This is a genomic window from Streptomyces sp. NPDC004065 (assembly GCF_044903565.1).
Taxonomy (GTDB): domain Bacteria; phylum Actinomycetota; class Actinomycetes; order Streptomycetales; family Streptomycetaceae; genus Streptomyces.
Genome location: NZ_JBJDQT010000008.1, coordinates 1 through 115,343 on the forward strand (window position 1 = coordinate 1; position 115,343 = coordinate 115,343).

The following is a 115,343-nucleotide window of genomic DNA, read 5'->3' on the forward strand; positions in this document are numbered from 1 at the left end:
TTCTTCCTGCCCTGAGGCTTCGTCCGGTCCTTACGGATCTCGAAGTCCATCGCATCCCCTGAACTGGGGTGTTGCAACGACTCCTAGAACCCAAGGATCGGAGGGCGCCCCCTGTCATGACGACCCGACCGGGACGTCTCGACTGTGCCCTGCCCCTGCGACTGTGTGGAGGTGCCGATCTTGCCCTGCGACCGGGTGAAATGGCGTGCCGTGGGGGTTTACCGAGGCAGCTGGACACCTTCGAGGCGGAGTGTCGCTCACAAAAGGGGCAATTTGTTGTCATCGTGTTTCACGTGAAACGTCGCTCACTGCTGCACGGCATCATCAACCGTGGCCGCACCGCGGCCCAGCCCCGTGACCGCAAGCCTCTTGGATCACTCGGAGGGGGAACGGAGTTGTCCACAGAGGTGGATTTCTCCACAGAAGGACAGGCCTCACTGGTTCGCGACCCCGAAGGCATGGGAGGCTCTGTTCATTGCGAGCTTGAAGTCGAGGAGAGTGAATCCTTGCGGTCCGACGCCAACATCGCGGGACCGATGGCCGATCCGGTCCCCGGTCCCCGCACCGAGTCGATGGGGGAGGATGTTTCACGTGAAACACCGCCCCCGATGGACGACACTCCGATCGGTCGTGCTGCCCAACTGGCGGTCGAGGCTCTGGGCCGTGCCGGCGAGGGCCTTCCGCGGCCCGAACAGACCCGCGTCATCGTCGTCGCCAATCAGAAGGGCGGCGTAGGGAAGACGACGACCACCGTCAACCTCGCCGCGTCGCTCGCCCTGCACGGCGGCCGCGTCCTGGTGATCGACCTCGACCCGCAGGGCAACGCCTCCACCGCACTGGGCATCGACCACCACGCCGAGGTCCCGTCGATCTATGACGTGCTGGTGGAGAGCAAGCCGCTGGCCGATGTCGTCCAGCCCGTCCCCGATGTCGAGGGGCTCTTCTGCGCCCCCGCCACGATCGATCTCGCCGGTGCGGAGATCGAGCTGGTGTCACTGGTCGCGCGGGAGAGCCGGCTGCAGCGGGCCATTCAGGCCTATGAGCAGCCGCTGGACTACATCCTCATCGACTGCCCGCCCTCGCTGGGCCTGCTGACGGTCAACGCACTGGTCGCCGGTGAGGAAGTCCTCATCCCGATCCAGTGCGAGTACTACGCGCTGGAGGGCCTGGGCCAGCTGCTGCGCAATGTCGATCTGGTCCGGGGGCACCTCAACCCCGCCCTGCATGTGTCGACCATCCTGCTCACCATGTACGACGGCCGGACGCGCCTGGCGTCCCAGGTCGCGGAAGAGGTGCGCACCCACTTCGGTGACGAGGTGCTGCGGACGAGCATTCCCCGCTCCGTCCGTATCTCCGAGGCCCCGAGCTACGGGCAGACGGTGCTGACTTACGATCCTGGATCGAGCGGTGCCCTCTCCTATCTTGAGGCGGCACGAGAAATCGCGCTGAGGGGCGTCAACGTCGGCTATGACCCGACCCAGGCCCACATCGGCGCACAGAGCGATCCGAGCATGGTGGAGGGGATGCAGTGAGCGAGCGACGGAGGGGGTTGGGCCGTGGTCTCGGCGCACTGATCCCAGCTGCCCCGACCGGGGAGAAGCCGCCGGCACAGTCGACGGGTGCTGCGGGCACGTCCCCCGTGGCCGTACCCGTGCTGACCGGAGACCGGGAGCGCGGGGTGGCGGCGGCGAAGGTGACCACGCTGCCCTCTGTTTCACGTGAAACGGAGGAGTCGTCGGCGCATGGTTCCCTGGAGGCGCCCGCGCCTCCCATGGGGGCCCACTTCGCCGAGATCCCGCTGGACTCCATCACCCCGAACCCGCGCCAGCCGCGTGAGGTGTTCGACGAGGACGCCCTGGCCGAGCTCGTCACCTCCATCCAGGAGGTCGGTCTCCTCCAGCCCGTCGTGGTGCGGCAGCTCGGTCCCGCCCGCTATGAGCTCATCATGGGTGAGCGGCGCTGGCGGGCCTGCCGTGAGGCCGGGCTCGAGGCGATCCCGGCCATTGTCCGGGCCACGGACGACGAGAAGCTCCTCCTGGACGCGCTGCTGGAGAACCTGCACCGCGCCCAGCTGAACCCGCTGGAGGAGGCCGCCGCCTACGACCAGCTGCTCAAGGACTTCAACTGCACGCACGACCAGCTGGCGGACCGCATCGGCCGTTCCCGCCCGCAGGTCTCCAACACGCTGCGGCTGCTGAAGCTCTCACCGGCCGTGCAGCGCAGGGTCGCCGCCGGGGTCCTCTCCGCCGGGCACGCCCGGGCACTGCTGTCCGTGGAGGACTCCGAGGAGCAGGACCGCCTCGCCCACCGGATCGTGGCCGAGGGCCTCTCGGTACGCGCGGTCGAGGAGATCGTGACCCTGATGGGCTCGCGCCCGAAGACGGCTCCCCGCTCCAAGGGCCCGCGTGCCGGTGGCCGGCTCTCTCCGGCTCTGTCGGATCTGGCGACCCGGCTGTCCGACCGGTTCGAGACGCGGGTGAAGGTCGACCTCGGCCAGAAGAAGGGCAAGATCACCGTGGAGTTCGCCTCCATGGAGGATCTGGAGCGCATCCTCGGGACGCTGGCGCCGGGCGAGGGTCCGGTGCTGCAGAGGAGCCTGCTGGACGGCGGTACGGAGGAAGCCGAGGACTGAGATCCCCGGGTTGTCAGCTCGGCTGAACACGGTGAGGGGCGGGCTGTGTCCGGAGTGTCCGGAACACGGCCCGCTCTTTGCTTTCAGGCAGTATCGATGCAAACGCTTCGTGGATACGATGCGTAGGGATATGGCGGCATGCGCCGGAGCACGCCGCTCCGGCAGCCGCTCGTGACGCCGCGGGCGAAGGAAGCGAGGAACTGCCTTCATGGGCCGTAGGCTCGTACCGCTCACGCTGGACAACCTTCAGGACCTTCCCAAGCGCTGTCGCGCGTGTGTCTTCTGGGAGTTGGACCCCGTCAGCGGGGAAGCCGCGGTGAAGGCCGGCACGCCCGCGCTGGAGAAGGAAGCCTGGCTCTCCGCCGTCCTGCTGGACTGGGGCTCGTGCGGTCGGGTCGTCTACGTCGATGACATCCCCGTGGGGTTCGTGCTCTACGCCCCACCCGCCTATGTGCCCCGCTCCACGGCGTTTCCCACCAGCCCCGTGGCCCCGGACGCGGTCCAGTTGATCACCGGCTTCATCATGCCCGGCTACCAGGGACAGGGGCTGGGCCGCGTGATGGTCCAGACGGTGGCCAAGGACTTGCTGCGGCGCGGCTTCAAGGCGATCGAGGCGTTCGGGGACGCCCGGTGGAAGGAGCCCGCCTGCATGCTGCCGGCGGACCATTTGCTGGCCGTGGGCTTCAAGACGGTCCGGCCCCACCCCACACACCCGCGGCTGCGGCTGGAACTGCGGTCTACGCTCTCCTGGAAGGAAGACGTGGAGATGGCGCTCGACCGGCTGCTGGGGGCTGTACAGAAGGAGCCGGCGCTCCGTCCGTTGTGACGGCCGCAGTACAGCGAATGGGCCAACCCGGTCGGGTTGGCCCATTCGTGTTTCACGTGAAACATGCGCCGCGTTCGGCGGCAGAAGCGTCACTCGGCGATGAAGTCCTCGAGGTCGCGGACGATCGCGGCCTTCGGCTTGGCACCGACGATGGTCTTGGCGACCTCACCGTTCTGGTAGACGTTCAGCGTCGGGATCGACATCACGCCGTACTTGGCGGCCGTACCCGGGTTCTCGTCGATGTTCAGCTTGACGACCTCGATCTTGTCGCCGTACTCGGAGGCGATCGCCTCGAGCGACGGGGCGATCTGACGGCAGGGACCGCACCAGGCGGCCCAGAAGTCCACCAGGACGGGCTTGTCGCTCTTGAGGACGTCCTGCTCGAAGGAGTCGTCGGTCACGTTCTTCAGGGTGCCGGCCACGGCGGGCTCCTTAACTGGTTCGTGCGGTGGGGTGGGTGGGACGGTCAGACAGAGGTCTTCTCGGGCTCGGCCTTCTGCTCGTTGTCCGCGAGGGCGGCGAGGAAGCGTTCGGCGTCCAGGGCGGCGGAGCAGCCGGTGCCGGCGGCGGTGACCGCCTGGCGGTAGGTGTGGTCGACCACGTCACCGGCGCCGAAGACACCGGTGAGGTTGGTGCGCGTGGACGGCGAGGCGACCTTGAGGTAACCCTCCTCGTCCAGGTCGAGCTGGCCCTTGAAGAGTTCCGTCCGCGGGTCGTGGCCGATCGCGATGAACAGACCCGTCACCGGCAGGTCGGACAGCTCACCGGTCTTCAGGTTGCGCAGCTTCAGCCCGGAGAGCTTCTGCTCGCCCTGGATCTCGGCGACCTCGCTGTCCCAGACGAACTTGATCTTTGGGTCGGCGAAGGCGCGCTCCTGCATCGCCTTGGAGGCGCGCAGGGTGTCCCGGCGGTGGACGACCGTCACCGACTTGGCGAAGCGCGAGAGGAAGGTGGCCTCCTCCATCGCGGTGTCGCCGCCGCCGATCACGGCGATGTCCTGGTCCCGGAAGAAGAAGCCGTCACACGTGGCACACCAGGAGACGCCGCGTCCGGAGAGGGCGTCCTCGTTCGGCAGGCCGAGCTTGCGGTGCTGGGAGCCCGTGGTGACGATGACGGCCTTCGCCTTGTGCACGGTGCCGGCGGTGTCCGTGACCGTCTTGATGTCACCGGTGAGGTCGACGGAGACGACGTCGTCCGGGATCAGTTCGGCGCCGAAGCGCTCGGCCTGGGCGCGCATGTTGTCCATTAGCTCGGGGCCCATGATGCCGTCGCGGAAGCCCGGGAAGTTCTCCACCTCGGTGGTGTTCATAAGCGCACCGCCCGCGGTGACAGCGCCCTCGAAGACCAGGGGCTTCAGCGACGCGCGCGCGGTATAGAGCGCCGCCGTGTAGCCGGCAGGCCCGGAGCCGATGATGATCACGTTACGGACGTCGTCGCTCACGGCTTGATTCCTCGTCTCTGGACTGTGTCGTACGGCCGGTGGAGCCTTGCTCACAGCTCTCACCCCACCCAACGGATCCTACGGGGCTCGCATTCCCGGCGTGCCCGGGCACACGGGAGCGCGCCACGGTACGGCTTACCACAGGGAGCGAGGGTCAGGCGTTCGTGCTCAGGAACGCGCGTAGGAGTGTGTCAGAAGGACCTTGGCCGCGGTGGACGGGTGCCGCACACAGGTGGCGTCCACGACGTAGGCGGTGACCTTCGCGGGGTCGCCGGAGGCGTCGGGGAGCACCACGAGATAGGCGGTCTTCCCCTCGTAGGTGCCCGGCTGGGCCGCCAGCGGAGCGGCCGAGTCGTCGATGCCCTGACGGACGCACGCCGGGACGGAGACGGCGCCTCCGTCCTTGAGAAGGTTGGGCTTGCCGGTGCCCGGCGCGGGCTCCACACCGAAACTGTGCGGGGCGCGGGTGGTGCCGCGTGGCGCGCCGGCCTTGCCGAGCAGGTCCGTGACCCGGTTCTGGAGCGTTCCCTCGGCGAAGGTGCCGGCGGAGGCGCTCGGCCGGCCGTGTGCGGTGGTCCCGGAGCCCTCGCCGTCGTCCAGGGAGGTGAGGACCACCGAGGTCACGCCGAGCGCGGCGACGGCGAGGACCGAGCCCAGCACGGCGATCCTGCGCCGCCCGCGCCGGGCGGGGTTCTTGCGGCCCGGTCCTGTGCTGGAGCTGCGCGCGCGGCCGGAGGGACGGTCGGCCGCCGATGTTTCACGTGAAACGTGCGGGACGGTAGCGGGGACCTTCGTCTCGGCGGGGACCTCCGCCTCGGCGGCGAGCGCCGCGTCGATGCGCAGTGCGACGTCCTCGGGCATGCTCTGGGGCTGCGGCAGTGCGCCGAGCAGACCGCGGATCTCCTCCAGGGAGGCGTGCATGTCGGCGCAGGAGGCACAGCCGGACAGGTGCCGGCGCAGGTCGTCCGCGCGTGGACCGGTGAGCAGGCCCTCGGTGAGGTCGGAGATCTCCGTGACGTCCGGGTGCCCGGCCGTATCCGTCGTGGCTGTCACGCTCGCCCACCTCCGCCCTTCACTGTGGTCGAATCACTTGGCCCGGTGCCCTTCGCGCTGCTGTCCGCGGGGTCCGCTGCCGGTGGGACGGGCGTTCCCTGCGTCCGGTTCCGCTCCGCGGCGGGTTGTTTGCCGTCACCGGTGCCTTCCGGCCGCAGATGGGTCAGCAGGGGCAGAAGTCTGGCTCTGCCCCGGGCGCACCGGCTCTTCACCGTGCCGGTGGGCACCTCGAGGATGCGGGCCGCCTCGGCGACGGGATAGCCCTGCATATCCACGAGCACCAGTGCGGCCCGCTGATCCGGCGGGAGGGTGCCCAGCGCCTCGATCAGCTGTCGCTGGACGTCGTTGCGCTCGACGGGCGCCGAGGCCGACTCGTGCGGCTCCAGCAGCTGCTCCAGGCGCTCGGTGTCGTCCACCGGTGACGTCTTCCGAGTGGCCGCCTTGCGCGCCCGGTCCAGGCAGGCGTTCACGGTGATCCGGTGCAGCCAGGTGGTGACGGCCGACCGCCCGCGGAAGGTGTGGGCGGCCCGGTAGGCCGAGACGAACGCGTCCTGAACGGCGTCCGCGGCCTCCTCCCGGTCGCCCAGGGTGCGCAGGGCCACGGCCCAGAGCCGGTCGCGGTGCCGCCGCACCAGCTCACCGAAGGCGTCGGGATCCCCCTCCACATGGCGGGCCAGCAGGTCGCTGTCGCTCGCGCCGCCATGTCCCGCGCCATCTGCCATCGGCCCCTCCCTCGGAGCGAAGACTCCTTGCGTCAGCCCGTTCGATCACCGGCTGACGCGGGAGAAGCTCAGCTCGTCACTTTGATGTCCGCCACCCTGGCACGGTAGGTGCCGTCGGTCTGCAACGGCAGCTTGGTGAGCCAGACCAGCAGATACCGCGTCTTGAGCGACTTGCCCGGCTTGAGCGTCACGGTCGTGCCGGTCCCCTCGGCGACCTTGGTGTAGCTGTTCAACGTGGCCGGCTGCGTAGCGCTGTTCTCGTTCGCCGTGCGCAGTTCCACGGACGTCGACCCCACGAAGGAGACGGTCACGGATCCGACCTGCTGCACCTTTCCGAGGTCCAGGATGACGCCCAGGCCCGACTTCAGCCTTCCGAAGTCCGCACTCGTGTAGTAGTCCGTCTGCCAGTAGGAGCCCGGGTCGCCGTCGTAGGTCTTCCCTATGTCGGAGGGCTTTTCCGAGCCGTCGCCGAACGGGTCGAAGTCATGGGCGCCGGCGATCGCGATCGGCTGGGCCGGCTTCTTCGGCTGCCTGGCGTCCTTGTCGCTGCCGTCCTGCGTCTGCGTCCGGGTGTCGTTCTTGTTGCCGCCGCCCTGGTCCATGAGGGCGTCCGCGAGCTGCCAGCTGCCCAGGCCCAGCGCGGCGATGAGGAGGGCCGAGACGGCCCACTTCAGTGCCTTGCCGGTACGGCTCTGCAGCGGGGGCGGCGGGGAGGGGACCGGCTGGGCGACGCCCGGGTGGGGCGCCGGACGGCCGTAGGTGCCCTGCTGGTACGAGGTGTGCTGGTACTCGGGCGGCGCGGTGAACGCGGGCTCCGGCGGGCGGATGCGCGGCATCTCCCCGATCGCCTTCACCAGCTCCTCCGGCGTGGTGCACGGAGACTCGTGGCGGGAGGCGGTGGCGCCGTCGTTGGCCAGGGCCCGCATGGACAGCTCGGACAGGCCTCGGTGGACGCCGGCCCGCACCTGGTCGGGCGGGATGAGACCGATGTCCTTTGGCAGCCCGGACAGGCCGTAGGCGTCGTTCTCGTACGGCCAGCGCTGGGTGAGCGCCGCGTACAGCAGGGCGCCGATCGCCTCGGTGTCGGTGCGCTGGGGGGTGTCGGAGCTGATGCCGCGCAGCGCGGCGTTGACCGCGAGACCGCGGATGCGCCACTGGCCGCTGGAGGTGCGCAGTACGGCGTTGGGGTTGAGCCGGAGGTGGGCGAGGCCCTCGCGGTGCGCGGCGGCCATCGCGGAGGCGACCTGGCTGACCAACTGGTAGGCGTCGTGCGGCTCCAGGGGGCCGGCGGACAGCAGCGTGGTCAGCTCGGTGGCGTCGGGCAGCCATTCGTGGACGACGTAGACGAGGTCGTTCTCCTCGACGGCGTCGAGGACTTGGACGAAGCGGGGATCGCCGAGCAGGGCGGAGGAGCGGGCCGCGGCCAGCACGGAGCGGGCGCGGGAGTGGTCCGCGGGCAGGACGTGCACCCCGACGGCGCGCCGCAGCTTCTCGTCGACCGCGCGCCAACTGCTGAATCCGTCCAGACGGGTGACGCACTCCTCGAGGCGGTAGCGTCTGGCCAGCTTGTGCCCGCTGTGCAGTTCGGGCGCCGAGGCCCTCTCTCCGGGACGCCCGGTCCCGCCGCTCCCCTGTGCCTCTTCGCTGTCCGTGTCCCGCTCCCGGTTCTGGGCCTCCCCGTCGGCCGTGGACTGGTCCGCCTTGGCGGTCAGCGGCTCGTCACCGCTGTTCTCTGCCACGTCGACGGCAGCCGTGCTCCGATCCGCCACCGTCGCTCCTGCCTCCCCATCCGTTGCGCGCTGTCCGACGCCGAAACCAATTGTGCCCACAGTCCGCCGCTATGCACGACACACGGCTGCGGACGATGGTTGTGCGCCTACCCCGTCTCAGCGCCCCAGGCGCCCGCGGACCATGCCCACGAGCGAGTTGAGTTCCTCGATGCGCATGCGGCGGGCGGCGACGAAGAAGATCGCGAGCAGCAGCGCTCCGCCCACCAGCAGCGCGGCGAACGACCCCAGGACACCCTGCCCGAGCGTGTGCCCGATGCCGTAGCAGGCGGCGCCGCTGACGAGGGCCGCGGGCACCGAGGCGATGCACAGCCGGGCGTACGTCCGCATCACTCGGGAGCCGTCGAGGTCGCCGCCCAGCCGCTTGCGGAGCCGGCGCCAGGCGACGCCCACGCCGATCGCGTACGCGAGGCCGTACACGGCGGCCATGCCGGCGACGGCCCAGCGCGGCGGAAGCAGGACGTAGCACAGGGCGGAGGCGCCCGCGTTGACCGCGGCCACGATCACCGTGTTGTAGAACGGCGTCCGGGTGTCCTCGTAGGCGTAGAAGGCCCGCAGGACGACGTACTGCACCGAGTACGGGATCAGTCCGAGGGCGAACGCCATCAGCATGTACCCCATGTTGGTGGCGGCACCGGTGCCGGAGGAGCCGAAGATCAGCGTGCACATCGGGATGCCCAGGGCGAGGAAGCCGAAGGCGATGGGCACGATCGCGACGGCCGTCGTGCGCAGCCCCTGCGAGATGTCGTCGCGGACGGCGCCGGCGTCGCCCTCGGCGGCCGAGCGCGAGATGCGCGGCAGCAGCGCGGCCATCAGGGACACCGTGATGATGGCCTGCGGCAGGCCCCAGATCAGCTGGGCGTTGGCGTAGGCGCTGAAGCCGGTGCCGGGCAGGTTGGTGTCCTTCACCGCGGCGGTGGCGAGCTGGGTGACCACCAGGGCGCCCGCCTGGTTGGCGAGGACGAAGAGCACCGTCCACTTGGCGAGCATGGCGGCCTTGCCCAGGCCGTGGCCCCGCCAGTCGAAGCGCAGACGGAGCTTGAAACCGGTCTCCCGCAGGTACGGGATCATCGCGAGCGCCTGGACGACCAGGCCGAGGAGCACGCCGACCCCCAGCAGGCGCTGGCCGGCCGGCGGGATGTTGGAGACGTTCATGTGGGAGTTCGCGGCGGTGCCGTAGACCCACAGGAACATGCCGAGCGTGGCGATGATGACGATGTTGTTGAGGACCGGGGTCCACATCATCGCGCCGAACCTGCCCCGGGCGTTGAGGATCTGGCCCATCACCACGTGGATGCCCATGAAGAAGATCGTGGGCAGGAAGTACCGGGTGAAGGTGACGGCCACCTCGTTGGCGGCCGGATCGCTGGCGACCGGGTTGGACAGCAGCCGGACCAGGAGCGGAGCCGCGAGCATCGCCAGCGCGGTGAGTACGCCCAGCGCCCCGATCACCAGGGTCAGCAGCCGGTTGGCGAACGCCTCGCCCCCGTCCTCGTCCTCCTTCATGGCGCGCACCAGCTGCGGGACGAACACGGAGTTGAGGCCGCCGCCGACGGTCAGGATGTAGATCATCGTGGGCAGCTGGTAGGCGACCTGGAAGGTGTCGCCGAGGAGGGCGGTGCCGAGGGCGGCCACGATCATCGCGGAGCGGATGAAGCCCGTGAGGCGGGAGACCATGGTGCCCGCCGCCATCACGGCGCTCGACTTCAGCAGGCCGCCGGCCCGTCCGCCCTTCTTCGCGGACGGCGCCGCCGCCGGTGCGGCGGCGGTGGTCTGCGCGGAGGCGGGAGCGGACGCCGGGGCGGTCGCCGCCGCGGCGTGCTGGCCGGCCGCGTGCCGGCCCGCCGGGCCCTGGCTGTCGGCCGGGGCCTGTGCGGGGCCGGGAACCGAGGGGGCCGGCTGGCCGCCGGTGTGCCGCGGAGGCTGGTAGCCGTGCTGCCGCGGATCCGGGTGCCCGTCCTGGCGCGGGCCGGTGTGCGCGCTGAGCCGGGTGTCCGGGTAGCCGCCCTGCTGCTGGTCGCGGAAGAGGTGCGCGAAGGCGTCGGGCTCGTGGCGCTCCTCGCCGGAGTTGCTCACGAGATCGTCGACGCCCACGAACTGCGTGGTGCGGGGGTCCTCGCCGTACGGCAGGTACTGGGTGGCGCCCGAGGGCTCCGGCGGCGGGGTGGGGGCCCACACGCGCGGGTCGGGGGCGTACGGCGACTGCGGCGGCCGGCCGTACAGCGGCTGCTGGGGCCCGTGGGCGTCCGGCGGCGGCGGAGGGTGCGCGGCACGGTCGTAGAGGGCCTCGCCGACCGGGTCCTGCGCGGTGAGGTCCTGGTCCCGGTAGGGGTCCTCGGTATAGGCGTCCTGGAGGTACATGTCCGCGGGGTGCTGCTGGGGCACCTGGCCGTGCTCGGGCGGCGGGCCGTCGGGGTAGCCCGAGCTGCCCGCGGCCTGGCCGCGGTCACCGTCGTACGGCGCGTTCATGGTTACCCCACCTCATCGTCCCGGGCCCTCCGGGCCACGACATCCTCAACGGTCCACTTTCTCACCCGTGCCGGACGGGTCGGCGTTTTCCGCTGCGGTGTCCGGTGTCGGGTCACTCGGCTGCTCCGGGGCGTCCGCCCGGTGCCGGGTGCCGGACTTCTTCTTGAGACGGTCCGAGGACCCCTGGAGGTTCTCCGGCTCCTCGAGCCGTTTCCCGTCCGCGGACACGTCCTCCGTCCCGTCCGTCGCGCCGCGGGCCGCCCCGGCGTCCGCGGGCTCGCCGGTCGCGTCGGCCGTGCCGGGCCCGCTTTGCTGGTCAGGGACGTCCTGCTCGCCACCGTTGTGCTGATCAGCGCCGTCCTGCCCGGCGCCGTCCCGCTGCGCGCCGTCCCGCCCGGCGGGCCTGTCGTCTCCCTGCTCCGCCTGCGCGGCTTCGGCCTCCTCGCGTGCTGCCGCCCGCCTGCGCTGGGTGTACATCCGGAAACCGGCCAGCACCAGCAGCAGCACGCCACCGCCGATGATCAGCATCACCGTGGCCGTGATCTCGGTGACCTTCACATCGAAGGTGATCCGGTCGCCGTACTTCTGGCCGTCCTGCGTGTAGAGCTGGGCGATCACGGTGACCGGGCCGTTGGCGTTGGCGGAGGTGGTGAACTTCACGGACTGGCTGTGCCCGCCGGCGACGGCGACCGGCTGCTCGTCGTAGGCCTTTCCGCCGATCTTGAGACGCGTGGGGTTGGTGGAGGTCAGCCGCAGCACCAGGTGGTGCACTCCCTGCACCAGGTTGTTCTGGACGGTGACCGGGATGGTGGCGCTACGGCCGGAGAGCTTCGTCTCCGACTTGTCGATCAGCTTGACCTGCTCGGAGATGTCATCGAGATACGCCTCCACGCCGTCGCGGAAGTCCCTCGCCTCACCGGCCCGGCCGCGCCAGGACGCCGACATCTCGCGGTTCATGGCCCGCCCGAAGGGCGTGACGACACGGGACTCGTCGGTGAGGACGACCTTGAAGTTGTCGACCTTGTGCTGGGTCCGTGCGATCGAGGCGAAGGCGGAGCGCCGCAGTTCCCGCTTGCGCAGGGAGGAGGGGTAGTCGGCGCGCGACGGCACCCGGGTGGTGGCCGCGGGGTCCGGACCGGCCTTGGCCGCCGCGGCCAGGGGTTGGGGCTGGGACCAGGTGCCGCCCTGCAGGGCGGTCAGCGCCTGGGCCATGGCCTGGGCCTGGCTCGCGGACGGCATGCGCTGCGGGGCGACGACGATGCTGCGCTGCTTGTCCGTCTGCTGGTCCAGCTCCAGGCTCTGGGCCAGGAACCGCTGCACGGCGAGGGTCGCGTCGCCGGCCCGGGTCATGTCGCCCTCGAAGGCCGTCGACAGCCGTGCGTCCGCGACGACCGCCGTGGTGCCGCCGCCGATCGGGCGGGCCGCGTTGGGCGTGTAGGTCAGGGAACCGGTCTCCCGGAGGCTGTCGCTGCGCGCGATCACCTTGTCGGCGCCCGCCGAGGTGGCGACCTTGACGATCGACGGGTCGACGGCGCCGTCCACCGGCCAGGCGAAGTCGGTGCTCGGTTTCACGTGGAGCACCGTCTCCACGGTGCCGGCGGCGACATCGGTGGCGTCCTTGAGCTGGCTCAGGGAGCCGGTGACGCTCGTGCCGTTGTGGGCGAGGGAGGCCAGGTCCGGGTCGGCGAAGGGCAGTGCCACGACCTCCTTGCCCGCGACCGCCTGCTGCAGCTCGGCGAGCCATTGCTTGGCGACCGCCTGGTGGGTGCCCGCGACGGAGTCACCGCCGGCGGTGCGGATGCGGTAGTTGCGCGTCATGGCGTCGACCGAGGCCAGCAGGTCCGGATCGATGACCCAGGTGACGTCGAGCTCCTTGCCCAGGGACAGCATCTGCGCCAGACGGCCGCCGGGGGCGATGTCCTTGGCGAGATCGTCGTTCAGGAAGTACCGCGTCTGCTGTTCGCCCGCGCCCGTCTCCGCCGTCATGTGCACGGTGGACACCAGCGGCCACAGATAGGTCGTCTTGGTCTTGGTGCCCGCCTCGTCGGGCTGCCAGGGCAGGAACGTGTGCTGGATGCCCAGCACCTGTTCCCAGGGCCGTGCGGAGGTCTGGCCGGACAGTGAGACGGAGAACTCGTACACCCCGTCCGAGCCCAGATTCAGCTTGTCGACCGGTACGGAGATGCTGAAGTGTTCCGCGACGCCCGGGCCGAGCCGGGAGAACTTCTGGACGTACTTGCCGCCGACCTCGGGCCCGTCGGCACCCGGCACGAACTCGGCGCGCCGGGCGATCTCTTCGATCGCCGAGCGGGTGTCCAGCTCGGGGCCCACGCGCAGGCCCACGTGCGCGCCGGTGACCGCCTGCTTGCCGTTGTTGGTGACGGTGCCGGAGACGGTCAGGGTGTCCCCGTCGGAGGGCACGCTGGGGGTGAGCGCGTCGAGGGAGACGGAGACCGTGCCCGAGCCGGAGGCGGCCCGGGCGGAGTCCTGGCCGCCCGCATGGGCGGAGGGCGCGGCGGACAGCTGCAGCAGACCGGCCAGCAGGGGCGCCCCGGCGATCAGTGCCCCGGCCCGCCGCAGTCTGCGGCGGGCAGGTGAGGGACTGCTCCCCTGGAAGTCTGCCGCCTCGGCCACGCGCTCGCCCGTCCCTCGTCGTCAGTGGTCGTCGGAATGTGCGTCCCCGCATGGTAACGAGGTGCGCCGAGGGTACGTGCCGCGGAGGCGCCTCCAAGATCGGGGGAGCGGGCCGGAGCGCCCGTATGCGCACGGATCCGGCGCAGCTGTTCCGTACGTCACAAAAGCGGTGTTCGGGGTGTTCGGGGTCCTTGTCGGAGGAGCTGTCCACCGGTGCGGCGGGTAATGCTCCGGGCTCCCCCGGCGGGTGTCCACGCCGTTCAATGGCCGCGCGGCCGGGCGCCCCGGCCACGTACCCTCTTCTGTTGTGCCGAACGCCAACGAAGACACTCCCACGTCCCTGAGCCAGGTGCAGCAGCGCGCGGTGAGCGAACTGCTGAGGGTGGCTCCCGTCGCCGACGACCTCGCGCGCCGATTCCAGGAGGCCGGGTTCTCACTCGCCCTGGTCGGCGGCTCGGTCCGGGACGCCCTGCTCGGCAGGCTCGGCAACGACCTGGACTTCACGACCGATGCCCGGCCCGAGGACGTACTGAAGATCGTGCGCCCGTGGGCCGACGCGGTCTGGGACGTCGGGATCGCGTTCGGCACGGTCGGCGCCCAGAAGGAGGCCCGGGTCGCCGGCGTCGACCGGCGCTTCCAGATCGAGGTGACCACCTACCGGTCCGAGGCCTACGACCGCACCTCGCGCAAGCCCGAGGTGTCGTACGGCGACTCGATCGAGGAGGACCTCGTCCGGCGCGACTTCACGGTCAACGCCATGGCTTTGGCCCTGCCGGAGAAGAGGTTCATCGACCCGCACGGCGGGCTCGGCGATCTGGCGGCGCGTGTGCTGCGGACGCCCGGCACACCGGAGGACTCCTTCTCCGACGACCCGCTGCGCATGATGCGGGCCGCTCGCTTCGCCGCACAGCTCGACTTCGAGGTCGCCCCCGAGGTCGTCACGGCGATGACCGAGATGGCCGGGCGCATCGAGATCGTCTCCGCCGAGCGGGTCCGCGACGAGCTGAACAAGCTGATCCTCTCCTCGCGCCCCCGCAAGGGCCTGACCCTGCTCGTCGACACCGGTCTCGCCGACCACGTCCTGCCCGAGCTGCCGGCGCTGCGGCTGGAGAGCGACGAGCACCACCGGCACAAGGACGTCTACGACCACACGCTGATCGTCCTGGAGCAGGCGATCGCCCTGGAGGAGGAGGGTCCCGACCTCACTCTCCGGCTGGCCGCGCTGCTGCACGACATCGGCAAGCCGCGCACCCGCCGTTTCGAGAAGGACGGCCGGGTCTCCTTCCACCACCACGAGGTGGTGGGAGCGAAGATGGTCAGGAAGCGCCTGACGGCGCTGAAGTACCCCAACGAGCTGGTCAAGGACGTATCGCGGCTGGTCGAGCTGCACCTGCGGTTCCACGGCTACGGCACCGGGGAGTGGACGGACTCGGCGGTCCGCCGCTACGTCCGCGACGCCGGGCCCCTGCTCGATCGGCTGCACAAGCTGACACGCTCCGACTGCACGACCCGCAACAAGCGCAAGGCGGCCGCGCTCTCCCGCGCCTACGACAGTCTCGAGCAGCGCATCGCGGAGCTCAGGGAGCAGGAGCAGCTCGACGCCATCCGTCCGGACCTCGACGGCAACCAGATCATGGAGATCCTGGGGATCAAGCCCGGCCCGGTGGTGGGCAGGGCCTACCAGCACATGCTGGAGCTGAGGCTGGAGCACGGTCCGATGGGACGGGACGCCGCCGTGACCGCTCTCAAGGAGTGGTGGGCCCAGCAGCCCGAGGCGGGCTGAGACCGGGAGGCCCGGTCATGTTTCACGTGAAACATGACCGGGTCGACGGAAGGGCTCATGCGGAAGGGGCGATGTTTCACGTGAAACATCGCCCCTTCCGCATGGAGCAGCGGCATGGACCAGCCGGCACGGAGAGCTGGCCAGCCGGGTACTACTTGGTTTCCTTCAGGCAGAGCACCACGTCGTGACCGCTGCCGGACTGCACGTACCAGACCGGAGCGTCGGCGACGCCCTTGCACTTGTTCTCGTCGCTGGTGTCGTCGAACTTCTGGACGACCTTGTACTGGGCCTCGCTCGAGGAGCAGTCGACCTCGTTGAGGTCGGCGTTGGAGTCCGTGCCGTCGTTGTGCATGCAGGCGCCCACCGAGGTGGTCTCGGCGTCCGTCTCGTTCATCCACCAGCCGATGCCGAACTTGATGACACCGACCACGATCAGCACGGCGATGGTTCCGAGGATGCGCAGCGCCTTCTTGCCGCCGCGCTTGGCCGGTGCCGGCGGCGGGGGCACCGGCGCGCCCTGCTGCTGCGGGAAGGGGGCGTACGGCTGCTGCGGGGCCCCCGGCTGACCGGGCTGCTGCCCCATGGGAGCGGTGGGCGCCTGGGCGTGCGGGTTCTGGCCCTGGGGCGGCGGAGTGGTCACTAGGGTTCCCCCCTGGAACTTAGGCAGGATGACGCGAACATGGCGTCGAAATAAGACGCACGTAAGCTACAGGCCCGCACTGACAACGCTGTAACTCCCCCCGGGTTCTGTGTCACTGATGTGACACTCGCCGCGGACCAAAGCGGGCCATAGTCATCGCAACCGCTCCGTAGATAACGGCGATCGTGACCACCAGCGCGACCGAGCGGCCGTCGGGCGGAAGCATCAGCGCGGCCACGCCCGCGGCGCCGACGAAGGCGACGTTGAACAGCACGTCGTACACGGAAAAGATCCGGCCGCGGTAGCCGTCCTCGACCGCCGACTGCACCACCGTGTCGGTGGCGATCTTCGCGGCCTGGGTGGTCAGGCCGAGGACGAAGGCCGCCACCAGCAGCGGCCCGGCGGCGAACGGCAGGCCGAGGGCGGGTTCGAGCACCGCGGCGGACGCGGCGCACACCACGATCCAGCGCACCGGCCCGAGCCGGCCCGCCGCCCAGGGTGTCACCAGGGCCGCCGCGAAGAACCCGGCGCCCGAGACGCCCAGGGCGAGGCCGAGCAGGCGCAGTCCTTCCTTCGTGCCCGACGTCAGCCCGTAGCGGCACAGCATCAGCACCATGACCGTCAGCGCGCCGTAACAGAAGCGCATGAGGGTCATCGAGGCCAGGGCCCAGGCGGCGGGTCTGCGCGGCGGTTGGAGGAGGTGGCGCACCCCGGCCGCCAGGTCGCGCGCGGTGCCGGTCAGGGCCGCGCCCAGCCGTGGCCGTACCGGCGTCCGGTCGGGACCGAGCAGGGCGGGGGCGATGAGCAGCGAGGCGAGGGCGGCGCACAGATAGAGGGCGGCGCCCAGCAGCACCGCGGCGGCATCGGAGTCGGCTCCCGTCAGCCGCAGGACGAAGGCCAGGCCGCCGCCCGCGAACGCGGCCAGTGACCCGGCGGTGGGGGACAGGGAGTTGGCCATCACCAGCCGCTTGGCGTCGACCACGCGGGGCAGCGCGGCGGACAGGCCGGACAGGACGAAGCGGTTGACGGCGGTGACGCACAGCGCGGAGACGTAGAAGAGCCAGGACGGGACCGCCGCGGCCATCAGCACGGCGGTGCCCGCGGCCAGCACCGCGCGCACCAGGTTGCCGTGGAGGAACACCTGGCGCCGCCGCCAGCGGTCCAGCAGCACTCCGGCGAAGGGGCCGACCAGGGAGTAGGGCAGCAGCAGTACCGCCATCGCGGAGGCGATCGCCGCCGCGGAGGTCTGCCGCTCCGGGGAGAAGACGACGTAGGCGGCGAGCGCGACCTGGTACACCCCGTCGGCGCCCTGGGAGAGCAGCCGCACGGCGAGCAGGCGCCGGAAGTCCCGCAGCCGCAGCAGGACGCGCAGGTCACGGACGACGGACATGCGGCACAGCCTCACATACGCCGAGGGTCCCCGGGACGGATGCCCGGGGACCCTCGGCGGCCCTGGCAGGAGCGGATCGCGTCAGCGCTCGACGTCGCCGCGGATGAACTTCTCGACGTTCTCGCGGGCCTCGTCGTCGAAGTACTGGACCGGCGGGGACTTCATGAAGTAGGAGGACGCCGACAGGATCGGGCCGCCGATGCCGCGGTCCTTGGCGATCTTCGCGGCGCGCAGGGCGTCGATGATGACGCCGGCCGAGTTCGGGGAGTCCCAGACCTCGAGCTTGTACTCCAGGTTCAGCGGGACGTCGCCGAAGGCGCGGCCCTCGAGGCGGACGTAGGCCCACTTGCGGTCGTCGAGCCAGGCCACGTAGTCGGACGGGCCGATGTGGACGTTCTTCTCGCCGAGCTCCCGGTCGGGGATCTGCGAGGTGACGGCCTGGGTCTTGGAGATCTTCTTGGACTCCAGGCGCTCGCGCTCGAGCATGTTCTTGAAGTCCATGTTGCCGCCGACGTTCAGCTGCATCGTGCGGTCCAGGATGACACCGCGGTCCTCGAACAGCTTGGCCATGACCCGGTGCGTGATGGTGGCGCCGACCTGCGACTTGATGTCGTCGCCGACGATCGGGACGCCCGCCTCGGTGAACTTGTCCGCCCACTCCTTGGTGCCGGCGATGAAGACCGGGAGGGCGTTGACGAAGGCGACCTTGGCGTCGATCGCGCACTGGGCGTAGAACTTCGCCGCGTCCTCGGAGCCCACGGGCAGGTAGCACACGAGCACGTCGACCTGCTTGTCCTTGAGGACCTGGACGACGTCGACCGGCTCCTCGGCGGACTCCTCGATGGTCTGGCGGTAGTACTTGCCCAGACCGTCCAGGGTGTGGCCGCGCTGCACCGTCACGCCGGTGGAGGGAACGTCGCAGATCTTGATGGTGTTGTTCTCCGAGGCACCGATGGCGTCGGCGAGGTCCAGGCCCACCTTCTTCGCGTCGACGTCGAAGGCGGCGACGAACTCGACGTCACGCACGTGGTAGTCGCCGAACTGCACGTGCATGAGGCCCGGGACCTTGGAGGCCGGGTCGGCGTCCTTGTAGTACTCGACGCCCTGCACCAGCGACGCGGCGCAGTTGCCCACGCCGACGATGGCTACGCGAACCGAACCCATTGGCGGTTGCTCCCTGTGTGTACTCGGTGAAGCCCCGACGGGACCTCACGTGGCGGTGTCGTCGGGCGTATCCGGCCGGGAAGGCTCCCCGGACCGGGGCAGGCCGCCCGTCGCTCCAGTTGTGGTGTCCTGCTGGGCGGGTCCCCCCGGGGCGGACCCCTTGAGGTCCCGCCCGGCCCGCTCGCTCTCGATGAGCTCGTTCAGCCAGCGCACTTCGCGCTCCACGGACTCCATCCCGTGGCGCTGGAGCTCGAGGGTGTAGTCGTCGAGGCGCTCGCGGGTGCGCGCCAGCGAGGCGCGCATCTTCTCCAGGCGCTCCTCCAGCCGGCTGCGGCGGCCCTCGAGCACGCGCATGCGTACGTCGCGCGACGTCTGCCCGAAGAAGGCGAACCGCGCGGCGAAGTGCTCGTCGTCGTACGTGTCGGGACCCGTCTGGGAGAGCAGCTCCTCGAAGTGCTCCTTGCCCTCCGCCGTCAGCCGGTAGACGATCTTGGCCCGGCGGCCGGCCAGGGGGGTGGCGAGGGCGTCCTCGGAGGTGTTCCCCGGTTCCTCGGTCAACCAGCCGTTCGCGACCAGCGTCTTGAGGCAGGGATAGAGCGTCCCGTAGCTGAACGCGCGGAACACTCCCAGCGACGTGTTGAGCCGTTTGCGCAGCTCATAGCCGTGCATCGGGGACTCGCGGAGCAGGCCGAGTACGGCGAACTCGAGGATCCCGGAACGCCGGCCCATCGTCGCCTCCTCTCTGCCGCGCCCCGGACGGCGGGTGCCGTCCTGGGTGCCGTGACGGTCCTTATGTCGCGCTGATGTATCGACTCGATACATCACGACGATAGAACGACGCTTCGTGTGCGACAAGGGGGGAGAGGGTGAACGGGATCACATCACCGTTTCGTTGGAGGCAAGTTGCCTGATTTGGGGTGAACTTCGGAGCCCGGGGGGTTTTGGCGGTGCGTAGTCTGTGCGCCATGCACACCACCGGGAACCGAGTGACGCTCGGGGACGTCATCGTCCCCGGTGCAGTACGGGTGAATGCGCGATCGACCGCATCCGTACTTCGGGGGGACCGGAAACCAGCCGCCGTTTCCAGGCGCGCAAGGGTGCGCCTGCCCGAGGAGTAGTCGTTCGATGAGCGAGCACCGTCGCAAACCGCCGCAGCCGCAGGGAGGCGGACGTGCCGCGGCCCGACGCGGCCAGTCCGGCCCGTCCTCCGGCCGCCGGGCGGCACCGCGAGGCGCCACCGGGTCTCCCGCCGACTCCTATGGGTCCGGTGCCCAGGGGCCGGGCGGGTATGGCACGGGGGGTGCGGAGCGTCCCTACGGCAGCCGTGCCGAGGCCCGGCGCGCTGCCCAGAGAGGGGGAGGGCGCCGCAGAGGCGCCGACCCAGGCCGGCCGGGCGGGCCGAACGGGCCCGGGCGCGGCAGAGGGCGCGCGGCGCCCGAGGCCAGGAAGCGGTTCATCGACTACCCGCGCGCCGGCAAGTACGGCTGGCGCCGCTGGATGCCGTCCTGGAAGCTCGTCACCGGCCTGTTCATCGGCTTCCTCGGCAGCCTGGTGGCCGTCGCCGGCATCGGCTACGCCATGGTCTCCGTGCCGAACGTCGCGGACACCGCCAAGGCCGAGAACAACGTCTACTACTGGTCCGACGGCAGCGAGATGGTGCGGACCGGCGGTGAGGTCAACCGCCAGATCGTCAACCTCTCGGACATCCCGAAGGCGATGCAGTACGCCGTCGTCTCCCAGGAGAACAAGACCTTCTACACCGACAGCGGCATCGACCCCAAGGGCATCGCGCGCGCGGTGTTCAACATGGCCACGGGCGGCCAGACGCAGGGTGGCTCCACCATCACCCAGCAGTACGTGAAGAACGCCCGGCTGGACGACCAGTCCCAGACGCTGTCCCGCAAGTTCAAGGAGATCTTCATCTCCATCAAGGTGGGCGCCACGTTCAAGAAGGACGAGATCATGGAGGGCTACCTCAACTCGGCCTACTACGGCAGGGGTGCCTACGGCATCCAGGCGGCGTCGCGCGCGTACTTCAACAAGGACTCCAAGGACCTGAACGCGGGCGAGTGCGCCTTCCTCGCGGCGATGCTCAAGGGCGCCACCTACTACGACCCGGCCGGCGCCGTGTCGATCGACCCGGCGGCCACCCCGGAGGCCAACAAGCGACGGGCCCTCGGCCAGATGCAGGACACGCTGAACAAGATGGTCGAGTACGGCCACCTGAGCGCCGCCGAGCGGGCGAAGTACCCCGGACTCCCCCGTGTGCAGAGCCCCCGGGCCAACACCCGGCTCAGCGGCCAGATCGGCTACCTCGTCGACCTCGCCAAGGGCTACGTGGTCCACAACACCAAGATCACCGCGGACCAGCTCCAGCTGGGCGGCTACCGGATCCACACGACCTTCGACAAGAAGAAGGTCGAGGAGCTCAAGACCGCCGTCCAGAGGGTCCAGAAGGCCAACATCAAGCCGAAGCTGCGCCCGAAGACCGACAAGTTCGTCCAGTTCGGCGGCGCCTCGGTGGACCCGGCCTCGGGCGCCATCAAGGCGATCTACGGCGGCGAGGACTGGACCAAGCACTTCACCAACAACGCCGACGCCACCGGTGCGCAGGTCGGCTCCACGTTCAAGCCGTTCGTGCTCGCGGCGGCCATGCGCGACGGTGTCCGCAACCCGGACGGCGACGAGACGCAGGCCCAGGACGAGCGCACCCAGGTCTCGCCCAAGAGCCGCTTCAGCGGCAAGAACAAGCTCAAGATCAAGGAGTACAACGGCGACATCTGGAGGAACGAGAAGGGCGAGGAGTGGCTGCAGACCAACGACGGCGGTGAGTCGTACGGCACCCCGCCCAACTACATGATCGACCTGCGCGAGGCGATGCGGGAGTCGGTGAACTCCGCCTTCGTCCAGCTCGGCATGGATGTGGGCCTGGACAAGGTGAAGCAGGCGGCGCTGGACGCGGGCCTGCTCAAGAGCAGCCTGACCGGAACCACCTACCCGTCCTTCTCCATCGGCATCTCCGACCCCAGCGCCATTCGCATGGCGGGCGCGTACGCGACCTTCGCGGCCAGCGGCAAGCAGAACGACCCGTTCTCCGTCACGAAGATCGAGGACAAGGACGGTCTGGTCTACGAGCACAAGAGCGCGGCCAAGCAGGCCTTCACCGCCAACGTCGCCGACAACGTCACCGACGTGCTGAAGACGGTGGTCGAGAAGGGCACGGGTACCAACGCCCGGCTGCCCGGCCGTGACGTGGCCGGCAAGACCGGTACGACGGACGGCAACAAGTCCGCCTGGTTCGTCGGCTACACCCCGCAGCTGTCCACCGCGATCAGCATGTTCCGGATGGACGACAACGCGGAGAACAAGTCGCGCACGTTCCTGGAGATGTACGGCACGGGTGGGCAGGAGAAGATCCACGGCGCCTCGTTCCCCTCGGAGATCTGGCACGACTACATGCTCCAGGCGCTCAAGGGCGAGCCGGCGGAGTCCTTCCCGGCTCCCGGGCCCATCGGCGAGATCGTCAACGCCGCTCCGAGCCCGACGCCCAGCCCCTCGGTCAGCCAGAGCCAGGAGCCGAGCCCGACCCCGTCCCCCACGCCGAGCCGGACGCGGATCACCCCGACGCCCTCGCCGACCCAGTCGTCGAACTGCGGCTTCTTCGGCTGCTCCGACAACGGGGGCCAGAACGGCAACGGTGGCGCCGACGGGGGCATCACGCCGACACCGTCGCCGACCGACTCCGGAGTCAACGGCGGCAACGGCGGTCCCGGAGGCAATGGCGGTCCCCGGGGCAATGGCAACGGAGGCATCTTCGGAGGGACCGGCACCTGACGGCTTCGCCGCCCGGCGAGCCTGTTTCACGTGAAACGTGGGCCGTCGCACCGATCGGGTGCGGCGGCCCACGGCGCTTTCCCGGCCGCGTACGGCAGGATGTCCGCATGCCCAGTGCTGAATCGACGCCAGCGAGCGTGCACGAGCCCGAGCCGGTGCGGCCGACCAGGGAGGACGAGGTCGCCGCGGCCGGCAGTGAGCTGATCGGCGGCCCCATCGGCCGGCGTGCTCTGCTCGGGACGTCCTGGTGGACTCCCCTGCGGGTCGTCGCGCTGGTGGCGATCGGCATGTTCGCGCTCGGCCTGGTCCAGAAGGCGCCCTGCTATCACAGCGCCTGGTTCTTCGGCGCCAGCTCGCAGTACACCAAGGCCTGCTACTCGGACATCCCGCACCTCTACCAGGGGCGTGGCTTCGCCGACGGCCTGGTGCCCTACTTCGACAAGCTGCCCGGCGACATGCCCTACCTCGAATACCCGGTGCTGACCGGGGTGTTCATGGAGGTCGCCGCCTGGCTCACGCCGGGCACCGGCACCATCCAGCACCAGGAGCAGTGGTACTGGATGGTCAACGCCGGACTGCTGATGGTGTGCGCGGCCGTCATCGCCGTCTGCGTGGCCCGTACGCACGCGCGGCGGCCCTGGGACGGCCTGCTGGTCGCTCTGGCGCCCGCGTTCGCGCTGACCGCCACCATCAACTGGGACCTGCTGGCGGTCGCTCTGACGGCCGCGGCGATGCTGATGTGGTCCCGGGGCCGGTCCCTCGCCTTCGGCGTTCTCCTGGGGCTCGCCACGGCCGCCAAGCTGTATCCCGTTTTCCTCCTCGGCCCCCTGTTCCTGCTGTGCTGGCGTGCGGGCAGGTGGCGGGACTTCGGCAGGGCGCTGGCGGGCGCGGTCGTCGCCTGGCTGGCGGTCAATCTGCCGGTGATGGCCTTCGCCACGGACGGCTGGTGGCAGTTCTACAAGTTCAGCCACGACCGCGGCGTCGACTTCGGTTCCTTCTGGCTGATCTGGGCCCAGAACACCAGCAGCCCGCCCAGCACCGACTTCGTCAACACCACCGCCACGGTGCTGGTGGTACTGAGCTTCCTGGGGATCGCGGCGCTGACCCTGACCGCCCCGCGCCGGCCGCGCTTCGCGCAACTGGCCTTCCTGGTGGTGGCGGCGTTCATCCTCACCAACAAGGTGTACTCCCCGCAGTACGTCCTGTGGCTGGTCCCGCTGGCCGCGCTGGCCCGCCCCAAATGGCGCGACTTCCTGATCTGGCAGGCGTGCGAGGTGGCGTACTTCCTCGGCATCTGGATGTACCTCGCCTACACGACCAGCGGCGACGCCCACAAGGGCCTGCCCACCGACGGCTACCACTGGGCCATCGCCGTGCACCTGGTGGGCACGGCCTACCTGTGCGCCGTCGTCGTGCGCGACATCCTCCTGCCGGACCGGGACGTGGTGCGCCGCGCCGGGGACGACGATCCCTCGGGCGGTGTCCTCGACGGCGCCCCGGACGTCTTCGTCCTCGGCACGGCGGCCCATCCGCCGCGCCACGCCGCCCAGTTCGAAGCGCCCCCGGTGGAGTGGGGCAGCCGGGGCGCGATCCCTCCGGGCGACGGTTCGCTCTGAGCGAACACGGCCTCCGCGTGCGGGTGTGCGAAGGGCCGTACACGGTGCCTGCCGTGTACGGCCCTTCGCGTCGCGGCGATGCGCCGGCGAGCGGCGCGCCCCCTGGCGGTCCCCGCCCCCTAGCGGTTCACGACCCCCCGGCGGTCCACCGGCTAGCGGTCCACGAGCCGGTCGTACTGCGTGGTGGTGTGCCGCAGATGGGCCACCAGTTCGTCGCCGACCTTCGGCTCCGGCGCGTCCGAGGGCACGAAGAGGATCGAGACCTGCATGTGCGGCGGCTCGGCGAACCAGCGCTGCTTGCCGCCCCAGACGAACGGCGACAGATTCCGGTTCACCGTGGCCAGACCGGCCCGCGCCACGCCCTTGGCACGCGGCATCACACCGTGCAGCGCCTTGGGCGCCTCCAGGCCGACCCCGTGCGAGGTCCCGCCCGCCACGACCACCAGGAAGCCGTCCGAGGCCGCCTTCTGCTGCCGGTAGCCGAACCGGTCGCCCTTGGCGACGCGCGTGACGTCCAGGACCGCGCCCCGGTACTCCGTGGCCTCGTGGTCGCCCAGCCACAGCCGGGTGCCGATCCGGGCGCGGAAGCGGGTCTGCGGGAACTGCTGCTGCAGCCGCGCCAGTTCGTCCGCCTTGAGGTGGCTGACGAACATCGTGTGCAGCGGCAGCCGGGCCGCGCGCAGCCGGTCCATCCAGCCGATGACCTCCTCGACGGCGTCCGAGCCGTCGGTGCGGTCCAGCGGCAGGTGGATGGCGAAGCCCTCCAGCCGGACGTTCTCGATCGCGGCGTGCAGCTGCGGCAGGTCCTGTTCGCTGATGCCGTGCCGCTTCATCGAGGACATCACCTCGATGACCACGCGGGCGCCCACGAGGCCGTAGACCCCGTCGACCGACGACACCGAGCGGATCACCCGGTCCGGCAGCGGAACCGGTTCCTCGCCGCGCCGGTAGGGCGTGAGCACCAGCAGGTCGCCGCCGAAGAAGTCCTTGATGCGCGCGGCCTCGTAGGTGGTGCCGACGGCGAGGATGTCCGCGCCCAGCCGGGTCGCCTCCTCCGCCAGTCGCTCGTGGCCGAACCCGTAGCCGTTGCCCTTGCAGACCGGGACCAGGCCCGGGAACTGCTCCTGCACGTGCTTGTGGTGCGCCCGCCAGCGCGCGGTGTCGACGTAGAGCGTGAGCGCCATGGCCGGACCCGGAACCTTTCTCGTGGCTGGGGTGTGGGTGGGAAGGACGCTGCCGGACGTGCCGCAGCGCCAGGAGCGGGAAGCCGGGGTCAGCGCCGCGACATGTAGATGTCGAGCGCCTTGTGGAGCAGCTTGTTCAGCGGGAAGTCCCACTCGCCGAGGTACTCGGCGGCCTGCCCGCCGGTACCGACCTTGAACTGGATCAGACCGAAGAGGTGGTCGGTCTCGTCCAGCGAGTCGGAGATGCCGCGCAGGTCGTAGACGGTGGCGCCGAGCGCGTAGGCGTCGCGCAGCATCCGCCACTGCATGGCGTTGGAGGGGCGCACCTCGCGGCCGATGTTGTCGGAGGCGCCGTAGGAGTACCAGACGTGCCCGCCGACGATCAGCATCGTCGCCGCGGCCAGGTTCACGCCGTTGTGCCGGGCGAAGTACAGCCGCATGCGGTTGGGGTCCTCGGTGTTGAGAGCCGTCCACATGCGCTGGAAGTACGACAGCGGGCGCGGCCGGAAGTGGTCGCGCACGGCCGTGATCTCGTACAGCCGCTGCCATTCGGCCAGGTCCTGGTAGCCGCCCTGGACCACCTCGACGCCCGCCTTCTCGGCCTTCTTGATGTTGCGCCGCCACAGCTGGTTGAAGTTCTTGTGCACCTCTTCCAGGGAGCGGTTCGCCAGCGGCACCTGGAAGACGTAACGGGGCTGGACGTCGCCGAAGCCGGCGCCGCCGTCCTCGCCCTGCTGCCAGCCCATGCGGCGCAGCTTGTCGGCGACCTCGAAGGCGCGCGGTTCGATGAAGTCGGCCTCCAGGTCGCGCAGACGCTTCACGTCCGGGTCCTGGATGCCCTTCTTGATGGTGTCGGAGTCCCAGCGCCGGATGACGACCGGCGGGCCCATCTTCACCGAGAACGCGCCCTGCTGCTTCAGGTGGGCCAGCATCGGCTGGATCCAGTCGTCGAGGTTCGGCGCGAACCAGTTGATGACCGGACCCTCGGGCAGGTAGGCGAGGTAGCGCTTGATCTTGGGGAGCTGGCGGTAGAGGACCAGGCCGGCGCCGACCATCTCGCCCGTGCGGTCGTCGAACCAGCCCAGGTTCTCCGAGCGCCACTCCGCCTTGACGTCCGCCCACGCCGGAACCTGCATGTGACTCGCCGCGGGCAGGCTCTGGATGTAGGCCAGATGCTGCTCTCGACTGATGGTCCTCAGGGTCAGGCTCATTCGGGGCGCTCCTCGGGCTGGCGTGTCCCCATGGGTACAGGGGCTCCGGCTCTCGCGCCAGAGCCTACTGCGCTCGGGAGCGCGCGGCCCGGCCACGGGCGCCCTTCGCGTGCTCGGCGCCCGGGCCCGTGGGAGCGTGCGTGACCCCGGCCGCCGCGGGCCGGGGTCCGTGCTCAGCCGCCGACGAATCCGTTGAAGATGCCGAACAGCCCACCGTGGGCCATGCCGAAGAAGAGGCCGATCGCCGAGGCACCCAGCCCGAGGACCAGACCGAAGCGCTCACGTGTCGTCGCGGAGATGAACTGTCCGTATCCGCCGGTCAGGACGCCCAGCAGGCCCGTCCAGGCGGTCAGGTAGTGGAGCCCGGAGACGGGGGCGGTGGCGATGGAGATCAGGCCGAGCACCGCGGTCACGGCCAGCAGCGCGTTCTGAAGGGGATGCGGCTTGCCGTCCGTGGCCAGCAGGCCGTTGCTGGGCTTGGTCGGCCGCATGATCTGTGCCATGGGGTCCTCCTGTCGAAGGCGATGTCGCTTCGCCCTGCACAACCCGATGTGTACAGATTGTCTGCCCTGGGGACCGAATTTCAACCGGACGGTGGTGGGCGGGTACTCTGTGTCTTCTGTACCGATGCCCTGCCATGCGCGGGCCCGGCCGGTCCGGCCGAACCGACCCCAGTGTCAGTGGGGCCTGCTTTACTCACGGACATCGGTACCAGCGCATCACAACCCTCCTGCCACGGAACGACCGTGGCCGCTGAGTCCGAAGGAGGTGGGTTCCACATGCGTCACTACGAGGTGATGGTCATCCTCGACCCCGATCTCGAGGAGCGCTCTGTCTCCCCGCTGATCGAGAACTTCCTTTCCGTCGTCCGTGACGGTGGCGGAAAGGTCGAGAAGGTCGACACCTGGGGCCGTCGTCGTCTCGCGTACGAGATCAAGAAGAAGCCCGAGGGCATCTACTCGGTCATCGACCTGCAGGCCGAGCCTGCGGTCGTCAAGGAGCTCGACCGCCAGATGAACCTGAACGAGTCGGTCCTCCGGACCAAGGTCCTCCGCCCCGAGACCCACTGAGCCCCCGGCTCAGCTGATCCCGGGATCCGAGCAGCACCAAGCAGCCAGCAGCACACCCGTCGAGAGGTTCCCCCATGGCAGGCGAGACCGTCATCACGGTCATCGGCAATCTTGTCGACGACCCCGAGCTGCGCTTCACCCCCTCCGGTGCGGCGGTCGCGAAGTTCCGTGTCGCGTCCACCCCCCGCACCTTCGACCGCCAGACGAACGAGTGGAAGGACGGCGAGAGCCTCTTCCTGACCTGCTCGGTCTGGCGCCAGGCGGCGGAGAACGTCGCCGAGTCGCTCCAGCGAGGCATGCGCGTCATCGTGCAGGGCCGGCTGAAGCAGCGGTCCTACGAGGACCGCGAGGGCGTCAAGCGCACGGTCTACGAACTGGACGTCGAGGAAGTCGGCGCCAGTCTGCGCAACGCCACGGCGAAGGTCACCAAGACCTCCGGCCGCGGTGGCCAGGGCCAGGGCCAGGGCGGTTACGGCGGCGGTGGCGGCCAGGCCGGCGGCGGCTGGGGCGGCGGCCCCGGCGGCGGTCAGCAGGGCGGTGCTCCGGCCGACGACCCGTGGGCGACCGGCGCTCCCGCCGGTGGCAACCAGGGCGGCGGCGGCTGGGGCGGCGGCTCCGGCGGCGGTGGCGGCTACTCGGACGAGCCCCCCTTCTAGGTCCTCGGACCGGGGGCGGGCCGTACCCACACTTCTTGATCACACAGGAGAAACACCATGGCGAAGCCGCCTGTGCGCAAGCCTAAGAAGAAGGTCTGCGCGTTCTGCAAGGACAAGGTCACGTACGTGGACTACAAGGACACGAACATGCTGCGGAAGTTCATTTCCGACCGCGGCAAGATCCGTGCCCGCCGCGTGACCGGCAACTGCACGCAGCACCAGCGTGACGTCGCCACGGCTGTCAAGAACAGCCGTGAGATGGCGCTGCTGCCCTACACCTCCACCGCGCGCTAAGGGAAGGGTGACCGACTGATGAAGATCATCCTTACCCACGAGGTCTCCGGCCTCGGTGCCGCGGGCGACGTCGTCGACGTCAAGGACGGTTACGCTCGCAACTACCTGATCCCGCGGAAGTTCGCGATCCGCTGGACCAAGGGTGGCGAGAAGGACGTCGAGCAGATCCGTCGTGCTCGCAAGATCCACGAGATCCAGACCATCGAGCAGGCCAACCAGATCAAGGCCCAGCTCGAGGGTGTGAAGGTCCGTCTGGCCGTCCGCTCCGGCGACTCCGGCCGTCTCTTCGGTTCCGTCACCCCGGCCGACATCGCCTCGGCGATCAAGGCTTCCGGTGGCCCCGAGGTCGACAAGCGCCGCATCGAGCTGTCCGCTCCGATCAAGACCCTGGGCGCCCACGAGACGTCCGTGCGTCTGCACCCCGAGGTTGCCGCCAAGGTCGCCGTCGAGGTCGTCGCGGGCTGATCGCACGCTCGGCCGAACAGCTGGGAGAAGGGCCGCACCCCCTTGGGTGCGGCCCTTCTCCATGGCCTGCCTCTCCAGGCTTCTCCAGGCCTCTCCATGGCCTGCCTCTCCAGGCTTCTCCAGGCCTCTCCACGGCCGGGTGCGGCAGGGGATCGCCGCCCTGGGGCGGGGTGGGACGTTTCACGTGAAACGGCGCTCAGCGGGTCGCGCCGGTCACCACCCAGCGGCCCGAACGGGCCCGCAGCCACAGCGTCAGCATCCGCACGGTCATCATGAGGGTCATCGCCGCCCACAGGGCGGTGAGCCCGCCGCCGAGCGCGGGGACCGCGAGCGCGGCCGGGGTGAACACCGCCAGAGTGAGCAGCATCGCCCAGGCCAGATAGGGGCCGTCGCCCGCGCCCATGAGCACCCCGTCCAGCACGAAGACCACCCCGCAGACCGGCTGGGAGAGCGCCACCATCAGCAGCGCCGGCAGTGCGGCGTCCTTCACCGTGGAGTCGGCGGTGAACAGCGGCAGGAAGACCGGACGGGCCACGATCACCAGCAGAGCGAGGACCACACCGACGGCGACGCCCCACTGCACCATGCGGCGGCACGCCTCCCGGGCGCCGGCCGCGTCTCCCGCCCCCAGGAAGCGCCCGATGATGGCCTGCCCGGCGATGGCGATGGCGTCGAGCGCGAAGGCGAGCAGGCTCCACAGGGACAGGATGATCTGGTGGGCGGCGATGTCCGCGTCACCGAGGCGGGCCGCGACCGCGGTGGCGATCAGCAGGATCGCCCGCAGGCAGAGCGTGCGCACGAGCAGGGGAGCCCCGGCCTGGGCGGACGCCCGGATGCCGGCGGTGTCCGGGCGCAGGGAGGCGCCGTACCGGCGGGCGCCGCGGACGACGACGGCGAGGTAGACGGCGGCCATGGCGCACTGCGCGATGACGGTGCCCCAGGCCGACCCGGCGATGCCGAGCCCGGCGCCGTACACCAGGCCCGCGTTGAGAGCCGCGTTGGCGACGAAGCCGGCCACCGCGACATACAGGGGGGTCCTGGTGTTCTGCAGTCCGCGCAGGACTCCCGTGGCCGCCAGCACGACAAGCATCGCGGGGATGCCGAGAGCCGAGATACGCAGATACGTGGTCGCGTACGGAGCGGCCGTGGGGGAGGCGCCGAACAGGCTCACGAGGGCCGGAGCGGTGGGCAGGACCATGACGATGACGAGGGCGCCCAGCAGCAGGGCCAGCCAGATGCCGTCCATGCCCTGGCGGATGGCGGACGCGAGGTCGTCCGCGCCCACCCGCCGGGCGACGGCGGCCGTGGTGGCGTAGGCGAGGAAGACGAAGACGCTGACCGCGGTCGTCAGCAGGGCCGACGCGACCCCGAGTCCGGCGAGCTGAGCCGTGCCGAGATGGCCGACGATCGCGCTGTCGGCCATCACGAACAGCGGTTCGGCGACGAGCGCGCCGAAGGCCGGGACGGCGAGCGCGACGATCTCCCGGTCGTGCCGGCGCCGGGCCGGTGCGGGGCGTGCGGGGGCCTGTGTCATGCGCACCAATGTAATCGTCCACAGGTAAGAGATGCAAAGCGTGTGTGGTCCTTACTCATGGCCGGGTGGCGCGCACATGTGCGCACCGTTCGAAGCGATCTTGATCCCAGTGCGAAGTTTTTTCTTCTGCACAGCCGGTGGACGGCAAAAGGCCAGGTCAGTGGAGGGGTGTGGGGAGGGGTCAAGGGCTTGTTCACAGCCCTGTCCACCGGCTCGTGCACAGGTTTCGAGGAGTTCTCCACAGCATCCGGCCCGTCGTCCACATGGCCTGTGGATAACCAGATTGGCTGACGCCCCCGAGGGGCCTACCGTGGTCCGGCGCCCGCTCCGTCCACCGGCCTGCCGAAGCGTCACAAAACCGGCGAGCCACAAGCGGAGATGGGCCTCTCATATGTCAGTGCCGTGCCGTAGAACTGAGGGGCACGGCGAGGTCCGCTCGGCGGACGGGAGGAGGTCGCCCGGTGAGCATTTCCGAGCCCCTGGACGACCCCTGGGCCGACAGCGGGCCCAGTGATCGACTGCCCGCCTCCCGTCGGCGCCCCGACGGCGGCCGTACCCGCGACGAGCAGCACGACCGCGGACCGGAGAGCGCGTGGGACGGCGGCGGCCCGTCGTTCGAACGGGTCCCCCCGCAGGACCTCGACGCGGAGCAGTCCGTCCTCGGCGGCATGCTCCTGTCCAAGGACGCCATCGCCGACGTCGTCGAGATCCTCAAGGGCCACGACTTCTACAAGCCGGCGCACGAGACGATCTACCAGGCGATCCTCGACGTCTACGCCAAGGGCGAGCCCGCCGATCCGATCACCATCGCCGCCGAGCTCACCAAGCGCGGCGAGATCAACAAGGTGGGCGGTGCCTCGTACCTGCACTCGCTGGTGCAGACCGTGCCCACGGCGGCCAACGCCGCGTACTACGCGGACATCGTCCACGAGCGGGCCGTCCTGCGCCGCCTGGTCGAGGCCGGCACCCGCATCACACAGATGGGGTACGCGGCCGACGACGACGTCGACGAGATCGTCAACCGCGCCCAGGCCGAGATCTACGCCGTCACCGAGCAGCGCACCAGTGAGGACTACCTGCCGCTGGGCGACATCATGGAGGGCGCTCTCGACGAGATCGAGGCGATCGGCTCCCGCAGCGGGGAGATGACGGGGGTTCCCACCGGGTTCACCGACTTCGACTCGCTGACCAACGGCCTGCACCCCGGGCAGATGATCGTCATCGCCGCCCGCCCCGCGATGGGCAAGTCGACGCTCGCCCTGGACTTCGCCCGGGCGGCGTCGATCAAGCACAACCTGCCCAGCGTCATCTTCTCGCTGGAGATGGGGCGCAACGAGATCGCGATGCGCCTGCTGTCCGCCGAGGCCCGCGTCGCCCTGCACCACATGCGCTCGGGCACCATGACCGACGAGGACTGGACGCGGCTGGCCCGGCGGATGCCGGACGTCTCCGCCGCCCCGCTCTACATCGACGACTCCCCCAACCTGTCGATGATGGAGATCCGCGCCAAGTGCCGCCGGCTCAAACAGCGCAACGACCTCAAGCTGGTGGTCATCGACTATCTCCAGCTGATGCAGTCCGGTGGTGCCAAGCGCGCCGAGAGCCGGCAGCAGGAGGTCTCGGACATGTCCCGCAACCTCAAGCTGCTGGCCAAGGAGCTGGAGATCCCGGTGATCGCGCTGTCCCAGCTCAACCGCGGACCCGAGCAGCGCACGGACAAGAAGCCCATGGTCTCGGACCTGCGTGAGTCCGGCTCCATCGAGCAGGACGCCGACATGGTCATCCTGCTGCACCGCGAGGACGCCTACGAGAAGGAGTCGCCGCGCGCCGGCGAGGCCGACCTGATCGTCGCCAAGCACCGGAACGGCCCGACCGCGACCATCACGGTCGCCTTCCAGGGCCACTACTCGCGCTTCGTGGACATGGCCCAGACCTGAGCGGCACAGCACTCGACGCGGACGGGCGCAGCGGCTGGACTTGGGGCATGACGACTTCTCAGGACGAACTGCTTCCCGGTACGCGCCGCGCGCTGGCGCACCGGATCGCCGTGGCGCAGAGCGAGGGCCGGGCCCCGTCACTGGTCGCGGCGGTCGTACGCGACGGCCGGACGGTCTGGCACGGGGCGCGCACCTCGGCGGACGGCCACGGGCCCGACGAGAACAGGCCGGACCGGAACACGCAGTACCGGATCGGCTCGATCACCAAGACCTTCACCGCCGTGCTCGTGCTGCGACTGCGCGACGAGGGTGTGCTCGACCTGGCGGACCCGCTGGAGAAGCATCTGCCGGGCACCGGGGCGGGGGAGGCCACTGTCGCCGCGCTGCTGTCCCACACGGGCGGTCTCGCCGCCGAGTCGCCCGCGCCCTGGTGGGAGAGGACACCGGGCACGCTGCGCCCGGAACTCGGCGACGTACTGGGCGAGGAGCCGCGGCGGCATCCGGCCGGCCGTCGCTTCCACTACTCCAATCCCGGTTACACCCTGCTGGGGGCGCTGGTGGAGGAGGTGCGCGGTGCTCCGTGGGCGGACGTCCTTCGGCGCGAAGTGCTCGAACCTCTGGAGCTGAACCGGACGAGTGTTCGTCCCAGCCCGCCGTACGCGGACGGCTGGGCGGTGCACCCCTGGGCGGACGTGATGCTCCCCGAGCCCGCCCAGGATCTCGGCCGGATGGCTCCGGCCGGTCAGCTCTGGTCGACGACGGGGGACCTGGCCCGGTTCGCGGTCTTCCTGGCCAGGGGCGACGACCGGGTGCTGAGCGCCCGCTCGCTGCGGGAGATGCGCACCCCGGCCGCCCCGCCCGAGGCCGCGGACGTGGCCTCGGGGTACGCGTACGGCCTGGGACTGGAGGTGCGGCGGTGGGGGGAGCGCCTCGTGGTGGGCCACACCGGATCGCTGCCGGGCTTCCTCGCCTCCCTCAGCATCGGCCTGGAGGACGACGTGGCCGCCGTCGTGCTCGCCAACTGCACCTCGGGCCCGCAGCCGGCCACGGTGGGCGCCGACCTCGTCCGTATCGTCGCCGAGGCCGAGCCGCGCATGCCCGGGCCGTGGCGGCCGATGCGGGAGGCGGACCCGGCGGTGCTCGAGCTGGCGGGCCCTTGGTACTGGGGGACCCAGGGCTTCGGCCTCCGGCTGACGGCCGACGGGCTGCTCGCGCTGGAGCCGCTGACCGGCGGCGGCCGGCGTTCGCGGTTCCGGGCCAACGGTGACGGCACCTGGACGGGCCTCGAGGGCTACTACGCCGGGGAGGTGCTGAGCGCCGTGCGCCGGGCCGACGGAAGCGTGGACCACCTGGATCTCGGATCGTTCGTGTTCACCCGCCGGCCCTACGACGAGGACGCGTCCGTCCCCGGCGGCGTGGACCCGGAGGGGTGGCGCGGCATCGGATAGCCGCCATCGGATAGCCGCCATCGGACAGTCGGGATCGGACCGCCGGGATCGGACAGCCGGTTTCGGATGGACGCCGTCGGACAGGCTCGCGGGCCGGCTCTCAGAGGGGGAGCTTGAATCCCAGGTGGGACGCCTCGAAGCCCAGCCGTTCGTAGAAGCGGTGGGCGTCGGTGCGCGTCCTGTCCGACGTCAGCTGGACCAGCCGGCACCCCTCGCGGCGCGAGGTGTCGACCGCCCACCGGATGAGCTCCGTGCCCAGGCCGCCACCGCGCTCGCCGGGGTGCACGCGGACCGCCTCGATGACCGAGCGGGTCGCGCCGCGCCGGGACAGCCCGGGAATGACGGACAGCTGGAGCGTGCCGACGACGCGCCCGTCGCGCTCGGCGACGACGAGGTGCTGGTGCGGATCGCGGTGCAGCCGCTCCCATGCGATCAGGTACGGCTCGAGGTCGTCCGGCGACTCGCGGCCCGCCCCCAGCGGGTCGTCCGCGAGCATGTCCACGATGGCGGGGACGTCGTCGGCGGTGGCGGCACGTATCTCGAGATCTCCCATGAGCGGCACCCTACGCGTGCCCGTCCCTGGGTCCGGCGGGCCGGGCCGCTGGATGCCGCGGGCCGCAGGGTGCCGCCCGGCTGTGCACACCGGGCGGGGGATCAGGCCGATGCCGGCGTGTGCAGCGACTCCACGGCCTTGACCAGCGGTGCCAGCTCCGGATTCTTCGCCGCCTCGTCCAGGGCCCTGCGCAGGGCGGCGTCGTTGGTCGGCCGGGCCTCCTCCAGCAGCTTCAGACCCGCGGCGGTGACGTTGGTGTAGATGCCGCGGCGGTCGGTGGGGCACAGATACCGCTCCAGCAGGCCCCGGTCCTCCAGCCGCGTGACCAGCCGCGTGGTGGCGCTCTGGCTGAGCACCACGGCGTCGGCGACCTGCTTCATCTGCAGATGGCCCCCTTCGCCCTCGTGCTGCCGGCTCAGCACGTCGAGCAGGGAGTACTCGCGCACGCTCAGGCCGTGCCCGGCCTGCAGGGCGCGCTCGATGTGTGCCTCGATCCGTCCGTGCAGCAGGGCCAGGGCGGACCAGCCCTGGGCCAGGGCGGTGAGCGCGGGGTCCGTCGCTGTCATGGGCGTTCTCCTCCGTCCCGAGCGGCTGTCTCCAGGATAGGGCAGTGCCGCAATAGACCTCGTTTGCATGTAGCCCGCGTATGCAACTATTGTGAACGCACGCAAAGCGCACCTGCAATCAATTGGGAAGGTCTGTCCCCATGCCTCTCGCGCTTCTGGCCCTCGCGATCGGGGCCTTCGGGATCGGAACGACCGAATTCGTGATCATGGGCTTGCTGCCCGAGGTCGCGACCGACTTCGGCGTCTCCATCCCCACCGCCGGCCTCCTGGTGACCGGCTACGCGCTCGGCGTCATGTTCGGCGCCCCGCTGATGACCGTGCTCGGTACCAAGGTCTCGCGCAAGCGGATGCTGATGCTGCTGATGGGGCTGTTCGTCGCGGGCAACCTGCTCTCCGCGCTCGCTCCCGCCTTCGCGGTCATGCTGATCGGCCGCGTGGTCGCCTCACTCGCCCACGGCGCGTTCTTCGGCATCGGCTCGGTCGTCGCCGCGGATCTGGTCGCCCCGCACAAGAAGGCCGGGGCCATCGCGATGATGTTCACCGGTCTGACCATCGCCAACGTGGTGGGCGTGCCGCTCGGCACCCTGGTGGGACAGCACGCCGGCTGGCGTGTCACCTTCGCCGCGGTCGCCGCCCTCGGGGTCGTGGGACTGGCCGGCATCGCCCGGCTGGTACCGGAGATCCCCCGGCCGCAGGGCGTACGGCTGCGTCATGAGCTGGCCGCCTTCAAGAACGTCCAGGTACTGCTCGCCATGGCGATGACGGTCCTTGGCTTCGGCGGTGTCTTCGCCGCCATCACCTACATCGCGCCCATGATGACCCGGGTCACCGGCTTCGCGGACGGCTCGGTCACCTGGCTGCTGGTCCTGTTCGGCCTCGGCATGGTGGGCGGCAACCTCCTCGGCGGCCGGTTCGCCGACCGCGCGCTGATGCCCATGCTGTACGTCTCCCTGGGCGCCCTCGCCGTCGTCCTCGCCCTCTTCACCCTCACCGCGCACGACAAGGTCGCCGCGGCCGTCACCGTCGTGCTGATCGGCGCGCTGGGGTTCGCCACCGTCCCGCCGCTTCAGAAGCGCGTCCTCGACCAGGCGCACGGCGCCCCGACGCTGGCCTCGGCCGTCAACATCGGCGCCTTCAACCTGGGCAACGCGCTCTCCGCCTGGCTGGGCGGCCTGGTCATCGCGGCCGGACTCGGCTACACCGCGCCGAACTGGGTCGGCGCCGCCCTCGCCGCGGCCGCCCTGGTCCTCGCCGTGCTCTCCTCCGCCCTGGAACGCCGCACCGGCGACTCCGGCACGGCCGTCACCGGCGTCACCGCGGGCGGACCCCGCACCGCTTCCGCCGAGCCCCGCAGCGCCGTCCACCACTGACCCGGGGCCGTACGGCGCGAGGCCAGGGCCGTCCCCGCGCCGTTCCCTGTCCCACCGTCGTCACGCGTCCCGCCCGGCCGTCCCCCGCCGTACCCGTGCGGGCCACGCCGGTGCCGCCCTGCCGCGGCAGCCACTCACGCACGACCACAAGGAGAACTCCCCGATGAGCACGACCACCGCAGTCGCCCCGCTGACCACCCAGGACGCCGAGACCCTCGCCCACGCCGCCCGCCGGGCGGCGGAGGCCGCCGGGGTCACCGTCAGCGTCACCGTGCTGGATGCGGGCGGCCATCCGCTCCTCTTCCGGCGGGACGACCGTGCCGTCCTGATCTCCGGAGAGACCAGCACCCGCAAGGCCTACACGGCGCTCCAGCTGGACACGCCCACGGCCGACCTCGTCGACGCGGTGCAGCCCGGAGGCCTCTTCCACACCCTGCCCACCGCGCTGGACCGGCCGCTGCTGTTCATCGCGGGCGGTGTGCCCGTGCGGCGCGACGGCAGGCTGATCGGAGCGATCGGGGTGGGTGGCGGCGCCCCGGAGCAGGACCACTCCTTCGCCCTGGCCGCCGTCGAAGCGCTGGCCTGACCCGATTCCGGCAGACCCGGACGCCGGTCCCCGACCTCACGGGGACCGGCGGTGAGGCCGGGGTGGAACGGCGCCGGCTCGCGTCCCGGCCCGGGCCGGAACGGCACTGTCCCGGGCCGCCCCGCCGGGTCAGGCCGCGGCCACGGTCAGCGGGGCGAACCTCCGCGACCAGTCCCCGGGCAGGTCTCCGATGCCGTACGTCATGACGGCGTTGAAGGCGACGGACGCCAGCCCGCGCTCCTTCATCCAGGCCAGCAGGTCCTCGTGGCGTACATCGATGTCGGTGCGCAGCGGACGGTCGGTGTGCGCGGCGAGCGAGGCGACGAGAGCCTTGGCCGTCTCGACGTCCCGGGCGATCAGCGGGCCCACCACGTGGGTCTCCATGTTGGGCCAGGCGGCCGCGTACCCGGTGATCCGGCCGTCCTCCTCGGCCACCCGCAACCGGTCGGCGAAGGCGGGCAGCCGGGTGAGCAGGAGGGTGCGGTCGGCGCCGAACACCTCCTCGTCCAGCCGGAGGACGGCGGGCAGGTCCTCCGCGGTGGCCGCGCGCGTGGCGACAGGGGAGGGCCACCCGTCCGGTGTGAAGCGCCCGCACACCATTTCCGCCCGGCCGGTGACCTTGAAGCCGAGTTCCTCGTACAGCGGACGGCCGTACGGTGTCGCGTGCAGCGTCAAGGGCGTGGTGCCCATCGTGGAGACCACATGCCGCATCAGCCGGCGGCCGACACCCTGGCGTGCGTGACGCGACGCGACCAGCACCATGCCGATGGCGCCCAGATCCGGCCGTCCCTGCGGCCCGAACTCCGTGACGACGCACGCGGCGACGAGTCCGCCGTCGGGGTCGTCGATGCCGTACCCCTTCCCCGCCGTGAGGAGGAGGCCCCACTTGTGCTCCTCGCGCTGCCACCCCCGGTCCTCGGACAAGTCGGCGCACGCGGTGAGGTCACGGAGCGTCAGACGGTGAATGGGGAGAGCGGTGGGAGAAAAAGTCGGCACGCAGGTCAGGCTGTCCGACCGGCACCCGCCCCGTCCACCCGTTTCCACGGGAACATACGCGGTTTTGGCCATGTCCCCGCTCTCCCGGACGGCGAACGTCCTGATGCCGGGTGTTTCACGTGAAACACCGGGAGCGGCCCTACCCTCAGGACCCGGGGGACGCCCATGCCCTGGTGAGGCAGGTGTGAAGCGTTGTCGGCCTCAGCCCAGATCCGGGGCGTGCATGGCGCGTACCCCTTCGATGTTCCCGTCCAGGTAGTGCCTGAGCGAGAGCGGAACGAGGTGTACGGAGGCGATGCCGACACGGGTGAAGGGAACCCGGACGATCTCGTACTCTCCAGCCGGCTCGTCCACCTCCGGCCCGTGCCGCAGGGCCGGGTCCATGGACTCCAGACGGCAGACGAAGAAGTGCTGCACTTTGACACCGGTCGCGCCGCCGTCCTCGCCGATGTGCTCCACGGTGTCCACGAAGCAGGGCACCACATCGGTGATCTTGGCGCCGAGTTCCTCGTACACCTCGCGGTGCAGGGCGTCGACGACGGTGGTGTCCTCCGGCTCGACCCCGCCACCGGGCGTGACCCAGTAGGGATCGACACCGGGCTTGGTGCGCTTGATCAGGATCAGGTCGTCGCCGTCGAGCAGAACGGCGCGGGCGGTGCGCTTGACCACGGGTCGGACGGTCATGGGAGAAATGTGGCCCGGCTGGTTCCACGTGAAACATCGCGTATCGTCACCGGACGAGCCCGCCGGGTGAGCGGAGCCGGGAAGTGCGGCGGACGGGAGACCGACCCGTGCCGGGGCTCGCGCCCGGGCGGCTCCTCCGGTGCTGGTCAGCACCAGTCTGCGGCCGAGCGCAGCAGCCACTCGTGGGCCCGCGCGATGTGCGGCATCGCCAGTGTGCCGGTGCGCACCACCAGGACATAGGTGCGCAGCGGCGGCACCGCCGGATCGTGCAGCGCCACGACGTCACCACGCTCCAGCGCCACGGCGCACAGATAGCGGGGCAGCACCGCGAGCCCCGCGCCCGCCGCCGTGCAGGCGAGGACGGCGCGCAGATCCGGCACGACCACGGTGCCCGGCGCGGTCGGCCGGCGGTCGAAGACCGACGCCCAGTAGCGGGCGACGAAGGGAAGCGACTCATGGACCTCGACGACCGGGATGCCGTCCAGGGCGGCCAGGTCCTCCCGGTGCAGCGGTGCGGCGCCGATCTTCTGTGCCCAGCGCGGGGCGGCGACCAGGATGTGCTCCTCGTCGCACAGCGCGGTCGCCGTGAGCAGGGCGCCTCGGGGCCGGGCCGTCGTGATGGCCAGATCGTGGTGTCCGGCGGACAGTCCCTCCAGCACCTCCTCCGCGGTGCCGAACGAGGCGCGCAGGGCGAAGCCCTGGCCGGCGTCGTCGGCCAGCTTGGTCAGGGCGGGCAGCGCGCGTTCCGCGGTGAACTCGGGCGGTCCGGCCAGGTGCAGCGTGCGTAAGGACGAGTCCTCGTCGAGGCCGGACTCGGTGATCTCCACCAGGGCGTCCAGATGCGGCGCGGCCTTGTGGGCGAGCTCGTCCCCGATCGTCGTGGGCGTCACCCCGCGGGCCTGGCGCAGGAACAGGGGGCGGCCCAGCTGCCGTTCCAGGGTGCGGATCTGCGAGGTGACGGCCGGCTGGGAGAGCCCGAGCAACGCTGCCGCCCGGGTGAAGGAGCCAGCCCGGTGCACCGTCACGAACGTACGCAGCAACGCCAGATCCACGGCCCGCCCTCTCCCCTGTCGGCGTTCCTTCGCCGGGCCCGGGTTCCCCGGCTGGGTTCTCCAGCCCGCTCCTCCCGGACTCCGGTTCCTCGGCCCCCCGGCCGCGCCCAACTATAAATATGTCGATAGGTCTCTGTCGCTACTGTGATTGGACACTGACAGAGAGTCAACTAGCCTTGGTCGCGCGGTTCTTCGCGCGCGGAACCGAGGGCGGTCCGAGCCACGAGGGGGGAGGCTCGGACCGCCCGTCAGGCACGGACGGACCCGAACCCGGCCTCCGCCCGCCGTCACCGGGCCGACGCGTCCAGCGCTCGCAGCACGTCCGCCACCAGGTCCTCGGGGTCCTCGGCGCCCACCGACATGCGGATGAAGCCCTCCGGCACGGCGTCACCGCCCCAGCGTCCGCGCCGCTCGGCCGTGGAACGCACCCCGCCGAAGCTGGTCGCGTCGTCCACGAGCCGCAGCTCCTGGAGGAAACGCTCGGCGCGCGCACGGGTGGGCAGCGTGAAGGACACCACGCAGCCGTAGCGCCGCATCTGCTGCGAGGCGACCTTGTGCGACGGGTCACCGGGCAGTCCCGGATAGCGCAGTCCGCTCACCTCGGGGCGGTCGCTCAGCGCCTCGGCGAGGGCCAGGGCGGAGGCGTTCTGCCGTTCGACGCGCAGCTGCAGCGTGGCGATGGAACGGTGCGCGAGCCATGCCTCCATCGGCCCCGGGATCGCCCCCACGATCTTGCGCCACCGCCGTACGGCCGCCATCGCCTCGCCGGTGCGCCCGGCGACGTAACCGAGCAGGACGTCCCCGTGCCCGGTGAGCTGCTTGGTGCCGCTGGCCACCGAGAAGTCCGCGCCGAGCGCCAGCGGGCGCTGGCCGAGCGGCGTCGCGAGGGTGTTGTCGACGGCGACCAGCGCGCCGCGCGCGTGCGCCGCCTCGACCAGCCGCCGGATGTCGCACACGTCGAGTCCGGGGTTCGACGGGGACTCGATCCACAGCAGCCGCGCACCCTCCAGCACGTCGAGCTGGGCGTCCCCGCCGGTCGGCGCGGTGCGCACCTCGATGCCGTACGCCCGGAGCTGGTCGCCCACCAGGGGCAGCGCCTGGTAGCCGTCGCTGGGCAGCACCACCGCGTCGCCCGCGCGCAGCTGGGAGAAGAGCACGGAGGAGATGGCGGCCATGCCGGAGGCGAACACCAGCGTGTCCACGTCGCCCTGCCCGGGCGCCTCCAGTTCGCCGACGGCCCGCTCCAGCAGGGTCCAGGTGGGGTTCTCGTCGCGGCCGTAGGTGTAGGGGCCCGTCGGCTCGCCCGGCAGGTGGAAGTGGGCGGCGAACACCGGCCCCGGGAGCGTGGGTTCGTACTTCACCGGCTCGGGCAGTCCCGCCCGCACCGCGCGGGTGCCCTCTCCGGCGCCGGCGGGGGAACCGGAGCCCTCGCGCCCGCCGTCCCGGTCCTGCCCAGCGGATTCGTTCATGCCGTCCGTCCCTTCCCGTGCTCTCGTACCGCGGTGAGCAGGCCGGCGCCCACCGCCTCCACCCTCTCGGGGCACCGCCCGGTGCCCCGAGAGGGCCGCCGGGGCGCTCAGTCCTCGTCGGGCAGCACCACGTGCAGTGCCCAGGACACCACCGAGACGACCAGGCCGCCGACCACCGCGGTCCAGAAGCCCTCGACGTGGAAGCTCAGGTCCAGCTTGCCGCACACCCACGAGGTGAGCAGCAGCATCAGCGCGTTGACCACCAGGGTGATCAGCCCGAGCGTCAGGATGAACAGCGGGAAGGTCAGCACCTTCACGATCGGCTTGACCAGGAAGTTGACCAGGCCGAAGACCAGGGCGACGACTATCAGGGTGCCGGCCTTCTTCGCGGTGCTGTCGCCGGTCAGCGTGATCTTGTCGAGCAGCCAGACGGCGACCGCCAGGGCGCCCGCGTTGGCGATCGTCTTGACTACGAAATTCTTCATGTGTCTGATCGTGGCAGATGGGATCGATCACGAATACGGGCGAGGACGATGAAAGCATTCCGGCTGGACGAACTGGAGGCGGAGCGGGCCGCCAATGACGGCGCCTACCTGCAGTTCCTGCGCGAGCGGAACATGTCGGTCGGTCTGTACGCACTCGACGCGGGCGAGCACGACCCGCAGCAGCCGCACAAGCAGGACGAGGTGTACTTCGTCGTGAGCGGCCGCGCGTCGATCACCGTCGGCGCGGAGACCACCGAGGTGGCGCGCGGCAGCGTGGTCTACGTGCCGGCCGGGGTGGTCCACAAGTTCCACCACATCAGCGAGGACCTGCGGGTGCTGGTGGTGTTCTCTCCGCCGGAAGCGTGAGGCGCCGCCGGGGGTTCCCTAGGGGATCGGTCAGGGGAGGACAAGGGATCCGCGGCCCCCGCCGGGCCCCGGCCCGGCCCTAGCATCGGGTGCAGGACAGGGAAGAGTCCGGCACACGAGGACGCCGGACACGGACAGGACCCGGCACGAAGCGGGCGGAGAGGTAGGGACGAGGGCAATGCGAGAGCTTTTCGCGGGTCTGCCGTGGTGGGTGAAGTGGGTCGCGGTGCCGGTCATCGCCCTGGTCGTGTTCGGCGGTGTGATCGCCAGCGTGGTCGGCTTCGTGATCGGCCTGCTGTTCAAGGTGCTGGTGTTCGTGGCCCTGGTCGGCGGACTGATCTACGTCGTGCGGAAGTTCATGTCGAGTTCCTCCTCGCGCAGCGACTGGTGAGTCCGGCGGGACCGGTGACCGGTAACGCCAATCACCGGTTCCCTCGGGGGAGGGAAGTTTTCCGCACAGGCCGTCTCTGAGCGGTGTCAGACGGATAAAGTCCGGAAATCGACGCGGGGCCTGCCCCGCGGGCGGCACCCCACCCGTGTCCCCGCACGGGCTGCCACCTCGCCTCCGGGAGTGACCCTTGGCCACGGTTGACACCGCACCACCCGCGGAACCGCGCACGCCGGCCGCTCCCCGGCCGTCGTCCCGCTCCACCACGCTGCCCGCCCAGCCGCGCTCGGCGGCCGCCGTCGAGCCCCGGGCCGCGGTGCCGGAGCAGCAGCAGGCCCGCGCGTCCCGGACCTGCGGGACCGGGACCGGGCCCCAGTCGTCCCAGACGCTCATCGGGTCGGTGCAGCGCGCGCTGCGCCTGCTGGAGACCGTGGCCCGGCACCAGCACGGAGCACCCGCCAAGCAACTGGCCCGTGAGACCGGGCTGGCCCTGCCGACCGCCTACCACCTGCTGCGCACCCTGGTCCACGAGGGCTATCTGAACCGCGACCGGGGCCTGTTCTTCCTCGGCGACGCGGCGGAGCGGCTGAGCGGCAGCGCGGCGGCGCAGAAACGTCGCAGCACGATCGCCGACGCCCTCGCACAGTGGCGTGATTCGATCGGTGCACCGGTGTATTACGCGGTCTACCGGGAGGGTGAGATCGACGTCATGTGCGTCTCCGACACCCCCGGCACCCCCGCGGTGGAGGAGTGGGCCGGTTTCCGCGAGACCGGCCACGCCCACGCGATCGGCCAGTGCCTGCTGTCCCAGCTCGACGAGAGCGAACGGCGCGACCACCTCGCCCGCCATCCCGCGCGGTCCCTCACCCCCTACACGGTGCGTGACGAACACACCCTGCTCAGACGTCTGGACCGGTTCCGGCGCGGGGAACCGGTCACCGAGCGCCAGGAGTACGCGCTCGGCACGGTCTGCGCCGCGGTGCCCCTCACGCTGGGCACCGCGGCGGCCACGGTCGCCCTTTCCCTCCCCGCTCATCAGTCCGACCGGCTGCTGCCGGCGGCCCGGTCGCTGCAGGCCGCGGTGGAGCGGCATGCGGGCTCCCTCGCCCTCTCTATCAGTATCTGAAAACTCACTCCTTGTGATCTGTCGTGTACGTTGAGCAAGATGCTCCCATGTCACGGGGATGATTCCCGGCCAGTCGACGGCAGATGACGGGGTAGCGATGGGCGAGTCCGTACAGGCAGAGGTCATGATGAGCTTTCTCGTGTCCGAGGAGCTCTCCTTCCGCATCCCGGTGGAGCTGCGGTACGAGACCTGTGATCCCTATGCCGTGCGGCTGACCTTCCACCTTCCCGGCGACGCGCCCGTGACCTGGGCCTTCGGACGGGAACTGCTGATCGACGGGGTCGGCACCCCGTGCGGTGACGGCGACGTGCGCATCTCACCGGCGGACACCGACTCGCTGAGCGAGGTCCTGATCCGGCTCCAGGTCGGCGGCGACCGGGCTCTGTTCCGCTCCTCCACGGCACCGCTGGTGGCCTTTCTCGACCGTACGGACAAGCTCGTGCCGCTGGGCCAGGAGGGAGCCCTCGCGGACTTCGACGCCCATCTGGACGAGGCCCTCGACCGCATCCTCGCGGAGGAGCAGAGCGCGGGCTGAGAGCGGGAACGCCGATGTGCGGCAGGGGCGCGCAACAGTGGCGTAACGCTTCCTCACGCGCCACCCGGCACGCCACCACACCACCACCAGGCCACCGCGCCCCCCGCCCCTGTCAGCGCCTGCGGCGCCGCCCCCTGCCCCCGCGCGCCGGGGCCGGCACGGGCGCGGCGGACACGGCGGCCGGCCGACCCGGCCGAGGCCGGTCCGCGCAGACCACCAGAGCCGCGAGCGCCGTGGTGACCGGCACCGAGGCGACCAGGCCGATCGACCCCACCAGGGTCCGCACGATCTCCTCCGCGACGAGCTCGCTGTTGGCCACGGTGCCCACACCGCTGTGCGCCACCGAGAACAGCAGCAGCAACGGCAGGGCAGCGCCGGCGTAGGCCAGGACGAGGGTGTTGACGACGGAGGCGATGTGGTCCCGTCCGATGCGCAGGCCCGCGCGGTACAGTCCGCGCCGGCCCATCGCCGGATTGGCCTGGTGGAGTTCCCAGACCGCCGACGTCTGGGTCACCGTCACATCGTCCAGGACGCCGAGCGACCCGATGATGACCCCGGCGAGCAGCAGACCGCTCATGTCGATCCCGGGATACAGACCGTGGATCAGCCCGGTGTCGTCGTCGGTGTTGCCGGTGAGCGCGGTCCAGCCGATGAACAGCGAGCCCAGGATGCCGATCAGCACCAGCGAGACCAGGGTGCCGAGCACCGCCACCGAGGTGCGGGCGGACAGGCCGTGGCACATGTACAGGGCGAGCAGCATGATGGCGCTCGCCCCCACCACGGCCACGACCAGGGGGTTCGAGCCCTGCAGAATCGCGGGCAGCACGAACAGGTCCAGCACCAGGAAGCTGATCGCCAGCGCGGCCAGCGCCATCACCCCCCGCATCCGCCCGACGACCACGACGGCCAGCGCGAAGACACCGGCCAGCAGCCCCACCGGGAGGCGCCGGTCGACGTCGACGACCGAGTACTGCAACTCCCGTGGCGCGGAGGGCTCGTAGGCGACCACGACCTTCTCGCCCCGGTGCAGCTGCCGTGACTGGTCCGGCCGCACGATCTCGGTGAAGGTGCGGCCCTCGTCCTTCCCGGAGTCGACCCGGACGGTGGCCCTCTTGCAGGTGGCGGGCCGCAGCGCCCCCACGGCCGGGTCCGGCACGGCGGGTGCGCCCGCCGCCGCGTCCCCGCCGCCGGTGGTGCCTCCGGCGGAGTTCACGGACGCGCAGCTCACCTCGGCCAGTTCCGCGACCGTGGCCCGCTGCGTCTGCCGGTCGAAACCCACGCCCGTACGCTCGTGCGAGGGAGTGCCGCCGGGCCACAGGACGACGAGTCCGGCCAGCACCGCCGCGGCGAACGGGATCAGGACCGCCGCGATGACTTTGCGCAGGTGCCGGGAGACAGGAGCGGCCGGGCCGTGGCCGTGCCCGTGACCGTGGCCGTGACCGTGGCTGTGGGCGAGGTCGCGCGGAGGCGGTCCGTACCCGTCTCCGCGCCCCTTGCCCTGCCCCTGGCCCTGCCTGCCACCGCCCCGCGGACCGTCTCCGCCGCCGTCGTCGCGGTGCGGATCGGAGGGCGGAGGGGGGAACTGCTGCGTGGTGGTCACCGGTCGATCATCGCAAGCCGGGCGGAGGCCCACTGTTCACCGCGCCACGGATGACGCTAGCGTGGAGGCACCTTTGCACACGCGGGAGCTCGGAGCACCGGGCTGAGAGGGCGCTGACCCTCATCCTCGCCGTGTTTCACGTGGAACAAGCGCTGTTCCAGGCGGAGTACGGGGGATGAGAACCGCTGCGTCGACCGCCGAACCTGTTACCGGGTAATGCCGGCGTAGGGAGTAGGTCTCATGACCGACAAGGACGCACGCACGCCTGCCTCCACGCAGGACTCCGACCGCGGGAACGACCCCGCGGCGCGCGAGGAGGCCGGGAAGTCCGTCGGCTGGCACAAGGCGTACATCGAGGGTTCACGCCCCGATCTACGGGTGCCGGTCCGTCAGGTGCATCTCACCAACGGGCAGTCGGTGACGCTGTACGACACCTCCGGCCCGTACACCGATCCACTCGTCACCACCGACGTCCGCAGGGGCCTGCCACCGCTGCGGGAGAACTGGATCGTCGCCCGCGGGGACACCGAGGAGTACACGGGCCGACCCGTCCGCCCCGAGGACGACGGCATCAGGCACACCTCACCGCGCGGCGGACTGCGCAATCTCGACGCGGTGTTCCCCGGACGGCCGCGGCAGCCGCGCCGGGGACGTGACGGCCGGGCGGTGACCCAGCTCGCCTACGCGCGCCGCGGCGAGATCACGCCGGAGATGGAGTTCGTGGCGATCCGGGAGAACGTCTCCGCCGAGGTGGTCCGCGAGGAGATCGCGGCGGGCCGGGCGGTACTGCCGGCCAACGTCAACCACCCGGAGATCGAGCCGATGATCATCGGCAAGCGTTTCCTGGTGAAGGTCAACGCCAACATCGGCAACTCCGCGGTGACCTCGTCCATCGAGGAGGAGGTCGAGAAGATGACCTGGGCGACCCGCTGGGGCGCCGACACGGTCATGGACCTCTCCACCGGCCGGAACATCCACACCACCCGTGAGTGGGTGCTGCGCAACTCCCCCGTCCCGATCGGCACGGTGCCGCTCTACCAGGCACTGGAGAAGGTCGACGGCCGGGCCGAGGAACTGACCTGGGAGATCTACAAGGACACCGTCATCGAGCAGGCCGAGCAGGGGGTGGACTACATGACCGTCCACGCCGGGGTGCGCCTGCCGTACGTGCCGCTGACCGCGAACCGCAAGACCGGCATCGTCTCGCGGGGCGGCTCGATCATGGCGGCCTGGTGCCTCGCGCACCACAAGGAGTCGTTCCTCTACGAGCACTTCGAGGAGCTCTGCGAGATCCTCGCGGCCTACGACGTCACCTACTCGCTGGGCGACGGTCTGAGGCCGGGCTCGATCGCGGACGCCAACGACGAGGCCCAGTTCGCGGAGTTGCGCACGCTCGGGGAGCTCAACCGCGTCGCCCGGCGTTTCGGCGTACAGACCATGATCGAGGGCCCGGGACACGTCCCGATGCACAAGATCAAGGAGAACATCGACCTCCAGCAGGAGATCTGCGACGAGGCCCCGTTCTATACGCTCGGCCCGCTGACCACGGACGTCGCCCCGGCGTACGACCACATCACCTCGGGCATCGGCGCCGCGATGATCGCCTGGTGGGGTACGGCCATGCTCTGCTACGTCACGCCCAAGGAGCACCTGGGCCTGCCCAACCGCGACGACGTCAAGACCGGGGTCATCACCTACAGGATCGCCGCCCACGCGGCGGATCTCGCCAAGGGCCACCCGGGCGCGCAGGAGTGGGACGACGCGCTGTCCGACGCCCGCTTCGAGTTCCGGTGGGAGGACCAGTTCAACCTGGCGCTCGACCCGGACACGGCACGGGAGTTCCACGACGAGACCCTCCCGGCCGAACCGGCCAAGACGGCCCACTTCTGCTCGATGTGCGGGCCGAAGTTCTGCTCGATGAGGATATCCCAGGACATCCGCCGTGAACACGGCGCCAGTGCCGCCGAGATCGAGGAAGGCATGGCGCGGAAGTCCGAGGAGTTCGCCGCGGCGGGCAACCGGGTGTATCTGCCGATCACCGACTGAGCCCCCACGGGACGCTCGGCTCCGACGTCGGTTCCCCTCCCTCGCGCCGGCCGGCCGAGCGGAGGGCGAACCTTTGCCGGGGCCGGGCGGTGGTCAGTCCGGCTGGTGTTCGGGGCCGCCGAAGTCCGGGCTGGTGAAGTCGGGGCTGGTGAAGCTCGGGCGGGAGCCCGATGCCGTGTCGTTCGGGCTGCTGAAACCGGGACGGTCGTAGCCCAGTTGCGGGATGCGGCCGGTGGGTGCCGAGGGAGCCGTGCGGCGCGCCTGGTCCGGCCCGGCGTCCGCGAGCGCGTCGCGCAGGAACGGCAGGATGCCCTGTTCCAGCAGGGCGTCGTGCCAGGCCTCCCGGGCGCGGGCGACCTCCTCGCCGAGCTCGCCGTAGGGTCCGGCCTCCAGCGACGGACGGTTGCGCAGGGCGGTGAGCAGCAGTCCGACGGCGGCGGCGAGGATCGCTCCGGCGGTCACCGCGCCGAACACCCAGCCGGTGGTGATCATGGTCTGGGCGAAGGCCGGGGCCGGGTCGAGCACCTTCAGGACGTAGCCGACGAGGAGGAAGAGGGCCGCGGCGACACCGGCCAGCACCGGGGCGAGGACGGCGACGACGGCGCCGGCGCCCGCACCGGTGGCCTCGGCGACCTCGCTCACCGCGGTGAGTCCCGCCGGCGCCCCGCCCGGTTCGGCGGAGCCGCTCTCCCGGACGGACGGCGCGGAGGGCGGGGCCGGCCGGCGCAGCTCCTCGCGGACCTTGACGTAGTAGTGGTACTCGGTCGCCGCGGCGGCCGTGATCAGTGCGGTGGCGTTGAGAGCCATGGTGCGCAGTTGTTCCGGGTTGAGCCGCTGTCCGACCGCGGCCAGTTCCGGGCGGTGTGGGGCGGAGCGCAGCGCCTCATCGAGGATCCGCTCGTATTCCTGGCGGTCCTCGCTCAGCAGGTGCTGCGGAACGCTGTTCATGTGCATCCCCCGATGCTCCGTAGGGCTTGGGGCTCGCACGGCGGCGAGCCGTCGGGCAGAAACGGAGGGGAGCCTGCTACGGATAAGCCGATGGTAGAGCCGCGACGGCGCGCGGTGACAGGGGGTTTCCACAAATTGGGTTCCCGTCCGCGCCGTTCCGGGCGCGGACGGGCCCTTTCGTGAACGGTCGGCGAACGGTCAGCCGGTGAGCGGAAGTTGCTGGACCAGAAGCTTTCCGGCCATGGTCACGCCGCCGTCCATGGCGATCGCGAGCCCTTCGGCGTAGACGTGCGGTCCTTCCACCACGGGACTCGCGGTCTCGTCGCCGTCCTCGGAGCCGACGTGGCCCAGCAGATAGGGAATGGGGCTGTGGCCGTGAACGATCCGGGTGCCGCCGTACGTATCGAGCAGGGAGCGCACGGCGTCGGCGCCGCCCTCGTCACGGAAGGAGAAGCGCTTGGTGAACTTGCGGAAGAGTTCCCAGACTTCGTCCGCGTCGTTGCGGGTGAGTGTCTCGCGGACGGTGTCGTTGACCGCCTCGATGGAGTCTCCGTAGTCGAGGTAGGCGGTGGTGTCGGAGTGCACGAGCAGGTAGCCGTCGACCTCTTCGACCGCGTCGAGGCGGGCCATCCACTGCAGGTGGTGGTCCTGGAGCCGGTCCATGTCGGACTTCTGGCCGCCGTTGAGCAGCCAGGCCGCCTGGAAGGTGGCGGTGCCCGCGCCGGAGTTGACGGGGGTGTCGCCGAACCGCTTGGCGCCGAGCAGCAGCAGTTCGTGGTTGCCCATCAGCGCCTTGCAGTAGCCGCCGGCCGCGGCGGCCTCGGCGGACAGCCGCATCACCAGTTCGATGACGCCGACGCCGTCCGGGCCGCGGTCGGTGAAGTCGCCGAGGAACCACAGCCGGGCGTTGCCCGCGCACCACTGGCCGGCGGAGTCGACGAGACCCTTCTCCCGCAGGGCGGCGAGCAGCTGGTCGAGGTAGCCGTGCACGTCGCCGACCACGTACAGCGGGCCGGGTCCGGAGTCGCCCGCCTGCTGCGGGCCCGGCACGGACGCCGGGTCCACGGGCACCTGGAGCGTGTCACCGCGGTTGATCACGGGCAGGTCGCGCTGGGTGGGTGTGTAGGCGTCCGGGTAGCTCTCCCCGGCCGCCGGGCCGCCCTCCTCGACGGGTCGGACGGTCTCGGCCGGGTGCGTGCCCTGGGCGTACGGACCGGTCTCGTTCACGTACGCGGGCACCCGGAAGTCGCGCAGCGTCGCCGTCCGCTCCACCTCGGGTCCCTGACCGGCCCCCTGAGTCATCGACCCCTCCACCATCGCGCCGCATCTGCACCGCTTCGGACTGCCTGGTCGCAGCGGCCCGCGGTGTCGTGGGCCCATCATAGGAATGCGGATCGCGCCATGTGATGACCCAGGGGTGGTGAATCGGAGCAGGACTCAGGTTCACCGGGGTTTTCGCCCCTATTGGGCGGTCTTCGGCGGTCCGGCGGCCGGCTGTGCCCGGGTCTTCCGTTCGGATCGGGCCGGACCGCGGGCGCGGTGCCGGGGCCCGCGCGGGCCGGGCGCGATCCGGACGAGGGGCCCCGGGGCCCTTTCCCTAGTGCCCTTTCGACGTGCGTGGCGGGCTGACCGTGGTGCGCGGCGGGCGCCGCTGGGACGAGGTGCGCACGATCAGCTCGGTCGGTATGACCTGTTCGACGGGCTGGTCCGACTCTACTCCCTCGATCGCGTCGATCAGCAGCTGGACGACCGCCGTGCCGATGCGGCGCGGTTTCAGGGAGAGCGTGGTGATGGGCGGCTCGGTGGTGGCGTACACGGTGGACTCGCTGCAGCACACCAGCAGCAGGTCGTCGGGGACGCGCAGGCCGTAGCGGCGGGCGGCGGCCAGCAGGTCGGTGCCGTTCGGGTCGAACAGCCCGTAGACGGCGTCCGGGCGGTCGGGGCGGGCGAGCAGCCGGTCGGCGGCGACGGCGCCCGCGCAGGGGTCGTGGGCCGGGTAGGCCTCGTAGACCGGGTCCTGGCCGACGCGCTCGCACCAGTGCAGGTAGGCGGTGGTCGACAGGTGGGTGTACGTGTCGGTCGTGGTGCCGGTGAGCAGGCCGATACGGCGGGCGCCGGCCTCGGCGAGGTGGTCCAGGATGCCGAGGACGGCGGCCTCGTGGTCGTTGTCCACCCAGGCGGTGACCGGGAGGGACCCGGCCGGGCGGCCGTCGCTGACCACCGGTAAGCCCTGCCGGACCAGTTCGCTGACGACCGGGTCCTGGTCGGAGGGGTCGATGACCACGGTGCCGTCCAGGGCGACGTTGGACCACACGTCGTGGCGGGAGGTCGCGGGCAGGATCACCAGGGCGTAGCCGCGGGCGAGCGCGGCCGAGGTGGCGGCCCGGGCCATCTCGGCGAAGTACGCGAACTCGGTGAAGGTGAAAGGTTCATCCCCGTACGTCGTCACGGTCAGGCCGATGAGGCCCGACTTGCCGGTACGGAGCGTGCGGGCGGCGGCCGACGGGCGGTAGCCCAGCCGGTCGGCGACCTCGCGGACATGGCGCCGGGTGGCGTCCGGGAGCCGGCCCTTGCCGTTGAGGGCATCGGAGACGGTCGTGATGGAGACTCCGGCGGCGGCGGCCACGTCTCTGATGCCCGCCCGGCCCGGCCGGCTCCCTCGGCGTGAGGTTTCCGCGCGGCTCACCTTGTGCTTCCCTGCTGCTGTCATGGCGAGCCGATAGTAGGGCTCATGCGGTGGGGTAGTGCGGACGCATATGCACACATTGACAGGCACGTTTCTGCATGGTCATCTCCGGGTAACTCCCTTGGAAAGAAAGGCAGTTGCGCCTTCGAGGTTCGTGACGTGATGCGGTGACGCGGATAGGCCTGTCGCGCCTGCCATGTCTCGAAGAGGTCTCAACTCACCTGCACGGGGGATGCGCGCCAGGGCGTGAGCCACCGGCGCGTAGATATATGTGTGACGCGCCCCCCAATTCGTACAGGTTCGCGCGGTGGTGCCCCTGATGCCGGTGTGGCAGAAGTGACGGAGGGGGCCGGGTCGGCCGGCGCCCGGCGCCGCCCGGCCGCGCCCGGTGGACACCGCACCATTCGCAGCGGCGCCCAATCCTCATAAGGTGAGCAGTATTGGTAACCGGTGGTGTCACGAGGAGGACTGCGGTGAGCGAGACGAGCCCCAAGCTGCGTGCCGAGCTGGAGGGTATCCCCACCTACAAGCCCGGCAAGCCCGCGGCGGCCGACGGTCCGGTGGCGTACAAGCTGTCCTCCAACGAGAACCCCTACCCGCCCCTGCCGGGTGTGATGGAGACCGTGACGGCGGCGGCCTCCTCCTTCAACCGCTACCCGGACATGGCCTGCACGGCCCTGACCTCGGAACTCGCCGAGCGCTTCGGAGTGCCCGTCTCCCACGTGGCCACCGGCACCGGTTCCGTGGGCGTCGCCCAGCAGCTGATCCAGTCCACCAGCGGCCCCGGTGACGAGGTCGTCTACGCCTGGCGGTCCTTCGAGGCGTACCCGATCATCACCCAGATCAGCGGGGCGACCTCGGTCCAGGTGCCGCTGACGCCGGGCGACGTGCACGACCTGGACGCGATGGCGGACGCGATCACGGACCGCACCCGTCTGATCTTCGTCTGCAACCCGAACAACCCCACCGGCACGGTGGTGCGCCGGGCGGAGCTGGAGCGCTTCCTCGACCGGGTGCCGGCCGATGTGCTGGTGGTGCTGGACGAGGCCTACCGCGAGTTCATCCGCGACCCCGAGGTGCCCGACGGCGTGACGCTGTACCGTCAGCGCCCGAACGTCTGTGTGCTGCGCACGTTCTCCAAGGCCTACGGTCTCGCGGGGCTCAGGGTCGGCTTCGCCATCGCCCATGAGCCGGTCGCGGCGGCGCTGCGCAAGACGGCGGTGCCCTTCGGCGTGAGCCAGCTGGCCCAGGAGGCGGCGATCGCCTCGCTGCGCGCCGAGGACGAACTGCTGGGCCGGGTCGGCTCGCTGGTGTGCGAGCGCGTCCGTGTGGTCGGGGCGCTGCGCGCGCAGGGCTGGACGGTGCCCGAGACGCACGCCAACTTCGTGTGGCTGCGGCTGGGGGAGCGCACGACGGCGTTCGCCGAGGCGTGCGAGCAGGCGGGCGTGGTGATCCGGCCGTTCGCGGGTGAGGGCGTGCGGGTGACGGTCGGCGAGGCCGAGGCGAACGACATCTTCCTCAAGGCGGCGGAGGCGTTCCGCAGGGAGGTCTGACCGCCCCCGCCGCTCACCGGTACTGAGCGGTCCGACGGGTCCTGGAGGGGCCCCGCGCACCCGGCGCGGGGCCCCTCCAGGCGTGTGGGCGCCGTGCGTCACCAGCAGTCCGCGTCACAGCGCCCCGCGTGTCACAAGCCGACCCACGTGTCACCAGCCCCGCAGGTCACAAGCGACCCACGTCACAGGGACCCCCCGTCGTTCCGGGAAATCCCGTGCGCCATAATTGCTTGTGAATGTGAACGCGTTCACAAGCGAGTCCGATTGCTGCCCTGTTGTGCAGGCCGTACCGGGGCAAACCGCCGCTGAGACCCAGGCGGCGTAAGGAGAGTGACGACGTGAACCTGGCTTTGGCGCCGGAGACACTGGCGCGCTGGCAGTTCGGCATCACGACCGTCTACCACTTCCTGTTCGTACCGCTGACGATCTCGCTGGCCGCCCTGACGGCCGGGCTGCAGACCGCCTGGGTGCGCACGGACAAGGAGAAGTACCTCAGGGCCACCAAGTTCTGGGGCAAGCTTTTCCTGATCAACATCGCCATGGGCGTGGTCACCGGCATCGTGCAGGAGTTCCAGTTCGGAATGAACTGGTCGGACTACTCGCGTTTCGTCGGTGACATCTTCGGCGCCCCGCTCGCCTTCGAGGCCCTGATCGCGTTCTTCTTCGAGTCCACCTTCATCGGCCTGTGGATCTTCGGCTGGGACAAGCTGCCCAAGAAGATCCACCTGGCCTGCATCTGGATGGTGTCGATCGGCACGATCCTGTCGGCGTACTTCATCCTCGCGGCCAACTCCTGGATGCAGCACCCCGTGGGCTACCGGATCAACAAGGCCAAGGGACGGGCGGAACTGACCGACTTCTGGGCCGTGCTGACCCAGAACACTGCCCTCAGCCAGGTCTTCCACACGCTCTCCGCGGCCTTCCTGACCGGCGGCGCCTTCATGATCGGCATCTCCGCCTACCACCTCGCGCGCAAGAAGCACGTGGCCGCGATGAAGACCTCGCTGCGGCTCGGGCTCGTCACGGTGGTCGTCGCCGGGCTGCTCACCGCGGTCAGCGGCGACGTCCTCGGCAAGGTCATGTTCAAGCAGCAGCCGATGAAGATGGCGGCCGCGGAGGCCCTGTGGGACGGCCAGGAGCCGGCCCCCTTCTCGGTCTTCGCCTACGGCGACGTGGAGAAGGGCCACAACAAGGTCGCCATCGAGATACCCGGCCTGCTGTCCTTCCTGGCCAACGACGACTTCAGCTCGTACATCCCCGGCATCAACGACGTGAACAAGGCCGAGCAGCAGCAGTTCGGGCCCGGCGACTACCGGCCCAACATCCCCGTCACCTTCTGGGGCTTCCGCTGGATGATCGGCTTCGGCATGACGTCCTTCGCCCTCGGCCTGGCCGGCCTGTGGCTGACCCGCAAGAAGTTCCTGCTGCCCGGGCATCTGCGGGTGGGCGAGGACGAGGTGCCGCACCTGGTCCCGCTCCGGAACAAGGCGCTCGGCCCGCAACTGACCAGGTGGTACTGGCGGCTGGCGGTCTGGACCCTGGCCTTCCCGCTGATCGCCAACTCCTGGGGCTGGATCTTCACCGAGATGGGCCGTCAGCCGTGGGTCGTCTACGGCGTGCTGCAGACCCGGGACGCGGTCTCCCCCGGCGTCTCCCAGGGCGAGGTCCTCACCTCGATGACCATCTTCACGCTGCTCTACGCCGTCCTCGCCGTCATCGAGGTCAAGCTGCTCGTGAAGTACGTCAAGGCGGGCCCGCCCACGCTCACGGAGGACGACCTCAACCCGCCCACCAGGATCGGCGGCGACACCCGTGACGCCGACAAGCCGATGGCCTTTTCGTACTAGGCCCAGGGAGCTGCACAGTCATGGAACTGCACGACGTCTGGTTCGTCCTCATCGCCGTCCTGTGGACCGGCTACTTCTTCCTGGAGGGCTTCGACTTCGGGGTGGGCATCCTCACCGGACTGCTGGCCCGGAACCGGCCCGAGCGGCGGGTGCTGATCAACACCATCGGCCCCGTCTGGGACGGCAACGAGGTCTGGCTGCTCACCGCGGGCGGCGCGACCTTCGCGGCCTTCCCGGAGTGGTACGCCACCCTGTTCTCCGGCTTCTACCTGCCGCTGCTGGTCATCCTGGTCTGCCTCATCGTGCGGGGCGTCGCCTTCGAGTACCGGGCCAAGCGGCCCGAGGAGAAGTGGCAGCGCAACTGGGAGACCGCGATCTTCTGGAGTTCGCTGATCCCCGCCTTCCTGTGGGGCGTGGCCTTCGGCAACATCGTCCGGGGCGTGAAGATCGACCGGAACTTCGAGTACGTCGGCGGCTTCGGCGATCTGCTCAACCCGTACGCCCTGCTGGGCGGACTGGTCACCCTGACCCTGTTCACCTTCCACGGCGCGGTGTTCACGGCGCTGAAGACCGTCGGTGACATCCGTGAGCGGGCCCGGAAGCTCGCGCTGCGGGTGGGCCTGGTCACGGCCGTGGTGGCGCTCGCCTTCCTGCTGTGGACCCAGGCCGACACCGGCAACGGCAGGAGCCTGGTGGCGCTGGTCGTGGCGGTGGCCGCCCTCGTGGCCGCGCTCGCCGCCAACCAGGCGGGGCGTGAGGGATGGTCGTTCGCATGGTCCGGCGTGACCATCGTGGCGGCCGTGGCGATGCTGTTCCTCTCGCTCTTCCCGGACGTCATGCCGTCCACGCTCGACGCGGACTGGAGCCTGACGGTCGGCAACGCCTCGTCCAGCCCGTACACCCTCAAGATCATGACCTGGTGCGCGGGGGTCGCCACGCCGATCGTCCTGCTCTACCAGGGGTGGACCTACTGGGTGTTCCGCAAGCGGATCGGCACACAGCACCTCGCCGACACCGCGCACTGAGTCCGCCAGGGGTGTGTTTCACGTGAAACACACCCCTTGGGACCGAAGGGTCTGTTCCACGTGAAACCGATCGATCCACGCCTTCTCCGCCACGCCCGGGCCACCCGGTTCTTCCTGATGGCGGTCGTCGCCCTGGGCGCCCTCGGGGCGGGGCTGGTCATCGCCCAGGCCATGCTCGTCGCCGAGGTGGTGGTGGGCGCCTTCCGGCACGGCATGGGCGTCACCGCACTGCGCACTCCCCTGGTGCTGCTGGTGGCCGTCGCCGGCGGACGCGCCCTGGTGGCCTGGCTGACCGAACTCGCCGCCCACCGCGCGAGTGCGGCGGTGAAGTCCGAGCTGCGCGGGCGGCTGCTGGAGCGGGCGGCGGCACTCGGTCCGGGGTGGCTCAGTGGCCGGCGGACCGGTTCGCTGGTCGCCCTGGCCACCCGGGGCATCGACGCCCTGGACGACTACTTCTCGCGCTATCTGCCGCAACTGGGTCTGGCCGTGGTCGTCCCGGCGGCGGTGCTGGCGCGGATCGTCACCGAGGACTGGGTCTCCGCGGCCCTCATCGTGTGCACGCTCCCGCTGATTCCCGTGTTCATGACGCTGATCGGCTGGGCCACGCAGGCGCGGATGGACCGTCAGTGGCGGCTGCTGTCCCGGCTGTCGGGTCACTTCCTGGACGTGGTCGCGGGACTGCCGACCCTGAAGGTGTTCGGCCGGGCCAAGGCGCAGGCGGAGTCGATCCGGCGCATCACCGGTGAGTACCGCCGGGCGACCCTGCGCACCCTGCGCATCGCCTTCCTCTCCTCCTTCGCCCTGGAACTGCTCGCCACCCTGTCGGTGGCCCTGGTCGCCGTCACCATCGGCATGCGGCTGGTGCACGGCGACATGGACCTGTACACCGCCCTGGTGATCCTCGTGCTCGCCCCCGAGGCGTACCTTCCGCTGCGCCAGGCCGGCGCCCAGTACCACGCCGCGGCGGAGGGACTGGCGGCCGCGGAGGAGATCTTCGCCGTGCTGGAGACGCCGCTGCAGGAGTCCGGCACGGCGTCCGTCCCCGCGGGAGCGTTCGCCTTCGAGGGCGTGGGCGTCCGCTACCCCGGACGGTCCGAGGACGCCGTGACCGGGGTGTCGTTCACCGTCGAGCCGGGAGAGACGGTCGCCCTGGTGGGACCCAGCGGTGCGGGCAAGTCCACGCTGCTGAACGTCCTGCTGGGGTTCGTCAGGCCCACCACGGGCCGGGTGAGCGTCGGGGGAGTGGATCTCACCGCCCTCGACCCGGAGCAGTGGCACGCACGTATCGCATGGGTGCCGCAGCGACCGCACCTGTACGCGGGGACGATCGCCGAGAACGTACGGCTCGCACGGCCCGGCGCCGGTACCGCCGCCGTGCGCGGGGCACTGGCCGACGCCGGCGCGCTGGAGTTCGTCGACGCCCTGCCGCAGGGAATGGAGACCGTCCTCGGGGAGGACGGCGCCGGGCTGTCCGCCGGGCAGCGGCAGCGGCTCGCGCTGGCCCGGGCCTTCCTCGCGGACCGGCCCGTCCTCCTGCTCGACGAGCCGACCGCCGCGCTGGACGGAGCGACCGAGGCCGAGGTCGTCGAGGCGGTGCGGCGGCTGTCCGCCGGGCGGACGGTGCTGCTGGTGGTGCACCGGCCCGCCCTGCTCGCGGTGGCCGACCGGATCGTGCGGCTGGAGGGCGCCGCACCCCGCCGGGACCGCCCGGTGACGCCCGGGGGCGCCGGGGCGCGCCCCGCCCGGTCCGCGCCGGGGCCCGCGTCCACCGCCGCCGCCACGGACGGTTCCCCGGCCGGCACGGCGACGGCCGCGCGTGGCGTGCTGGCGCGGGTGCGCGCGATGTCCGGCGCCCGGCGCGGCCGTCTGGCTCTCGCCCTGCTGCTCGGCACCCTCGCGCTCGGCAGCGCCGTCGGGCTCATGGCCACCTCCGGGTGGCTCATCTCCCGGGCCTCGCAGCAGCCTCCCGTGCTGTATCTGATGGTCGCGGTGACCGCGACCCGCGCCTTCGGCATCGGCCGGGCCGTCTTCCGCTACGGGGAGAGGCTCGTCTCGCACGACGCCGTGCTGCGGATGCTGGCCGACACCCGGGTGGCCGTCTACCGCAGGCTGGAGCGGCTGGCCCCCGCCGGACTGCGCGGGACCCGCCGGGGCGACCTGCTGACCCGGCTGGTCGCCGACGTGGACGCGCTGCAGGACTACTGGCTGCGCTGGCTGCTGCCCGCCGGTGCGGCGCTCACCGTGTCCGCCGCCTCCGTGGCCTTCACCGCGTGGCTGCTGCCCGCGGCCGGGGCGGTGCTCGCCGCCGGCCTGCTCGCGGCCGGCTGTGGGGTACCGCTGCTGACCGCGGCCGTGGCCCGGCGGGCCGAACAGCGGCTCGCCCCCGCGCGCGGCGCCCTCGCGACCCGTGTCACCGACCTGCTCACCGGCACCGCCGAACTCACGGTCGCCGGTGCCCTGCCCGCCCGTGCCGGACAGGCGCGCCGGGCCGACGCCGCACTCACCCGGATCGCCTCCCGCGCCGCCACCGCCACCGCGCTCGGAGACGGACTCACCGCCCTGATCTCGGGCCTGACCGTGGCCGCGGCGGCCCTCACCGGCGCGCAGGCGGTCGCCGCCGGGCGGCTCGACGGAGTGGCCCTGGCGGTTGTCGTCCTCACCCCGCTCGCCGCGTTCGAGGCCGTCCTCGGCCTGCCGCTCGCCGTGCGGTACCGGCAGCGGGTGCGCCGCAGCGCGGAGCGGGTGTACGAGGTCCTGGACGCCCCCGAGCCCGTCCGCGAGCCGCGGCGGCCGCGGCAGGCGCCCCTCTCGCCGTTCCCGCTCACCGTCAGCGGCCTCAGCGCCCGGTACGAGGGGCAGGACCGGGACGCGCTCGCCGGGCTGGACCTGACCCTCGAGGAGGGCCGCAGGGTCGCCGTGGTGGGTCCGTCCGGCTCGGGCAAGACCACGCTGGCCCAGGTGCTGCTGCGGTTCCTGGACGCGCGGGCGGGCTCGTACACGCTGGGCGGGGTCGACGCCCGCGCCCTGGACGGGGACGGCGTACGGCGCCTGGTCGGCCTGTGCGCGCAGGACGCGCACCTCTTCGACAGCACCGTCCGGGAGAACCTGCTGCTGGCGAAGAAGGAGGCGACCGAGGCGGAGCTGCGCGACGCCCTGGCCCGCGCCCGGCTGCTTCAGTGGGCCGACAGCCTCCCCGACGGCCTGGACACGCTGGTCGGGGAGTACGGTGCGCGGCTGTCCGGCGGTCAGCGGCAGCGGCTGGCCCTGGCCCGCGCGCTGCTCGCCGGCTTCCCGGTGCTCGTGCTGGACGAGCCGGCCGAGCACCTCGACCTGGAGACCGCCGACGCGCTCACCGCGGACCTGCTGGCCGCCACCGAGGGCCGTACGACTGTGGTCATCACGCACCGCCTGGCCGGGCTGGAGGCCGTGGACGAGGTGGTCGTGCTGGATCAGGGGCGCGTGGTCCAGCGCGGTCCCTACGCGGAGCTGGCCGCCGTGCCGGGGCCGCTGCGGCGGATGCTCGAGCGGGAGGCGGAGGCCGAGCGGCTGGTGGCGGCCTGACGGCCGCTGGTGGCTTGACCGCTGGTGGCGGTCCGATGGCCGGCGGTTGGCTGACGGCTGGTGGTGGCCTGACGGCTGCGAGTGGCCTGGCGACAGCGGGTGGCCTGACGGCTGGTGGCGGCCTGACGGCCGCGGGTGGCCGACGTGCCGGGCGCCTTACAGCCGCTCCCCCAGTAGCCGCTCGATCACGACCGCGACCCCGTCGTCGTTGTTGGCGACCGTCCGGCCGGAGGCCGCGGCGATCACGTCCGGGTGGGCGTTGCCCATGGCGTAGGACCGGCCGGCCCAGGTGAGCATCTCGACGTCGTTCGGCATGTCGCCGAAGGCGACGACCTCCTCGTGCGAGATGCCGCGCTCGGCGCAGCACAGGGCGAGCGTGCTCGCCTTGGACACGCCGGGGCCGCTGATCTCCAGCAGGGCGCTCGGGCTGGAGCGGGTGATCGTGGCGCGCTCGCCGACGGCCAGACGGGCCACGGTGAGGAACGCGTCCGGGTCGAGCGTCGGGTGGTAGGCGAGGATCTTCAGGATCGGCTGCTCGCTGCCGGCCGCGTCCTCGGCCAGCAGCTCCTCGGCGGGCGCGAGCGTGTCCGGTATCTCCATGTGCAGCTTCGGATAGGCCGGCTCCTGGTAGAAGCCGTAGGTCTGCTCGATCGCGTACACCGTGCCGGGTGCCGCGTCGCGCACCAGGCCCACCGCGTCGAGCGCGTTCTCCCGGGCCAGCTCGCGCACCTTCACGAAGCGGTGGGCACCCGGGCCGCCGTGCAGATCGACCACGGCGGCGCCGTTGCCGCAGATGGCCAGGCCATGGCCGTGCACATGGTCGCTGACGACGTCCATCCAGCGGGCCGGCCGGCCGGTGACGAAGAAGACCTCGATGCCCGCCTCCTCGGCCGCGGCGAGCGCGGCGACCGTGCGGGGCGACACGGACTTGTCGTCGCGCAGCAGAGTTCCGTCCAGATCGGTGGCGATCAGCCGCGGCGGAAGGGCCGCGGCCTGGGTCTCGGGCTGTCGAGTCGCTGAGGTCACCGGTGCATTGTCCCGCATATGCCCGCACGGCCGTGCGGGACTGCGCACATCTGAGGGGTTGCCCTCGGTCACCGCAGCTGGGCGGGTGCCTCCAGGGCGATCCGCTCGAAGACCTTCTCGTCCGCCTCGAAGTCCGAGCCGGGGATGGGCCAGTGGATCACGATCTCGGTGAAGCCCAGCTCCCGGTGGCGGCCGGCGAAGTCGACGAACGCGTCCAGCGACTCCAGCGGACGTGCGCGGTCGGGGGTGAAACCGGTGAGCAGGATTCTGTCGAGGTCCCGGACGTCGCGGCCGGCGGCGGCGCAGGCCTCGGCCAGCTTCTCCGCCTGGCCGCGCAGGGCCTGGACCGACTGCTCCGGGGTGCCGTTCTCGTACAGCTTCGGGTCGCCGGTGGTCACCCACGCCTGCCCGTACCGTGCGGCGAGGCGCAGTCCGCGCGGGCCGGTCGCGGCGACCGCGAACGGCAGCCGGGGCCGCTGCACACAGCCGGGGATGTTGCGCGCCTCGTCCGCCGAGTAGTGGGCGCCCCGGTACGACACCGCGTCCTCGGTCAGCAGCCGGTCGAGCAGGGCGACGAACTCGGCGAAGCGGTCGGCCCGCTCGCGCGGCGTCCAGGGCTCCTGGCCGAGGGCGGTGGCGTCGAACCCGGTGCCGCCCGCGCCGATGCCGAGGGTGATCCGGCCGCCGGAGATGTCGTCCAGGGAGATCAGCTCCTTGGCGAGGGTGACCGGGTGCCGGAAGTTCGGCGAGGTCACCAGCGTGCCCAGCCGCAGCCGCTCGGTCACGGACGCGGCGGCGGCCAGGGTCGGCACGGCACCGAACCAGGGGCCGTCGCGGAAGCTGCGCCAGGACAGGTGGTCGTAGGTGTAGGCGGCGTGGAAACCGAGCTGTTCGGCGCGCGTCCATGCCGCACGTCCGCCCTCGTGCCAGCGTCGGTACGGGAGGATCACGGTGCTCAGGCGCAGACTCATGGGCCCGAGCCTAAGCGCCCGGCGCCGTTCCACGTGAAACGGTCACCGCACCCGGCCGCTCAGCCAGGGGGTGAGGCCGAGCACGGGGACGGGCTCCTTGTACGTGCGGTCGCCCGGCAGCGGTACGACCAGGCGGTAGCCGGGCGGGAAGCGGCGGCCCTTGACGTGGGCCAGGCCGTCGAAGAGGGCGCGGAGGAAGGCGGGGACGTCGTCGCGGGGCAGGTCGTGGAACTCCACGCCCTCGACGGTGATCAGCGCGTCGTCGTCCGGGTAGAGCCGCACGGCGACCCGGGGCAGGCCGCCGAACTCGAGATACGCCTCGTGCGGGAGGGAGCCGTCCGGGTCGGTGGTGACGCCGACCCCCGCCGCACTGCGACGCGAGGTCTGGTCGGCGCCGATGTCGTGGGTCACCTCCACCTCACGGGCGTAGGCGGCGGCGATGGCGCGGCAGGCGGTGACGGCGGCCTCGGTGGTGGGCAGGTGCTCCATGCCACCGATCATGCCCAACGCGCCGCCGCGGGGGCGACGGCCGGACCGCATGCGTCAGTGGCCCGCGGGGAACCGCAGATACCGCGGGGGCACGGCCTTCGTGAGCCACACTCCGTTGGCGCTGACGTGGAAGACATGGCCGTCGCGGTGCATGGCCCCCGCGTCCACGCTCAGCACGACCGGGCGGCCGCGGCGGGCGCCGACCCGGGTCGCGGTCTCCCGGTCGGGCGAGAGGTGGACGTCGTGCCGGTTCATGGGCCTGAGCCCCTCGGCGCGGATCGCCTCCAGGTTCCGTGCCACCGTCCCGTGGTAGAGGTACGGCGGCGGGGTCGCCGGCGCCAGTGCGAGGTCGACCCGGACGCTGTGGCCCTGGCTGGCGCGGATGCGGGTGCCGTCGACCGCGAAGCGCTTCTTGTCGTTGGCGGCGACCACGTGATCCAGTTCCTGGCGGGTGAAGGGAAAACCGTGTGCCGCCGCGGCGGCGATCAGCGCGTCGATCTCCACCCAGCCGTTCTCGTCGAGCACCAGACCGATGCGCCCGGGCTGGTGGCGAAGGTGCTTGGCCAGATACTTCGACACCTTCACGGTGCGTCTTTCGTCCATGCGGTCAGGGTGCCGAAGGAGGGACGGCCCGCGCACACGAATTCCGCTCCGGAGGTTTGATCCACAACCGGAGTGAGTTATCCACAGCCCATGGGCCGGAACTGTGGACAACCGGACCCCCGGGGAGGCAAGAGGGCCTCCGAGGGAGGCTCCGAGAGGGCTCCCGAGGGAGGCGGGAGCCGCTTTCACAGCGGCGGATCGAGCCTCGCCAGCCGGCGGCGCATCCGCGGACCGAAACGGGACAGCGCGTGGAAGAGGCGGGCCTCCGCGGTCACCGGCACCACCGCCTCGTCGCGCACCACGGCGCGCAGGACCGCGGCGGCGACCTTCTCCGGCGGGTAGCCGCGCAGCCCGTACAGGCGGGCGGCGCGCCGCTGCCGCCGCTTCTCCTCCCGCGCGTCCACGCCCGCGAAGCGCGCCGTCGACGTGATGGCGGTGTCGACGAAGCCCGGGCAGACCGCGGTGACGCCGATCCTCCGGCCGGCCAGTTCGGCGCGCAGGCACTCGCTGAGCATCAGCACCGCCGCCTTGGAGGCGCTGTAGGCGGGCAGCGCCCTGGAGGGCTGGTACGCCGCGGCCGACGCGACGTTGACGATGTGGCCGCCCTGGCCGCGCTCGGCCATCTGCCCGCCGAAGAGCCGGCAGCCGTGGATGACGCCCCACAGATTGACGTCGAGGACCCTGCGCCAGTCCTGAGGCGTGTGGTCGAAGAAGGAGCCGGCCAGTCCGATCCCGGCGTTGTTCACCAGCACGTCCACCACGCCGTACTCGGCGGCGGACTTCTCGGCGAGCCTCTGCATGGCCTGCTCGTCGGAGACGTCCACCGTCTCGGGCCAGGCGGCCGGCGCCCCGGCCCGGCGGGCCAGTTCCGCGGTGCGGCTCGCGGCCCGGGCGTCCAGGTCGACGGCGACCACCCGGGCGCCCGCCTCGGCGAACGCGAGCGCGGTGGCCCGTCCGATGCCGCTGCCCGCGCCGGTCACCAGCACCAGCTGCCCGGCGAAACGGTCGGCGTGGGGGCCGGCGGGGACCGGCCGCGGCCGTCCGCTCTCGGTGGCGGTCACGAACTCGGTGATCCACGCGGCCAGCTGGTCGGGGCGGGTGCGCGGGATCCAGTGCTTGTCGGGCAGGGTGCGGCGCACCAGCCGCGGCGCCCACCGCTCCAGATCGTCGTACAGGTGCTCGGACAGGAACGCGTCCCCGAGGGGTGTGACGAGCTGTACGGGTGCGTGCGCGTACGCGTCCGGCCGCGGCCTGCGCAGCCGGGAGCGGACGTTGTCGCGGTACAGCCAGGCGCCGTGTGCCGCGTCCTGGGGCAGCGACGGGGTCGGGTAGCCGCCGCCGGGCACCTTCTCCACCCGCTCGAGGATCCTCGGCCAGTGCCTGCCGAGCGGGCCGCGCCAGGCCAGTTCGGGAAGGGCCGGGGTGTGCAGCAGGTACACGTACCAGGACTTGGCGCCCTGGCCGAGGAGCTGCCCCACCCGGCGCGGGGTCGGGCGCCTCAGGCGCGCGCCGATCCAGTGGCCGAAGTGGTCCAGGGACGGGCCGGACATGGAGGTGAAGGAGGCGATGCGGCCCCTGGTGCGCGGGACGGTGACGAACTCCCAGCCCTGCACCGACCCCCAGTCGTGCCCGACCAGGTGCACCGGCTTGTCCGGGCTGACCGCGTCCGCCACCGCCAGGAAGTCGTCCGTGAGCCTGTCCAGGGTGAAGCCGCCGCGCAGCGGCCGCGGCGCGGTCGAACGGCCGTGGCCCCGGACGTCGTAGAGGACGACGTGGAAGCGGCCGGCGAGCCGCTCGGCGACCGCGGACCAGACCTCCTTGCTGTCCGGGTAGCCGTGCACCAGGACGACCGTCGGCTGCCGCGGGTCGCCGAGCTCGGCCACGCACAGCTCGACCCCGCCCGTGTGAACCCAGCGCTCCCGCGCTCCCCGCAGCGGCGTCACCTGTCCACCTCTCCTCGGGATCCGGCCCGGCGACTCTGGCAGCTGTTAGACCGTACGTCAACAGGGGGTGCGGCGACGGGAATGTCCCACCCTGGGTAAGACCTGAGGGCTGCGACCCCTACGGTCCCGTAATACTCGAGTCGGAGGCGAAGACGGCTCTGCGGTCTGACGACTGGCGTGGCGCGCGTCACTACCGTCGAAGATGTGACTGTGATCGCGACCGAAAGCCTGAGCAAGCGGTTCCCCAGGGTGACCGCGCTTGACCGGCTCTCCGTGGACGTCGGGCCCGGTGTGACCGGACTCGTCGGCGCCAACGGGGCCGGCAAGTCCACATTGATCAAGATCCTGCTGGGTCTGTCCCCCGCCACGGAGGGCCGCGCGGAGGTGCTCGGCCTCGACGTCGCCACCAAGGGCGCCGCCATCCGCGAGCGCGTCGGCTACATGCCGGAGCACGACTGCCTGCCGCCCGACGTCTCGGCCACCGAGTTCGTCGTCCACATGGCCCGCATGTCCGGCCTGCCCCCGACCGCCGCCCGCGAGCGCACCGCGGACACCCTGCGCCACGTCGGCCTGTACGAGGAGCGCTACCGCCCCATCGGCGGCTACTCCACCGGCATGAAGCAGCGCGTCAAGCTCGCCCAGGCCCTGGTGCACGACCCGCAGCTGGTCTTCCTCGACGAGCCGACCAACGGCCTCGACCCGGTCGGACGCGACGAGATGCTCGGCCTGATCCGCCGCATCCACACCGACTTCGGCATCTCGGTCCTGGTCACCTCCCACCTGCTGGGCGAGCTCGAGCGCACCTGCGACCACGTCGTCGTCATCGACGGCGGCAAGCTCCTGCGCTCCAGCTCCACCACCGACTTCACCCAGACCACGACGACCCTCGCGATCGAGGTCACCGACAGCGACGAGCACCCCGACGGCACCCGCGCGGTGCGCGAGGCGCTCCACACGCGCGGCGTGCAGACCCAGGACGGCGCCGGACTGCCCGGCGCGGGCCACATCCTGCTGCTCACCGCGCAGGGCGAGGAGACCTACGACCTGGTGCGGGACGTCATCGCGGACCTGGGACTGGGCCTGGTGCGCATGGAGCAGCGCCGGCACCACATCTCGGAGGTGTTCCGCGACGGCGACGAGCAGCGGGACGGACAGCGTGACGAGCAGCGGAAGGAGGCGGTCGGCCATGGCGGTTGAGCAGCCCCTGCGGACACCGGCGCCGCACCCGGGTGACCAGACCCGCATCCACGACATCGGCTACCGCAACTACGACGGACCGCGCCTGGGCCGCGCATACGCCCGCCGCTCGCTGTACTCGCAGTCCCTGCGCGGTGCCTACGGACTCGGGCGCTCGGTGAAGTCCAAGGTGCTGCCGATGCTGCTGTTCGTGGTGATGTGCGTGCCCGCGGCCATCATGGTCGCCGTCGCGGTCGCCACCAAGGCCAAGGACCTGCCCGTCGACTACACGCGCTACGCGATCATCATGCAGGCCGTGATCAGCCTCTACGTCGCCTCGCAGGCACCCCAGGCCGTCTCGCGCGACCTGCGCTTCAAGACCGTGCCGCTGTACTTCTCGCGGCCCATCGAGACCGCCGACTACGTCCGCGCCAAGTACGCGGCGCTGGCCTCGGCGCTGTTCATCCTGACCGCGGCGCCCCTGCTGGTGCTCTACGTGGGAGCGCTGCTGGCCAAGCTGGACTTCGCCGACCAGACCAAGGGATTCGCCGAGGGACTCGTCTCCGTGGCACTGCTGTCCCTGCTCTTCGCCGGCATCGGCCTGGTCATCGCCGCCGTCACCCCGCGCCGCGGCTTCGGCATAGCCGCCGTCATCGCCGTGCTGATCATCTCCTACGGCGCGGTCTCCACGCTCCAGGCCATCGCCGACGCCCAGAACAACACGGGAGTCATCCCCTGGATCGGCCTGTTCTCGCCGATCACCCTGATCGACGGAGTGCAGTCCGCCTTCCTCGGCGCGACCTCCGCCGCACCCGGCGCCGCCGAGCTGGGCACCGGCGTGGGCGTCGTCCACGTCCTCGCCGTCGCCGGCCTCATCGCCGCCGCATACGGGCTCCTGCTGCGCCGCTACAAGAAGGTGGGACTGTGACGACCCTCAGCATCGACCACGTCTCCCGCTGGTTCGGCAACGTGGTCGCCGTCAACGACATCACCATGACGATCGGCCCCGGCGTGACCGGCCTGCTCGGCCCGAACGGCGCCGGGAAGTCCACCCTGATCAACATGATGGGCGGCTTCCTGGCACCCTCCACGGGCTCCGTGACCCTCGACGGCCGGCCGGTGTGGCGCAACGAGCAGATCTACCGGCACATCGGCATCGTCCCCGAGCGGGAGGCGATGTACGACTTCCTCACCGGCCGCGAGTTCGTCGTCGTCAACGCCGAACTGCACGGCCTGGGCGCCAAGGCCGCGCAGAAGGCGCTGGCCACGGTCGAGATGGAGTACGCCCAGGACCGGAAGATCTCCACCTACTCCAAGGGCATGCGGCAGCGCGTGAAGATGGCCTCCGCCCTCGTCCACGACCCCTCACTGCTCCTGCTCGACGAGCCGTTCAACGGCATGGACCCGCGCCAGCGGATGCAGCTGATGGAACTGCTGCGGCGGATGGGCGACGAGGGCCGCACGGTGCTGTTCTCCTCCCACATCCTGGAGGAGGTCGAGCAGCTCGCCTGGCACATCGAGGTCGTCGTCGCCGGACGCCACGCGGCCAGCGGCGACTTCCGCAGGATCCGCCGTCTGATGACCGACCGGCCGCACCGCTACCTGGTGCGCTCCAGCGACGACCGGGCACTGGCCGCGGCGCTGATAGCCGATCCGTCGACCTCCGGGATCGAGGTCGACCTGAGCGAGGGCGCGCTGCGCATCCAGGCCGTCGACTTCGGCCGGTTCACGGCCTTGCTGCCGAGGGTGGCACGGGACAAGGGCATCCGGCTGCACACGGTCTCGCCGTCCGACGAGTCCCTCGAATCCGTCTTCTCGTATCTCGTCGCGGCGTAGGAGGCCGAAGAATGTACGACCCCACAGTCGCCCGGCTCACCTACCGGGCCCTGCTCGGCCGCCGCCGCGCACTCATCCTCGGCGCGCTGCCGCTGCTGCTGATCGTGATTGCCGTGGCCGTGCGCGGTCTGACCGGAGCCGACGACCAGACCGCGGCGGACGTCCTCGGCGGGTTCGCGCTCGCCACCATGGTGCCGATCATCGGCGTCATCGCCGGCACCGGGGCCATCGGGCCGGAGATCGACGACGGCTCGGTGGTGTACCTGCTGTCCAAGCCGCTCAAGCGGCCGACGATCATCTTCACCAAGCTGATCGTGGCGATCGCGGTGACCATGGTGTTCTCGGCGGTGCCCACGCTGGTCGCCGGGCTCATCCTCAACGGCAACGGACAGCAGATAGCCGTCGCCTACATGGTGGCCGCCCTGGTCGCCTCCATCGCCTACGCCGCCCTGTTCCTCCTGCTGGGCACGGTCTCCCGGCACGCGGTGGTCTTCGGGCTCGTCTACGCGCTGGTCTGGGAGGCGCTGTTCGGCTCCCTGGTGTCCGGCGCGCGCACGCTGAGCGTCCAGCAGTGGGCGCTGGCCGTGGCGCACAAGGTGGCCGGCGGCGACATGGTGACCTCCGACGTCGGGCTGCCGACGGCGACGGTGCTGCTGGTGGTGGTGACCGTGCTGGCCACCTGGTACGCCGGGCAGAAGCTGCGGTCGCTGACGCTCGCCGGAGAGGAGTAGGACACGGCCTTGACGGAGGCTTCACCCGCCTTCGGCCACACTGGCCGCGAGGGACGCACCACCGGGAGGTCCGCAATGGTCGGCGACACATCCGGGGGCCGGGGCCGCGAAGGGGCCGGGGACGACTGGGACGACGTCGTCCTGGACGCCGGCTTCATCCGGGCCGCCGAGACCAGGGAGCCGTCCGCGCGGGCCCGGATGCTCGCCGCCCGCTGGCGCCGTGAGCGGCCCGAGCCCCAGCCGTGGCGCTCCGACGAGCCGCCCGCGGGGTGGTTCTTCAGCAAGGCCCGCCGCCGCAGGCGGCGTCGCGGACACTGACCGCGCGGGCCTCGCCGGCGCCGGGGCGGCCCCTGTAATTCGGTGGCGTGCGGGCCGCCCTGACGGCACAGTTGTGGTGCACAGTGAGTCCACAGCGCCGGTTCGTGACGGCGCCAGGATCCGGGAGAGGAGCCGGACCATGCCGATGCACGGCAGTGCGCCCGGCTCCCGGCAGGGCAGCCCGCGGCGGGCTCCGGAGTAGTCGCCACCGCTCCGTCGAGCCCGCCCCGCACGGGGAGCTGCCCGGGGCGGCCGCTTCGAGCACGCGAATGACTTCGCGTGGGCCGCCCACCCGGAGGATTGGCCGAGTGGCAAGGCACCGGCTTGCTAAGCCGTGGTCGGGTGGGAACGCCCGCGCACGTTCGATCCGTGCATCCTCCGCAGAGACCGCGACCGAGACCGAGGCCGGACCGGGACGGCGCGGGCGTCCGGCGAAGGCGCGGGCAGCCGCCCGGTCACCTCGGCAGTCGCCCGGTCATCCCAGCAGTCGTTCCAGCACCACCGCGATGCCGTCCTCCTCGTTGGAGGCCGTGACCTCGTCGGCGACCGCCTTGAGTTCCCTGTGGGCGTTGGCCATCGCCACCCCGCGGGAGGCCCAGGCGAACATCGGGATGTCGTTGGGCATGTCGCCGAAGGCGAGGGTGTCCCGCGGCCCGAGGCCCAGCCGGCGGGCGGCCAGCGACAGACCCGTCGCCTTGGACAGTCCCAGCGGCAGCAGTTCGACGACGCCCTCGCCCGCCATGGTGACCGAGACGAAGCCGCCCGCGGCCCCTGAGGCGACCTCGGCCAGTTCGTCGTCCGTGAGGGTGGGGTGCTGTATGTACAGCTTGTTCAGGGGCGCGCTCCACAGGTCGGAGGCGTCCGTGAACGGGGTCGCCGGCAGTGCGCCCCCGACCTCGTAGCCGGGGCCGACGAGCACCTCGCCGTCCAGGCCGTCGCGGCTGGCGGCCAGGTACAGCGGGCCGGTCTCCGCCTCGATCTTGGCCAGCGCCACCCCGGCCAGCTGCCGGTCCAGCGTGACCGAGGTCAGCAGGCGGTGCGCACCGGCGTCGTAGACCTGGGCGCCCTGGCCGCAGACGGCGAGGCCGCGGTAGCCGAGGTCGTCGAGGATGTGCCGGGTCCAGGGCACCGCGCGGCCCGTGACGACCAGGTGCGCGGCACCCGCCGCGGTGGCCGCGGCGAGTGCGTCGCGCGTGCGCCCCGAGACCGACTCGTCCGAACGCAGGAGCGTGCCGTCGAGGTCGGTCGCGATCAGCTTGTAGGGCAGCCCGCCGGCCCGCGCGCCGGGGGCCTCGGGAGCGGGGGCGCTCACCTGGACACCGGTTCCAGGACCTCCCGGCCGCCGAGGTAGGGGCGCAGCACCTCGGGCACCCGCACCGAGCCGTCGGCCTGCTGGTGGTTCTCCAGGAGGGCGACGATGGTGCGCGGTACGGCGCACAGGGTGCCGTTGAGCGTGGCCAGCGGACGGACGGTCTTGCCCTCGCGGACCCGGATGGACAGCCGGCGCGACTGGAACTCGGTGCAGTCGGAGGTCGAGGTCAGCTCGCGGTACTTGCCCTGGGTCGGGATCCAGGCCTCGCAGTCGAACTTGCGCGAGGCGGAGGCGCCGAGGTCACCGCTGGCGACGTCGATGACCCGGAAGGGCAGCTCCAGCGAGGTCAGCCACTGCTTCTCCCACTCCAGCAGCCGCCGGTGCTCCTCCTGCGACTCCTCGGGGGCCACGTAGGAGAACATCTCGACCTTGTCGAACTGGTGCACGCGGAAGATGCCGCGGGTGTCCTTGCCGTGCGAGCCGGCCTCGCGGCGGAAGCACGGCGAGAAACCGGCGTAGCGCAGCGGCAGACGGTCGGCGTCGATGATCTCGTCCATGTGGTAGGCCGCGAGCGGCACCTCGGACGTGCCGACCAGGTACAGGTCGTCCTTGTCGAGGTGGTACACGTCCTGGGCGGCCTGGCCGAGGAAGCCCGTGCCCGCCATCGACTGCGGACGCACCAGCGCCGGGGTGAGCATGGGGGTGAATCCGGCGGCGGTCGCCTGGGCGATGGCCGCGTTCACCAGCGCCAGCTCCAGCAGGGCGCCGACACCGGTCAGGAAGTAGAACCGGGAGCCGGAGACCTTCGCGCCGCGCTCGACGTCGATCGCGCCGAGCAGCTGGCCGAGCTCGAGGTGGTCCTTGGGCTCGAAGCCCTCGGCGGAGAAGTCGCGGATCGTGCCGTGCGTCTCCAGCGTGACGAAGTCCTCCTCGCCGCCGACCGGCACGTCCGGGTGGACCAGGTTGCCGAGCCGGAGCAGCAGCTCCTGGGTCTCCGCCTCGGCCGCGTCACGCTCGGCGTCGGCCGCCTTGACGTCGGCGGCGAGCTGGCTCGCCTTCTTCAGCAGCTCGGCCTTCTCGTCGCCGGTGGCCTTGGGGATGAGCTTGCCCAGCGCCTTCTGCTCGGCGCGCAGCTCGTCGAAGCGGACGCCGGACGACCTGCGCCGCTCGTCGGCAGACAGGAGGGCGTCGACGAGCGCGACGTCCTCTCCACGGGCGCGCTGCGACGCGCGCACACGGTCGGGGTCCTCACGGAGCAGACGAAGGTCAATCACGCGGTCAAGGCTACCGGTGCGCGCTCGTGCCTCACGACCCAGTTTTCCGAACCGCGTAGTACGTACCGTTATGGAGGAATTGCACCTCGTGTCAATAAGAAGCCACCCGGTACCTGGACGAGGCAGCGGGCGAGCGTGCGGTTGACTGGATTCCCTTGTGTGGAGCGGGACTTGGGGAGGTGGGTTGTCCACAGGGACGCGAGCCCTCCGAGGAGTTATCCACAGGCTGTGCGAAAGATCTGTGGACGCCGGAATTGATCACTCCGTAAACGGTGAACGGAGGGAGGAATTCCCGGTTCAAACCGCCCCGACACCCACTTTCGGGTGGAAAAGCATCGCCCCATAAGATGAACCAAAGGAAACAGGTGGACGAAGGGTGACCTGCGCGATCATGGGCTGGCTTGGGTGCTGAAGGGCGATTTGTCGACGAGATGGCACTTCCGTGTCGACTTGTCCCCAGGTCGATGCCCAGGCCTGTGGATAACTTCTGTGGACAACGGAGACCCGCAGGTGGCGGCTAGAAACGGCCGTCCTGGCAGCGCGCCACCCAGTCCGCCGCCGCCACGAACTCCTCGTCGGAGGTCCCCCTCAGCGGGGCCCCGACGTCCTCCGCCCGCACCTCCGCGCGCGGATAGGAGCCGAGGAAGCGCACCTGCAGGCAGATCCGCTTCAGCCCCATCAGCGCCTCGGCCATCCGCCGGTCGTTGATGTGCCCCTCGGCGTCGACGCAGAAGCAGTAGTTGCCGATGCCGGCGCCCGTCGGCCGGGACTGCAGCAGCATGAGGTTGATGCCCCGGGTGGCGAACTCGCCCAGCAGATCGCGCAGCCCGCCCGGATGGTCGTCGCGCTGCCACAGCACCACCGACGTCTTGTCCGCACCGCTCGGCGCGGCGGGCCGCGCCGGACGCCCCACCAGCACGAACCGGGTCTGCGCGTTCTCGGCGTCGTGGATCTCCGACTCCAGCACCTCGAGCCCGTACCGGGCCGCGGCGAACTCACCGGCGAAGGCGGCGTCGTAGCGGCCCTCCTGCACCAGGCGGGCACCGTCCGCGTTGGAGGCGGCCGACTCCCACACGGCGTCCGGGAGGTTCGCCTTGAGCCAGTTGCGCACCTGCGGCTGGGCGGCCGGATGGGCGGTGACCGTCTTGATGTCCGACAGCCGGGTGCCGGGCCTGGCCAGCAGCGCGAAGGTGATCGACAGCAGCACCTCGCGGTAGATCATCAGCGGGGCGCCCGCGACCAGCTCGTCGAGGGTGGTGGTGATGCCGCCCTCGACGGAGTTCTCGATCGGTACGAACGCGGCCTCGGCCTCGCCGGCCCGCACCGCGTCCAGCGCGGACTGCACGGACACGTACGGGACCAGCTGCCGGGTGGCCGCCTCGGGGAGGGTGCGCAGGGCGACCTCGGTGAAGGTGCCCTCGGGTCCGAGATAGGCGTAGCTCGCTGGCATGACTTCACCCTAGGCCCTGTCGTCCCCGGGGTGCTCATCCCTCCAGCAGGCGCTGCCCGACGTACTCGCCCTTCGCCGCCCCGCCCGGCACCGCGAACAGGCCGCTCGCCTCGTGCCGGATGTACTGCGACAGCGCGTCGCCCCGGTCCAGTTTGCGCTGCACCGGCACGAAACCCCGTAGCGGATCCGCCTGCCAGCAGATGAACAGCAGACCGGCGTCGGGAGCGCCGTCCGCGGTGAAGCCGTCGTGGTAGGAGAAGGGGCGCCGCAGCATGGCCGCCCCGCCGTTCTGGTCGGGCCGGGTGATCCGCGCGTGCGCATTGACCGGGACCACGTAGGAGCCGTCCTCGCCGGTCTTCTCCAGGTCCATCTCCGTCGTCTCGGTGCCCCCGCTGAGCGGCGCCCCGTCCGACTTGCGGCGGCCGATGACGCTCTCCTGCCGGGCGAGGGGCAGCTTCTCCCAGTCGTCCAGCAGCATGCGGATGCGGCGTACGACGGCGTAGGAGCCGTGCGCCATCCAGGCCGGCTCACCGCCGGCGGGGACGAAGACGCGCCGGGCGAAATCGGCGTCGGACGGCTTGGGATTGCGGGTGCCGTCGACCTGCCCCATCAGGTTGCGGGCCGTCATGGGGTGCGCGGTGGCGCCCGGTGAACGGTTGAAGCCGTTCATCTGCCAGCGGAGGCGGGCGGCGCCGCCCGCGTCCTTCTGGACGGCGCGCAGCGCGTGGAAGGCGACCAGCGCGTCGTCGGCGCCGATCTGCACCCACAGGTCGCCGTCGCTGCGGGCCTTGTCGAGGTGGTCGGAGGAGAAGTCCGGCAACGGGTCGAGGGCGGCCGGCCGCTGCCCCCGCAGTCCCGTCCGGTCGAAGAAGGAATGGCCGAACCCGAAGGTGATCGTCAGCGACGAGGGCCCGGCGTCGCGGGCCACTGCGGTGTCGTCGTGGGGGGCCGGCTCGCCCGCCATCAGCCGCTCGGCCGTCGCCGACCAGCGGCGCAGCAGTGCGGCCGCCTCCTTGCGGCCCGCGCCGGCCGCCAGGTCGAAGGCGGCGAGGTGGCCGCGGGCCTGGAGCGGGTCGGTGATGCCGGGCTGATGTTTCCCGTGAAACATCGCCCGCCGCGCGCCGAGCGCGGTGAGCGGGGTGGCGGCGGCCGGCGCCGTCGCATGGCCCACGCCCGCGCCCGCCGCGCCCAGGACGAGCCCGGTCGCGCCGGCCGTGCCCAGCAGGCGCCGGCGGGACACGCCTGCGCCGGACGAGCCGTTCCCGGAGCCGGACTGCCGGGGCAGGGCGGGGGCGGGAGCCTGAGGGGTGGACTGGTCGGTCATGGTGCGGTTCAGCCGATCTGCGCGTTCTTGGTGACGGTCACCTGGTCGATGTCGGAGGTCCGCACGGTCACGGCGATCCTCCAGTCGCCCGCCATGGGGATCTGCACCCCGCTGGCCGCCCAGTGCCCGGTGGCGATGCGGTCGGGCGCCACCGGCAGCGGCCCGATCTTCTTGGCGGCCAGGGTGAGGGCCACCTTGACCTCGGGGACGTCGAAGGCCTTGCCGCCCGGCCGCTGCACGTAGACATGCATCTCGTTGCCGCCCACCCGCGCGGGGTCGAGGTCGATCCGTACGAGGCCCTTGCCGTCGCGGCCGCCGGTGTCGAAGGGCATGTCCAGGGTGACCGCGCCCTCCGACGGGGAGGAGGCGGACGACGCCGCCGAGGACGACGTGGCCGCCTTGGCCTCCTCCTCGGTGCGTCCCGGCTCGGTCTGCGTCAGCGCGGTGGTGACGGCGAGCAGCACGACGGCGACACCGGCCTCCGCGAGCACGGAGCGGCGCAGCCGGAACCGGCCCGGGTCGGCGTCCCGCAGGCGCTTGCGCCGTGCGGCGTCCACGGCGGCCCGCTGCCGGGCGAGCTGGGCGGCCCGCCGGGAGCCGGACACCTCCGCCCGCTCCCCGGCCTTGTCAGCAGCCCGCTCCCCGGCCTTGTCCGCCCTGCCCGGGAAAGCCTTGTCCGTGCGCTCTCCGGCCGTCGTGCGCTCTCCGGTCGCCGTGCCCTTTCCGGCAGCGGCGCCCTTTTCGGAGGCCGTGCCCATTTCGGAGGCCGTGTCTTTCCCGGCGGTGACGCTCTTCGCCGCCGTGACGCCCTTCCCTGCCGTGACGCTCTTCGCGGCCTTCACCGATCCGGCCGCGGCTCCGGCCCCCGCGCCCGCATTCGCGGCCTTCCCGGCCGTCGCGCCCTTCGCGGCCCCGGCCGTCACCGGCTCCGCCAGCCGCCCGGTCCAGCGCCGGGAGGTCCAGGCGACGCCGACCAGCAGGAGCACCAGGGCTACCTTGGCCAGGAGCAGCTGCCCGTAGCGCGTACCGGTGAGGGCCGGCCAGGAGCCGACCTGGCGCCAGGACTGGTAGACCCCGGTGGCCACCAGGGCCAGTACGGAACCGAACGCGACCCGGGAGAAACGCCGTACGGCCCGCGTCTCGAGCGGGGTTTCCGCGGGCGCCCGGTACAGCGCCACGAGGAGGGCGGCGAGCCCGCCGAGCCAGGTGGCCACCGCGAGCAGATGCACCACGTCGACCGGCATGGCGATGCCCGGCTGCAGGCCCGTCGAGGCGTGCTCGGACATCGCCCAGCTCGCGGCGAGACCGGCGGCGACCACGGTGCCGCCGACCGCCAGCCCGAAGGTCAGGTCGCGCCTCTCCTCGTCGTCGCGTTTGTCGTAGGCGCCGAAGAGCACCGCGACGAACAGGGCGGCGGCGGCCAGCAGCAGCAGCCGGGAGACCAGGGCCGCCCCGGTCTTGGTCTGCAGCACCTGTCCGAGCAGGGCCAGGTCGAAGACGTCCGCGGCCTTGCCCGAGGTGGTGTACGAGCCGCGCAGCAGCAGCAGCGCGAGTGTGGCCGCGGTGAGGGCGACCCAGCCGGAGACCACCAGCCGCTGCACGGCGCGCACCCCCGCCCCGCGCTGCCAGCAGGCGAGGACGAAGGCGGCGCCGCCGGCCAGGACGGCGAAGCCCGCGTACGACACGTAGCGGCCCAGTCCGTACAGCCCGCCGACGACCCCGCCGCCCACGTCCTGGCCGCCGGCGGCGACGGTGGTCTTCGACGGGGCGCCGACGGAGAAGGTGTAGGCGCCGCCGACGGGGTGGCTGTCGGCGGACACCACCTGGTAGGCGACGGTGTAGGTGCCGTCGGCCAGCCCGCCGCGCAGCCGTACGGCGTACGTGGTCCCACCGGTCCCTGTGGGCTTGCCGGTGTCGACGCGCCGGCCGCGGGGGTCGAGGACGCGCAGCGAGTCGTCGTTCACGGCGACCTGTTCGGAGAAGGTCAGCGACACCTGGGTGGGCGCCTTGTCGACCACCACCCCCTGCTGGGGGTCGCTGCCGGTCAGCGCGGCGTGCGCGGAGGCCGGGCCGGAGCCGGCCAGGAGCAGGCCGGCGGCGGCCAGGAGCAGCAGCACCAGGGTCCGCAGGCGGGGGGCGGTGGTCCGGGTCAAGGTGGTCCCTCCCTCAGTGTCCGGTCGCGGGGTGGTACGTGGCCGACTTCACCGGCATCTCGACGCTGAGGGAGCCCGACTCGGCGAAGTGCAGCACCACGCTGATCGTGCCGCCCTGCTCCGGCCGGTGGGTGAGCCCGTCGAACATCAGGTGGTTGCCGCCGCTTTCCAGGACCAGCCGACCGTGGGCGGGCACGGTGAGGCTGCCGGCCTCGCGCATCGCACCGCCGGTGGTCTCGTGCACGGTGACTTTCTTGGCGTCGGCGCTGGTCACCGAGGTCAGCCGGTCCTCGGCGCCGCCCTTGTTGGTGATCGTCAGAAAGCCGGCCGCCATCGAGTCCGACACCGGCCGGGGCATGTAGGCGGAGCTCACGGACAGCTCGGGCCGGCCGTCGTGCGCGGGGGTGCCGGAGGCCGAGCCGCCGCACCCGCTCAGCAGGAGCGTTCCTGCCAGCGCACCGGCCAGGCCTCCCGCCATGAGCGGCACGCGGGTCGCCGGGCGCCTCACGGCTTCTCCCCCTTCACGATCCTGGGGAGGTCCTTGGTGTAGTCGTCGACGTCGGCGTCCTCGCTGTAGAGCAGGTACCCGGCGTCGGTCTTCGGCGAGAAGGCGACGACCTGGGTGCCGTGCACCGAGACCGGCTTGCCGTTCTTGTCCTTGGTGGTCGGCTCGATGGAGATGCCCAGGCTGCGCGCGCCGGCCTGGATGGCGGAGAAGTCGCCGGTCAGGCCGACGAACCGGGCGTCGATGCCCTTGAGCCACTTGCCGAGCTCGGCGGGGGTGTCGCGGGCGGGGTCGGTGGTGACGAAGACCACCCGCAGCTTGTCCTGCTCCGCCTCGGGCAGCGCCTTCTTGGCGACCGCGATGTTGTTCATCGTCAGCGGGCAGACGTCGGGGCAGTGGGTGTACCCGAAGTAGATCAGCGTCGGCCGCCCCGCGGTCTCCTTGCGGAGGTCGTACTTCCGGCCGTGGGTGTCGGTGAGTACCAGATCCGGCTTTTCGAACGGCTGGTCGAGGACCGTCACCGCCTTCCGCTGCCGCGGGCCGTCCTCGGAGACGGCGGCGACGGGGCTGCCGTGGTCGTCGCCGCTGTCGCAGGCGGACAGGGTCATCGCGGCGGCGGCGAGCAGCACGGCCGCGGCGAACGTCTTGTTGCGCATAGAGAAATGTCCCAGATGTGAGAATCCCGGCGCGCACCGGGGGCGTACGCAGGACCGGGGGTCGTAAGCAAGAGTGGCACGACCCCTGGTGCGCGCGCGGGACGAGCGGGGTCAGGCGGTGGGGGTCCGCCGGCGGCCGGCGAACACGCCGTAGGCCACGCCGGCCGCGCCGACGACGATGCCGGCGACGCCGAGGACGCGGGCGGTGGTGTCGCTGCCGCCCTCGCCGCCGGAGGCCTCGGTGGCCCGGGCGGCGGTCCTGGCGCCGGCGCCGGCGGCGTTCGGGGCGGACGCGCCGTGGGCGTCGTCCGCGGCGGCGGCCAGCTTCAGCACGGGCGCGGGGTTGTCCGGCTCGGCCTGGCCCTCCTGCGGCACCTCGATCCAGCGGACGACCTCCTTGTCGGAGTACGTCTGCAGTGCCTTGAACACGAGCTGGTCGGCGTCCTCGGGCAGCGCGCCGATGGAGACCGGGAACTTCTGGAAGTAGCCCGGCTGGACGCCGCCCTTGCCCTCGGCGGTCCAGGTGACCTTGGTGACGACTTCGGCGATCTTCTCGCCGTGCGCCTCGATCGGCTTGGCCGGCTTGGACTTGGTGACCTCGATCCTCCAGCCGTCCATCGGCTGCGGCATCACCGACGCGAGCGGGTGGTCGGTGGGGAAGCTGACCTCGAGCTTGGTGGTGGCGGCGTCGTCGCGCTCGTTGGGGACCTTGAAGTCGACGACCACGTAGCCGCCCTTGGCGGGGGTGGTCTCCGGCTGCACGCCCACGTGGGCGGACGCGGGGGCGGACAGGGCGAGGACGGCCGAGCCGGCGACGGCGGCAGCGGCGGCGAGACGGGACGTCTTGATGGCCTTCATGGCAGGGAGCACTCCACTTCGGGTGGGTTCCTTGGTGATCGGGAGAGGTCGCGTGCGCGGGGGAGCGGCCGTGGGCGGCCGTCCCGGCGACGGGCACGCGCGCGTGCCGCACGACGGCGGCCGGCTCCCTCCCGGCGGAACCGCTCGGTGGGGTGGTGGTCGCGTCGCGTCAGGCAGCGAGGGCGAAGGCGGCCGCGGTGGGCGGGCCGCGGCGGATCACCGTGTGCTCGAGCGCCTCGGCGCGTGGCACGGGGGGCGGGTCGTCCACGGCGCGCCGGAAGCGCGGGACGGCTCCGGGTGTGGCCGGCAGCCCGGCGCACAGGGCGCGCGCCAGCGCGAGCGCCGCACGCAGGGAGCGGACGAGGGCCGTCTCGGCGACCGAGTGCGCCGAGTGCGCCGACAGTTCGATCAGCCGCAGCAGCGCGAGGTCGCCGCGGCGCAGCAGCCAGCCCGCGGCGAGCGCGGCGAGCACGTGGCCGAGCAGCATGGGCAGCGAGGGCAGCAGCGAGGCCACCGGCCCGCCGGCGGACAACGCGTCCGCCGGATGGTGGTGCATGGCGCTCATGCCCGCGACCGTGCCAGTGCCCATGCCTGTGCCTGTCCCCGGGACCGGGTGCGGGTACGGGTACGGGCCGCCGTACACGTGGGCGTCGACGAGGATGCGGTACGCCTGCGCCGGGCTGAGCGCCGACGCGGCGGTGCCGCACACCAGGCGCGCGGCCCGGGCGACGAGTTCCGTGTCGGACAGCGCGGGCATCGAGCCCATCGACGACCCCATGGACCCCATGTGCGTCGGCCCCATGGATGCCATCGATCCCATGGACCCCGTACCCATGGACATCGTGCCGGAGGCCGTGCCGCCACCGGTGCCGAGCTGACCCAGCCCGAACATCGTGTGCAGTACGGTCTGGCCGACCGCCAGCAGCGCGGCGATCCCCGGCAGGGTGCGGGCCCGGCCCGCGAGGGGCGCGGCGACCAGGAGTGCCCCGAGGAAACCCGCGGCCAGCGTCCACGGCGCGACCGAGGCGCAGGAGGCCAGCGAGTGGCCGGCCGCGGCCAGCACGACGCAGACCGCGGCGAACACCGCGGCCCGCAGCATGCGCAGATCGCGTCCGGCGCGAGCCGTGCGCGGGTGGGGGGCAGTCATGGCGCGCTCATCATCCCACTGGGCGCCAGGGTCCCGTACGGCAGGTCCACGGGATGAGGTACGCCCGTCGGGCCCCGCGCGTTCACACGACGGCCTCGAAGTGCGGCGGAGCCCCCCCGCATACACCGATTCCGTCCCCGCCGCATCCGCCGATCGGGCGGGATGACGTCAACTCGGTGCTTACGCCCGGGCACGCCGGGCAATACGTAACGGTATGTCGAGCCGCGGCCTGGAGGCTGGAGCATGAGCATCTGGTGGTCACTCCATCTGCGGCGTGACGCTGCGAGCGTGCCGCTCGCCCGGCGGCTGCTCCTCGGCACCATGGAGACCGCGGGCGTCGACCCCGACGTCTCCTTCGACCTGTCCGTCGCCCTGAGCGAGGCCTGCGCCAACGCGGTCGAGCACGGCGGTGACGCCGGCTCCTCCGAGGCCTACCGCGTGACCGCCTACCTCGACGGGGAGAAGTGCCGTATCGAGGTGGCCGACGCCGGCCCGGGATTTCCGGCCGGCGCGCGGCGCGCCCCGGTGCGCGCCCCGCACGCCGAGGCGGAGCACGGCCGCGGCCTGTGCCTCATCCAGGAACTCGCCGACCACGTCCACTTCGGCGACCGGCCGGGACGTAGTGGCGCGGTGGTGAGCTTCGACAAGATCCTCAAGTGGCGCAAGGGCGCACCGCTGGCCGCGGTGTGAGGCGTACGGCCCGCCGCTGCGCCCGCCGGGTCACCGGGCCCATCGCGTAGGAGGCCGCCAGCGTCGCACCGCCCAGCAGCAGCCAGCCGGGGGTGCCCCACCGCACCAGCAGCGAGGTCAGCACCAGCGGGCCGAGCGTGCGCGCCACGGTGACCCCGGTGCCGAAGAAGCCCTGGTACTCCCCGGCCCGCTCGGCCGGCGCCAGGTCGAACGACAGCTGCCAGGCACCCGCCGACTGCCCCATCTCCGCGGCCACCTGGAGCAGGGCCCCGGCCACCAGGACGGCCGCCGCCACCGGGGCGGGCACGGACGCCGACAGCGCGAACACGGCGCAGGCCGCCAGCATCACCCATCCCGCGCGCCGCACGGCGCGCGTCGCCGACGCCGGGGAGCCGATCCCGCGGGCCATGCGGACCTGGAACAGCGTGACCGCCCCGGTGTTCAGCACGAACAGCACGGACACCAGCCAGTCGGCGGCGCCGGTCCGCTCGGTGATCCACAGCGGCAGCCCGAGGCTGAGCAGCGGCATCCGTAGCAGCAGCACCGTGTTCAGCAGCGTGAGGGCGACGTAGGGCCGGTCCCGCACCACGGCCAGGGGCAGGCGTTCGCGCTTCCCGGACGCCGCCACCCGCGGCACCCCCAGCAGCAGCCCCGCGCACAGCAGGAAGCACGCCGCGTCCAGGGCGAACACACCGAGGTAGGCCGCGCGGGTCCCCAGGTGCAGGGCGAGCCCGCCCAGGCCCGCGCCGACCGCCAGACCCGCGTTGAGCGTCGACTGCAGGTACGCCAGCAGCCGGGTGCGCCGGGCGGCCGGCACCAGTGCGGCCAGCAGCGCCTGGCGGGCCGCGGCGAGCCCGGACTGCGCGGAGGCGTAGGCACACGCGGCGGCCGTGAACGGCAGGAAGCCGCGCACCACGAGGAAGGCCGCCACGGACAGTCCCGTCGCCAGCGCCAGCAGCACCGCCGTGCCGCGCGGCCCGTGCCGGTCCGCGAGCCGCCCGAGCGGCACCCCGGCGCACGAGCCGGCCGCCCAGGCGAGGGTCAGGCCCAGTCCCACGCGCTCCGGCGCCAGGCCGACGACATGGGTGAAGTACAGGGCGGAGGTGACGTAGAAGGCGCCGTCACCGACGGAGTTGGTCAGCTGGGCCAGCGCCAGGACGCGCTGCGGGCCCGCGGGCGGGACGAGGTGGGTCGTCATACGGACGACCCTAGGGACACCGTGGACCCCTCAACAGGCCCATTCCGCCGCGCTGTTGATGACCCACTTATAACCGACCTATGGCCCACTCATGGCCGACTCATGGCCCGCGTCCTCCCGCCGCCCCGCCGTGGCGGAACGTTTCTCGTGTGTCGCCGCGGGGCGTCTCACACCCCGTCCAGCACCTTCGCCAGCACCTCGAGGGCCTCCGGGTACATCCGCTCCCGCGGTGTCCCGTACCCGACGACCAGCCCCTGCGGCCGGCCCTCGCCGGGCGTGTGCCAGTGGTCCCCCAGCCGGCCGAGCGCGAGGCCCTCCGCCTCCGCGCGGGCCAGCACCTTCTCCTCGTCGGGGACGTCGACGAGCGCGTGCAGCCCGGCCGCGATCCCGCGCACGCGCCGGCGTGGGCCCAGCCGGGCCAGCAACTGGTCGCGGCGGCGCCGGTAGCGCAGCCGGCACGCGCGCACGTGCCGGTCGTAGGCGTGGCTGTCGATCAGCTCGGCCAGGGCGAGCTGCCCGATGGTCTCGGTGTGGTGGTCGCTGTGCAGCTTGGCCTCGGCCACCGCCTCCACCAGGTGCGGCGGCAGCACCATCCAGCCCAGCCGCAGCGCCGGACCGAGGGTCTTGGACGCCGTGCCCAGGTAGGCGACCTGACCCGGCGCCATGCCCTGGAGCGCGCCGACGGGCTGGCGGTCGTAGCGGAACTCGCCGTCGTAGTCGTCCTCCACGATCAGCGCGCCCCGCGCGCGTGCCCAGTCGGTCAGCGCCCGCCGCCGCTCCGGGTGCAGGGTCACCCCGGTCGGGTACTGGTGCGCCGGGGTGACCACCACGGCCCTCTCCGCACCCAGGTCCTGGGCGCGGACGCCGCGCTCGTCGACCCGGACGGGCACCACGCCGCCGCCGTTGTGCCGCACCACCTCCCGGTGGAAGGGCAGCCCGGGATCCTCCATGGCGACCGCGGCCCCGCCCAGCGCCCGGGTGAGCAGCGCCAGTCCCTGCACGTACCCCGAGGTGATCACGATGCGCTCCGGGGGCGCGATCACTCCGCGCGCCCGCCCCAGATAGCCGGACAGCGCCGTCCGCAGCTCGATCCGCCCCCTGGGGTCGCCGTAGTCGTACGCCAGTGAGGGCGCCGTCGCGATGGCCCGCCGCAGCGCCCGCAGCCAGGCCGCCGCCGGGAACGCCCCGACGTCCGGGCTGCCGGGCCGCAGGTCCAGCCGGGGCGCACGCGCGCGTGCCGCGGCGCCCGGCTGCTCCGCGGCCACCGCCGGCAGCGCGGCGACCTGGGTGCCCGAACCCTGCCGCGCCGTCAGATAGCCCTCGGCGACGAGCTGGTCGTAGGCGGCCTTGGCGGTGCCCCGAGAGATGCCGAGCTCCGCGGCCAGCCGGCGGGTCGCCGGCAGCCGGGTCCCGGGCGCGAGGCGCCCGTCCCGCACGGCGTCCCGCAGCGCCTTCTCCAGGCCCGCCCGGCGGCCCGCCGTCGCGTCCGGCTCCAGATGCAGGTCGACCCCCACACCGGACCAGAAGTCCTGCACGTCCACGAGAACCCTCCCCCTAGGCACGTGAATCACCGCCCGGAACGCCTGTCCCGGCGCCAGACGGCCGGGCACCCCGCAGGTACCCGGCCGTCTGGCGTGTATCAGCCTCTCTTGTATCAGCCCTTCAGCGACGCCATCCAGGCCTCGACCTCGTCGGAGCGGCGCGGCAGCCCCGCCGAGAGGTTCCGGTTGCCGTCCTCGGTGACCAGGATGTCGTCCTCGATGCGCACGCCGATGCCGCGGTACTCCTGAGGGACCGTCAGGTCGTCGGCCTGGAAGTACAGGCCCGGCTCGACGGTGAGGACCATGCCCGGCTCCAGGGTGCCGTCGACATAGGTCTCGGTGCGCGCGGCGGCGCAGTCGTGGACGTCCATGCCGAGCATGTGGCCGGTGCCGTGCAGGGTCCAGCGCCGCTGCAGACCGAGCTCCAGGACCCGCTCGACCGGGCCCTCGACCAGACCCCACTCCACGAGCCTGGCGGCGAGCACCCGCTGCGCGGCGTCGTGGAAGTCGCGGTACTTGGCGCCCGGCTTCACCGCCGCGATACCGGCCTCCTGGGCCTCGTACACGGCGTCGTAGATCTTCCTCTGGATCTCGCTGTAGGTGCCGTTGACCGGCAGGGTGCGGGTGACGTCGGCGGTGTAGAGGGTGTGCGTCTCCACGCCCGCGTCCAGCAGGAGCAGGTCGCCGGAGCGGACCGGGCCGTCGTTGCGCACCCAGTGCAGCGTGCAGGCGTGCGGGCCGGCCGCGCAGATGGAGCCGTAGCCGACGTCGTTGCCCTCCACGCGCGCCCGAAGGAAGAACGTTCCCTCGATGTAGCGCTCGCTGGTCGCCTCGGCCTTGTCGAGGACCTTCACCACGTCCTCGAAGCCGCGCACGGTGGAGTCGACGGCCTTCTGCAGCTCGCCGATCTCGAACGCGTCCTTGACCAGACGGGCCTCGGAGAGGAAGACGCGCAGCTCCTCGTCGCGCTCGGCGGTGACCTTGTCGGTGAGGGCGGCCTCGATGCCGGCGTCGTGGCCGCGCACCACGCGGACCGGGCCGGTGGCCTCCTTCAGCCGCTGGGCCAGCTCCCGCACGTCGGCGCAGGGGATGCCGTACAGCGTCTGCGCCTCGGTCAGCGAGTGGCGGCGGCCGACCCACAGCTCGCCCTGGCCGGAGAGCCAGAACTCGCCGTTCTCCCGGTCGGAGCGGGGCAGCAGGTACAGCGTCTCCGTGTGGCCGTCCGCGGTGGGCTCCAGGACCAGGACGCCGTCCTCGGTCTGGTTGCCGGTGAGGTAGGCGTACTCGACCGACGCCCGGAAGGGGTACTCGGTGTCGTTCGAGCGGGTCTTCAGGTTGCCCGCGGGGATCACCAGGCGCTCGCCGGGGAAGCGCGCGGACAGCGCGGCACGCCGGCGGGCGGTGTGCTCCGCCTGCTCGACCGGCTTCAGGTCGCGCAGCTCGGTGTCGGCCCAGCCCGACTTCATGTTCTCGGCGAGCTCGTCGGACACAGCCGGGTACAGGCCGTTCTTGCGCTGCTTGATCGGCTCTTCGGACTCCGCTTCCTCCGGGATCTCCGGGGTGAGCTCGTCGGCCACGGTCTTCCTCCTCGGTACGGCACAGGACCACCCCCATCGTACGGTCGTGCGGAAGGGGGCCCGAGGCGCGAGCGCCTGTTACCCGGAGTGCCGCGGGGGCACCGCACGGTGCCGGCCGGGGTCCGTCCGGGCGCCGGGCCCTGCCGGCCGTGGGTCCGTCCGAGGCCCGTCCGGGCGCCGGACCGTGCCGCCCGGCGTCCGGACGGAAGCCTGACCGTGCCGCCCGGGGTCCGCGCGGAAGCCCGGGGCGCCCTCGCCCTACTCGAAGCGTGCCGCCAGCAGTGCCACGTCCTCCGCGCCGCCGGTCACGTCCAGCCCGTCCGGCAGGACCGTGCGCAGCACGTGGTCGGCGACCCCCCCGGGGTCGTGGCGCAGCGCGCGCGGCACGCTCGCGGCGGCGGCGTGCAGCCGGGCGAAGGCGCGGTCCACCGGATCGCCGGTGCGGTGCAGCAGCCCGTCGGTGTACAGCAGCACCGTTTCGCCGGCCGCCACCTCGAACTCCACGCTCGGTGCCTCCCAGCAGGCGAGCATGCCCAGCGGCGCGGACACCGAGGTCTCCACGAACTCGGTGCGCCGCTCGCCGACCACCAGCGGCGGGCTGTGGCCCGCACCGGCCAGGGTGACGCGGCGCAGCGCCGGCTCGCAGTAGGCGAACAGGGCGGTGGCGGAGCGGGCGGGCTCGGTGAGCCGCAGCAGCAGTTCGAGGTCGGACAGGACGGCGACCGGGTCCTCGCCCTCCATCACCGCGTACGCCCGCAGGGTCGCCCGCAGCCGGCCCATCGCGGCGACCGCGCCGGGCCCCGAGCCGGTGACGGAGCCGACCGCGAGGCCGAGGGCGGCCTCCGGCAGCGGCAGCGCGTCGTACCAGTCGCCGCCGCCGCGCGGGCCGGTGCGGTGCCGGGCGGCGAGCCGGACGCCGGGGACCCGGGGCAGCCGGGAGGGCAGCAGCTCCTCGTACATCGTCGCCATGCACGCACGGGTGCGCTCGCCCTCCAGCAGGCGGGCCAGGTGCTCGGTGGCGAAGCGGACGTAGAGGCCCGCGAGGTGGCGCTGCCGCTCGGCCGGGGCGGCGGGCTCGTCGTACAGCCAGACGGCGGCGCCGAGCCGCCCGGCGGCCTCGGTGGACAGGGGCAGGGCGTAGCTGGCGGCGTAGCCGAGGCGGGCGGCCACCTCGCGGTGGCGGGGGTCGAGGCCGTCCTCGGCCAGCAGGTCGGCCCGCACGATCTCGCCGTCGCCGCCGGGCAGTCCGGCGGCGGTGTCCAGCAGCGTGCCGTAGGGCATCGCGCTGCGCGGCACGGTCTCGATGTGACCGAGGTCCGAGCGGGCGAGGCCGAGTCCGACGGTGGTGTCGGGGCCCAGTCCGTCGTCCGGCTCCAGCACGAGCAGACCGCGCCGGGCGCCCACGAGGGCGGCGCCGGCGCGCAGCAGCTCCCGGAGCGCGGCCTCCAGCGTGCTGGTGCGGGCGAGGCGCTCGGTGAGTTCGTGCAGGGTCGTCAGGTCGGAGACCCAGCCCGCGAGCCGGTCCTGGAGGAGGGCGCCCGGCGGGTGGGGCGCGGGGGCGGCGCTCTGCCGGTTGGGGGAGGCGGCCGGAGGGGTACCCGGGGCGGTGCTCGCGGGCGCGACAGTGTGTGCGGGTGCGGGGACGGTGGAGTCGATTCCGGCCACTTTCGGCGGGTGAGGGGCGTTCATGGCGTCCGGCTTTCCGACCGGTGCGTATTGCTCAAAAGCATCGCAAACCCCCATGTCATTCTGCGCCGCTAGCAGTGTCTCCACATGTACACGCACTCGTGAGGGGATGTCCAGCATTGTCCTGCTGGGATTCCTGGTGTCAGAGGGGCCGGCGGGGTCTTCCCGTCAACCCCTTGCGGAAAGGCAAAGTTGGCTTGAAACTGCCTCGGGTAACGGCGCATTGCGGTCGACTGGGTTTGCTCCACGGAGCGTCACAGCGGTCGTGATGGGTACGTACTCGGAGAAGGCCAGGGGTGGTTGGGGGCCACCCGGAACCTGGCGACGGACCCGGGCGTCCTATCCACCGACGACCGTGCCCCATCCTCCGTGGTGGAGGCGGAGAGCAAAACGCGCGACGGCAAAACGCCACGCTCCGCCACCCCACGCCACGCCCATGCTTTTGGTAGACGCAGTATGGACGGGGCTGCCGCGGACGCAGCCGATGCTCGGCCCATAGGGGTTCCCCGTGCCTGAAGGCAGGGGTGTGATGCGCCAACAGGTACGCACAGTGAAGTGATCGACACATGGTGTGATGTGGCCCACGGTGTTGCCAGCGGTGCAACGGAAAGGAACGAGCGCTCATGCGCGAGATCCCCGGAAGGCGACGCAGGCTCCTGTCCCAGCGCGGCGGCGAAAGCCCCGAGTCGCTCGGCGCGGCCCTGACCTGCGCGACGCAGTGGCAGTGGCCCGTACTCCCGGGCGTGGCAACGGATCCGCGGCGGCGCGAGGCCTGCGCCTGCCCCGACCCGGAGTGCACGGTGCCCGGTGCGCACCCCTTCGACCCCGGTCTGCTCGCGGCGACCACGGACGCCCGGATGGTGCGCTGGTGGTGGACCAACCGCCCGACCGCGCCGGTCATCCTCGCCACCGGCGGCCGGGCGCCCTGCGCGGTGAGCCTGCCGGCCCTGGCGGCGGCCCGCGCCCTGCACGCCCTCGACCGCGTCGGCATGCGTCTCGGCCCCGTCGTGGCCTCCCCGACGCGCTGGGCCGTCCTCGTCAAGCCGTACTCCATGGAGCAGCTCGGCGAACTGCTCTACGCCAAGGACTTCGTGCCCGGCTCCCTGCGCTTCCACGGTGAGGGCGGCTATCTGGCCCTGCCGCCGTCCGAGACCGGCGCCGGCCCCATCCGCTGGGAGCGCGCGCCGCTGCCCGGCTCCGCCCGGCCGTGGGTGCCCGACGTGGAGGCCGTGGTGGACGCGGTGGTGGAGGCGCTCACTCGTACGGGTGTGAACGCGCCCGAGTTCTAGGGGATCCCGGGCGCGCACGGGACCCGGCGTGCGCCGTGATCGTTATCGTCCCCCCATGCCGCGTCATTCCCAGGGACACGCACGCCGGTCACCGCTGCGCGGTGGTCCGGACCCCCGCAGGCTCCGTCTGCTCGCCCTGACGTCCATCGTCGCCTGCGCCGTCGTGCTGCCGTTCGCCGTGGCCTCGGCGGGCCAGACCGGCGCCCCGGAACGGGCCGCCGGCCGTCCGGCCGGTCCCGCGGCCGGTCCCGCGGCCGGTGACGCCCCCGCCCGGCCGGGCGTACGGCCCGGGCCGCTCGGCGACGACAAGATGCCCCGGGTCACGCCCGGCCGCTCCCCGCTGCTGCTGGGGCTGGGGCCGGCCACCGCCGCCCGCTGCGGCCCCGAGGTCAGCTCGCCGTACGGCGTCGAGGCGCAGACCTGCGTGATGACCCAGGGCGAGGACGCCTGGGCGCGCACCTACTACCGCAACGCCACCGGCGGCCCCCTGGACGCCGCGCTGACCCTCATGGGGCCCGGCGACCGGACCGTGCGGATGCGGTGCGCGCCGGACGGCGACGACGAACCGGTCACGTGCGAGACGCCCCGGGAGCGCCTGCGCGGCATGCCGGCCGTGTACACGGCCGTCGCGGAGTTCGCGCGGCGCGGCGACCGCGGGCCGCTGCTGCTGCGCTCGGGCAGCGGGGGCGGCGCGGCGGAGGGGGCCGGGGAGACCGGCGGCGCGCGGGGATCAGGCCGGGCGGGCACGGGCGGCGCGGAGGCTGCGGACGGGGGCGAAGGGAGCGCCGCGGAGGGCGCGGTCGGTGCCGCCAACCCCTGGGTGGAGACGGGTGGCTGACCGTCGGTCGAGCACAGGCTGCGCTCGGTGAGCGGCGCCGCACATGGAAGGGCCCGGTTGCTGGCGACGGGGGATGCACCAGCAACCGGGCTACTCGAACGGTAACAAGAGATCGGCCGTTCGCAAATTCGATCTCGGCTTTCCGGTCACCGCGTGGGCGGTCTTTCCGGTCACCGACTCGCCTGCTCGCAACGGGAGTTGTGATCGCAGTCACCCGCCGAGCGGAAGTCTCCGGCTGACCGGCCGGTCAGCCGGACACCTCGGTCGGCCGGACACCTCGGTCGGCCGGACACCTCGGTCGGCCGGACACCTCGGTCGGCCGGACACCTCGGTCGGCCGGACACCTCGGTCGGCCGGAGACGTCGGCCGGCCGGAGACGTCGGTCAGCTGAGCGTCACCTGCCGGTTGGTCAGTCCGCCCCGGGCCCGCCGCTCGTCCGCGGTCAGCGGCTCCTCGGCGGCCAGCGCGGCGGCCAGCCGCTCGGCGAACTCGGCGGCCGGCTTCTCCACGTCCTGCGCCCCGACCTCGCCGGGCAGGTCCCACACCGGCACGGTGAGGCCGTGCGCGCGGAAGGAGCCGACCAGGCGGGTGCCCTCGCCGAGGTGGGACCGGCCGGCCGCGTGCAGCCGCGCCAGGGCGTCCAGAAGCCGCTCCTCCGGGTGCGGCATGACCCAGCGCAGGTGGTTCTTCTCCGGCGTCTCGCACCAGTACGCGGCCTCGACGCCCTGCAGGCGCACGGTCGGGATCGCGGCGGCGTTGGCCCGCTCCAGGGAGGCGGTGACCTCCGGCGTGGCGTTCTCCGCGTCCGGCACCCAGAACTCGAAGCCCGTGTGCACCACCGGCTCGAACGGGGCCGACAGGTCGAGCAGGTCCTGCAGCCGGGGGCCGACCGCAGGGGCCCGGCGCCCCTGCACGGGGGTGCCGGGCTCGGCGACCAGCGCCCGCTGGAGGGTGTCGGCGAGGTCGCGGCTGATGTCGCCGGACGCCGTGTCGTTCTGCAGGCCGAGCAGCACGGAGCCGTCGTCGCGGCGCAGCGCCGGCCAGGCCATCGGCAGCACCGTGGCGAGCGTGACCGACGGGACGCCCTCGGGGAGGCCCCCCTTGAGCGTCAGCGCGGCCGTGGCGGCCGGGACCAGCTCGCGCAGGGCCACCCAGTCGCACTCGCCGGGCAGCCCCTCGAACGGCCGCTGCACCAGCTCGGTCACCGCGTGGGCCGCGCCGCGGCCGTGGCAGGCCTTGTAGCGGCGGCCGCTGCCGCAGGGGCACGGCTCGCGCGCACCGACGACCGGGATCTCCTCGTCCGTGACGTGCGGGCGCTTGGCCTTCGTCTGGGGTCGCTTCTTGGCCATCTGGGTGTCTCCCGGTTACGGCTCGTCTCGTACGGGCGGGAGCCTAGCCGTTCCCACCCCCGACGACCGGAAGCTGTGGACGGGGCGGCGCCGTGGGCACCGTGGGGATCACGGAGGCGGACGAGCGGGTGCGTGTCCCCAGGGTGCGGCGCGTGCAGCGGAGCCGGTGCACGCGGCGGGCGGCGCCTGTGTCCGCGCGGCAGGGACGGTGCCTGCGTCCGCGTGATCGGGAATGGCGTCCGTGCCGACGCCGGCCGGGGCGGCTCGTGCGGTGACCGGTGGCGCGAGGCCGCGCTGTGACCGGTGACCTTGGGGCCTGCCGGGGGGGCGAGGGCCGTACCCGGGCGGACGAGTGGGGCCGTACCCGGGCGGGCGAGCGCGCCGGCCGTACCCGGGGTGTGCGCGCCGCGGAGCCCTGGGCGGGCGTGCGAGGCCGGCCGTCCCCGGCCCGTGCCCGTGTCCCTGCCCGTCAGTCGAGATCGTCGAAGGCGTCCGCGAAGTCCATGGCGGGCAGGGCCGACACCCGGGGTGCGGTGATGCGCGTGGCGAAGTCGTCGCGGCGCCGGCCGGCGTCCGGGTCGTGCACGTCGTCGTGGACGACCACCCACACGGTGACCTCGCCGTGCACGTCGTCCCGCACGCCCCAGTCGTCGCAGAGCGCACTGACGATGTTCAGCCCCCGGCCGCCGTGCGCGGTGACCGAGGGGGTGGCCGGAGCCGGGCGGGTCGGACCACCGCCGTCCGTCACCTCGACGACCAGCCGGCCGCCCGCGTCCACGCGCCACGCGGCGCGTACGTCGCCGTCGCCGGACAGGGCCTCGCCCAGGGGGCGGCCGTGTTTGCAGGCGTTGCTCAAAAGTTCGGAAAGGATCAGTACGGCATCATCGATGACCGATTCCGCCACGCCACCTCTGCGCAACTGCTCGCGCATCCGGTGTCTGGCTTCCCCCACGCCCGCAGGGCCATGGGGTACGGCCATGCTCGACGACGTGGGCACCTCCTGTGCCACCACCAACGCCACCCCCGAGACCTCCTTCGCCCCACGCCACGGAGTGGATGCCCCATTGGCCTGAACCGGAAACCGGCCGATCCCTTCCGGCGACGCATTCGGAAACGGCGAACACGAGCCGAACGCGCCGGAGCACTCCTATCAGCATCTGGCGGGATTTCTTCGGTGTGGCCGAAAACGGAGGATGGTGCAGCGGGCGGCCCCGGTCAAGGCCTGGGACGGCCCACCGCCGATCGCGACCGATCAGCGACCTGAGCGCGACCAATCGGCGACCCGGCCGAGGCCGAACCGACCGTGGCCGATCAGCGGCGGGACGGCCCCGGGCCGACCGGCGACCGGACGGCCCGCGGCCGACCGCGACAGGACCGACCGCGGCCGGTCGGCGACCGACCTGACTGTGGCCGATCGGCGACCGGACCGACCGGCGACCGTCGCCGACCGCCGACCGCCGACCGCCGACCGACCGCACCGCGGCCACGAGGCCCCATGGCCCGATGCCCGATGCCCGATGCCCGATGCCCGATGGCCGCCCGCGCCCGGCTCAGCGGCCCAGCTGGGCCAGCACCGCGCGGGGGCGGTTGGTGATGATGGCGTCGACGCCCAGGCCGACGCACAGGCCGACGTCCTCGGGCTCGTTCACGGTCCACACGTGCACCTGGTGCCCGGCCGCCTTCAGCCGCTCCACATAGGCGGGGTGGGAGCGCGCGATCCGGATCGACGGGCCGGCGATCCGGACGCCCGCCGGCAGCCGTCCGTCCCGCAGCCGGGGCGAGACGAACTGCATCAGGTAGACCGTCGGCAGTGTGGGCGAGGCGGCCCGTACGCGGTGCAGGGAGCGGGCGGAGAAGCTCATCACGCGCACCGGTGACTCCTCCGGGGAGCCCGGGGCGTCCAGGCCGAACCGTTTCAGTAGCATCAGGAGCCGCTCCTCGACCTGGCCCGCCCACCGCGTGGGGTGCTTGGTCTCGATGGCCAGCTCCACCCGGCGTCCGGCGTCGGAGACGAGTTCCAGCAGCCGCTCGAGGGTGAGCACGGAGGTGTCCTCCGGGTCCTCCGGCCGCACCTCCCAGTCGGGCTCCTCGTCCCTGCCCCGCCAGAGGGCGCGCGTCCGCACGGAACCGAAGTCCAGCGCGGCGAGGTCGGCCAGCTCCAGCGCGGATACGGCGCCGCGGCCGTTCGACGTACGGTTGATGCGGCGGTCGTGCACGCAGACGAGGTGGCCGTCCGCGGTGAGGCGTACGTCGCACTCCAGGGCGTCCGCGCCGTCCTCGATCGCCTTGCGGTAGGCGGCCAGCGTGTGCTCCGGTGCCGCCTCGGAGGCGCCGCGGTGCGCGACGACCTGGACGTGTTGCTGCTGCTGCCGTGCATGGGTCACCGCGTCATGGTGCCACCGCGGCGCGGTGTGCGTGACGGCGGACGGGCGTCGACAATGTGTCCGTTTCATGTGAGATGACCTGTATAAAGAATGGCCCCGGACCCACAGCCACCGCTTATGGTGCTCTGACGGCCCGTGGGAAAAGCTGTTGGCATACACCTGATACGTCTGCACCTGCACAGCTGGAGCACGCCGGGTCGGCGGCAGGCATGAGCGAGCGTGACCGAGTGCGACCGAGTGCGACCGACAACGACAGCCGTGGATCGAGGAGAAAAGCTGTGAGCACCGAGAACGAGGGCACCGCGGTACCCCCGGCCCCGTCCGCACCTCCCGTGCCGGTGGAATCCCCCGCAGCCTCCCCCCAGCCGTCCGCTCCGCAGGGCGGCGGCACACCCACGCCCCCGCCCCCCGGCACGCCGCCGCACACTCCCGGTACGCCGCAGCAGGACACGGCCTCCTTCGGCGCGCCCGCGGCCCACGCCTCCGCGGGCGGCCCGGCCGGGCCCGGCGGACCGCAGGGTCCCGGGGGCCCGCAGGGCCCGGGCTCGCCGGCCGACGGCTCCTGGCCGCCGCCGGCCCCCGCCATGCCCTCCTACGCGGGCGGCGGCAGCGGTGCGGGCGCCGGTTCCGGCTGGGGCACGGCGTACCAGCAGCCCGCGCCGAAGCCGGGCGGCCGGCGCGGCGGCCTGGTCGCCGCGGTGCTGGTCGCCGCGCTGGTGGCCGGCGGGCTGGGCGGCGGCATCGGCTACACCCTCGCCAGGAACGACGACACCGGCTCCACCACCGTCGCCGCCTCCGACACGGGTGCCGCCCAGGTCAAGCGCGACCCGGGCTCCATCGCGGGCGTGGCCGCCCGGGCGCTGCCGAGCACGGTCACCATCGAGGCCGAGAGCGACAGCGGCCAGGGCGGCACCGGCACGGGCTTCGTCTTCGACAAGCAGGGCCACATCGTCACCAACAACCACGTGGTGGCCGAGGCCGTCGACGGCGGCAGGCTCACCGCCACGTTCCCCAACGGCAGGAAGTACGACGCCGAGGTCGTCGGCCACGCGCAGGGCTACGACGTGGCTGTGATCAAGCTCAAGAACCCGCCCTCCGACCTCAAGCCGCTCCCGCTCGGCGACTCCGACAAGGTGGCCGTCGGTGACGAGACGATCGCCATCGGCGCCCCCTTCGGCCTGTCCAACACGGTGACGACGGGCATCATCAGCGCCAAGAACCGGCCGGTGGCCTCCAGCGACGGCAGCTCCGGCAGCAAGGCGTCCTACATGAGCGCCCTGCAGACCGACGCGTCCATCAACCCGGGCAACTCCGGCGGCCCGCTCCTGGACGCCCGCGGCGCGGTGATCGGCATCAACTCCGCGATCCAGTCCACGGGCAGCGGTGGCCTCGGCGGTACCGGCCAGTCCGGCTCGATCGGCCTGGGCTTCGCCATCCCGATCAACCAGGCCAAGTACGTCGCCCAGCAGCTGATCAAGACCGGCAAGCCCGTCTACGCCAAGATCGGGGCCTCGGTCTCCCTGGAGGACTCGACCAACGGCGCCAAGATCACCGACCAGGGCGTCAGCGGGTCGGCCGCGGTGGAGGAGGGCGGCCCGGCCGCCAAGGCGGGCCTCAAGCCCGGTGACGTCATCACCAGGCTGGACGACCGGGTGATCGACTCCGGTCCGACCCTCATCGGCGAGATCTGGACCCACAAGCCCGGGGACAAGGTCACGATCACCTACGAGCGCAACGGCAAGGAACACAAGGCCGACCTGACCCTGGGCGCCCGGATCGGCGACAGCAGCTGACGAACCGGGCCGCCGCCCGCACGGGCGGCCCCGAACCCGAGCTCCCCCAGGCGCTACGCTGTACCCGCTCCGCCCCGGCCGACGGGCGAGCGAGGTGGGTTGCCCGAGCGGCCTAAGGGAACGGTCTTGAAAACCGTCGTGGCGTGAGAACGTCACCGTGGGTTCGAATCCCACCGCCTCCGCAGGTCAGAGACGTGCTGGTCAGAAGGGGTGTCCCCAGTGAGGGGGCACCCCTTCTGCATGGAGGGTGTCTCACCTTGATCCGGCTCTGTCGCGTTGTGGATCAGTGCGTGTGGACCAGGCGTGGACCAAGATGGCGCCCGTATCAGCCCCTCACCAGGCACTCCTTGGAGTCCTGGGACTCATTCATACATGCGAAAGTCGCCTTGCGAAGGACTGCTGCAACGCAGTCTTCCCCGTCCCGCCTGCCGAGGGGGAGCGGTGGCGGGCGGGGAAGATGGGACGCGGACTCACTACGCAGTCTCAGAGGCGAGGACGGCCGTTGTAGCGTGGTACAGCCTTACGGCCGGGCTACAAGAGCTCCATGGGTTGGCCGTCACACGGTCGCGGGCTCCTCGGCGTTGGCGAGCAACGGAAGACTCTGACGCACGCGTTCGGCCGGCGACATCGGTTGTGTCCTCGTGGCTTCGTCCCAGTAGCCGTCCTTCGTGTGCTTCATCAGAACGTGCCAGAGGTGGGGCATGACCGACTCCGGTGTCGGGCCGAGACCGGTGTCGTAGTCTCCGGTCGTTACCGAGGTTATCTCTTGCGGCGGGATGATGTAGTGGCCGTCTTCCCTCAAAGTCCTCAAATTCCTCTGAACGGCCGCGCTCTCCCACATAGAGGGGTTCATAGCAGGGGCGAACACTATTGGCCCACGTGATGCCACGATTGCAGTGGACAGAAGGTCATCCGCGATGCCGTGTGCGGCCTTGCCGAGGATGTTCGCGGAAGCAGGCAGCACCAGAAAGAGATCTGCCCAGCGAGTGGCCGTGATGTGAGGACTCTTGGACTGAGGATTTCCCCAGATGTCGGTAATGACCGGAACATCGGTGTGCAGTTCCACCGTCTTCGGGTTGACCATGTCGCAGGCGGACTGCGTCATGATGACACGGACTGATGTCGCGAACTCTCTCCGGAACTGTGCGAGGTACCCGCCGATCTGAGCGCAATGAATCGATCCGCTGATCCCGATCAGAAGCTTTTCGCAAGGCAGGGCAGTACTCATCGATATCCTCTTCGGCGGTTTCGAGTAATTGGCTAGCCGGACAAATCCTCTGGTCGGCTCCCATGATGCAGATAAGCAAGATGGGAGGCGACCCCGAATCTGGGCGTCACCTCCCATCTAGGCGGCTGATTAGCAGCCGTAGTTGTTGAGCTTGCGCTCGCGCTTGCTGTCGGTCTTCGACGTCGCGATCCAGGTCATGGTGGCACCCCCTTCGGTAATCAGGCAGGTCGACTGAAGTCAACCTGAGCGACCATTGAAACGGCAGGGCGGAACTTTTGCAGCACCGACCTACCGAGCTCTTATGCTGTGGCGGACGGCTTGATGAACAGGCTCTCTGCGCGGATGAGCTTCAAGGTGTCGCCAATGGTGTGCTTGGACTTGGGGCACTCGGCTTCACCCTCATCCATCCACTCCTTGGGACAGATCGCGCCGTGACACGTCGGGCTGAAGTAGCAAGAAACACATTTCTTGCCCGTGTCCATGCCGTTGGTCTCTGTCCACAGCGCCATCTTCCGCCAGTCCAGATCCATGGTGCCGTCGCTGTGAAGCTGCCCCACGATGTTTCGGTCGTGGTAGTCCAACTCGACAGTGCACTTGTAGACCTTGCCGTCAGATCCGATGACGAAGGAGCGTGGATTGGCCGCGTAGCAAATCGCACCACTGGGGCGCAACATGTCGATACCGTGCGCGTCCCGGAAGCCGGCGTCCAGAGCCAACTTCTTGGCTTCGATAAGGGATCGCAGCATGGGCCTACCCTCGCAGACGCTCAGGCTTGCGTCGTTCTCTCCGCCCCAGCGTCCAATGGGCTGCAGTTCGGTCACGAACCGTTCATCCCCGCCGAATTCACTCTTGAGCATTTCATAGAACTCGGCCACCCGAGGGATGTTTCCGGGGTCGAAGTTGTAGCGGATGGCCACTTCAAAATCGTGATCAGAACTGTGCAGATAGCGCAGGTTCTCCATGATGCGCGCGAAGGTCTTTTCGCCGTTCGCGCCTACGCGGCGTTCGTCGTGATCGTGCTCCACCCCATCCAGCGAGATCTGGAAGTTCTTGAGTCCGAGCGGAATGATTCGGTCAGCGTATTCGGGTGTGAGCTCGTATCCATTGGTTGTAGCGGCGCACTGGAAGGTGGCACCCACACGTGCAGCATACTGCTGACAGTGCTCAGTGATTTCCGCTACGACGTCGCCGGCGATCAGCGGTTCCCCGCCGAACCAGGAGACTGTCAGTTGCTCCAGCCCTTGCTGTGACTCAACGAACTTCTTGACTCCGTTCCTGATGTCCGGAGTCATCTCGCCGCGTAGGAATGCCTCGTAGCAGTAGACACAGCGGAAATTGCATTGCTCCGTCGGCATGATGATCAGTTCAAGGCTTCGATCCGTGTAGCGACGGATGTAGTTCTCGTGCACGATTGCCGACTCATCGGTCCCCTGGAGCACGAGAAATCCGCCCTGTTCCAGATCACTGAGAATTCCGCTCAGGGGTCCCTCGGTAACGGTGTCGCGAAGCAGGGCCTTTCGTGCCGATTCTGCGTTCTCTTGAGCGACCACCCCGACTGCGCCGGTGCGTGCGCAGTACAGAATCAGCGAGCCATCATCGTCGTGAGAGAGGCTGAGGAACCGGGACGGGACATAGCGGGTCTTGTTCTGCCTATCTCCCATCGAGGGGCCTCCGATAGTGGCGTCCGGCTGGTTACGAGGAATACGGAAGCAGAAGGCAGAGGGAGGAGTCAACGGCTTTCGAGGGAGAAGTTTATTGTCCAATTACCCGGACAGGGTTCCAAGGAATTGGACAATAAATTGAGTTTCTGCAGGTCGCCGATGTTCCCATGGCTTCTCGGCCGGACAGCCTGTCGCGCTCCCCGGTGGCACGGGGCCGGGCCACCGGCGATCGTCGCCGGTCGCGCTTAGAGCGAGTGGTGAGAGCGAGCAGGGGATAGCCGGCCCAAGGGGCCAGTTGCCTCGATGCCGGCCAAACGACTTCGCGCCACGCCCCGTTCCCGGGCCGGACCATCAGCAGAAATCGGCCACGGTTGGCACCCAAGGAGCAGCACCTCTCCGGCCCGCGGAGCGGGGCAAGGTCAGGGTGTAGGGCAGGGCTGGGGGGGATCGGGATCACGCCAAGATGCGGAGGCCACGTACCTAATCGGCTGAGCACGTGTGCACGATGAGCCTCGCAACCAGCTATCGAAAGCTCTGTCGAGAGGTCTATCGACAACGGGGTGGGATGATGCAGGAAGGCGCGCTTGTCGGCGTCAGTGGTGCGGCGAAGATCCTCGGGACTACAGCCGACGCGGTGTACAAGCTCATCTACCGGGGTCGGTTTCCTGACCCCGACGCGTTGGTCGACGGGCGCCGATGTTGGTACCCCGCCACGATCCGCACGTACGCGAGAAGCGAGTCTCGGCGAGGCCCTGGCCGTCCGCGGTCCGCCCCGTCAGGACGTCCGGCTTCTGCACCGCGGACCGCCCCATCTGCCCCTTTCCACGTCGAGACCCAGCGATCGGCTCCACGTACTGCATGGGGCGACTCAAAGAGCCGGGCCTTCAGATTCCTCGACTGATGACATAAGCGGCGCGGGCAGGACCTGGCCATGGTATGCCGTGGTGTCAGACGGGTCCGACCGCAGTCGAGCCCGTCGAGTAAGGAGGTACCCGGCGGCCAGTGCGACGTTGACGGTCATGAGGGCGAGAAGGATGCGGTAATCGACCACCGCCAGCAGCATGGCTCCCACCCCGATTGCTGTGATCTGCGGTACGCCGTTGAGCATTTCGCATGCCGAATAGACTCGCCCCTGCAGGTGGTTGGGCGTTGATCGCTGCAGCAGGCTGAAAACCCCAATGGTGATGCACGGAAGGCTCAAGCCGAACGCCAACTCTCCGGCGAGAACCGGCAGCAGCCAGGGCAGTGTTTGAAGCGGAAGCCCGAGACACAAGACCACCATGCCGCCAGCCGTCAGTGCTGTTTCACCTGCGCGACGGATCACGGCTGGGGCAATGACGCTGCCGAGGATGCCACCAACACCCATGGCTACGGTGAGGACACCGACGAACTCGGGCGGCCGGTGCAGCCCATCGTCGACAACGGCATACAGCACGCCCTCGCTCAACCCCAGGGTGATCGAAGAAAGACCATAAGCGAGGACGATCTGACGCAGTGCCGCGGTTCTTACGATGTGTCGGGCCCCGGCAGCTGCCTCAGTACGCCACCGTTGCCCCTTTGAAGCCGTCTGGTTCTCACGGACTCTGAGCATGATGAGGGTCGCCACCGCGACCAACAGCGCACCTGCGTCGAGCAGGATGACGGCCCTGGGGCCCACGGCAGCGAAGAGGCTTGCTCCGGTCAACGGTGCGATGAGGCGCAGTCCCTCCCTCGTTCCGCGTAAGGCGCTGTTGCCCACGGGCAGGAGGTGCTTCGGCAGGATGGTTACGAGTAGCGCTGACCCCCCTGAGTTCAGCACAGTGGAAGCAGCTCCGAGAACTCCCATGACCAGGAAGATGAGCCACAACTGGTTGCGGCCGTTTACGAGGAGGAGCGACAGGAGAGCGGCGGCGCACGAGCCGTTGGTCACTATCAGCAGCGTTCGGCGTCGATAGCGATCGACGAGTATCCCGGCGAGCGGGCCGAGGAGTTGTGGCGCGGCCATGGTGAGAATCAGAAGGCCGGTGAGCGAAGTGCTGCCTGTCAGGCTCTTGACCCACACCGCTGCGGCGATCCATAAGGCGTTGTCGCCGAACATGGACAGTGCCTGGCCGGCAAGGTATAGCCGGGCATCGCGGATTTTCAGAAGTTCACGCATCGTCGGTCTCCTCAAAGTCGGAGGGCCGTTCGATGGGAAAGCCGACCACAAGGACCTCTACGGGAAGACAGCTCGACGATTTTCGGTTCGGATCGGCCAACGCCGCGCGGTAGCGCATCAGGACCGCCAGCAGCTCGTTGTTGAGCGCCTTCAACTCGTCCGGTGTGGCGAACAACATGGTCCTGGTGGTGTCGGCAGCCTTCTGCCAGGCGGAGGGATACCGGTCCCTGGTCTCCATCCATGCGCGCAGCCGAACCAGCGACTGATCTTCGATCAGTCGGGCCAGCCTCTTGGCGGTCTCCGCTGTACGAGGGTCGTCGGCCGCTTGGGAATAGGAGATGCCCAAGTGAGTGAGTCGCCAGGGGCGACGGCGGCCCGGTCCGTGCCCCGCCTCCTCGACGAATCCATACTTCGCTAGCTGCCGTAGATGGAACGAGCACGTCGTTGCAGACGCTCCGATGGCATCGCCGGCCTCTGTAGCGGTCAGGGGCCCGTTCGTCGTCAGCGCTTCCAGGACGGCGATCCGGACAGGGTGAGTCAGGGCCCGCAGGGCCATGGGGTCGCTGACTTCGAGTAGCCCTTGGTGCAAGGGCATCGGTGCTGCGGCCTGCGCGTCGGGTGCGCGCGAGGCATCTTCGAGAGACATCTCTCAATAGTGCTCTCTCGACAGAAGGTTGGCAATAGCGAGAGGAGTTCATTCCTCGGGCCGTGAACGTCCCCTTCCCCGTTGGCAGTCGAGAGCCTATCCGCGTTGCGGGGGCGCCCGGCGGGCTCATCGGTCGATTGATCGATGAGCCCGGCCCCGCTCCGTCAACCTCCTCTTTGCGCCTCTCCGCCCTCTTCTTCCGCCTTCAGCGCTCGTTCGATCTGCTGGTTCGCGTGCTGCTGGTTGCGGTGGATGGCTTTGGCGTAGAAGCGGAACAGGACCGCGATGCTATGGCCTGCCCGGCGCGCGACCTCGGCCGGCGAGACGCCGGACTCAAGCCAGAGCGAGACGCCCGCGTGGCGCAGGGAGTACGGCACGTCAGCCAGCGGTGAGGCAGCCTCGGACTCTGTCAGCACCGCGAGCCGGGCCGCCTTCCAGACCTCTCCGTACTCCTTGGACAGGAGGTGGCCACCCTGGGACGCACGGAACAGCCGACCATCTGCGGCCGTGCCGAACTCCTTGATGTGCTGGTTGCGTCCAGGGAAGTGGTGTACGGGTTCGACCTGATCCGGGGGTTTGCTCCGGCATCGGGATGGCGCCCGCATAGACGAACGGCCACCGGCTGATCTTTCAAGACGACCAAGTCTTTGAAGGAGATCAGCACGATGACCGCACCCGACAGTCTGCCCCTGCACGCCCTCGTGGAAGACAATCTCGCCTCGGCGAGTCCGGACCTGCTGCGCGCGATGGTCAAGACGTTCGCCGACGCAATCATGTCGGCGGAAGCCGACGCGCTCTGCAACGCCGAATACGGGCAGGTCAGCGAGGAACGCGTCAACCATCGCAACGGCTATCGCCCGCGGGAGTGGGACACCCGCGCCGGGACCGTCGAACTCGCCGTCCCCAAGCTGAGGCAGGGCAGCTACTTCCCGCACTGGCTGCTGGAACGACGTCGCCGGGCCGAGCAGGCCCTGATCTCGGTGGTGGCCACCGCCTACCTGCTTGGCGTCTCCACCCGCAGAGTCGAGAAGCTCGCCGAGTCCCTCGGCGTCACCCAGCTGTCGAAGTCCCAGGTCAGCGCAATGGCCAAGCATCTGGACGAGCAGGTCGCAGCCTTCCGCAACCGGCCCCTGGACGCCGGGCCGTATGCGTTCGTCTGGGTCGACGCGCTCACACAGAAGGTCCGCGAGGGCGGCCGGATCATCAACGTCCACGCGCTGATCGCGGTCGGCGTCAACGCCGACGGCCACCGCGAGATCCTCGGCCTGGACGTCGCCACCGCCGAGGACGGCGCCGGCTGGCTCGCCTTCCTGCGTTCTTTGATCGCCCGCGGCCTGTCCGGTGTCCAGCTCGTCATCTCCGACGCCCATGCCGGCCTCGTTGACGCCATCGGCATGGGCAGGACTGCGCCGCAGAGCGGCGGGCGTGCGTTCAGCGGTAGAGCTCCAGTTGGGCGATGGACCCGCCCCGCGCCGGGGGGAACCAGGAAAGACGCGGGGGCGGGGGTCATCGGGACATGCGCCGCCCTCTGGGTCGGCGATGGCGGCCCGTCCCCGCCGGGGAGTGGGGTGGGCACCGGGCGGGGACGGGGGCTTGCGGGGGTGCCGGGCGGCGCGTAGGCAGTGGATACACCCGGAGGGAGTACCGGGCGTCGTAGTCCGTCACGGTGAACAGGAACGGGCGGCCCGTGGCGAGGGCGCGTAGCGCGTGCTCGTACGCCTGCTCACTGTCGGCCCACGCGCGCAGTTCGGCATCAGGGCGAGGCACGTCCGGTCCTGCGGCGGTGAGCGGCGCATCCCGGAGGAATACGGCCTCAGGGTCGGGGGACAACAGCCCTGCGAGGCGGAGTGCTTCGGCGCGTAGCCAGCGGGCGGCGAGGCGCGGGGACCGGCCGCGGTAGGTGGCGAGCAGAACCTCGCGGGTGCCGCTGAGGTCGTGGGCGGTCGCCTCACAGCGGAAGGCGATGGGCGACCGCATCGGGGGACGTGCGGAGGCCGGCGGAGCGAGCATCAGCACGGCCGGGCTCACCGCTCATGCTCCCGAACCGATTTCCACTCCTGCTCCTGAGCCGATTTCCGCGCCCCGATCAGCTTGCCGACCTGGCCGTAGTACAGCTCAACTTGCGCCGGAGTGAGAACGAGCATCGTCTCGCAGGCGCCGCCGTCCTCGTAGTGCACGGTGACCGGCAGTGCGGCCTGCTGTGCGCGATGGTCGTAGACGGCGTCCCGCTGCATGGGGGTGACATGCGTGACCGGGACGGGCACTGGGCGCAGGGTCTTTCCGTCGGACCTGGCCCGCCAGTCCTCACCACCGCCAGGCGGGCGCAGTTGGTACGACGCGGAGCTGTCGCTCGGCAGGGCGACGCACACCCCGATCTTCCCGCCCTTGGCGAGGTCGAGGGCGAGGTCACCGAGGCGGGGGTGAAACGGGGCGCCAGGGATTAACTCGGCGCCCCGCGCGGGGAGTTGCTTCGAGGTCTCTTCGGCCATGCCCCGAAGCTATGAAGATCTCCCGGGTCGAATATGAACCGCAGGAATACGACCCTCATCCGTCGAGGTGGAAGCGGTCTGACATGCGGCGCAGCTTCTCGCGGGTGCTCGCGCGCTCGGCGTACACGATGCTTCGCAGGGTTGACCGGGCGATGGGGTGATTGCGGACGAGCTGGGGGGCGATGCGCTCGGCCTTCTCCAGTTCCTTCAGCGCCTTGTCGCGGTTCCCATCCCACAGCCAAGCGCGAGCCAGGTCCATGTGGTGATGCCCTTGACGGGAGTTGGGAAGCGACTCGACCAGTTCCTTGCTCGTGCGCCGGTTTATCGACAGCGCCTCCCGTTGCTCATGCATCTCCAGAGCGACGCTGATCGCATGGATCTGCACGTTGCCCGGCGAGAAGGTGAGGCTGTGGCGGTCGTAGACCGGAGGGCCGACGGCCTCTGTCATCCGCTTGGCTGCACTCCGCGCGTGCTTGATCCGGTCCTTCGCTTCGGCCTTGCGACCGCTCCGGGCAGCCGAGACTGCCGCGCGCAGTTGCAGTGACCCCCACGCGCGCACAGCCAGCGGCTCACCCTGGTCATATTCCTGCTGCACGGTGCGAATCGCCTTGTCGGACAGGGCAATGGCGTCTTCCCAGTCGGCCGTGGCCCACATGTCCCAGACACGCATCCAGTCGGCGACCGCAGGCATGACAGAGTCGCCGGACAGCCGGGCAGACCAAGCAGCCCGCTCACACGCCATGGCGATCAGCTCAGGGTGTCCAAGGGCGTGCGCAGAGGTGTGGGCGAACTTGCAGCACACGGCGTAGATGGCGAACGCCTCTTCCCGCTCATGCCCCGTGGAGACTTCGGCGAGGGCGCGTGCCTCACGGAACAGGTCGGGGAGAACTTCCATGATCGCCACGTTGGCGGCAGCGTCACGCAGGAGGTGAAGGCGAGTGGTTTCCTGCCAGAGCTGGCGGGCAGGCCGGGGAGTTCCGTCGAAGACGGGGGCGAGGTCGTAGCGGCGCAGCTCACGCATGATCGCTGCGGCGGAGACCTGCCACTGATTCTCGGCCGGGGAGCTGTTGTACGGCCGCCCGATCAGGTCGTTCGGGTGTACGTGCAGCTCCGAGGCCAGCAGGTTGAGCAGGCCGACACGGTCTAGCTCGATGTGTCCGCGTTCCATCTTGGAAACCCACCCTTGGGTCTTGCCCAGGGCGGCAGCGAGGTCAGCTTGCGTCATGCCGAGGCGGAGCCGTGCGCGGCGTGCGCGACGGCCGATCTCTTCGGCTTCTTCCAGCATCAGCGCGCCCCCCTATCGGTGAGGCGCCGGCGGTCCAGGGGGCGGCGAGGCATCGTGCTCCATCCGTCGGGGCTTCTACCCTTGACGGTACCCAGGCCGCGTGCCGCGTGTGGAGTTCTCCAGGTCACGAAGTGCCCGGCAAGGGCGCCAGTGGACCCCGTGTGGACCATGGAGCCCGCGCGGCGCACGAGCCCGGTACTCTGTAGCCGTTCCGCCGCTGGTAGGCGGGACGGAGGTGGGTTGCCCGAGCGGCCTAAGGGAACGGTCTTGAAAACCGTCGTGGCGCAAGCCACCGTGGGTTCAAATCCCACACCCACCGCATGAGCGAACGGCCCCTGACCAGGATTGATGGTCGGGGGCCTTCTCTATGCGCGGTGTCTGCCAGTGACCGTGGCTGCCGTGAGTTCCCGGTCTGCCGGGCAGGGGTGGGGCACGGGCTTCAGCCGCCCAGGCACTCCGAGCAGCCGGAGCGAGCCGATCGCACTGCGGTCGCCCGCATCCCAAGATGACCAACGGGACCACCCTCAGGTCGACCTCGACCTCATGTTTTGCTCAACTGACGTGGTAGAAAAGACAGTTGCTCCCTAGGGTCAACCCTGGCGGTCGACGGGGCCGCCTTCATCCGGAGAAACACCGCGGCTGGTCTACAAGGGCCGCGAGACGTGGCACGGGAAAAGCTGATGCGCAGCGCAGGGATCGTTCTGCTGGTGGTATCCGCCGCTGTGGTGTCCGGGTGCAGCGGCGGGAAGAGTACGTCGCCTTCTCCGAGTGCCTCGAAGGCGGCGCTGGTGTCCGATCCGGACAATCCTGAGAAGGGCGCCAAGAAGCCGGGCCGGCTGGGTCCGGGGACGGTGAAGCTGCCCGTGGCCGCGGATCGGATTGCCGCATTGTCCGTGCGGTATGACTGTCTCGGTCCCTCGGGTGGTCTGAAGGTCAGCAATGGGACAGCGCTGCGCGCCGGGATCGAAGTGTGTGACGACAGCGCCACCTACGGTGCCTCGATGAAGGCGAAAGACCTGGATGGCCGGAAATTCGGCGGCACGGTCAAGGTCGAGGTCGACAAGCGGACGCGGTGGCGCGTTTCCGTCAGCATCACCGACAAGGACGGCGTCAAACAGACCGTCCATAGCTGAGCCCGACTCTGTCGGGGATCTTGGAGCTGCCCGGTGCGTCGGCGTGACTGGCGGGCATGCTCGGCCGTCGGCATGTTCCCCTGCCGTGCCCGGGTCAGTCGTTGATGCCCGACAGGAACCGTCGGCGCGGCGGCGCACGGTCTCACGTGTCGAGGACGGCGGCGACGGCCTCGATCTCGACGAGTTGGTCCTGGTACCCGAGCACAGTGACGCCCATCAGGGTGCTGGGAACGTCGTGATCGGCGAACGAGTCGCGGACCACCTTCCAGGCGGTCACCAGATCCTCGCGCCGGGCCGACGCGACGAGAACCCGCGTACTGATGACGTCCTGGAGCGACGCGCCGGCGGCGGCGAGGGCGGTGCGCATGTTCTCGACGGCCTTCCGTGCCTGCCCCGCGTAGTCCCCGACCGCTGCGGTGGAGCCGTCGTCGTTCAACGGACACGCCCCGGCGAGGAAGACCAGGCGTGCCTCGGCGGGCGCCGTGGCCGCGTAGGCGTACTCGGCGACGTCGGACAGGGCGGCCGAGCGGATCAGAGTGATGGCACGAGCCATGGTGGTCGGGTCCTTTTCCCTCGGGTGCTGAGGGGGCCATCGTGCCCACAGCCCCTCGCCGCCCACCTCTTCTTTTTGGCGGGCCGCCCCCCCTCTCCGGCCTCCCCCGGCGGCGTGCCTACGGCCGGTGGCCCGTCAGGCGGGCCGCGGAGGCGATGGTGGCGCGGGCCTCGCGTTCCGTCAGGCCGGTGGTGCGCGCCGCGCCGACCAGGGGGTCGACCAGGGCGGGGCCGATGCCGTCCTCGTAGGCGCGGCAGGCCGCCCAGAACAGGCGCGTGTTGCGCTGGCCCTCGTGCGCGGCGAGGACGAACTGGACCAGGCCCTGCCCGTGCCGGCCCGCCGACGACGGCACGGGGTGGTGCGCTGCGCGGGGCGGTGGCAGGAGCAGGCGCAGCAGGGACGGTGGGCAGGGGGCGGGCGCGAGGCGGGCGGTGCCGGGGGCGGTGGAGTAGACGCCGTGGTCGGTGCGGGAGCCGGGGCCGACCAGGTAGCCGCCGGCGCCGCGGATGTCGATGCCGGGGGCGAGGCGGCCGGCGGAGTTCGGGACGACGACGTCCGGCGGGCCGCTCAGCCAGAGATGGCGGCCGCCGCTCGGGGTGAGGACGACGACCGTGGCGGGGATCGTGAACAGGTGGCGCAGGGCGATCTCGCGCAGGGCGGCGGGGGCGTCGGAGCCGCTCTTGGTGTCGAGGTCGACGCCGATCAGGTGGTGCGGCGGCAGTCCGCAGGCGATGCCGTAGCCGGTGGCCCAGGGGGCGGCGGCGAACATCTCGCGGATGCGGGCGGGGTCGGTGGAGGCGTCGTACACACCGTGGCCGAAGCGGCCGCACTCGCCGTGGCAGGGCGGCCCGCCGGCCGGGCCGGTGCCGGTGGCGTCGCGGTGGGGGGAGCGCAGGGCCGGGAGCTTCGTCCGGGACAGCGGGATGACGGCCAGTCCGCGTTCGGCGGCGGACAGGGCGTGTGCGAGGGCCAGCGTCGTGGCCTGCCGGTCGATGGTGGCCATGGTTCTATGTTCGTACTAGTGTTCGAAAAAGGGAAGAGGGGTGGCCGGGTGGCTCGCCCGGGCGGCCCGCCGGGACGCTACGACGCCCCGACGCCCCGACGTCCGCCCCCCTTTCACCGACGCCCCCCTTCCCCGGCGGCCCCCCTTCCCCGGCCATCCCGGCCATCCCGGCCGCCCCGGCCGCCCCGCCACCCCGGCCAACCCGCAGGGGGCCGGGGGTGCTTCGTCCACCTCCAGTAGGTGGGGCGGGCCTCACCCGTACAACCTGAGGGGGACTCCGCTTCGGGACCTGCGGCCGATCCGCCGGGGCGGGTGCCGCTCCTAGCGTTGAGGCATGACCACACCCGTGTGCACCGGCGCGTCGGCCGCCGCCGTACCGGCGGCGCAGAGCCCGGCGTATCCGTCGTTCACGTCGTACGTGCGGGCCCGCCGGCCGGTGCTGCTGCGCACCGCCCGGTCGCTCACCGCCAACGCCAGCGACGCGGAGGACCTGCTGCAGACCGCGCTCACCAAGACCTACGTGGCCTGGGAGCGGATCGAGGACCACCGGGCGCTCGACGGCTATGTCCGCCGTGCGCTGCTGAACACCCGCACCTCGCAGTGGCGCAAGCGCAAGGTGGACGAGTTCAGCTGCGAGGAGCTGCCCGAGCCGGAGCCCGTGCCCGACGCCGCGGACCCCGCGGAGCGGCAGGCCCTGCGCGACGCCATGTGGCGGTCGGTCATGAAGCTGCCCGCGCGGCAGCGGGCCATGGTCGTCCTGCGGTACTACGAGGACCTCTCCGAGGCGCAGACGGCCGAGGTGCTCGGTGTGTCCGTGGGCACGGTGAAGTCGGCGGTCTCCCGGGCGCTCGGCAAGCTCCGGGAGGACCCCGAGCTGGGTCTCGTGCGCTGACCGCGGCCCGCCGCCGCCCCTCCCGACCGGAAGGTCGGTGCAGAAGGTCACGTGATCGATCGTCCGCCCCTAGTGACATACCGCTCGGTATGTGCGCAGAATCAGCGGCATCCCTTACTACCGCGCAGGCAATGCCGCCCCGGGAGGACGCCGTGCTGAGCACCATGCAGGACGTACCGCTGCTGATCTCGAGAATCCTGACCCACGGGTCGACGATCCACGGATCCTCACAGGTGATCACCTGGACCGGCGACAGCGAGCCGCACCGCCGCTCCTTCGCCGGGATCGGCGAGCGCGCCGCCCAGCTGGCGCACGCCCTGCGCGAGGAACTCGGCGTCGCCGGCGACGACCGGGTCGCCACCCTCATGTGGAACAACGCCGAGCACGTCGAGGCGTACTTCGCCATCCCGTCCATGGGCGCGGTCCTGCACACCCTGAACCTCCGCCTGCCCGCCGAGCAGCTGGCGTGGATCGTCAACCACGCGGCCGACCGGGTGATCATCGCCAACGGCTCCCTGCTGCCGCTGCTCGCCCCGCTGCTGCCGCACCTGAAGACGGTCGAGCACGTCGTCGTCACCGGCCCCGGCGACCGCTCCCTGCTGGCCGACGCGGGCCCGGTCCGGGTGCACGAGTACGAGGACCTGATCGCCGGCCGGCCGACCGCCTACGACTGGCCCGAGCTGGACGAGCGCCAGGCCGCCGCCATGTGCTACACCTCCGGCACGACCGGCGACCCCAAGGGCGTGGTCTACAGCCACCGTTCGATCTACCTGCACTCCATGCAGGTCAACATGACCCAGTCGATGGGGCTGACGGACCAGGACACCTCGCTCGTGGTCGTCCCCCAGTTCCACGTCAACGCCTGGGGCCTGCCGCACGCCACGTTCATGACGGGCGTGAACCTGCTGATGCCGGACCGCTTCCTGCAGCCCGCCCCGCTCGCCGAGATGATCGAGGGCGAGCGGCCCACCCACGCCGCCGCCGTCCCCACCATCTGGCAGGGCCTGCTCGCCGAGCTGACCGCCCGGCCGCGCGACGTCTCCACCCTGACCCAGGTCACCATCGGCGGCTCGGCCTGTCCGCCCTCCCTCATGCAGGCGTTCGACAAGCTCGGCATGCGGGTCTGCCACGCCTGGGGCATGACGGAGACCTCCCCGCTCGGCACGGTGGCCCGTCCCCCGGCCCACGCGGTCGGCACGGACGAGGAGTTCGCCTACCGCCTCACCCAGGGCCGCTTCCCGGCCGGCGTCGAGGCCCGCCTCACCGGCCCCGGCGGCGAACGCCTGCCCTGGGACGGCGAGTCGGCGGGCGAGCTGGAGGTCCGCGGCCCGTGGATCGCCGGCGCCTACTACAACGGGCCCGACGCCGAACCCCTGCGCCCCGCCGACAAGTTCAGCGAGGACGGCTGGCTGAAGACCGGGGACGTCGGCACCATCAGCGCCGACGGCTTCCTCACCCTCACCGACCGCGCCAAGGACGTGATCAAGTCCGGCGGCGAGTGGATCTCCTCGGTCGACCTGGAGAACGCGCTGATGTCCCACCCGGCCGTGGCCGAGGCCGCCGTGGTCGCCGTGCCGGACGAGAAGTGGGGCGAGCGCCCGCTGGCCACCGTCGTCCTCAAGGACGGCGCCACCGCGGACTTCGAGACGCTGCGCGCCTTCCTCCTGGAGGAGGGGAAGATCGCGAAGTGGCAGCTCCCGGAGCGCTGGACGGTCATCGAGTCGGTCCCGAAGACCAGCGTCGGCAAGTTCGACAAGAAGGTGCTGCGCCGTCAGTACGCCGAGGGCGAACTGGACGTCACGCAGCTGTGACGGCCGCCTGACCCGGACCGGGGCGGCCGGCCACGGTTCGGGGCGACTGGTCAGGTCCGGGTCGACCGGCCCGGCCACGCCCGACCGGCCCGGCCACGCCCGACCGGCCCGGCCACGCCCGACCGGCCCGGGCCGCCGCCGTAGCCGTACGCCCCCGCCCGGCCCCGGTGATCGTGGGCCGGGCCGGGCGTGCCGGACACGGGATGCGGGGGATCCGCACACGGGACGCGGGGGATCCGCACACGGGACGCGGGGGATCCCGACACGGGACGCGGGGGATGAGGGGACCCGGCGTCCCGGGAGACGGCGGTGGCCGGAGGCGTCAGTTGGTGCCGATACGGGCCAGCAGGTCCACGATCCGCGCCTGGACCTCGGGGCTGGTGGACCGCTCCGCCAGGAAGAGGACCGTCTCGCCGGAGGCCAGCCGGGGCAGGTCCGCCTGGTCGACGGCCGCGGTGTAGACGACCAGCGGAGTGCGGTTGAGCTGCCCGTTGGCACGCAGCCAGTCCAGGATTCCGGCGCGGCGCCGGTGCACCTGCATCAGGTCCATCACGACCAGGTTCGGCCGGAGCTGCCCGGCGAGCGCCACCGCGTCGTCGTCGCTCGCGGCCCGCGCCACCTGCATCCCGCGCCGCTCCAGCGTCGCGGTCAGCGCCAGCGCGATCTCCGCGTGCTCCTCGATCAGCAGCACGCGCGGCGGATGCTGCTCGCTGTCGCGCGGGGCGAGCGCCTTCAGCAGTACGGCGGGATCGGCGCCGTAGGCGGCCTCGCGCGTGGCCTGCCCGAGCCCGGCGGTGACCAGGACCGGCACCTCGGCGGCGACCGCGGCCTGGCGCAGCGACTGCAGGGCGGTGCGGGTGATCGGGCCGGTCAGGGGGTCGACGAACAGCGCGGCGGGGAAGGCGGCGATCTGCGCGTCGACCTCCTCGCGCGAGTGCACGATGACGGGCCGGTAGCCGCGGTCGCTCAGCGCCTGCTGGGTGTTGACGTCCGGCGCGGGCCACACCAGCAGCCGGCGCGGGTTGTCCAGCGGCTCCGGCGGCAGTTCGTCGTCCATCGGCTGCGGACGCGGGGTGTCCGACACCTCCACGGCACCGCCCGGGCCGTCCAGCGGCTCGGGCCCCTCGGCGGCGTTCACGTCCGGGGCGCCTATGGCGTACGACCGCCCGGGGGCCTCCGCCGCCTGCGCGGGCGGCAGCGGCTGGCCGCCGAGGGACGGCTGGGACGGCTGGGGCGGCTGGGGTGGCTGGGCCGGAACCGGCGCGGGGACCGAGGGCACGGAGGGGATGACGGAGGCCGCCGGGGCGGCGGGGGCACCGCCGAGGGACGGCTGGGCGGGAACCTGCCCGGCCTGGGGGTGGGGGCGGGCCGTCTGCTCGGGGCGCTGCTCGGCCTGCGACGCGGCCGGGTCGGGCCGTGTGCCCAGCTTGCGGCGGCGGCCGGAACCGCCCGGCGCGTGCGGGGGCGGGGTGGCCGACGCCGGCTGCGGCGCCTGCACCTGCGCGGCCTGCCGGCTGAAGGGCACGCCCTGCCCCAGCGTCCGCACGCTGATGGCCCGCCCCTGGGTCGAGTTGGGGTCGACGGGCGCGCCGGCCGCGGCGGGCAGCGGCTGCGCCGCCGGGGCCGCGGAGGGTCCGGTGCCGGGCTGGGCGACGGGCGGCTGCCCGCCCGGGACGCCGGGCACCTGCTCGGGCGGCAGCGCGGCGCCGCCGGCGGGGGTGCCGTGGGGCGGTGTGCCGGGCGCGGGGGCCGCGACCGCGGCGGGGGCGACCGGCTGCGGGGCCTCCGGCTGCGGGACGTTCGCTTGCGGCATGTTCGGCGGTACGGCGGGAGCGGCGCCGTTGGGCGGCACGGGGCCCGGGGCGGCCGGGGGTACGGGTCCGGCGGCACCCGGCGGTACGGGGGCGCCGGGAACGCCCGCCCCGGAGGTGTCGCCGGGGCCGGACCACGGCTGCGGAACGGGGGCGCCGGGCGCCGGAGCCGGATGTGCGGCGGGCGCGGCCTGCGCCGGGACACCCTGCCCGGGAACGGCCTGGCCCGGGACACCCTGCGTGGGGAACGGCTGACCGGGCACGGGCTGGGGCTGGGGCTGGGCCCCGGGGTTCTGCGCGGGCGCGGCCATCGCACCCGGAACGGCGGCGCCGGGTGCGGGTGCGGGTGCGCCGGGTGCGGGGGCGCTCTGCGGGGGAGTCGCCTGGGCCGCCGGAACTCCTTGGGCCAGGACACCTTGGGCCGGAACTCCTTGGGCCGGGACGGCCTGACCGGGGAGGCCCTGTGCCGGAGCCCCCTGCCCCGGAACGGTCTGCCCCGGAACTCCCTGCGCGGGAACGGTCTGCCCCGGAACTCCCTGCGCGGGAACGGTCTGCACCGGACCGGCCTGCGCGGGAACGGTCTGTGCCGGAACCGCCTGCGCGGGCGGTGCGCCCGGCGCCGCCGCCTCCTGCGGCTGGGCCACGGCCCGCCGCCGGCGCCCCGTCGGGGCGCTCGCGGGATGCGGCTGCGGCGGAGTGTGGTCGTCGGCCTGGTCGTGGGGAACCGCGTCGTGCCGCCCCTCGTCTCCCGCGGCCCCGCCCTGGGCCGGCACCTGCGCGGCACCCGGCCCGGGTACGACGACGCCCGTCGGCGTGGCGTGCTGCTGTCCCTGCACGCCGTCCGCGGGGCGGTCGGCCTCGGCGGGCGGCAGGGCGAACACCGTCCGGGGCGCCGCCTCCTGCGCGGCGGCACGCTCGCTCGCCGCGGCCAGCGCGCGCCGTCGGCGCCCGGTCGGCTGCGGGGCGGGCTGCGCGGACTGGCCCGGGGTCTGCGGTGCCGGGGTCGCGGCCTGGACCGGGTCCGGGCCGGAGACCGCGGGAAGCGCGGGCGGCAGTGCCTGGGCCGCGTCGGCGCCGACGGCGTGGTCGCGCCGGGCCCGCCGTCCGCCGGGCGCGGGTACGCCCTGCGGCGGCACCGTGCCGCCCAGGCCCGTGCCGGACGCCGCTGCTCCCGCGGCATGCTCGGCCGCCGTCACCACGGCGCCCTCGGCCACACCCGCGCCCTCGGCGGGGCGCCCGCGCCGCCGCCCCGTACCCCCGGAGACCTGCGCGACCTGTGCGCCCTGCGCGGCTTCCGCGCCCTGTGCGCCCGGGGCGGTCCCGGCCGCCTCGGCCGCGGGAGCCGGCGCGGACTGCGCCGCGTCCTCGGCGGCACGCCTCCTGCGCCGTCCGGTGGGAGCCGGCGCGGGCGCGGAGGCCTCGCCCCCGCCGCTGCCCTCGCCCTCCAGGAAGGCGTCCGTGGACGCCCGCCGCGCCCGCCGTCGTCCGCCGCCCGAGGCCCGCGCGGGCACGGGAGCCTCCGCCGGGACGCCCTCCGCGGGGGCGCCCTCCGCGGTGCCCGGCGCGGCGGCCAGGGCCGGCTGCCGGGAGCCGGCCGGCACGGCACCCGCCCCGCCGCCGAGCGGCACCTCGAGGACGTAGGCGCTGCCGCTCATCCCCGGCACCTCGTGCGTCTGCAGCACACCGCCGTGCGCCCGGACGATCCCGCGCACGATCGGCTCGTGCACCGGGTCTCCCCCGGCGTACGGCCCGCGCACCTCGATGCGCACCACCTCGCCGCGCTGGGCCGCCGCGACCACCACGGTGTTGTCCATGTAGCCGCCCGCCGACACGGGCGCGTTGCCGGTCGCGTCCACACCGGCGACGTCCGCGACCAGATGCGCGAGCGCGGTCGCGAGGCGCTGCGGGTCCACCTCGGCCTCGATGGGCGGCGCGTGCACGGCGAACTGGACGCGCCCGGGCCCGATGAGCTCGACGGCCCCGTCGACGCCGGCGGCGACGACCGCGTCGAGCATGACCTTGACCCGGCTGATCTCCTCGGTGCCGGTGTCGAGACGCTGGTAGGACAGGACGTTGTCGATGAGGGTGGTGATCCGCGAGTACCCGGCGGACAGGTGGTGCAGCACCTGGTTGGCCTCGGGCCACAGCTGCCCGGCGTCGTCGGCGGCGAGGGCGGACAGCTCGCGGCGCAGTTCGTCGAGGGGGCCGCGCAGCGAGCCGGCGAGCAGGGTGAGCAGCTGCTCGTGGCGGGCGGCCAGCGCCTCGTAGCGGTCCCGCTCGCGTTCGCCGAGGGCGGCGTAGCGCTCCTCGTTCGCGGCGAGCTCCTCCGCGTGGCGCTCGGTGAGCTCCTCGGTCTCGGTGACGTGCTTCTGGCGCAGGGCGGTCAGCTCGGAGGCGTGCTCCTCGGCGATCCGCTCGAGCTCCTCCTGGTGCCGCTTCTCGAGCGCGTCCTTCTCCGCGGCGAGCGCGTCGTAGGGGCCCCGGTCGGTGAACGTCATGACCGCGCCGACGAGCTGGTCGCCGTCGCGCACCGGCGCGGTGGTCAGGTCGACGGGCACCTTGTCCCCGGCCTTGGACCACAGCACCTGCCCGCGCACCCGGTGCTTGCGCCCGGACCGCAGGGTGTCGGCGAGCGGCGACTCACCGTACGGGAACGGGGAGCCGTCGGCGCGCGAGTGCAGGACCAGGGTGTGCAGCTCCCGGCCGCCGAGCTCGCCGGCGCGGTAGCCGAGTATCTGGGCGGCGGCCGGGTTGACGAGGACGATGCGGCCGTCGGTGTCGGTGCCCACGACGCCCTCGGACGCGGCGCGCAGGATCATCTCGGTCTGCCGCTGCGAACGGGCGAGCTCGGCCTCGGTGTCGACGGTGCCGGACAGGTCGCGCACGACCAGCATCAGCAGCTCGTCGCCGGTGTAGCCGGAGCCGTCGTAGGCCTGCTGGCCGTTCTCCAGATTCGCGCTCGTGACCTCGACCGGGAACTCCGTGCCGTCGGTCCGCCGGGCCGTCATCCGGGTGGGCTTGGTGCGCCCGCGCGGGTCGGTGTGGTCGGGGCGGCGCATGGAGCCGGGGATCAGCTTGGAGTCGAACTGCGGCAGCAGATCGAGCAGCCCGCGGCCCACCAGGGCGGTGCCCGGGGTCTCGAAGGCCTCCAGGGCGATGGTGTTGGCGTTGACGACCGTTCCGTTGGCGTTGACCAGCACCAAGGCGTCGGGCAGGGCGTCGAGTATGGCAGCGAGGCGAGCAGCGCCTCGGGATGGCCTGCTGCTCACGAGACGCTTCCTCCCTGTTACCGCTCCTAGCCGACCGCCGGGGCCATCTTGCCAACCGGCCCGCGGCGTGTCACGCGAGGGAGTCTATGCGCTGAGGTTGCGCTCGCGACGCCGGATGAGAGGGAGGTCGCACGAGGAATCCGGGCGGGACCCGTGACCGTGCGATTTCGCTCCGCACGACCTCCGCGAGACCTTTACGTCCCTGCTGCCGCGTCCCCGTGCTTCGACCCCGCGGTCCGCGCGGTCCGACCCCGCGGGGACGTCCCCGCGCGGACTCCCGCCCGATCCCCGGGACTCAGGGGCCGAGGCCGGGCAGCAGCGGCACCAGGCGGTCCCAGCGGGCGATCTCGCAGCCGTCGCCGCGGCCGTACGTCGCGTCGACCGGGCGCCCGGCCCAGCTGCCCGTGACACGGGCGGTGGCCGGGCCGCCGTACTGCATGGTGCACAGACTGCCGTCCGGTACCGGCGCGAAGGGGTCGCGTCCCCAGCGCGTGTTCCCGTCGAGCACCTGGCACGCGCCCCGCGCATCCGGATGGCTCCCGTCCCCGGGGTGGCAGTACAGCTCGTACGTGCCGTCCCTGCCCTGCCCGGCGTGCCGCACGGTGACGACCAGGTGATCGCCGGCCCGGTCCTCGTCCCGTGCCGGCGGCGGCGCTCCGGTGGAGGCGGCGGCGGGCACGGCGGCGAGCCCGGCGAGGGCGACCAGGGAGGCGGCACCGCCGAGCAGCAGCCGCCGCGCCGCCGTCCGGCGACCGCCGGTACGGCGAACCCCCGGCAATGGGGAGAGAGAACTGATCTGCACCATGCCCGGACCAACGCGCCACACCGGCGAACGTTGCGCCCGGCCGCGGACGCGGCGCCGCCCACGTGGCCGCCGCGCCCCGCCCGCAGGGCTTTGCCCTGGGCCCCGCCTGCCTAGTACCGTGGGGGGCGATTGGTGACACCCCGCTCGGCTGTGTCATCATCTGCACGCACCACTCGCGCGCTCGCGTGAGCGGTTGTGCTGGAGGCGTCGCCTAGTCCGGTCTATGGCGCCGCACTGCTAATGCGGTTTGGGCCTTAAAGCCCATCGAGGGTTCAAATCCCTCCGCCTCCGCGCATGATCACGAAGCCCCGGTCCACGGACCGGGGCTTCGGCGTTTCCGATCCGAGGCCCGTCCTGCCCTCCAACCAGGTTTCCGCAGGTCACAAGGGGTGTGCGGAATGGATTTCACATGACGGCGGCAGTCATGTAATGTTCTTCCTGTCGCCGCGAGCGGCCCGGAAGGGCCCGGAGCACCGACAGAAAACAGAACAAGCACTCGTAGCTTAACGGATAGAGCATCTGACTACGGATCAGAAGGTTGCAGGTTCGAATCCTGCCGAGTGCGCACAGAGCGGAGGCCCCGGAGAGATCCGGGGTCTCTGCCTTTTCATGGGTCCCAGGCATGCCCGGCCCGCCGCGTCCGCGAGCGCTCCATGGTGCCCGCGCCCGGACCGGGCCGAGTCGGGGTCAACCCGGCCCGGTCCGGACTCGGCCCGGGCCGGGCCTTCGCGTGGCCGGCTAGCCCCGCATCCTCCGCGCGAGCCTGCGCAGCCTCCGCCGCACCGCCCGCCGTACGTCCGCCGCGCGGATCTCCACCACCAGCGTTGTTTCCGACGCCTCCTGCACCGGACCGACGGTGTAGGGGCGGCCGAGATGGAAGAAGCGGGCGCTGCCCAGGCCGGTGGGGCAGGGAACGGCGGCGACGCCGGAGAGGCCGGGCAGCGGCAGGGTCACCGCCCAACGCCCCGGGCGCAGGCCCTTGACCGGCAATGCCGCCGTGAACCTCCCGTCGGCCCCGCTGAGCGACGCGCGGGTCTCGCGGTGGTCGCCCGCGCCGTTCTCCACGCGCAGGGACGGGGTGCCGGCCTCCTGGGCGCCTTCACCGGCCAGCCTGCCGGTCACCACGAGCGTGCCCCGGCGGGACCGGTGCCACACCGTCCCGGTCACCCGGCAGGGGGTGTCGTCCCGCGGCTTCTCCATGCCGACGTTCAGGGAGAGGTTGCCCCATTTCGTCACGTACGGGGTGACGGTCGTGGGCTCGTCCACGCCCG

At 71.6% G+C, this 115,343-nt stretch carries 94 protein-coding genes, 5 tRNA genes, 1 pseudogene and 1 riboswitch (1 of these 101 running past the window's edge); of the genes and pseudogenes, 41 read left to right on the forward strand and 59 right to left on the reverse strand.

Going from position 1 to position 115,343, the window contains the following annotated elements; translation table 11 throughout:
- Positions 1–458 precede the first annotated feature (458 nt).
- From ACI2LW_RS11680 to ACI2LW_RS11690, 3 genes are all read left to right on the forward strand, one after another.
- Positions 459–1,532, forward strand: coding sequence for a ParA family protein (locus ACI2LW_RS11680; protein WP_404731169.1), 1,074 nt, complete (start codon positions 459–461; stop codon positions 1,530–1,532).
- Positions 1,529–2,632 carry a ParB/RepB/Spo0J family partition protein gene (locus ACI2LW_RS11685; protein ID WP_404731014.1) on the forward strand — a complete coding sequence of 368 codons (1,104 nt, stop codon included), beginning with the start codon at positions 1,529–1,531 and terminating at the stop codon, positions 2,630–2,632. Before ACI2LW_RS11680 ends, ACI2LW_RS11685 begins: the two co-directional genes overlap by 4 nt.
- Before the next feature lie 208 nt (positions 2,633–2,840).
- Complete coding sequence (locus tag ACI2LW_RS11690; RefSeq protein ID WP_404731015.1) at positions 2,841–3,458, forward strand: GNAT family N-acetyltransferase; 618 nt, start codon at positions 2,841–2,843, stop codon at positions 3,456–3,458.
- A gap of 89 nt (positions 3,459–3,547) precedes the next feature.
- Here the strand turns inward: ACI2LW_RS11690 and trxA are convergent, their stop codons facing one another.
- The 7 genes from trxA to ACI2LW_RS11725 all read right to left on the reverse strand — a co-directional run bounded on the left by trxA (position 3,548) and on the right by ACI2LW_RS11725 (position 13,564).
- A complete protein-coding gene (gene trxA, locus ACI2LW_RS11695) occupies positions 3,548–3,880 on the reverse strand; it encodes a thioredoxin (protein ID WP_030049453.1) in 333 nt (110 codons plus the stop codon).
- A 44-nt stretch (positions 3,881–3,924) separates the two neighbouring features.
- Complete coding sequence (gene trxB / locus ACI2LW_RS11700; RefSeq protein ID WP_404731016.1) at positions 3,925–4,899, reverse strand: thioredoxin-disulfide reductase; 975 nt, start codon at positions 4,897–4,899, stop codon at positions 3,925–3,927.
- A gap of 168 nt (positions 4,900–5,067) precedes the next feature.
- A complete protein-coding gene (locus ACI2LW_RS11705; RefSeq protein WP_404731017.1) occupies positions 5,068–5,952 on the reverse strand; it encodes an anti-sigma factor family protein in 885 nt (294 codons plus the stop codon).
- The gene (gene sigM, locus ACI2LW_RS11710) at positions 5,949–6,674 is read right to left on the reverse strand and encodes an RNA polymerase sigma factor SigM (RefSeq protein ID WP_404731018.1); all 726 of its coding nucleotides are present in this window, start codon (positions 6,672–6,674) and stop codon (positions 5,949–5,951) included. Before sigM ends, ACI2LW_RS11705 begins: the two co-directional genes overlap by 4 nt.
- Before the next feature lie 68 nt (positions 6,675–6,742).
- A complete protein-coding gene (locus ACI2LW_RS11715; protein WP_404731019.1) occupies positions 6,743–8,443 on the reverse strand; it encodes a protein kinase family protein in 1,701 nt (566 codons plus the stop codon).
- Positions 8,444–8,560: 117 nt separating this feature from the next.
- The gene (murJ, locus tag ACI2LW_RS11720) at positions 8,561–10,930 is read right to left on the reverse strand and encodes a murein biosynthesis integral membrane protein MurJ (protein WP_404731020.1); all 2,370 of its coding nucleotides are present in this window, start codon (positions 10,928–10,930) and stop codon (positions 8,561–8,563) included.
- A gap of 45 nt (positions 10,931–10,975) precedes the next feature.
- Positions 10,976–13,564: a DUF6049 family protein gene (locus ACI2LW_RS11725; protein WP_404731021.1), complete on the reverse strand. Its 2,589-nt coding sequence runs from the start codon at positions 13,562–13,564 to the stop codon at positions 10,976–10,978.
- Positions 13,565–13,871: 307 nt separating this feature from the next.
- Here ACI2LW_RS11725 and ACI2LW_RS11730 point away from each other — a divergent pair, with 307 nt between their 5' ends.
- Complete coding sequence (locus ACI2LW_RS11730; protein ID WP_404731022.1) at positions 13,872–15,347, forward strand: CCA tRNA nucleotidyltransferase; 1,476 nt, start codon at positions 13,872–13,874, stop codon at positions 15,345–15,347.
- Between the two features lie 151 nt (positions 15,348–15,498).
- Here the strand turns inward: ACI2LW_RS11730 and ACI2LW_RS11735 are convergent, their stop codons facing one another.
- From ACI2LW_RS11735 to ACI2LW_RS11750, 4 genes are all read right to left on the reverse strand, one after another.
- Entirely contained in the window at positions 15,499–15,987 is a 489-nt protein-coding gene (locus tag ACI2LW_RS11735) for a hypothetical protein (protein ID WP_404731023.1), read from the reverse strand.
- A 112-nt stretch (positions 15,988–16,099) separates the two neighbouring features.
- Positions 16,100–17,377: an MFS transporter gene (locus ACI2LW_RS11740; protein ID WP_404731024.1), complete on the reverse strand. Its 1,278-nt coding sequence runs from the start codon at positions 17,375–17,377 to the stop codon at positions 16,100–16,102.
- Positions 17,378–17,458: 81 nt separating this feature from the next.
- Complete coding sequence (locus ACI2LW_RS11745) at positions 17,459–18,541, reverse strand: inositol-3-phosphate synthase (RefSeq protein WP_404731025.1); 1,083 nt, start codon at positions 18,539–18,541, stop codon at positions 17,459–17,461.
- 45 nt (positions 18,542–18,586) lie between these two features.
- A complete protein-coding gene (locus ACI2LW_RS11750) occupies positions 18,587–19,270 on the reverse strand; it encodes a helix-turn-helix transcriptional regulator (protein ID WP_404731026.1) in 684 nt (227 codons plus the stop codon).
- 396 nt (positions 19,271–19,666) lie between these two features.
- Here ACI2LW_RS11750 and ACI2LW_RS11755 point away from each other — a divergent pair, with 396 nt between their 5' ends.
- Positions 19,667–22,375, forward strand: coding sequence for a transglycosylase domain-containing protein (locus ACI2LW_RS11755; RefSeq protein ID WP_404731027.1), 2,709 nt, complete (start codon positions 19,667–19,669; stop codon positions 22,373–22,375).
- Between the two features lie 107 nt (positions 22,376–22,482).
- Positions 22,483–23,991, forward strand: a complete 1,509-nt coding sequence (locus ACI2LW_RS11760; protein WP_404731028.1) for a glycosyltransferase family 87 protein — start codon at positions 22,483–22,485, stop codon at positions 23,989–23,991.
- Between the two features lie 152 nt (positions 23,992–24,143).
- Here ACI2LW_RS11760 and ACI2LW_RS11765 read toward each other — a convergent pair whose 3' ends face one another.
- From ACI2LW_RS11765 to ACI2LW_RS11775, 3 genes are all read right to left on the reverse strand, one after another.
- Positions 24,144–25,175 (reverse strand): alanine racemase, encoded by a 1,032-nt coding sequence (locus ACI2LW_RS11765; protein ID WP_404731029.1) that lies wholly within the window; start codon positions 25,173–25,175, stop codon positions 24,144–24,146.
- 89 nt (positions 25,176–25,264) lie between these two features.
- The gene (femX, locus tag ACI2LW_RS11770) at positions 25,265–26,386 is read right to left on the reverse strand and encodes a peptidoglycan bridge formation glycyltransferase FemX (RefSeq protein WP_404731030.1); all 1,122 of its coding nucleotides are present in this window, start codon (positions 26,384–26,386) and stop codon (positions 25,265–25,267) included.
- A gap of 173 nt (positions 26,387–26,559) precedes the next feature.
- On the reverse strand, positions 26,560–26,889 hold the full coding sequence (locus ACI2LW_RS11775) for a hypothetical protein (protein ID WP_404731031.1): 330 nt from the start codon (positions 26,887–26,889) through the stop codon (positions 26,560–26,562).
- 276 nt (positions 26,890–27,165) lie between these two features.
- Between ACI2LW_RS11775 and rpsF the strand changes: the two genes are divergently transcribed.
- From rpsF to rplI, 4 genes are all read left to right on the forward strand, one after another.
- Positions 27,166–27,456, forward strand: a complete 291-nt coding sequence (gene rpsF, locus ACI2LW_RS11780) for a 30S ribosomal protein S6 (RefSeq protein ID WP_009189556.1) — start codon at positions 27,166–27,168, stop codon at positions 27,454–27,456.
- 74 nt (positions 27,457–27,530) lie between these two features.
- Positions 27,531–28,112, forward strand: coding sequence for a single-stranded DNA-binding protein (locus ACI2LW_RS11785; RefSeq protein ID WP_404731032.1), 582 nt, complete (start codon positions 27,531–27,533; stop codon positions 28,110–28,112).
- A gap of 57 nt (positions 28,113–28,169) precedes the next feature.
- Positions 28,170–28,406: a 30S ribosomal protein S18 gene (gene rpsR / locus ACI2LW_RS11790; RefSeq protein WP_003949403.1), complete on the forward strand. Its 237-nt coding sequence runs from the start codon at positions 28,170–28,172 to the stop codon at positions 28,404–28,406.
- Positions 28,407–28,424: 18 nt separating this feature from the next.
- Positions 28,425–28,871, forward strand: a complete 447-nt coding sequence (rplI, locus tag ACI2LW_RS11795) for a 50S ribosomal protein L9 (RefSeq protein ID WP_404731033.1) — start codon at positions 28,425–28,427, stop codon at positions 28,869–28,871.
- A 196-nt stretch (positions 28,872–29,067) separates the two neighbouring features.
- On the opposite strand, the gene ACI2LW_RS11800 is transcribed toward rplI, so the two are convergent.
- Positions 29,068–30,405, reverse strand: coding sequence for an MATE family efflux transporter (locus ACI2LW_RS11800; RefSeq protein WP_404731034.1), 1,338 nt, complete (start codon positions 30,403–30,405; stop codon positions 29,068–29,070).
- Positions 30,406–30,866: 461 nt separating this feature from the next.
- Here ACI2LW_RS11800 and dnaB point away from each other — a divergent pair, with 461 nt between their 5' ends.
- Together dnaB and ACI2LW_RS11810 are read left to right on the forward strand one after the other, a co-directional pair.
- The gene (dnaB, locus tag ACI2LW_RS11805; protein WP_404731035.1) at positions 30,867–32,342 is read left to right on the forward strand and encodes a replicative DNA helicase; all 1,476 of its coding nucleotides are present in this window, start codon (positions 30,867–30,869) and stop codon (positions 32,340–32,342) included.
- A 47-nt stretch (positions 32,343–32,389) separates the two neighbouring features.
- Entirely contained in the window at positions 32,390–33,790 is a 1,401-nt protein-coding gene (locus ACI2LW_RS11810) for a serine hydrolase domain-containing protein (RefSeq protein WP_404731036.1), read from the forward strand.
- A gap of 100 nt (positions 33,791–33,890) precedes the next feature.
- Here the strand turns inward: ACI2LW_RS11810 and ACI2LW_RS11815 are convergent, their stop codons facing one another.
- Entirely contained in the window at positions 33,891–34,343 is a 453-nt protein-coding gene (locus tag ACI2LW_RS11815) for a GNAT family N-acetyltransferase (protein WP_404731037.1), read from the reverse strand.
- A gap of 101 nt (positions 34,344–34,444) precedes the next feature.
- Positions 34,445–34,909 (reverse strand): MarR family winged helix-turn-helix transcriptional regulator, encoded by a 465-nt coding sequence (locus ACI2LW_RS11820; protein WP_404731038.1) that lies wholly within the window; start codon positions 34,907–34,909, stop codon positions 34,445–34,447.
- 140 nt (positions 34,910–35,049) lie between these two features.
- On the opposite strand from ACI2LW_RS11820, the gene ACI2LW_RS11825 reads away from it, so the two are divergent.
- On the forward strand, positions 35,050–36,279 hold the full coding sequence (locus ACI2LW_RS11825) for an MFS transporter (RefSeq protein WP_404731039.1): 1,230 nt from the start codon (positions 35,050–35,052) through the stop codon (positions 36,277–36,279).
- Between the two features lie 163 nt (positions 36,280–36,442).
- Entirely contained in the window at positions 36,443–36,865 is a 423-nt protein-coding gene (locus ACI2LW_RS11830; protein WP_404731040.1) for a heme-binding protein, read from the forward strand.
- 129 nt (positions 36,866–36,994) lie between these two features.
- Here ACI2LW_RS11830 and ACI2LW_RS11835 read toward each other — a convergent pair whose 3' ends face one another.
- The 5 genes from ACI2LW_RS11835 to ACI2LW_RS11855 all read right to left on the reverse strand — a co-directional run bounded on the left by ACI2LW_RS11835 (position 36,995) and on the right by ACI2LW_RS11855 (position 41,551).
- Positions 36,995–37,861 (reverse strand): GNAT family N-acetyltransferase, encoded by an 867-nt coding sequence (locus ACI2LW_RS11835; protein WP_404731041.1) that lies wholly within the window; start codon positions 37,859–37,861, stop codon positions 36,995–36,997.
- A 201-nt stretch (positions 37,862–38,062) separates the two neighbouring features.
- Positions 38,063–38,545, reverse strand: coding sequence for an NUDIX domain-containing protein (locus ACI2LW_RS11840; RefSeq protein ID WP_404731042.1), 483 nt, complete (start codon positions 38,543–38,545; stop codon positions 38,063–38,065).
- 146 nt (positions 38,546–38,691) lie between these two features.
- A complete protein-coding gene (locus ACI2LW_RS11845; protein WP_404731043.1) occupies positions 38,692–39,597 on the reverse strand; it encodes a LysR family transcriptional regulator in 906 nt (301 codons plus the stop codon).
- 287 nt (positions 39,598–39,884) lie between these two features.
- Complete coding sequence (locus ACI2LW_RS11850) at positions 39,885–41,066, reverse strand: cystathionine gamma-lyase (RefSeq protein WP_404731044.1); 1,182 nt, start codon at positions 41,064–41,066, stop codon at positions 39,885–39,887.
- Positions 41,067–41,173: 107 nt separating this feature from the next.
- A complete protein-coding gene (locus ACI2LW_RS11855; protein WP_404731045.1) occupies positions 41,174–41,551 on the reverse strand; it encodes a phage holin family protein in 378 nt (125 codons plus the stop codon).
- Between the two features lie 48 nt (positions 41,552–41,599).
- Here ACI2LW_RS11855 and ACI2LW_RS11860 point away from each other — a divergent pair, with 48 nt between their 5' ends.
- The 4 genes from ACI2LW_RS11860 (at position 41,600) to ACI2LW_RS11875 (ending at position 43,966) form a co-directional block, all read left to right on the forward strand.
- Entirely contained in the window at positions 41,600–41,917 is a 318-nt protein-coding gene (locus ACI2LW_RS11860) for a cupin domain-containing protein (RefSeq protein WP_404731046.1), read from the forward strand.
- A gap of 178 nt (positions 41,918–42,095) precedes the next feature.
- Positions 42,096–42,308 carry a DUF5326 family protein gene (locus ACI2LW_RS11865; protein ID WP_404731047.1) on the forward strand — a complete coding sequence of 71 codons (213 nt, stop codon included), beginning with the start codon at positions 42,096–42,098 and terminating at the stop codon, positions 42,306–42,308.
- 187 nt (positions 42,309–42,495) lie between these two features.
- Positions 42,496–43,431 carry an IclR family transcriptional regulator gene (locus tag ACI2LW_RS11870; RefSeq protein WP_404731048.1) on the forward strand — a complete coding sequence of 312 codons (936 nt, stop codon included), beginning with the start codon at positions 42,496–42,498 and terminating at the stop codon, positions 43,429–43,431.
- A 97-nt stretch (positions 43,432–43,528) separates the two neighbouring features.
- A complete protein-coding gene (locus tag ACI2LW_RS11875; RefSeq protein WP_404731049.1) occupies positions 43,529–43,966 on the forward strand; it encodes an SsgA family sporulation/cell division regulator in 438 nt (145 codons plus the stop codon).
- A 112-nt stretch (positions 43,967–44,078) separates the two neighbouring features.
- Here ACI2LW_RS11875 and ACI2LW_RS11880 read toward each other — a convergent pair whose 3' ends face one another.
- Entirely contained in the window at positions 44,079–45,566 is a 1,488-nt protein-coding gene (locus ACI2LW_RS11880; protein WP_404731050.1) for a YibE/F family protein, read from the reverse strand.
- Between the two features lie 71 nt (positions 45,567–45,637).
- A riboswitch (TPP riboswitch) is annotated at positions 45,638–45,814 on the forward strand.
- Here ACI2LW_RS11880 and thiC point away from each other — a divergent pair.
- Positions 45,807–47,612: a phosphomethylpyrimidine synthase ThiC gene (thiC, locus tag ACI2LW_RS11885; RefSeq protein WP_404731051.1), complete on the forward strand. Its 1,806-nt coding sequence runs from the start codon at positions 45,807–45,809 to the stop codon at positions 47,610–47,612. Its footprint overlaps the riboswitch before it by 8 nt.
- A 93-nt stretch (positions 47,613–47,705) precedes the next feature.
- On the opposite strand, the gene ACI2LW_RS11890 is transcribed toward thiC, so the two are convergent.
- The 3 genes from ACI2LW_RS11890 to ACI2LW_RS11900 all read right to left on the reverse strand — a co-directional run bounded on the left by ACI2LW_RS11890 (position 47,706) and on the right by ACI2LW_RS11900 (position 51,270).
- A complete protein-coding gene (locus ACI2LW_RS11890) occupies positions 47,706–48,566 on the reverse strand; it encodes a hypothetical protein (RefSeq protein WP_404731052.1) in 861 nt (286 codons plus the stop codon).
- Positions 48,567–48,758: 192 nt separating this feature from the next.
- A complete protein-coding gene (locus tag ACI2LW_RS11895; protein WP_404731053.1) occupies positions 48,759–49,877 on the reverse strand; it encodes a metallophosphoesterase in 1,119 nt (372 codons plus the stop codon).
- Between the two features lie 280 nt (positions 49,878–50,157).
- Positions 50,158–51,270, reverse strand: coding sequence for a LacI family DNA-binding transcriptional regulator (locus ACI2LW_RS11900; protein ID WP_404731054.1), 1,113 nt, complete (start codon positions 51,268–51,270; stop codon positions 50,158–50,160).
- 449 nt (positions 51,271–51,719) lie between these two features.
- On the opposite strand from ACI2LW_RS11900, the gene hisC reads away from it, so the two are divergent.
- From hisC to cydD, 4 genes are all read left to right on the forward strand, one after another.
- Positions 51,720–52,799, forward strand: a complete 1,080-nt coding sequence (hisC, locus tag ACI2LW_RS11905; RefSeq protein ID WP_404731055.1) for a histidinol-phosphate transaminase — start codon at positions 51,720–51,722, stop codon at positions 52,797–52,799.
- 338 nt (positions 52,800–53,137) lie between these two features.
- Positions 53,138–54,646 carry a cytochrome ubiquinol oxidase subunit I gene (locus ACI2LW_RS11910; protein ID WP_404731056.1) on the forward strand — a complete coding sequence of 503 codons (1,509 nt, stop codon included), beginning with the start codon at positions 53,138–53,140 and terminating at the stop codon, positions 54,644–54,646.
- A 20-nt stretch (positions 54,647–54,666) separates the two neighbouring features.
- Positions 54,667–55,671: a cytochrome d ubiquinol oxidase subunit II gene (gene cydB / locus ACI2LW_RS11915; RefSeq protein ID WP_404731057.1), complete on the forward strand. Its 1,005-nt coding sequence runs from the start codon at positions 54,667–54,669 to the stop codon at positions 55,669–55,671.
- Between the two features lie 60 nt (positions 55,672–55,731).
- Positions 55,732–59,232, forward strand: coding sequence for a thiol reductant ABC exporter subunit CydD (cydD, locus tag ACI2LW_RS11920; protein ID WP_404731058.1), 3,501 nt, complete (start codon positions 55,732–55,734; stop codon positions 59,230–59,232).
- A gap of 156 nt (positions 59,233–59,388) precedes the next feature.
- Here the strand turns inward: cydD and ACI2LW_RS11925 are convergent, their stop codons facing one another.
- The 5 genes from ACI2LW_RS11925 to ACI2LW_RS11945 all read right to left on the reverse strand — a co-directional run bounded on the left by ACI2LW_RS11925 (position 59,389) and on the right by ACI2LW_RS11945 (position 64,264).
- Positions 59,389–60,276, reverse strand: a complete 888-nt coding sequence (locus ACI2LW_RS11925) for an HAD hydrolase family protein (RefSeq protein ID WP_404731059.1) — start codon at positions 60,274–60,276, stop codon at positions 59,389–59,391.
- Between the two features lie 50 nt (positions 60,277–60,326).
- Positions 60,327–61,229 carry an LLM class flavin-dependent oxidoreductase gene (locus tag ACI2LW_RS11930; protein WP_404731060.1) on the reverse strand — a complete coding sequence of 301 codons (903 nt, stop codon included), beginning with the start codon at positions 61,227–61,229 and terminating at the stop codon, positions 60,327–60,329.
- 42 nt (positions 61,230–61,271) lie between these two features.
- Entirely contained in the window at positions 61,272–61,730 is a 459-nt protein-coding gene (locus ACI2LW_RS11935) for a hypothetical protein (RefSeq protein ID WP_404731061.1), read from the reverse strand.
- Between the two features lie 42 nt (positions 61,731–61,772).
- The gene (locus ACI2LW_RS11940) at positions 61,773–62,321 is read right to left on the reverse strand and encodes an RNA 2'-phosphotransferase (RefSeq protein WP_404731062.1); all 549 of its coding nucleotides are present in this window, start codon (positions 62,319–62,321) and stop codon (positions 61,773–61,775) included.
- A gap of 185 nt (positions 62,322–62,506) precedes the next feature.
- A complete protein-coding gene (locus ACI2LW_RS11945; RefSeq protein WP_404731063.1) occupies positions 62,507–64,264 on the reverse strand; it encodes an SDR family oxidoreductase in 1,758 nt (585 codons plus the stop codon).
- A gap of 165 nt (positions 64,265–64,429) precedes the next feature.
- On the opposite strand from ACI2LW_RS11945, the gene ACI2LW_RS11950 reads away from it, so the two are divergent.
- From ACI2LW_RS11950 to ACI2LW_RS11975, 6 genes are all read left to right on the forward strand, one after another.
- Entirely contained in the window at positions 64,430–65,461 is a 1,032-nt protein-coding gene (locus ACI2LW_RS11950) for an ABC transporter ATP-binding protein (protein WP_404731170.1), read from the forward strand.
- Positions 65,451–66,368, forward strand: a complete 918-nt coding sequence (locus tag ACI2LW_RS11955; protein WP_404731064.1) for an ABC transporter permease — start codon at positions 65,451–65,453, stop codon at positions 66,366–66,368. The genes ACI2LW_RS11950 and ACI2LW_RS11955 overlap by 11 nt, the downstream gene beginning before the upstream one ends.
- Complete coding sequence (locus ACI2LW_RS11960; protein ID WP_404731065.1) at positions 66,365–67,276, forward strand: ABC transporter ATP-binding protein; 912 nt, start codon at positions 66,365–66,367, stop codon at positions 67,274–67,276. Before ACI2LW_RS11955 ends, ACI2LW_RS11960 begins: the two co-directional genes overlap by 4 nt.
- Positions 67,277–67,287: 11 nt before the next feature.
- Positions 67,288–68,007 (forward strand): ABC transporter permease subunit, encoded by a 720-nt coding sequence (locus ACI2LW_RS11965; RefSeq protein ID WP_404731066.1) that lies wholly within the window; start codon positions 67,288–67,290, stop codon positions 68,005–68,007.
- A gap of 75 nt (positions 68,008–68,082) precedes the next feature.
- The gene (locus ACI2LW_RS11970) at positions 68,083–68,325 is read left to right on the forward strand and encodes a hypothetical protein (protein ID WP_404731067.1); all 243 of its coding nucleotides are present in this window, start codon (positions 68,083–68,085) and stop codon (positions 68,323–68,325) included.
- A gap of 294 nt (positions 68,326–68,619) precedes the next feature.
- Positions 68,620–68,706, forward strand: a tRNA-Ser gene (locus ACI2LW_RS11975).
- Between the two features lie 94 nt (positions 68,707–68,800).
- Here the strand turns inward: ACI2LW_RS11975 and ACI2LW_RS11980 are convergent.
- The 9 genes from ACI2LW_RS11980 to ACI2LW_RS12020 all read right to left on the reverse strand — a co-directional run bounded on the left by ACI2LW_RS11980 (position 68,801) and on the right by ACI2LW_RS12020 (position 79,004).
- Entirely contained in the window at positions 68,801–69,637 is an 837-nt protein-coding gene (locus ACI2LW_RS11980) for an HAD family hydrolase (RefSeq protein ID WP_404731068.1), read from the reverse strand.
- Complete coding sequence (gene serS, locus ACI2LW_RS11985) at positions 69,634–70,911, reverse strand: serine--tRNA ligase (protein ID WP_404731069.1); 1,278 nt, start codon at positions 70,909–70,911, stop codon at positions 69,634–69,636. The genes ACI2LW_RS11980 and serS overlap by 4 nt, the downstream gene beginning before the upstream one ends.
- 517 nt (positions 70,912–71,428) lie before the next feature.
- The gene (pheA, locus tag ACI2LW_RS11990) at positions 71,429–72,361 is read right to left on the reverse strand and encodes a prephenate dehydratase (protein ID WP_404731070.1); all 933 of its coding nucleotides are present in this window, start codon (positions 72,359–72,361) and stop codon (positions 71,429–71,431) included.
- Positions 72,362–72,395: 34 nt separating this feature from the next.
- A complete protein-coding gene (gene efeB, locus ACI2LW_RS11995; RefSeq protein ID WP_404731071.1) occupies positions 72,396–73,685 on the reverse strand; it encodes an iron uptake transporter deferrochelatase/peroxidase subunit in 1,290 nt (429 codons plus the stop codon).
- A gap of 8 nt (positions 73,686–73,693) precedes the next feature.
- Positions 73,694–75,838, reverse strand: coding sequence for a copper resistance CopC/CopD family protein (locus ACI2LW_RS12000; protein WP_404731072.1), 2,145 nt, complete (start codon positions 75,836–75,838; stop codon positions 73,694–73,696).
- Positions 75,839–75,851: 13 nt separating this feature from the next.
- Complete coding sequence (locus ACI2LW_RS12005) at positions 75,852–76,316, reverse strand: copper chaperone PCu(A)C (RefSeq protein ID WP_404731171.1); 465 nt, start codon at positions 76,314–76,316, stop codon at positions 75,852–75,854.
- A 26-nt stretch (positions 76,317–76,342) separates the two neighbouring features.
- Positions 76,343–76,999 (reverse strand): SCO family protein, encoded by a 657-nt coding sequence (locus tag ACI2LW_RS12010; RefSeq protein WP_404731073.1) that lies wholly within the window; start codon positions 76,997–76,999, stop codon positions 76,343–76,345.
- 111 nt (positions 77,000–77,110) lie between these two features.
- Positions 77,111–77,848: a YcnI family protein gene (locus ACI2LW_RS12015; RefSeq protein WP_404731172.1), complete on the reverse strand. Its 738-nt coding sequence runs from the start codon at positions 77,846–77,848 to the stop codon at positions 77,111–77,113.
- A 178-nt stretch (positions 77,849–78,026) separates the two neighbouring features.
- Complete coding sequence (locus ACI2LW_RS12020; RefSeq protein ID WP_404731074.1) at positions 78,027–79,004, reverse strand: hypothetical protein; 978 nt, start codon at positions 79,002–79,004, stop codon at positions 78,027–78,029.
- 243 nt (positions 79,005–79,247) lie between these two features.
- On the opposite strand from ACI2LW_RS12020, the gene ACI2LW_RS12025 reads away from it, so the two are divergent.
- The gene (locus tag ACI2LW_RS12025) at positions 79,248–79,694 is read left to right on the forward strand and encodes an ATP-binding protein (RefSeq protein WP_404731075.1); all 447 of its coding nucleotides are present in this window, start codon (positions 79,248–79,250) and stop codon (positions 79,692–79,694) included.
- Here ACI2LW_RS12025 and ACI2LW_RS12030 read toward each other — a convergent pair.
- The 4 genes from ACI2LW_RS12030 to ACI2LW_RS12045 form a co-directional block, all read right to left on the reverse strand.
- A complete protein-coding gene (locus ACI2LW_RS12030) occupies positions 79,657–80,892 on the reverse strand; it encodes an MFS transporter (RefSeq protein ID WP_404731076.1) in 1,236 nt (411 codons plus the stop codon). The genes ACI2LW_RS12025 and ACI2LW_RS12030 overlap by 38 nt on opposite strands.
- A gap of 167 nt (positions 80,893–81,059) precedes the next feature.
- Complete coding sequence (locus tag ACI2LW_RS12035; protein ID WP_404731173.1) at positions 81,060–82,427, reverse strand: PLP-dependent aminotransferase family protein; 1,368 nt, start codon at positions 82,425–82,427, stop codon at positions 81,060–81,062.
- Between the two features lie 119 nt (positions 82,428–82,546).
- Positions 82,547–84,010: an aminopeptidase P family protein gene (locus ACI2LW_RS12040; protein ID WP_404731077.1), complete on the reverse strand. Its 1,464-nt coding sequence runs from the start codon at positions 84,008–84,010 to the stop codon at positions 82,547–82,549.
- A 258-nt stretch (positions 84,011–84,268) separates the two neighbouring features.
- Entirely contained in the window at positions 84,269–85,816 is a 1,548-nt protein-coding gene (locus ACI2LW_RS12045) for a PP2C family protein-serine/threonine phosphatase (protein ID WP_404731078.1), read from the reverse strand.
- A 503-nt stretch (positions 85,817–86,319) separates the two neighbouring features.
- Between ACI2LW_RS12045 and ACI2LW_RS12050 the strand changes: the two genes are divergently transcribed.
- Both ACI2LW_RS12050 and ACI2LW_RS12055 read left to right on the forward strand, forming a co-directional pair.
- A complete protein-coding gene (locus ACI2LW_RS12050; RefSeq protein ID WP_404731079.1) occupies positions 86,320–86,985 on the forward strand; it encodes a bifunctional DNA primase/polymerase in 666 nt (221 codons plus the stop codon).
- Between the two features lie 55 nt (positions 86,986–87,040).
- On the forward strand, positions 87,041–87,823 hold the full coding sequence (locus tag ACI2LW_RS12055) for a hypothetical protein (protein WP_404731080.1): 783 nt from the start codon (positions 87,041–87,043) through the stop codon (positions 87,821–87,823).
- Between the two features lie 383 nt (positions 87,824–88,206).
- Here the strand turns inward: ACI2LW_RS12055 and ACI2LW_RS12060 are convergent, their stop codons facing one another.
- The 3 genes from ACI2LW_RS12060 to ACI2LW_RS12070 form a co-directional block, all read right to left on the reverse strand.
- Positions 88,207–89,172 carry a DUF5926 family protein gene (locus ACI2LW_RS12060; protein WP_404731081.1) on the reverse strand — a complete coding sequence of 322 codons (966 nt, stop codon included), beginning with the start codon at positions 89,170–89,172 and terminating at the stop codon, positions 88,207–88,209.
- Positions 89,173–89,641: 469 nt separating this feature from the next.
- The gene (locus tag ACI2LW_RS12065) at positions 89,642–90,193 is read right to left on the reverse strand and encodes an ATP-binding protein (RefSeq protein ID WP_404731082.1); all 552 of its coding nucleotides are present in this window, start codon (positions 90,191–90,193) and stop codon (positions 89,642–89,644) included.
- Positions 90,194–90,722: 529 nt separating this feature from the next.
- Positions 90,723–91,556 (reverse strand): glycerophosphodiester phosphodiesterase, encoded by an 834-nt coding sequence (locus tag ACI2LW_RS12070; RefSeq protein WP_404731083.1) that lies wholly within the window; start codon positions 91,554–91,556, stop codon positions 90,723–90,725.
- Between the two features lie 278 nt (positions 91,557–91,834).
- Between ACI2LW_RS12070 and ACI2LW_RS12075 the strand changes: the two genes are divergently transcribed.
- Both ACI2LW_RS12075 and ACI2LW_RS12080 read left to right on the forward strand, forming a co-directional pair.
- On the forward strand, positions 91,835–93,349 hold the full coding sequence (locus tag ACI2LW_RS12075; protein ID WP_404731084.1) for a S1C family serine protease: 1,515 nt from the start codon (positions 91,835–91,837) through the stop codon (positions 93,347–93,349).
- Between the two features lie 91 nt (positions 93,350–93,440).
- Positions 93,441–93,531 (forward strand) — tRNA-Ser (locus ACI2LW_RS12080).
- A 374-nt stretch (positions 93,532–93,905) separates the two neighbouring features.
- On the opposite strand, the gene ACI2LW_RS12085 is transcribed toward ACI2LW_RS12080, so the two are convergent.
- The 5 genes from ACI2LW_RS12085 to ACI2LW_RS12105 form a co-directional block, all read right to left on the reverse strand.
- The gene (locus tag ACI2LW_RS12085) at positions 93,906–94,577 is read right to left on the reverse strand and encodes a flavoprotein (protein WP_404731085.1); all 672 of its coding nucleotides are present in this window, start codon (positions 94,575–94,577) and stop codon (positions 93,906–93,908) included.
- Between the two features lie 299 nt (positions 94,578–94,876).
- Positions 94,877–96,238, reverse strand: coding sequence for a radical SAM protein (locus ACI2LW_RS12090; protein ID WP_404731086.1), 1,362 nt, complete (start codon positions 96,236–96,238; stop codon positions 94,877–94,879).
- A gap of 868 nt (positions 96,239–97,106) precedes the next feature.
- Positions 97,107–98,375: an MFS transporter gene (locus ACI2LW_RS12095; RefSeq protein WP_404731087.1), complete on the reverse strand. Its 1,269-nt coding sequence runs from the start codon at positions 98,373–98,375 to the stop codon at positions 97,107–97,109.
- Positions 98,368–99,021: a helix-turn-helix domain-containing protein gene (locus ACI2LW_RS12100; RefSeq protein WP_404731088.1), complete on the reverse strand. Its 654-nt coding sequence runs from the start codon at positions 99,019–99,021 to the stop codon at positions 98,368–98,370. The genes ACI2LW_RS12095 and ACI2LW_RS12100 overlap by 8 nt, the downstream gene beginning before the upstream one ends.
- Positions 99,022–99,185: 164 nt before the next feature.
- Positions 99,186–99,626: a hypothetical protein gene (locus ACI2LW_RS12105; RefSeq protein WP_404731089.1), complete on the reverse strand. Its 441-nt coding sequence runs from the start codon at positions 99,624–99,626 to the stop codon at positions 99,186–99,188.
- A 60-nt stretch (positions 99,627–99,686) separates the two neighbouring features.
- Here ACI2LW_RS12105 and ACI2LW_RS12110 point away from each other — a divergent pair.
- Positions 99,687–100,415 (forward strand): annotated as a pseudogene (locus tag ACI2LW_RS12110) (IS256 family transposase); the annotation flags it as partial.
- A gap of 630 nt (positions 100,416–101,045) precedes the next feature.
- Here the strand turns inward: ACI2LW_RS12110 and ACI2LW_RS12115 are convergent.
- A complete protein-coding gene (locus ACI2LW_RS12115; RefSeq protein WP_404731090.1) occupies positions 101,046–101,510 on the reverse strand; it encodes a hypothetical protein in 465 nt (154 codons plus the stop codon).
- A 55-nt stretch (positions 101,511–101,565) separates the two neighbouring features.
- Positions 101,566–102,795: a helix-turn-helix domain-containing protein gene (locus ACI2LW_RS12120; protein WP_404731091.1), complete on the reverse strand. Its 1,230-nt coding sequence runs from the start codon at positions 102,793–102,795 to the stop codon at positions 101,566–101,568.
- Between the two features lie 234 nt (positions 102,796–103,029).
- Between ACI2LW_RS12120 and ACI2LW_RS12125 the strand changes: the two genes are divergently transcribed.
- A tRNA-Ser gene (locus ACI2LW_RS12125) sits at positions 103,030–103,114 on the forward strand.
- Positions 103,115–103,457: 343 nt separating this feature from the next.
- Complete coding sequence (locus ACI2LW_RS12130) at positions 103,458–103,928, forward strand: hypothetical protein (RefSeq protein ID WP_404731092.1); 471 nt, start codon at positions 103,458–103,460, stop codon at positions 103,926–103,928.
- A 142-nt stretch (positions 103,929–104,070) separates the two neighbouring features.
- Here the strand turns inward: ACI2LW_RS12130 and ACI2LW_RS12135 are convergent, their stop codons facing one another.
- Both ACI2LW_RS12135 and ACI2LW_RS12140 read right to left on the reverse strand, forming a co-directional pair.
- On the reverse strand, positions 104,071–104,481 hold the full coding sequence (locus ACI2LW_RS12135) for a RidA family protein (RefSeq protein ID WP_404731093.1): 411 nt from the start codon (positions 104,479–104,481) through the stop codon (positions 104,071–104,073).
- Between the two features lie 118 nt (positions 104,482–104,599).
- Entirely contained in the window at positions 104,600–105,484 is an 885-nt protein-coding gene (locus ACI2LW_RS12140; RefSeq protein WP_404731094.1) for a bifunctional DNA primase/polymerase, read from the reverse strand.
- Between the two features lie 334 nt (positions 105,485–105,818).
- Here ACI2LW_RS12140 and ACI2LW_RS12145 point away from each other — a divergent pair, with 334 nt between their 5' ends.
- The gene (locus tag ACI2LW_RS12145) at positions 105,819–106,376 is read left to right on the forward strand and encodes a SigE family RNA polymerase sigma factor (RefSeq protein WP_404731095.1); all 558 of its coding nucleotides are present in this window, start codon (positions 105,819–105,821) and stop codon (positions 106,374–106,376) included.
- A gap of 131 nt (positions 106,377–106,507) precedes the next feature.
- On the forward strand, positions 106,508–108,187 hold the full coding sequence (locus ACI2LW_RS12150) for a long-chain fatty acid--CoA ligase (RefSeq protein WP_404731096.1): 1,680 nt from the start codon (positions 106,508–106,510) through the stop codon (positions 108,185–108,187).
- A 322-nt stretch (positions 108,188–108,509) separates the two neighbouring features.
- Here the strand turns inward: ACI2LW_RS12150 and ACI2LW_RS12155 are convergent, their stop codons facing one another.
- Positions 108,510–113,267, reverse strand: a complete 4,758-nt coding sequence (locus ACI2LW_RS12155) for a PAS domain-containing protein (RefSeq protein ID WP_404731097.1) — start codon at positions 113,265–113,267, stop codon at positions 108,510–108,512.
- Between the two features lie 295 nt (positions 113,268–113,562).
- A complete protein-coding gene (locus ACI2LW_RS12160; protein ID WP_404731098.1) occupies positions 113,563–114,072 on the reverse strand; it encodes an SSI family serine proteinase inhibitor in 510 nt (169 codons plus the stop codon).
- Between the two features lie 200 nt (positions 114,073–114,272).
- Between ACI2LW_RS12160 and ACI2LW_RS12165 the strand changes: the two genes are divergently transcribed.
- Positions 114,273–114,363 (forward strand) — tRNA-Ser (locus ACI2LW_RS12165).
- A 201-nt stretch (positions 114,364–114,564) separates the two neighbouring features.
- Positions 114,565–114,637 (forward strand) — tRNA-Arg (locus ACI2LW_RS12170).
- 173 nt (positions 114,638–114,810) lie between these two features.
- On the opposite strand, the gene ACI2LW_RS12175 is transcribed toward ACI2LW_RS12170, so the two are convergent.
- A protein-coding gene (locus ACI2LW_RS12175; RefSeq protein ID WP_404731099.1) for a glycosyltransferase family 2 protein crosses the window boundary here: on the reverse strand, positions 114,811–115,343 show its final stretch. The gene runs 1,462 nt beyond the window's last position; 533 of the gene's 1,995 nt are visible here — the last part of the coding sequence; its start codon lies off the right edge, out of view — the gene reads right to left on this strand; its stop codon occupies positions 114,811–114,813.

Excerpts from the sequence above, each read along its gene's own strand:
- ACI2LW_RS11965 (WP_404731066.1), top strand. The coding sequence starts at position 67,288 with ATGTACGACCCCACAGTCGCCCGGCTCACCTACCGGGCCCTGCTCGGC.
- ACI2LW_RS11955 (WP_404731064.1), top strand. The coding sequence starts at position 65,451 with ATGGCGGTTGAGCAGCCCCTGCGGACACCGGCGCCGCACCCGGGTGAC.
- ACI2LW_RS11865 (WP_404731047.1), top strand. The coding sequence starts at position 42,096 with ATGCGAGAGCTTTTCGCGGGTCTGCCGTGGTGGGTGAAGTGGGTCGCG.
- ACI2LW_RS12105 (WP_404731089.1), bottom strand. The coding sequence starts at position 99,626 with ATGCGGGCGCCATCCCGATGCCGGAGCAAACCCCCGGATCAGGTCGAA.
- ACI2LW_RS12045 (WP_404731078.1), bottom strand. The coding sequence starts at position 85,816 with ATGCTGGACATCCCCTCACGAGTGCGTGTACATGTGGAGACACTGCTA.
- ACI2LW_RS11830 (WP_404731040.1), top strand. The coding sequence starts at position 36,443 with ATGAGCACGACCACCGCAGTCGCCCCGCTGACCACCCAGGACGCCGAG.
- thiC (WP_404731051.1), top strand. The coding sequence starts at position 45,807 with ATGACCGACAAGGACGCACGCACGCCTGCCTCCACGCAGGACTCCGAC.
- ACI2LW_RS11775 (WP_404731031.1), bottom strand. The coding sequence starts at position 26,889 with ATGGCACAGATCATGCGGCCGACCAAGCCCAGCAACGGCCTGCTGGCC.
- ACI2LW_RS11925 (WP_404731059.1), bottom strand. The coding sequence starts at position 60,276 with ATGCGGGACAATGCACCGGTGACCTCAGCGACTCGACAGCCCGAGACC.
- ACI2LW_RS11890 (WP_404731052.1), bottom strand. The coding sequence starts at position 48,566 with ATGCACATGAACAGCGTTCCGCAGCACCTGCTGAGCGAGGACCGCCAG.
- ACI2LW_RS12115 (WP_404731090.1), bottom strand. The coding sequence starts at position 101,510 with ATGGCCGAAGAGACCTCGAAGCAACTCCCCGCGCGGGGCGCCGAGTTA.
- ACI2LW_RS12145 (WP_404731095.1), top strand. The coding sequence starts at position 105,819 with ATGACCACACCCGTGTGCACCGGCGCGTCGGCCGCCGCCGTACCGGCG.
- ACI2LW_RS11810 (WP_404731036.1), top strand. The coding sequence starts at position 32,390 with ATGACGACTTCTCAGGACGAACTGCTTCCCGGTACGCGCCGCGCGCTG.
- ACI2LW_RS12095 (WP_404731087.1), bottom strand. The coding sequence starts at position 98,375 with ATGCGTGAACTTCTGAAAATCCGCGATGCCCGGCTATACCTTGCCGGC.
- ACI2LW_RS11800 (WP_404731034.1), bottom strand. The coding sequence starts at position 30,405 with ATGACACAGGCCCCCGCACGCCCCGCACCGGCCCGGCGCCGGCACGAC.
- ACI2LW_RS11840 (WP_404731042.1), bottom strand. The coding sequence starts at position 38,545 with ATGACCGTCCGACCCGTGGTCAAGCGCACCGCCCGCGCCGTTCTGCTC.
- ACI2LW_RS12010 (WP_404731073.1), bottom strand. The coding sequence starts at position 76,999 with ATGCGCAACAAGACGTTCGCCGCGGCCGTGCTGCTCGCCGCCGCCGCG.
- ACI2LW_RS11740 (WP_404731024.1), bottom strand. The coding sequence starts at position 17,377 with ATGTCCGTCGTCCGTGACCTGCGCGTCCTGCTGCGGCTGCGGGACTTC.
- ACI2LW_RS12150 (WP_404731096.1), top strand. The coding sequence starts at position 106,508 with ATGCCGCCCCGGGAGGACGCCGTGCTGAGCACCATGCAGGACGTACCG.
- ACI2LW_RS11940 (WP_404731062.1), bottom strand. The coding sequence starts at position 62,321 with ATGGACGAAAGACGCACCGTGAAGGTGTCGAAGTATCTGGCCAAGCAC.
- ACI2LW_RS11855 (WP_404731045.1), bottom strand. The coding sequence starts at position 41,551 with ATGAAGAATTTCGTAGTCAAGACGATCGCCAACGCGGGCGCCCTGGCG.
- ACI2LW_RS12090 (WP_404731086.1), bottom strand. The coding sequence starts at position 96,238 with ATGGGAGATAGGCAGAACAAGACCCGCTATGTCCCGTCCCGGTTCCTC.
- ACI2LW_RS11900 (WP_404731054.1), bottom strand. The coding sequence starts at position 51,270 with ATGACAGCAGCAGGGAAGCACAAGGTGAGCCGCGCGGAAACCTCACGC.
- cydB (WP_404731057.1), top strand. The coding sequence starts at position 54,667 with ATGGAACTGCACGACGTCTGGTTCGTCCTCATCGCCGTCCTGTGGACC.
- sigM (WP_404731018.1), bottom strand. The coding sequence starts at position 6,674 with ATGGCAGATGGCGCGGGACATGGCGGCGCGAGCGACAGCGACCTGCTG.
- rpsF (WP_009189556.1), top strand. The coding sequence starts at position 27,166 with ATGCGTCACTACGAGGTGATGGTCATCCTCGACCCCGATCTCGAGGAG.
- ACI2LW_RS11785 (WP_404731032.1), top strand. The coding sequence starts at position 27,531 with ATGGCAGGCGAGACCGTCATCACGGTCATCGGCAATCTTGTCGACGAC.
- ACI2LW_RS11850 (WP_404731044.1), bottom strand. The coding sequence starts at position 41,066 with ATGAACGAATCCGCTGGGCAGGACCGGGACGGCGGGCGCGAGGGCTCC.
- ACI2LW_RS12160 (WP_404731098.1), bottom strand. The coding sequence starts at position 114,072 with ATGGTGCAGATCAGTTCTCTCTCCCCATTGCCGGGGGTTCGCCGTACC.
- ACI2LW_RS11820 (WP_404731038.1), bottom strand. The coding sequence starts at position 34,909 with ATGACAGCGACGGACCCCGCGCTCACCGCCCTGGCCCAGGGCTGGTCC.
- femX (WP_404731030.1), bottom strand. The coding sequence starts at position 26,386 with ATGAGCCTGACCCTGAGGACCATCAGTCGAGAGCAGCATCTGGCCTAC.
- ACI2LW_RS12020 (WP_404731074.1), bottom strand. The coding sequence starts at position 79,004 with ATGACTGCCCCCCACCCGCGCACGGCTCGCGCCGGACGCGATCTGCGC.
- rplI (WP_404731033.1), top strand. The coding sequence starts at position 28,425 with ATGAAGATCATCCTTACCCACGAGGTCTCCGGCCTCGGTGCCGCGGGC.
- ACI2LW_RS11750 (WP_404731026.1), bottom strand. The coding sequence starts at position 19,270 with ATGGGCCGGCGTTCCGGGATCCTCGAGTTCGCCGTACTCGGCCTGCTC.
- ACI2LW_RS12005 (WP_404731171.1), bottom strand. The coding sequence starts at position 76,316 with ATGGCGGGAGGCCTGGCCGGTGCGCTGGCAGGAACGCTCCTGCTGAGC.
- ACI2LW_RS12025 (WP_404731075.1), top strand. The coding sequence starts at position 79,248 with ATGAGCATCTGGTGGTCACTCCATCTGCGGCGTGACGCTGCGAGCGTG.
- murJ (WP_404731020.1), bottom strand. The coding sequence starts at position 10,930 with ATGAACGCGCCGTACGACGGTGACCGCGGCCAGGCCGCGGGCAGCTCG.
- ACI2LW_RS12120 (WP_404731091.1), bottom strand. The coding sequence starts at position 102,795 with ATGCTGGAAGAAGCCGAAGAGATCGGCCGTCGCGCACGCCGCGCACGG.
- ACI2LW_RS11860 (WP_404731046.1), top strand. The coding sequence starts at position 41,600 with ATGAAAGCATTCCGGCTGGACGAACTGGAGGCGGAGCGGGCCGCCAAT.
- ACI2LW_RS11875 (WP_404731049.1), top strand. The coding sequence starts at position 43,529 with ATGGGCGAGTCCGTACAGGCAGAGGTCATGATGAGCTTTCTCGTGTCC.
- ACI2LW_RS11895 (WP_404731053.1), bottom strand. The coding sequence starts at position 49,877 with ATGGTGGAGGGGTCGATGACTCAGGGGGCCGGTCAGGGACCCGAGGTG.
- ACI2LW_RS12085 (WP_404731085.1), bottom strand. The coding sequence starts at position 94,577 with ATGAGTACTGCCCTGCCTTGCGAAAAGCTTCTGATCGGGATCAGCGGA.
- ACI2LW_RS12140 (WP_404731094.1), bottom strand. The coding sequence starts at position 105,484 with ATGGCCACCATCGACCGGCAGGCCACGACGCTGGCCCTCGCACACGCC.
- ACI2LW_RS11680 (WP_404731169.1), top strand. The coding sequence starts at position 459 with ATGGGAGGCTCTGTTCATTGCGAGCTTGAAGTCGAGGAGAGTGAATCC.
- ACI2LW_RS11690 (WP_404731015.1), top strand. The coding sequence starts at position 2,841 with ATGGGCCGTAGGCTCGTACCGCTCACGCTGGACAACCTTCAGGACCTT.
- ACI2LW_RS11825 (WP_404731039.1), top strand. The coding sequence starts at position 35,050 with ATGCCTCTCGCGCTTCTGGCCCTCGCGATCGGGGCCTTCGGGATCGGA.
- ACI2LW_RS11760 (WP_404731028.1), top strand. The coding sequence starts at position 22,483 with ATGCCCAGTGCTGAATCGACGCCAGCGAGCGTGCACGAGCCCGAGCCG.
- ACI2LW_RS11935 (WP_404731061.1), bottom strand. The coding sequence starts at position 61,730 with ATGATCGGTGGCATGGAGCACCTGCCCACCACCGAGGCCGCCGTCACC.
- ACI2LW_RS11755 (WP_404731027.1), top strand. The coding sequence starts at position 19,667 with ATGAGCGAGCACCGTCGCAAACCGCCGCAGCCGCAGGGAGGCGGACGT.
- ACI2LW_RS11765 (WP_404731029.1), bottom strand. The coding sequence starts at position 25,175 with ATGGCGCTCACGCTCTACGTCGACACCGCGCGCTGGCGGGCGCACCAC.
- ACI2LW_RS11970 (WP_404731067.1), top strand. The coding sequence starts at position 68,083 with ATGGTCGGCGACACATCCGGGGGCCGGGGCCGCGAAGGGGCCGGGGAC.
- efeB (WP_404731071.1), bottom strand. The coding sequence starts at position 73,685 with ATGACCGACCAGTCCACCCCTCAGGCTCCCGCCCCCGCCCTGCCCCGG.
- ACI2LW_RS12030 (WP_404731076.1), bottom strand. The coding sequence starts at position 80,892 with ATGACGACCCACCTCGTCCCGCCCGCGGGCCCGCAGCGCGTCCTGGCG.
- ACI2LW_RS11815 (WP_404731037.1), bottom strand. The coding sequence starts at position 34,343 with ATGGGAGATCTCGAGATACGTGCCGCCACCGCCGACGACGTCCCCGCC.
- ACI2LW_RS12050 (WP_404731079.1), top strand. The coding sequence starts at position 86,320 with ATGCGCGAGATCCCCGGAAGGCGACGCAGGCTCCTGTCCCAGCGCGGC.
- ACI2LW_RS12060 (WP_404731081.1), bottom strand. The coding sequence starts at position 89,172 with ATGGCCAAGAAGCGACCCCAGACGAAGGCCAAGCGCCCGCACGTCACG.
- ACI2LW_RS12100 (WP_404731088.1), bottom strand. The coding sequence starts at position 99,021 with ATGTCTCTCGAAGATGCCTCGCGCGCACCCGACGCGCAGGCCGCAGCA.
- ACI2LW_RS11745 (WP_404731025.1), bottom strand. The coding sequence starts at position 18,541 with ATGGGTTCGGTTCGCGTAGCCATCGTCGGCGTGGGCAACTGCGCCGCG.
- ACI2LW_RS11930 (WP_404731060.1), bottom strand. The coding sequence starts at position 61,229 with ATGAGTCTGCGCCTGAGCACCGTGATCCTCCCGTACCGACGCTGGCAC.
- pheA (WP_404731070.1), bottom strand. The coding sequence starts at position 72,361 with ATGCCAGCGAGCTACGCCTATCTCGGACCCGAGGGCACCTTCACCGAG.
- ACI2LW_RS12055 (WP_404731080.1), top strand. The coding sequence starts at position 87,041 with ATGCCGCGTCATTCCCAGGGACACGCACGCCGGTCACCGCTGCGCGGT.
- rpsR (WP_003949403.1), top strand. The coding sequence starts at position 28,170 with ATGGCGAAGCCGCCTGTGCGCAAGCCTAAGAAGAAGGTCTGCGCGTTC.
- ACI2LW_RS12135 (WP_404731093.1), bottom strand. The coding sequence starts at position 104,481 with ATGGCTCGTGCCATCACTCTGATCCGCTCGGCCGCCCTGTCCGACGTC.